Source organism: Pseudomonas pharyngis (assembly GCF_021602345.1).
Lineage (GTDB): Bacteria > Pseudomonadota > Gammaproteobacteria > Pseudomonadales > Pseudomonadaceae > Aquipseudomonas > Aquipseudomonas pharyngis.
Map to the genome: position 1 here is coordinate 230,326 of NZ_BQID01000003.1, position 115,343 is coordinate 345,668.

Annotated in this window: 97 protein-coding genes and 3 pseudogenes (2 of these 100 only partly in view); 58 read left to right on the forward strand and 42 right to left on the reverse strand. The window is 61.9% G+C overall.

Going from position 1 to position 115,343, the window contains the following annotated elements:
- The 3 genes in view from waaF to L6D74_RS29970 are tightly spaced (at most 51 nt apart) and all read right to left on the reverse strand, a layout consistent with a single transcriptional unit that may run on beyond the window.
- A protein-coding gene (waaF, locus tag L6D74_RS07955) for a lipopolysaccharide heptosyltransferase II (RefSeq protein ID WP_039766536.1) crosses the window boundary here: on the reverse strand, positions 1–813 show its 5' portion. The gene continues 222 nt to the left of window position 1, outside the view; the window shows 813 of its 1,035 coding nt (coding positions 1–813); it begins with the start codon at positions 811–813; its stop codon lies off the left edge, out of view.
- A 51-nt stretch (positions 814–864) separates the two neighbouring features.
- A complete protein-coding gene (gene glnE, locus L6D74_RS07960) occupies positions 865–3,804 on the reverse strand; it encodes a bifunctional [glutamate--ammonia ligase]-adenylyl-L-tyrosine phosphorylase/[glutamate--ammonia-ligase] adenylyltransferase (protein WP_236188620.1) in 2,940 nt (979 codons plus the stop codon).
- A complete protein-coding gene (locus L6D74_RS29970; RefSeq protein WP_256574488.1) occupies positions 3,801–3,926 on the reverse strand; it encodes a hypothetical protein in 126 nt (41 codons plus the stop codon). The genes glnE and L6D74_RS29970 overlap by 4 nt, the downstream gene beginning before the upstream one ends.
- 262 nt (positions 3,927–4,188) lie before the next feature.
- Here L6D74_RS29970 and aceE point away from each other — a divergent pair, with 262 nt between their 5' ends.
- The 5 genes from aceE (at position 4,189) to msrA (ending at position 14,164) form a co-directional block, all read left to right on the forward strand.
- On the forward strand, positions 4,189–6,834 hold the full coding sequence (gene aceE, locus L6D74_RS07965) for a pyruvate dehydrogenase (acetyl-transferring), homodimeric type (protein WP_064592997.1): 2,646 nt from the start codon (positions 4,189–4,191) through the stop codon (positions 6,832–6,834).
- An 11-nt stretch (positions 6,835–6,845) separates the two neighbouring features.
- Positions 6,846–8,783, forward strand: a complete 1,938-nt coding sequence (gene aceF / locus L6D74_RS07970; protein ID WP_236188622.1) for a dihydrolipoyllysine-residue acetyltransferase — start codon at positions 6,846–6,848, stop codon at positions 8,781–8,783.
- Positions 8,784–9,061: 278 nt separating this feature from the next.
- Positions 9,062–10,459, forward strand: coding sequence for an alkaline phosphatase D family protein (locus tag L6D74_RS07975; protein WP_236188624.1), 1,398 nt, complete (start codon positions 9,062–9,064; stop codon positions 10,457–10,459).
- A 238-nt stretch (positions 10,460–10,697) separates the two neighbouring features.
- Positions 10,698–13,394 carry a putative bifunctional diguanylate cyclase/phosphodiesterase gene (locus L6D74_RS07980; RefSeq protein ID WP_064592984.1) on the forward strand — a complete coding sequence of 899 codons (2,697 nt, stop codon included), beginning with the start codon at positions 10,698–10,700 and terminating at the stop codon, positions 13,392–13,394.
- Positions 13,395–13,498: 104 nt separating this feature from the next.
- On the forward strand, positions 13,499–14,164 hold the full coding sequence (gene msrA, locus L6D74_RS07985; RefSeq protein ID WP_236188629.1) for a peptide-methionine (S)-S-oxide reductase MsrA: 666 nt from the start codon (positions 13,499–13,501) through the stop codon (positions 14,162–14,164).
- A 49-nt stretch (positions 14,165–14,213) separates the two neighbouring features.
- On the opposite strand, the gene L6D74_RS07990 is transcribed toward msrA, so the two are convergent.
- The 5 genes from L6D74_RS07990 to putP all read right to left on the reverse strand — a co-directional run bounded on the left by L6D74_RS07990 (position 14,214) and on the right by putP (position 20,419).
- Positions 14,214–15,053, reverse strand: coding sequence for a 23S rRNA (adenine(2030)-N(6))-methyltransferase RlmJ (locus L6D74_RS07990; RefSeq protein WP_064382876.1), 840 nt, complete (start codon positions 15,051–15,053; stop codon positions 14,214–14,216).
- 303 nt (positions 15,054–15,356) lie between these two features.
- The gene (locus L6D74_RS07995) at positions 15,357–15,674 is read right to left on the reverse strand and encodes a hypothetical protein (protein ID WP_085648046.1); all 318 of its coding nucleotides are present in this window, start codon (positions 15,672–15,674) and stop codon (positions 15,357–15,359) included.
- A gap of 319 nt (positions 15,675–15,993) precedes the next feature.
- Positions 15,994–16,701, reverse strand: a complete 708-nt coding sequence (locus L6D74_RS08000) for a DUF4123 domain-containing protein (protein ID WP_373874462.1) — start codon at positions 16,699–16,701, stop codon at positions 15,994–15,996.
- On the reverse strand, positions 16,691–18,706 hold the full coding sequence (locus tag L6D74_RS08005) for a type VI secretion system Vgr family protein (RefSeq protein WP_236188631.1): 2,016 nt from the start codon (positions 18,704–18,706) through the stop codon (positions 16,691–16,693). Before L6D74_RS08005 ends, L6D74_RS08000 begins: the two co-directional genes overlap by 11 nt.
- 228 nt (positions 18,707–18,934) lie before the next feature.
- Entirely contained in the window at positions 18,935–20,419 is a 1,485-nt protein-coding gene (putP, locus tag L6D74_RS08010) for a sodium/proline symporter PutP (protein ID WP_064592974.1), read from the reverse strand.
- A 456-nt stretch (positions 20,420–20,875) separates the two neighbouring features.
- Here putP and putA point away from each other — a divergent pair, with 456 nt between their 5' ends.
- Both putA and L6D74_RS08020 read left to right on the forward strand, forming a co-directional pair.
- Positions 20,876–24,829, forward strand: coding sequence for a trifunctional transcriptional regulator/proline dehydrogenase/L-glutamate gamma-semialdehyde dehydrogenase (putA, locus tag L6D74_RS08015; protein ID WP_236188634.1), 3,954 nt, complete (start codon positions 20,876–20,878; stop codon positions 24,827–24,829).
- A gap of 143 nt (positions 24,830–24,972) precedes the next feature.
- Entirely contained in the window at positions 24,973–26,775 is a 1,803-nt protein-coding gene (locus tag L6D74_RS08020; protein WP_085648043.1) for an acyl-CoA dehydrogenase, read from the forward strand.
- Between the two features lie 200 nt (positions 26,776–26,975).
- On the opposite strand, the gene L6D74_RS30320 is transcribed toward L6D74_RS08020, so the two are convergent.
- The 4 genes and pseudogenes from L6D74_RS30320 to L6D74_RS08035 form a co-directional block, all read right to left on the reverse strand.
- Complete coding sequence (locus L6D74_RS30320) at positions 26,976–27,821, reverse strand: methyl-accepting chemotaxis protein (protein ID WP_445009181.1); 846 nt, start codon at positions 27,819–27,821, stop codon at positions 26,976–26,978.
- Positions 27,822–27,842: 21 nt separating this feature from the next.
- Positions 27,843–28,913: pseudogene (locus L6D74_RS30325) on the reverse strand (cache domain-containing protein); the annotation flags it as partial.
- Between the two features lie 99 nt (positions 28,914–29,012).
- Entirely contained in the window at positions 29,013–29,315 is a 303-nt protein-coding gene (locus L6D74_RS08030) for a cell division protein ZapA (protein ID WP_064592966.1), read from the reverse strand.
- Complete coding sequence (locus L6D74_RS08035; RefSeq protein WP_064592964.1) at positions 29,312–29,542, reverse strand: hypothetical protein; 231 nt, start codon at positions 29,540–29,542, stop codon at positions 29,312–29,314. Before L6D74_RS08035 ends, L6D74_RS08030 begins: the two co-directional genes overlap by 4 nt.
- Before the next feature lie 294 nt (positions 29,543–29,836).
- Here L6D74_RS08035 and L6D74_RS30090 point away from each other — a divergent pair.
- The 5 genes and pseudogenes from L6D74_RS30090 to selO all read left to right on the forward strand — a co-directional run.
- A pseudogene (locus tag L6D74_RS30090) lies at positions 29,837–30,592 on the forward strand (MCP four helix bundle domain-containing protein); the annotation flags it as partial.
- A complete protein-coding gene (locus L6D74_RS30095; RefSeq protein WP_373874466.1) occupies positions 30,584–31,447 on the forward strand; it encodes a methyl-accepting chemotaxis protein in 864 nt (287 codons plus the stop codon). The pseudogene L6D74_RS30090 and the gene L6D74_RS30095, both read left to right, overlap by 9 nt.
- Positions 31,448–31,604: 157 nt before the next feature.
- Positions 31,605–33,347 carry a potassium/proton antiporter gene (locus L6D74_RS08045; RefSeq protein WP_085648039.1) on the forward strand — a complete coding sequence of 581 codons (1,743 nt, stop codon included), beginning with the start codon at positions 31,605–31,607 and terminating at the stop codon, positions 33,345–33,347.
- 34 nt (positions 33,348–33,381) lie between these two features.
- Complete coding sequence (gene mscK, locus L6D74_RS08050) at positions 33,382–36,735, forward strand: mechanosensitive channel MscK (RefSeq protein WP_064592959.1); 3,354 nt, start codon at positions 33,382–33,384, stop codon at positions 36,733–36,735.
- A 48-nt stretch (positions 36,736–36,783) separates the two neighbouring features.
- Entirely contained in the window at positions 36,784–38,247 is a 1,464-nt protein-coding gene (gene selO / locus L6D74_RS08055; RefSeq protein WP_236188639.1) for a protein adenylyltransferase SelO, read from the forward strand.
- 132 nt (positions 38,248–38,379) lie between these two features.
- Here the strand turns inward: selO and L6D74_RS08060 are convergent, their stop codons facing one another.
- Together L6D74_RS08060 and L6D74_RS08065 are read right to left on the reverse strand one after the other, a co-directional pair.
- A complete protein-coding gene (locus L6D74_RS08060; RefSeq protein WP_236188640.1) occupies positions 38,380–38,781 on the reverse strand; it encodes a helix-turn-helix domain-containing protein in 402 nt (133 codons plus the stop codon).
- The gene (locus tag L6D74_RS08065) at positions 38,778–39,074 is read right to left on the reverse strand and encodes a type II toxin-antitoxin system HigB family toxin (protein WP_007952335.1); all 297 of its coding nucleotides are present in this window, start codon (positions 39,072–39,074) and stop codon (positions 38,778–38,780) included. Before L6D74_RS08065 ends, L6D74_RS08060 begins: the two co-directional genes overlap by 4 nt.
- A gap of 195 nt (positions 39,075–39,269) precedes the next feature.
- On the opposite strand from L6D74_RS08065, the gene trxC reads away from it, so the two are divergent.
- Complete coding sequence (trxC, locus tag L6D74_RS08070) at positions 39,270–39,704, forward strand: thioredoxin TrxC (RefSeq protein ID WP_236188641.1); 435 nt, start codon at positions 39,270–39,272, stop codon at positions 39,702–39,704.
- Positions 39,705–39,711: 7 nt separating this feature from the next.
- On the opposite strand, the gene L6D74_RS08075 is transcribed toward trxC, so the two are convergent.
- A complete protein-coding gene (locus L6D74_RS08075) occupies positions 39,712–40,482 on the reverse strand; it encodes a ParA family protein (protein WP_007952339.1) in 771 nt (256 codons plus the stop codon).
- 369 nt (positions 40,483–40,851) lie between these two features.
- Between L6D74_RS08075 and L6D74_RS08080 the strand changes: the two genes are divergently transcribed.
- Genes L6D74_RS08080 through L6D74_RS08180 form a run of 21 tightly spaced genes read left to right on the forward strand, consistent with a single transcriptional unit; the run spans position 40,852 to position 59,287 of the window.
- On the forward strand, positions 40,852–41,577 hold the full coding sequence (locus tag L6D74_RS08080) for a beta-ketoacyl synthase chain length factor (RefSeq protein WP_064592952.1): 726 nt from the start codon (positions 40,852–40,854) through the stop codon (positions 41,575–41,577).
- Complete coding sequence (locus L6D74_RS08085; protein ID WP_064592950.1) at positions 41,553–42,362, forward strand: lysophospholipid acyltransferase family protein; 810 nt, start codon at positions 41,553–41,555, stop codon at positions 42,360–42,362. The genes L6D74_RS08080 and L6D74_RS08085 overlap by 25 nt, the downstream gene beginning before the upstream one ends.
- A complete protein-coding gene (locus tag L6D74_RS08090; RefSeq protein WP_064592948.1) occupies positions 42,343–42,603 on the forward strand; it encodes a phosphopantetheine-binding protein in 261 nt (86 codons plus the stop codon). Before L6D74_RS08085 ends, L6D74_RS08090 begins: the two co-directional genes overlap by 20 nt.
- A gap of 9 nt (positions 42,604–42,612) precedes the next feature.
- Positions 42,613–42,867 carry an acyl carrier protein gene (locus tag L6D74_RS08095; RefSeq protein ID WP_007947135.1) on the forward strand — a complete coding sequence of 85 codons (255 nt, stop codon included), beginning with the start codon at positions 42,613–42,615 and terminating at the stop codon, positions 42,865–42,867.
- Positions 42,864–43,409, forward strand: coding sequence for a COG4648 family protein (locus L6D74_RS08100; RefSeq protein WP_011332105.1), 546 nt, complete (start codon positions 42,864–42,866; stop codon positions 43,407–43,409). The genes L6D74_RS08095 and L6D74_RS08100 overlap by 4 nt, the downstream gene beginning before the upstream one ends.
- Positions 43,406–45,085 (forward strand): acyl-CoA synthetase family protein, encoded by a 1,680-nt coding sequence (locus L6D74_RS08105; protein ID WP_236188645.1) that lies wholly within the window; start codon positions 43,406–43,408, stop codon positions 45,083–45,085. The genes L6D74_RS08100 and L6D74_RS08105 overlap by 4 nt, the downstream gene beginning before the upstream one ends.
- Positions 45,078–45,812 (forward strand): glycosyltransferase family 2 protein, encoded by a 735-nt coding sequence (locus L6D74_RS08110; protein WP_236188646.1) that lies wholly within the window; start codon positions 45,078–45,080, stop codon positions 45,810–45,812. Before L6D74_RS08105 ends, L6D74_RS08110 begins: the two co-directional genes overlap by 8 nt.
- Positions 45,809–46,756, forward strand: coding sequence for an LpxL/LpxP family acyltransferase (locus L6D74_RS08115; protein WP_085648033.1), 948 nt, complete (start codon positions 45,809–45,811; stop codon positions 46,754–46,756). The genes L6D74_RS08110 and L6D74_RS08115 overlap by 4 nt, the downstream gene beginning before the upstream one ends.
- Positions 46,737–48,281: an HAL/PAL/TAL family ammonia-lyase gene (locus L6D74_RS08120; protein WP_236188647.1), complete on the forward strand. Its 1,545-nt coding sequence runs from the start codon at positions 46,737–46,739 to the stop codon at positions 48,279–48,281. Before L6D74_RS08115 ends, L6D74_RS08120 begins: the two co-directional genes overlap by 20 nt.
- Complete coding sequence (locus L6D74_RS08125) at positions 48,274–48,699, forward strand: acyl-CoA thioesterase (RefSeq protein WP_085648031.1); 426 nt, start codon at positions 48,274–48,276, stop codon at positions 48,697–48,699. The genes L6D74_RS08120 and L6D74_RS08125 overlap by 8 nt, the downstream gene beginning before the upstream one ends.
- The gene (locus L6D74_RS08130) at positions 48,696–49,298 is read left to right on the forward strand and encodes an outer membrane lipoprotein carrier protein LolA (protein WP_221398543.1); all 603 of its coding nucleotides are present in this window, start codon (positions 48,696–48,698) and stop codon (positions 49,296–49,298) included. Before L6D74_RS08125 ends, L6D74_RS08130 begins: the two co-directional genes overlap by 4 nt.
- On the forward strand, positions 49,282–51,621 hold the full coding sequence (locus L6D74_RS08135; protein ID WP_236188649.1) for an MMPL family transporter: 2,340 nt from the start codon (positions 49,282–49,284) through the stop codon (positions 51,619–51,621). Before L6D74_RS08130 ends, L6D74_RS08135 begins: the two co-directional genes overlap by 17 nt.
- Positions 51,618–52,778: a cation:proton antiporter gene (locus tag L6D74_RS08140; RefSeq protein WP_236188650.1), complete on the forward strand. Its 1,161-nt coding sequence runs from the start codon at positions 51,618–51,620 to the stop codon at positions 52,776–52,778. The genes L6D74_RS08135 and L6D74_RS08140 overlap by 4 nt, the downstream gene beginning before the upstream one ends.
- Positions 52,765–54,012: an NAD(P)/FAD-dependent oxidoreductase gene (locus L6D74_RS08145; RefSeq protein ID WP_236188656.1), complete on the forward strand. Its 1,248-nt coding sequence runs from the start codon at positions 52,765–52,767 to the stop codon at positions 54,010–54,012. Before L6D74_RS08140 ends, L6D74_RS08145 begins: the two co-directional genes overlap by 14 nt.
- Entirely contained in the window at positions 54,009–54,734 is a 726-nt protein-coding gene (locus tag L6D74_RS08150; protein WP_236188657.1) for a class I SAM-dependent methyltransferase, read from the forward strand. The genes L6D74_RS08145 and L6D74_RS08150 overlap by 4 nt, the downstream gene beginning before the upstream one ends.
- A complete protein-coding gene (locus L6D74_RS08155; RefSeq protein ID WP_064592925.1) occupies positions 54,734–55,216 on the forward strand; it encodes a hypothetical protein in 483 nt (160 codons plus the stop codon). The genes L6D74_RS08150 and L6D74_RS08155 overlap by 1 nt, the downstream gene beginning before the upstream one ends.
- Positions 55,213–56,409 carry a beta-ketoacyl-[acyl-carrier-protein] synthase family protein gene (locus L6D74_RS08160; RefSeq protein ID WP_236188658.1) on the forward strand — a complete coding sequence of 399 codons (1,197 nt, stop codon included), beginning with the start codon at positions 55,213–55,215 and terminating at the stop codon, positions 56,407–56,409. The genes L6D74_RS08155 and L6D74_RS08160 overlap by 4 nt, the downstream gene beginning before the upstream one ends.
- Positions 56,406–56,870 carry a hotdog family protein gene (locus L6D74_RS08165; RefSeq protein ID WP_085746429.1) on the forward strand — a complete coding sequence of 155 codons (465 nt, stop codon included), beginning with the start codon at positions 56,406–56,408 and terminating at the stop codon, positions 56,868–56,870. Before L6D74_RS08160 ends, L6D74_RS08165 begins: the two co-directional genes overlap by 4 nt.
- On the forward strand, positions 56,863–57,591 hold the full coding sequence (gene fabG / locus L6D74_RS08170) for a 3-oxoacyl-ACP reductase FabG (protein ID WP_236188659.1): 729 nt from the start codon (positions 56,863–56,865) through the stop codon (positions 57,589–57,591). The genes L6D74_RS08165 and fabG overlap by 8 nt, the downstream gene beginning before the upstream one ends.
- Positions 57,591–58,826, forward strand: a complete 1,236-nt coding sequence (locus L6D74_RS08175; RefSeq protein WP_085648022.1) for a beta-ketoacyl-ACP synthase — start codon at positions 57,591–57,593, stop codon at positions 58,824–58,826. The genes fabG and L6D74_RS08175 overlap by 1 nt, the downstream gene beginning before the upstream one ends.
- Positions 58,827–58,846: 20 nt before the next feature.
- On the forward strand, positions 58,847–59,287 hold the full coding sequence (locus L6D74_RS08180) for an excinuclease (protein WP_085648021.1): 441 nt from the start codon (positions 58,847–58,849) through the stop codon (positions 59,285–59,287).
- Between the two features lie 47 nt (positions 59,288–59,334).
- On the opposite strand, the gene L6D74_RS08185 is transcribed toward L6D74_RS08180, so the two are convergent.
- Both L6D74_RS08185 and L6D74_RS08190 read right to left on the reverse strand, forming a co-directional pair.
- Positions 59,335–59,622 (reverse strand): addiction module antidote protein, encoded by a 288-nt coding sequence (locus L6D74_RS08185; protein WP_011332089.1) that lies wholly within the window; start codon positions 59,620–59,622, stop codon positions 59,335–59,337.
- Positions 59,619–59,924, reverse strand: a complete 306-nt coding sequence (locus L6D74_RS08190) for a type II toxin-antitoxin system RelE/ParE family toxin (protein WP_039766452.1) — start codon at positions 59,922–59,924, stop codon at positions 59,619–59,621. The genes L6D74_RS08185 and L6D74_RS08190 overlap by 4 nt, the downstream gene beginning before the upstream one ends.
- 118 nt (positions 59,925–60,042) lie before the next feature.
- On the opposite strand from L6D74_RS08190, the gene L6D74_RS08195 reads away from it, so the two are divergent.
- Positions 60,043–60,480: an excinuclease gene (locus tag L6D74_RS08195; protein WP_074689573.1), complete on the forward strand. Its 438-nt coding sequence runs from the start codon at positions 60,043–60,045 to the stop codon at positions 60,478–60,480.
- On the opposite strand, the gene L6D74_RS08200 is transcribed toward L6D74_RS08195, so the two are convergent.
- A complete protein-coding gene (locus L6D74_RS08200; protein ID WP_039766450.1) occupies positions 60,481–61,377 on the reverse strand; it encodes a LysR family transcriptional regulator in 897 nt (298 codons plus the stop codon). It abuts the gene before it with no gap.
- 118 nt (positions 61,378–61,495) lie between these two features.
- Here L6D74_RS08200 and L6D74_RS08205 point away from each other — a divergent pair, with 118 nt between their 5' ends.
- The gene (locus tag L6D74_RS08205) at positions 61,496–62,770 is read left to right on the forward strand and encodes an MFS transporter (protein WP_236188660.1); all 1,275 of its coding nucleotides are present in this window, start codon (positions 61,496–61,498) and stop codon (positions 62,768–62,770) included.
- Between the two features lie 71 nt (positions 62,771–62,841).
- Here L6D74_RS08205 and hemE read toward each other — a convergent pair whose 3' ends face one another.
- The 11 genes from hemE to L6D74_RS08260 all read right to left on the reverse strand — a co-directional run bounded on the left by hemE (position 62,842) and on the right by L6D74_RS08260 (position 78,656).
- The gene (gene hemE / locus L6D74_RS08210; protein ID WP_007968321.1) at positions 62,842–63,909 is read right to left on the reverse strand and encodes a uroporphyrinogen decarboxylase; all 1,068 of its coding nucleotides are present in this window, start codon (positions 63,907–63,909) and stop codon (positions 62,842–62,844) included.
- A gap of 246 nt (positions 63,910–64,155) precedes the next feature.
- Entirely contained in the window at positions 64,156–65,574 is a 1,419-nt protein-coding gene (locus tag L6D74_RS08215; protein WP_007909438.1) for an FAD-dependent oxidoreductase, read from the reverse strand.
- A gap of 33 nt (positions 65,575–65,607) precedes the next feature.
- Positions 65,608–70,053, reverse strand: coding sequence for a glutamate synthase large subunit (gltB, locus tag L6D74_RS08220; RefSeq protein ID WP_064592911.1), 4,446 nt, complete (start codon positions 70,051–70,053; stop codon positions 65,608–65,610).
- A gap of 350 nt (positions 70,054–70,403) precedes the next feature.
- The gene (locus tag L6D74_RS08225; RefSeq protein ID WP_085611133.1) at positions 70,404–72,005 is read right to left on the reverse strand and encodes an AAA family ATPase; all 1,602 of its coding nucleotides are present in this window, start codon (positions 72,003–72,005) and stop codon (positions 70,404–70,406) included.
- A gap of 10 nt (positions 72,006–72,015) precedes the next feature.
- Entirely contained in the window at positions 72,016–73,116 is a 1,101-nt protein-coding gene (gene aroB / locus L6D74_RS08230; protein WP_011332082.1) for a 3-dehydroquinate synthase, read from the reverse strand.
- 152 nt (positions 73,117–73,268) lie between these two features.
- Positions 73,269–73,787, reverse strand: a complete 519-nt coding sequence (gene aroK / locus L6D74_RS08235) for a shikimate kinase AroK (protein ID WP_011332081.1) — start codon at positions 73,785–73,787, stop codon at positions 73,269–73,271.
- 4 nt (positions 73,788–73,791) lie between these two features.
- The gene (locus L6D74_RS08240) at positions 73,792–75,870 is read right to left on the reverse strand and encodes a type IV pilus secretin PilQ (RefSeq protein ID WP_039766429.1); all 2,079 of its coding nucleotides are present in this window, start codon (positions 75,868–75,870) and stop codon (positions 73,792–73,794) included.
- Between the two features lie 14 nt (positions 75,871–75,884).
- Positions 75,885–76,409, reverse strand: a complete 525-nt coding sequence (locus tag L6D74_RS08245; protein WP_039766425.1) for a pilus assembly protein PilP — start codon at positions 76,407–76,409, stop codon at positions 75,885–75,887.
- On the reverse strand, positions 76,406–77,029 hold the full coding sequence (pilO, locus tag L6D74_RS08250) for a type 4a pilus biogenesis protein PilO (RefSeq protein ID WP_085611135.1): 624 nt from the start codon (positions 77,027–77,029) through the stop codon (positions 76,406–76,408). Before pilO ends, L6D74_RS08245 begins: the two co-directional genes overlap by 4 nt.
- Positions 77,026–77,592 carry a PilN domain-containing protein gene (locus L6D74_RS08255; RefSeq protein ID WP_236188661.1) on the reverse strand — a complete coding sequence of 189 codons (567 nt, stop codon included), beginning with the start codon at positions 77,590–77,592 and terminating at the stop codon, positions 77,026–77,028. Before L6D74_RS08255 ends, pilO begins: the two co-directional genes overlap by 4 nt.
- Entirely contained in the window at positions 77,592–78,656 is a 1,065-nt protein-coding gene (locus tag L6D74_RS08260) for a pilus assembly protein PilM (RefSeq protein ID WP_007952389.1), read from the reverse strand. The genes L6D74_RS08255 and L6D74_RS08260 overlap by 1 nt, the downstream gene beginning before the upstream one ends.
- 220 nt (positions 78,657–78,876) lie before the next feature.
- Between L6D74_RS08260 and L6D74_RS08265 the strand changes: the two genes are divergently transcribed.
- Positions 78,877–81,321 (forward strand): penicillin-binding protein 1A, encoded by a 2,445-nt coding sequence (locus L6D74_RS08265; protein ID WP_371857896.1) that lies wholly within the window; start codon positions 78,877–78,879, stop codon positions 81,319–81,321.
- A gap of 350 nt (positions 81,322–81,671) precedes the next feature.
- Here the strand turns inward: L6D74_RS08265 and L6D74_RS08270 are convergent, their stop codons facing one another.
- The 3 genes from L6D74_RS08270 to rpmE all read right to left on the reverse strand — a co-directional run bounded on the left by L6D74_RS08270 (position 81,672) and on the right by rpmE (position 84,167).
- Positions 81,672–82,940 (reverse strand): malic enzyme-like NAD(P)-binding protein, encoded by a 1,269-nt coding sequence (locus tag L6D74_RS08270; RefSeq protein WP_007952395.1) that lies wholly within the window; start codon positions 82,938–82,940, stop codon positions 81,672–81,674.
- Positions 82,941–83,124: 184 nt separating this feature from the next.
- Complete coding sequence (locus L6D74_RS08275; protein WP_236188662.1) at positions 83,125–83,907, reverse strand: thermonuclease family protein; 783 nt, start codon at positions 83,905–83,907, stop codon at positions 83,125–83,127.
- A gap of 41 nt (positions 83,908–83,948) precedes the next feature.
- On the reverse strand, positions 83,949–84,167 hold the full coding sequence (gene rpmE, locus L6D74_RS08280; RefSeq protein ID WP_064592895.1) for a 50S ribosomal protein L31: 219 nt from the start codon (positions 84,165–84,167) through the stop codon (positions 83,949–83,951).
- A 168-nt stretch (positions 84,168–84,335) separates the two neighbouring features.
- Between rpmE and L6D74_RS08285 the strand changes: the two genes are divergently transcribed.
- The 10 genes from L6D74_RS08285 to L6D74_RS08330 all read left to right on the forward strand — a co-directional run bounded on the left by L6D74_RS08285 (position 84,336) and on the right by L6D74_RS08330 (position 97,115).
- Positions 84,336–86,555 carry a primosomal protein N' gene (locus L6D74_RS08285; RefSeq protein ID WP_007952400.1) on the forward strand — a complete coding sequence of 740 codons (2,220 nt, stop codon included), beginning with the start codon at positions 84,336–84,338 and terminating at the stop codon, positions 86,553–86,555.
- 142 nt (positions 86,556–86,697) lie between these two features.
- The gene (argS, locus tag L6D74_RS08290; protein WP_085683988.1) at positions 86,698–88,434 is read left to right on the forward strand and encodes an arginine--tRNA ligase; all 1,737 of its coding nucleotides are present in this window, start codon (positions 86,698–86,700) and stop codon (positions 88,432–88,434) included.
- A gap of 1 nt (position 88,435) precedes the next feature.
- Positions 88,436–89,152 (forward strand): SPOR domain-containing protein, encoded by a 717-nt coding sequence (locus L6D74_RS08295; RefSeq protein ID WP_039772438.1) that lies wholly within the window; start codon positions 88,436–88,438, stop codon positions 89,150–89,152.
- A 155-nt stretch (positions 89,153–89,307) separates the two neighbouring features.
- Positions 89,308–89,838, forward strand: a complete 531-nt coding sequence (hslV, locus tag L6D74_RS08300) for an ATP-dependent protease subunit HslV (RefSeq protein WP_003196958.1) — start codon at positions 89,308–89,310, stop codon at positions 89,836–89,838.
- Positions 89,839–89,893: 55 nt separating this feature from the next.
- Positions 89,894–91,231, forward strand: coding sequence for an ATP-dependent protease ATPase subunit HslU (gene hslU, locus L6D74_RS08305; protein WP_039772441.1), 1,338 nt, complete (start codon positions 89,894–89,896; stop codon positions 91,229–91,231).
- Positions 91,232–91,307: 76 nt separating this feature from the next.
- The gene (locus L6D74_RS08310) at positions 91,308–91,685 is read left to right on the forward strand and encodes a gamma-butyrobetaine hydroxylase family protein (RefSeq protein WP_011332068.1); all 378 of its coding nucleotides are present in this window, start codon (positions 91,308–91,310) and stop codon (positions 91,683–91,685) included.
- Between the two features lie 257 nt (positions 91,686–91,942).
- Positions 91,943–93,622, forward strand: coding sequence for a class II poly(R)-hydroxyalkanoic acid synthase (phaC, locus tag L6D74_RS08315; protein WP_039772445.1), 1,680 nt, complete (start codon positions 91,943–91,945; stop codon positions 93,620–93,622).
- Positions 93,623–93,777: 155 nt separating this feature from the next.
- Positions 93,778–94,632, forward strand: a complete 855-nt coding sequence (phaZ, locus tag L6D74_RS08320; RefSeq protein WP_007952412.1) for a poly(3-hydroxyalkanoate) depolymerase — start codon at positions 93,778–93,780, stop codon at positions 94,630–94,632.
- Between the two features lie 151 nt (positions 94,633–94,783).
- Positions 94,784–96,466 (forward strand): class II poly(R)-hydroxyalkanoic acid synthase, encoded by a 1,683-nt coding sequence (phaC, locus tag L6D74_RS08325; RefSeq protein ID WP_064592889.1) that lies wholly within the window; start codon positions 94,784–94,786, stop codon positions 96,464–96,466.
- Positions 96,467–96,494: 28 nt separating this feature from the next.
- Positions 96,495–97,115: a TetR/AcrR family transcriptional regulator gene (locus L6D74_RS08330; RefSeq protein ID WP_007952414.1), complete on the forward strand. Its 621-nt coding sequence runs from the start codon at positions 96,495–96,497 to the stop codon at positions 97,113–97,115.
- Between the two features lie 70 nt (positions 97,116–97,185).
- On the opposite strand, the gene L6D74_RS08335 is transcribed toward L6D74_RS08330, so the two are convergent.
- The 3 genes from L6D74_RS08335 to L6D74_RS08345 form a co-directional block, all read right to left on the reverse strand.
- Positions 97,186–98,064 (reverse strand): phasin family protein, encoded by an 879-nt coding sequence (locus tag L6D74_RS08335; RefSeq protein ID WP_064592887.1) that lies wholly within the window; start codon positions 98,062–98,064, stop codon positions 97,186–97,188.
- A 10-nt stretch (positions 98,065–98,074) separates the two neighbouring features.
- Positions 98,075–98,497 carry a phasin family protein gene (locus tag L6D74_RS08340; RefSeq protein ID WP_039772451.1) on the reverse strand — a complete coding sequence of 141 codons (423 nt, stop codon included), beginning with the start codon at positions 98,495–98,497 and terminating at the stop codon, positions 98,075–98,077.
- Positions 98,498–98,658: 161 nt separating this feature from the next.
- The gene (locus tag L6D74_RS08345; protein WP_007952417.1) at positions 98,659–98,934 is read right to left on the reverse strand and encodes a polyhydroxyalkanoic acid system family protein; all 276 of its coding nucleotides are present in this window, start codon (positions 98,932–98,934) and stop codon (positions 98,659–98,661) included.
- Between the two features lie 165 nt (positions 98,935–99,099).
- Between L6D74_RS08345 and ubiE the strand changes: the two genes are divergently transcribed.
- The 11 genes and pseudogenes from ubiE (at position 99,100) to L6D74_RS30105 (ending at position 107,159) form a co-directional block, all read left to right on the forward strand.
- Complete coding sequence (gene ubiE / locus L6D74_RS08350; protein WP_007952418.1) at positions 99,100–99,870, forward strand: bifunctional demethylmenaquinone methyltransferase/2-methoxy-6-polyprenyl-1,4-benzoquinol methylase UbiE; 771 nt, start codon at positions 99,100–99,102, stop codon at positions 99,868–99,870.
- Entirely contained in the window at positions 99,870–100,493 is a 624-nt protein-coding gene (locus tag L6D74_RS08355; protein WP_007952419.1) for a ubiquinone biosynthesis accessory factor UbiJ, read from the forward strand. Before ubiE ends, L6D74_RS08355 begins: the two co-directional genes overlap by 1 nt.
- A complete protein-coding gene (ubiB, locus tag L6D74_RS08360; protein ID WP_039772455.1) occupies positions 100,490–102,094 on the forward strand; it encodes a ubiquinone biosynthesis regulatory protein kinase UbiB in 1,605 nt (534 codons plus the stop codon). The genes L6D74_RS08355 and ubiB overlap by 4 nt, the downstream gene beginning before the upstream one ends.
- Positions 102,095–102,174: 80 nt before the next feature.
- A complete protein-coding gene (gene hisI, locus L6D74_RS08365) occupies positions 102,175–102,576 on the forward strand; it encodes a phosphoribosyl-AMP cyclohydrolase (RefSeq protein ID WP_007909357.1) in 402 nt (133 codons plus the stop codon).
- Positions 102,569–102,901 (forward strand): phosphoribosyl-ATP diphosphatase, encoded by a 333-nt coding sequence (locus L6D74_RS08370; protein WP_007952422.1) that lies wholly within the window; start codon positions 102,569–102,571, stop codon positions 102,899–102,901. The genes hisI and L6D74_RS08370 overlap by 8 nt, the downstream gene beginning before the upstream one ends.
- A gap of 25 nt (positions 102,902–102,926) precedes the next feature.
- On the forward strand, positions 102,927–103,205 hold the full coding sequence (locus L6D74_RS08375; protein ID WP_007952423.1) for a twin-arginine translocase TatA/TatE family subunit: 279 nt from the start codon (positions 102,927–102,929) through the stop codon (positions 103,203–103,205).
- A gap of 10 nt (positions 103,206–103,215) precedes the next feature.
- A complete protein-coding gene (tatB, locus tag L6D74_RS08380; protein WP_236188664.1) occupies positions 103,216–103,662 on the forward strand; it encodes a Sec-independent protein translocase protein TatB in 447 nt (148 codons plus the stop codon).
- Positions 103,659–104,447 carry a twin-arginine translocase subunit TatC gene (tatC, locus tag L6D74_RS08385; RefSeq protein ID WP_007952425.1) on the forward strand — a complete coding sequence of 263 codons (789 nt, stop codon included), beginning with the start codon at positions 103,659–103,661 and terminating at the stop codon, positions 104,445–104,447. Before tatB ends, tatC begins: the two co-directional genes overlap by 4 nt.
- A complete protein-coding gene (locus tag L6D74_RS08390; RefSeq protein WP_236188665.1) occupies positions 104,444–105,151 on the forward strand; it encodes a 16S rRNA (uracil(1498)-N(3))-methyltransferase in 708 nt (235 codons plus the stop codon). The genes tatC and L6D74_RS08390 overlap by 4 nt, the downstream gene beginning before the upstream one ends.
- 208 nt (positions 105,152–105,359) lie before the next feature.
- A pseudogene (locus tag L6D74_RS30100) lies at positions 105,360–106,304 on the forward strand (methyl-accepting chemotaxis protein); the annotation flags it as partial.
- Between the two features lie 141 nt (positions 106,305–106,445).
- Positions 106,446–107,159, forward strand: coding sequence for a methyl-accepting chemotaxis protein (locus tag L6D74_RS30105; protein WP_371857706.1), 714 nt, complete (start codon positions 106,446–106,448; stop codon positions 107,157–107,159).
- Positions 107,160–107,213: 54 nt separating this feature from the next.
- Here L6D74_RS30105 and L6D74_RS08400 read toward each other — a convergent pair whose 3' ends face one another.
- The 7 genes from L6D74_RS08400 to pip form a co-directional block, all read right to left on the reverse strand.
- The gene (locus L6D74_RS08400; protein ID WP_064592877.1) at positions 107,214–107,948 is read right to left on the reverse strand and encodes an amino acid ABC transporter ATP-binding protein; all 735 of its coding nucleotides are present in this window, start codon (positions 107,946–107,948) and stop codon (positions 107,214–107,216) included.
- Positions 107,941–108,900 carry an amino acid ABC transporter permease gene (locus L6D74_RS08405; RefSeq protein WP_007952431.1) on the reverse strand — a complete coding sequence of 320 codons (960 nt, stop codon included), beginning with the start codon at positions 108,898–108,900 and terminating at the stop codon, positions 107,941–107,943. The genes L6D74_RS08400 and L6D74_RS08405 overlap by 8 nt, the downstream gene beginning before the upstream one ends.
- A 149-nt stretch (positions 108,901–109,049) precedes the next feature.
- A complete protein-coding gene (locus L6D74_RS08410; protein WP_039772466.1) occupies positions 109,050–109,847 on the reverse strand; it encodes a transporter substrate-binding domain-containing protein in 798 nt (265 codons plus the stop codon).
- A gap of 358 nt (positions 109,848–110,205) precedes the next feature.
- Entirely contained in the window at positions 110,206–112,776 is a 2,571-nt protein-coding gene (gene mdoH, locus L6D74_RS08415; protein WP_236188668.1) for a glucans biosynthesis glucosyltransferase MdoH, read from the reverse strand.
- The gene (locus L6D74_RS08420) at positions 112,769–114,583 is read right to left on the reverse strand and encodes a glucan biosynthesis protein G (RefSeq protein ID WP_011332055.1); all 1,815 of its coding nucleotides are present in this window, start codon (positions 114,581–114,583) and stop codon (positions 112,769–112,771) included. Before L6D74_RS08420 ends, mdoH begins: the two co-directional genes overlap by 8 nt.
- Positions 114,584–114,904: 321 nt before the next feature.
- A complete protein-coding gene (dtd, locus tag L6D74_RS08425; protein WP_236188670.1) occupies positions 114,905–115,342 on the reverse strand; it encodes a D-aminoacyl-tRNA deacylase in 438 nt (145 codons plus the stop codon).
- Positions 115,339–115,343, reverse strand: the end of a protein-coding gene (pip, locus tag L6D74_RS08430) for a prolyl aminopeptidase (protein ID WP_007952436.1). 967 nt of this gene lie beyond the right edge of the window; only the last 5 of its 972 coding nucleotides appear in the window; its start codon lies off the right edge, out of view; its stop codon occupies positions 115,339–115,341. Before pip ends, dtd begins: the two co-directional genes overlap by 4 nt.

The window sequence follows — 115,343 nt, forward strand, 5'->3', positions numbered from 1 at the left end:
GGCAGCCACGTGCATCAGACCGGAATCGTTGGAGACCACCGAGTCGGCGCAGGACATCAGGTCGATGGCCTCGGCCAGCGAAGTGCCGCCGCTGAGGTTCACGGACTCTTCGCGCAGGCCCGGAATCAGCCGCGCGCGAATGTCTTCGCCCACCGCGTGATCGTTCTTCGAACCGAACAGCCAGACCTGCCAGCCTTCGCGAATCCGCGCCTCGGCGACCTTGGCGTAATGCTCGGACGGCCAGCGCTTGGCTTCACCGAATTCGGCGCCGGGGCACAACACCAGCACCGGGCGATCGAGGGTCAGGCCGAACTTCGCCAATGCAGCCTCGCGGGTCACCGGATCGATCTGCAGGCTCGGGCGCGGATAAGGTTTCGGCAGTTCGGCGTTCGGCTCGTAAGCCAGCGCCATGAAACGCTCGATCATCAGCGGATAACGCTCTTTATCCAGCGTGCGCACGTCATTGAGCAGGCCGTAGCGGAATTCGCCGCGCCAGCCGGTGCGTTTCGGGATGCCGGCGAAGAACGGCACCAGCGCCGACTTCAACGAGTTCGGCAGCAGGATCGCCTGGTCGTACTGGCCGGCCAGGGATTTGCCGATCCGCCGACGGGTCGCCAGCTCCAGCGCGCCGTGGCCGAGCGGGAAGCTCAAGGCCTTGCGCACTTCGGGCATGCGTTCGAGGATCGGCCGGCTCCACTCCGGGGCCAGCACGTCGATTTCGCACTGCGGGTGGCGCTGCTTGAGACACTGAAACAGTGTCTGCGCCATCACCATGTCACCGACCCAACTGGGCCCAACGATCAGAATATTCATGTGGTTTCCATAAACGAACCGGGGAGGCTTCACGCCTCCCCGTCTCGAGAATCAGCTTAGCCCCAGCTCACGCCAGATCCGCATCACCTGCCGCCGTTCGTCCGCGAACTGATCGCCCGGTATCACCCCGGCGTCCTTCTGCAAGGCCTGCCGGTGGGCGGCGGAACGATAGGCCTTGTAGGCCTCGCGCAACAGGCTGGCGTCTTCGGCCGGCATCAGCCCTTCGTGCTCCAGCTCTTCCAGAATGCGGATATTGTCCGTCCAGCGCAGCAACGGCGGGTGGGTCTGCGACCACGCCAGGGCCGCGTATTGCACCATAAATTCAATATCGACGATACCTCCGGCGTCCTGCTTGAGGTCGAACGGCGCCGTGGCCTCGAAGGCATTCGCCCCGGTGCCGGCGGCGGTGCTCTTGCTGCCGAGGTTGTCACGCATCTTGGCGCGCATCTCGCTCACTTCCTGTTGCAGTTTCGCCAGATCCCGAGCCTTGCCCAGCACCTGGGCCCGCACGCTCTCGAAGGCCTGGCCGACATCCTGGCTGCCCACCAGCACCCGCGCCCGCACCAGGGCCTGATGTTCCCAGGTCCAGGCTTCATTTTCCTGATAGCGCGCAAACGCGCCGAGCGAACTGACCAGCAACCCGGACGCCCCGGACGGCCGCAGGCGCATGTCCACTTCGTACAGCTGACCGGAGTTGGTCTGCGCCGTCAGCAAGTGAATGATCCGCTGGCCGAGCCGGGTGAAAAACTGCGTGCCATCGATGGGTTTCGGGCCATCGGTTTCGGCCTGCTGATCGCCATCGTGGATGAACACCAGATCCAGATCCGAACCATGCCCCAACTCGATCCCGCCGACTTTTCCATAACCGACAATGATGAAGCCGGGATCGCACAGCGTGCCATCGGTGCGCAGCGGCGTGCCGTATTTGGCCACGGTCTGACGCCAGGCCAGGGCGAGCACTTGCTCCAGAATCGCCTCGGCCAGCCAGGTCAGGTAATCGCTGACTTTCATCAACGGCAGGCTGCCGGCGATTTCCGAGGCAGCGACCCGCAAGCGGTGCGCCAGTTTGAAATGACGCAGGGCTTCCATCTGTTGTTCGAGGTCGTCTTCCGGGATCCGGGTCAGGCGCTCGCGCAACTCGGCGGCCAGCTCCGGCGCCAGCGGCGGCTTGAACAGCCGGCCTTCGTTAAGCAGTTCATCGAGCAGCAGCGGGAAACGGGTGATCTGCTCGGCGATCCACGGGCTGGCGGCGCACAGCGTCAGCAAGCGACGCAGCGCGCCGGGGTTTTCGGTCAGCAGCACCAGATAAGCCGAACGCCGGGCCACCGCTTCGACCAACGGCAGCACCCGCTCAAGCACCAGATCGGGATTTTCATGCTCCACCGCCTGGGCGAGCAGGCGCGGAATAAAGGCATCGAGACGTTCGCGCCCCAGACGCTGCATCGCTCGCAACTGCGGGCTGGCGCGTAGGCTCGCCAATGCCTTCAAGGCCTTGGTCGCGTCAGCGAAACCGCCCTCTTCCAGCTGACGACAGGCGGCCTCTTCGTCCTGAGCCTCTTCCCACAGCGGCAGCCATTCACCGCCGACCACCACTTCACTCTCGACGCCTTCGTCCTCATCCGGATCGGCGATCACTTGCGCGAAGTGCCAGGCCACGCGGCCGCGCCAGAACATCAGCTTCTCGTGGAACGCCTCCCAGTCGGCAAAACCGAGCATGAACGCGATTCGCGCCTGATCCTGAGCGCTGTCCGGGAGCATCTGGGTCTGGCGGTCGGCAATCGCCTGGATCGCGTGTTCGGTGTAACGCAGGAATTCGTAACCTTCGCGCAGCTCGCTGATCACCGCCGGCGGCAGATAGCCCTGCCCTTCGAGCGTACTCAACACCTTTAATAGAGGGCGCTGTTGCAGACTCAGGTCGCGACCACCGTGAATCAATTGAAAAGCCTGGGCGATGAACTCGACTTCACGGATACCACCGGAGCCCAGCTTGATGTTGTCGGCCATGCCCTTGCGCCGCACCTCCTGCTGGATCAGCTGCTTCATGGTGCGCAGCGCTTCGATCGCCGAGAAGTCCAGATAGCGCCGGTAAACGAACGGCCGCAGCATTTCCTGCAATTGCTCGCCCGCCACCTGATCGCCAGCCACCACCCGCGACTTGATCATCGCGTAGCGTTCCCAGTCGCGGCCCTGATCCTGGTAATACTGCTCCAGCGCATTGAAGCTCAGCACCAGCGCACCGGACGAGCCGTACGGGCGCAGGCGCATGTCGACGCGAAACACGAAACCGTCGACGGTGATCGGGTCGAGGGCCTTGATCAGGCGCTGGCCGAGGCGGATGAAAAATTCCTGGTTATCCAGCGGGCGTTTCACGCCGACGGTTTCGCCGCCCTCGGGGTAGGCGAAGATCAGGTCGATGTCCGAGGACAGGTTGAGCTCGACCGCGCCGAGCTTGCCCATGCCGAGGATGACCATTTGCTGTGGTTCGCCGCTGCGTCGGCCGGTCGGCGTGCCGAACTGGTCGCAATGGCGGCGGTACAACCATTGATAGGCCTGATCGATGCTGGCGTCGGCCATGTCCGAGAGATCGCGGCAGGTCTGCACCAGATCGGCCTGGCGGTTGAGGTCGCGCCAGATGATCCGCACCTGATGCCGGGTGCGCTGACGGCGCAGGACGCGGCCCAATTCGTCTTCGGTCTGCGCGGTGCCGACCGCAGCCGCCATCTGCCCGCACAACTCGCCGGGAGCGAATGCCCGGTCGAGTTCGCCGGACTGCACCAGCGACAACAACATCAAAGGGTCACGAACGCTCTGTTCAATGACGAAATCGCTGGCGGCGCTGACGCGGGCGAACTGCGCCCAGCGTTCCGGCGTCCAGGACGAGAAGCCGTGATCGTCTTCCAGTTGCGCGACGGCCGCACGGAACGACTGCTCCGATCGGCTGACCAACGGCAGGAGAATGGCGGGCAGTTCGGCAAGCGCGGGCAGGGTCATGGTCTATCCTTGATCGGCGTGTAAATGGCCGCTTGTAGTGATGAATGAAAAACCGCTACGCGAAGGACTGTCGAACAAAAGTGAGAAATAGCTGAAATTTCTTTTTCTTTGGCAGCCAGCATCAAACTTTCACCTTTTTCGGATGGCTAAAGACCAACCTTAACGATTATTCTCACAACGCAGCTGGAGGCCACAAGCCTTTCATCTGTAGTTTTACTACTCGTCTATACATTCGAGAGGCTGAAATGCCGGATGATTTGTAGTAAAACTACACGCCGCCGGAACAACCTGTCGGCAATCCAAGAATTTTAAATCGTCTGCCCACAAGGCCAGTCGCAAACTCAGGCAACCGATTCTGGAAGCCTTTCCGCCCTGGAGCAAGCCATGCAAGACCTCGATCCCGTCGAAACCCAGGAATGGCTGGACGCCCTGGAATCGGTTCTCGACAAAGAAGGCGAAGACCGTGCTCACTATCTGATGACCCGTATGGGTGAACTGGCGACCCGCAGCGGTTCGCAGCTCCCTTACGCCATCACCACGCCTTACCGCAACACGATCCCCGTTACCCACGAAGCACGCATGCCTGGCGACCTGTTCATGGAACGCCGCATTCGCTCGCTGGTACGCTGGAACGCGATGGCCATGGTAATGCGTACGAACCTGAAAGATTCTGACCTGGGTGGTCACATCTCCAGCTTCGCTTCCAGTGCGACCCTGTACGACATCGGCTTCAACTACTTCTTCCAGGCCCCGACCGACGAACACGGCGGCGACCTGATCTACTTCCAGGGCCACACCTCGCCAGGCGTCTACGCCCGCGCATTCATGGAAGGCCGCATTACCGAAGACCAGATGAACAACTTCCGCCAGGAAGTCGACGGTCAGGGCCTGTCGTCCTATCCGCACCCTTGGCTGATGCCTGACTTCTGGCAGTTCCCGACCGTATCCATGGGTCTGGGCCCGATCCAGGCGATCTACCAGGCTCGCTTCATGAAGTACCTGGAACACCGCGGCTTCATCCAGCCGGGCAAACAGAAAGTCTGGTGCTTCCTGGGCGACGGCGAGTGCGACGAGCCGGAATCCCTGGGCGCGATCTCCCTGGCCGGCCGCGAGAAGCTGGACAACCTGATCTTCGTCATCAACTGCAACCTGCAGCGCCTCGACGGCCCGGTTCGCGGCAACGGCAAGATCATCCAGGAACTCGAAGGCGTGTTCCGCGGTGCTCAGTGGAACGTGACCAAAGTCATCTGGGGCCGTTTCTGGGACCCACTGCTGGCCAAAGACGTCGACGGCATCCTGCAACGTCGCATGGACGAAGTCATCGACGGCGAGTACCAGAACTACAAAGCCAAAGACGGCGCGTTCGTTCGCGAACACTTCTTCAACACGCCTGAACTCAAGGCGATGGTTGCAGACCTGTCCGACGACGAGATCTGGAAACTCAACCGTGGCGGCCACGACCCGTACAAGGTCTACGCGGCGTACCACGAAGCGGTCAACCACAAAGAACAACCGACCGTCATCCTGGCCAAGACCATCAAGGGTTACGGCACCGGTGCGGGCGAAGCGAAGAACACCGCGCACAACACCAAGAAAGTCGACGTCGACAGCCTGAAGCTGTTCCGCGACCGCTTCGACATCCCGGTGAAAGACGAAGAGCTGGAAAACCTGCCGTTCTTCAAGCCGGAGCCAAACAGCGCCGAAGCCCGTTACCTGGCCGAGCGTCGCGCCGCACTGGGCGGTTTCGTGCCTCAGCGTCGCGCCCAGAGCTTCAGCGTGCCGACTCCGGATCTGGACACCCTCAAGGCGATCCTCGACGGTTCCGGCGACCGTGAAATTTCCACCACCATGGCGTTCGTGCGGATCCTCGCGCAACTGGTCAAGGACAAGGAAATCGGCCCGCGCATCGTTCCGATCATCCCGGACGAAGCCCGTACCTTCGGTATGGAAGGCATGTTCCGTCAGTTGGGCATCTACTCGTCCGTCGGCCAGCTCTACGAGCCAGTCGATAAAGACCAGGTGATGTTCTACAAGGAAGACCAGAAAGGTCAGATCCTTGAAGAAGGCATCAACGAAGCAGGCGCCATGAGCTCCTTCATCGCCGCCGGTACTTCGTACTCCAGCCACAACCAGCCAATGCTGCCGTTCTACATCTTCTACTCGATGTTCGGCTTCCAGCGTATCGGCGATCTGGCATGGGCCGCTGGCGACAGCCGTACCCGTGGCTTCCTGATCGGCGGCACCGCCGGCCGTACCACCCTGAACGGTGAAGGCCTGCAGCACGAAGACGGTCACAGCCACCTGCTGGCTGCCACCATCCCGAACTGCCGCACCTACGATCCGACCTACGGCTACGAGCTGGCGGTGATCATTCAGGACGGCATGAAGAAGATGACCGAAGAGCAACAGGACATCTTCTATTACATCACCGTGATGAACGAGTCCTACCAGCAGCCAGCCATGCCGGCCGGTGCCGAAGAAGGCATCAAGAAAGGCATGTACCTGCTCGAAGAAGACACCCGCGATGCGGCGCACCACGTACAGCTGATGGGCTCCGGCACCATCCTGCGTGAAGTCCGTGAAGCGGCGAAGATCCTGCGTGAAGAGTTCAACATCGGCGCCGATGTGTGGAGCGTCACCAGCTTCAACGAACTGCGTCGCGACGGCCTGGCCGTAGAGCGCAGCAACCGTCTGAAACCTGGCCAGAAGCCTAAACAGAGCTACGTCGAAGAATGCCTGAGCGGCCGTAAGGGTCCGGTCATCGCATCGACCGACTACATGAAGCTGTTCGCCGAACAGATCCGTCAGTGGGTACCGTCCAAGGAATTCAAAGTCCTGGGCACCGACGGTTTCGGCCGCAGCGACAGCCGCAAGAAACTGCGTCATTTCTTCGAAGTCGACCGTCATTTCGTGGTGTTGGCAGCCCTGGAAGCACTGGCTGACCGTGGTGATATCGAACCTAAAGTCGTGGCCGAGGCCATTACCAAGTTCGGCATCGACCCGGAAAAACGCAACCCACTGGACTGCTGAGGAGAAACTCTGTGAGCGAACTCATTCGCGTACCTGACATCGGCAGCGGTGAAGGTGAAGTAATCGAACTGTTTGTGAAGGTCGGCGACCGTATCGAAGCCGACCAGAGCATCCTGACCCTGGAATCGGACAAGGCCAGCATGGAAGTGCCGGCCCCGAAAGCCGGCGTCATCAAGAGCCTGAAAGTGAAGCTGGGCGATCGCCTGAAAGAAGGCGACGAACTGCTGGAGCTGGAAGTCGAGGGCGCCGCGCAAGCGGCCCCTGCTGCGGCTGCTGCGCCTGCCGCCAAGGCCGAAGCTGCACCGGCTGCCGCTCCTGCACCGGCTGCACCAGCCGCTGCGCCTGCTGCCGCTTCGGTTCAGCAAGTGCACGTGCCGGACATCGGTTCGTCGGGCAAGGCCCAGATCATCGAGATCCAGGTCAAGGTCGGCGACACCGTCGAGGCTGATCAGTCGCTGATCACCCTGGAATCCGACAAGGCGAGCATGGAAATCCCGTCGCCTGCCGCTGGCGTGGTCAAGGCCATCAGCGTCAAGTTGAACGACGAAGTCGGCACCGGCGACCTGATCCTGGATCTGGAAGTGGCGGGTACTGCGGCCCCTGCTGCGGCCGCTCCGGCCCAGGCTGCTGCTCCAGCCGCTGCCGCTGCGCCGGTTGCCGACAGCGTTCAGGACATCCACGTTCCGGACATCGGCTCGGCCGGCAAAGCCAAGATCATCGAAGTGCTGGTCAAGGCTGGCGACAGCGTTGAAGCCGATCAGTCGCTGATCACTCTGGAATCCGACAAGGCGAGCATGGAAATCCCGTCGCCTGCCGCTGGCGTGGTGGAAAGCGTTTCCATCAAGCTGGACGACGAAGTCGGCACCGGCGACCTGATCCTCAAGCTGAAAGTCAAAGGCGCCGCTCCGGCTGCTGCCCCGGCTCCAGCTGCCGCTGCTGCTCCGAGCGCTCCGGCGCCAGCCGCTGCTGCTCCGGCTGCCGCTGCACCTGCTGCTGCCGCTCCGGCCGCTGCTCCAGCCAAGCCTGGTGCGAAAGTTCACGCCGGCCCTGCCGTGCGTCAACTGGCTCGCGAGTTCGGCGTCGAGCTGAGCGCTGTCGGCGCCAGCGGTCCGCACGGTCGCATCCTGAAAGAAGACGTGCAGGTTTACGTCAAAGCCATGATGCAGAAGGCCAAGGAAGCACCGGCCGCTGCTGCTGGCGCAACCGGTGGCGCGGGCATCCCGCCGATTCCGGTCGTCGACTTCAGCCGTTTCGGCGAAATCGAAGAAGTGCCGATGACCCGCCTGATGCAGGTAGGTGCTGCCAACCTGCACCGCAGCTGGCTGAACGTGCCGCACGTAACGCAATTCGACTCGGCGGATATCACCGAGCTGGAAGCGTTCCGCACCGCACAGAAAGCTGTCGCAGAGAAGGCCGGCGTCAAGCTGACCATCCTGCCGCTGCTGCTCAAGTCCTGCGCACACCTGCTCAAGGAACTGCCGGACTTCAACAGCTCGCTGGCACCAAGCGGCAAGGCGATCATCCGCAAGAAATACGTGAACATCGGCTTCGCCGTCGACACCCCGGATGGCCTGCTGGTACCGGTCATCAAGAACGTCGACCAGAAGAGCCTGCTGCAACTGGCCGCCGAGGCCGCTTCCCTGGCTGAAAAAGCCCGGACCAAGAAGCTTTCGTCGGACGAGATGCAAGGCGCCTGCTTCACCATTTCCAGCCTCGGCCACATTGGCGGCACCGGCTTCACGCCGATCGTCAACGCGCCGGAAGTGGCGATCCTCGGTGTTTCCAAGGCAACCATCCAGCCAGTCTGGGACGGCAAAGCCTTCCAGCCGAAACTGATGCTGCCACTGTCGCTGTCCTACGATCACCGTGTGATCAATGGCGCCGCTGCTGCACGCTTCACCAAGCGTCTGAGCGACCTGCTGGCGGACATCCGCACCATCCTGCTGTAAAGCGCTCGGCCCTCCGGCAACGGAGGGCCGACCGTGTTCCACGTTTTCGAGCGCCACACGCTCGTACCTCAACCCCGTCAGTTTGGCGGGGCTTTTTTTTGCCTGAAATAACGGCCGCCCGAACTTTTCCCACAACTTGCGCTGAGATAGGCCACGACTCTAGTCCACTTCCTGTCAATATTTCTCAGCGACAGGCAACTAACCTTGGCGCATCAAAGTTGCACCAACAAGCCAGGCAACTTTATTACTCACCAACACTTATTCGAATGGATTCGAACATGCTTAAACCTACTGTCGGCCCGATCATTGGCCACACCACAACTAACCAGGCGCGAATTTTCATTCGTGGCGGACTGCAACATAATGCGTCCGTATTTGCCGGAATTCGTTACCGGCCACTGGATTCGAAACAATGGCAACCCGCCCAGTTTGTCAAACTTGATTCAACCCGCGACATGACGGAAATATTCGTAATCGATCATCTGAAGGCAGACACCGAATACGAATACCAGACCGGCTGGTTCAGCCCGATGAGTCCCGTCCACACCATCCACAGCGTGGCGGAGTTGCCGCTGCAATGGCCACGGGAGATTTACCGCCTGCGCACCCGCAGCAGCCAGCCTTTGCAGCCGCGCGCTTACATCCTCGGCTCCTGCCGTTACCTGCGCATGACCGCCGGCGTCCCGGTGCTCCCGCATCTGGGCGACCGGATCTTCGCGTCCATCGGCCAGTTGATCGAGGGTGCACAACCGGCAATCAGCGCAATCATGATGTGTGGCGATCAGATCTACGCCGACGACTTGAACCTGTTCGCCCCGGATCGCGACTATGACGAGTTCATTGCAAAGTATCGCGCGGCGTTTTCCCTGCCTAATATTCGACGATTGATGTCCGGCACTTCGACCTACATGATCCTGGACGATCACGAAATAGAAGATAACTGGCCAATGAACGCCCATGAGTCCGATAAAACGCTCTATCGCAACGCAATGGCGACTTACGATATTTATCAAGCGAGTCATAGCCCGATCTGTTCAACAACAACTAGCGGAACAATTGATCGCACGACACTGAAGCACTATTGGTATCAATTCAGCGATGGCGATATCGAATGGTTTGTGACGGACAGTCGAACTTGCCGCAACTTGTCGAATGATAACCGGCGCATCCTCGATGAAGAACAGGAACAGGTGCTGTGCAAGTGGTTGATCAATAGCCCGGCGCGGGTCAAGTTTGTAGTCACCAGCGTCATGTTCTATCCCGACCGCAAAATGAACGGCGATGATGCCTGGATGGGCTTTCCCGAACAGCGTCTGCGCCTGCTGGAAACCATCCGCCAGCATCGGATCAGGAACGTCGTGTTCATTTCCGGTGATGTGCATGGCTCGCTGACCAGTCGCCTCAGCCACAGCGAAGACCCGGACTTTGAAGTGCATACGGTCGTTTCCTCACCGCTGAGCAACAGCAAACTGCTGCCCTACGCCACCGCCGCGACCTTCACGCTCGACCAGCCGCTGGCGCAGACCGAGGCAGGCGAATACCGGCACGAACTGACCAGCGAGGTCGTCAGCCAGGACAACTTCGCGCACATGGTGGTTGAAGCCGGGCGAATCCAGGTCAACTATCACGATCGGGATGGCAGGCACCTGCAATCCATCGATATTCCGTTGCGATAAATCCAGCGGTACGACCGTTCCGGATACCGGAAGGCTCTGGAACGGCCATTTTCACGCTTGGTAGCATTAGTTTCCGGCGGGTGCTGGAGAAATGTTCACTGCAGCCGACATATTCTTATAGCACTTGGCCTTCATGTCTCTTGTCAGTCAGTGCCGCAATGATGCAACCTTGCCGCAGGCAACAGTAAAGAGGGCGCGAGCCCGGCGCGTTCAGCAAATTTCCAAGCGAGTTCCCTTCATGAAGAGCCAACCCGATGCCGCCAGCCGTATGGTGGCCGAGGTAGTGACGCAGTTGCCTGTGCCCTCGCGGCTCGGCATGCTGCGTTTCGAGCGCTTGAATGAAGCCAGTTGGGCCATGTTGTTTCTCGATCCCAACTGTGAACGCCAGTTCGGCCAGCCCGCCGTCGAACTCTGCGCTCTGGTCGGCTCGCCCTATGCCAGCCTGATGGAACCCGAAGCGCGTTATCAACTGCACGACGCGATCCAGCAACAACTCGGTCACAGCCCGCATTATCTGGTGCGCTACACCCTGCACACCGCTGCCGGTGCGCTGAGCATTCTCGAACTCGGCGAAGCCTACAGGCAGCACAACCGCCACTTGCTGCGCGGTTACCTGCTGGCGGTCGACAACGTGTTCGACGAAGCACCTTCGCTGCCGTCCGTCGACCTTGAAACCCAGAATTCACGCCTGCAAATCGCCCTGGAGCTCAACCAGCGCGCTCAGCAGGAACAACTGCAGCATCTGGAGCGGGTGCGCGCCCAACAGGATCTGATCCTGTTGCTGGCCCGCCAGCGCTACAGCAGCCAGAACTCCCTGCAGGAAGCTGCCGAGCTGATCACCCGCTGCGCCTGCGATATCTACGAAATCGACTGTGCCAGCCTGTGGAACCTCGAAGGCCAGAAGCTGGTGCCGATTTCGGCCTACCACCGCGCCACCCAGGAATACATCCTGCCGGAGGTGATCGACGTCAGCGGCTTCCCCGATTACATGGAAGCCCTGCACGGCAGCCGCGCCATAGACGCGCACAACGCGATGCGCGACCCGCGTACCCGGGAAATGGCCGAAGCCCTGCGCCCGCGCGACGTCAACGCCATGCTCGACGCCAGCATCCGCGTCGACGGCCAGGTGGTCGGCGTGTTGTGCCTGGAGCAGACCGGCGTTACCCGCGCCTGGCAGTCCGACGAAATCGCCTTTGCCGGTGAACTCGCCGACCAGTTCGCGCAGGTCATCAATAATCACAACCGCCGCACCGCCACCAGCGCCCTGCACCTGTTCCAGCGCGCGGTCGAGCAGAGTGCCAACGCCTTCTTGCTGGTCAACTGCGACGGCGTGGTCGAGTACGTCAACCCGAGCTTCACCGCGATCACCCAGTACACCACCGAGGAAGTCCACGGCCAGCGCCTGTCGGAGCTGCCAGCCCTGGAAAACTTAAGCGAGCTGCTGTTCGACGCGCCGTCGGCGCTGGCCAAGAGCAACAGCTGGCAAGGCGAATTCAAGAGCCGCCGCAAGAACCTCGAACCCTACTGGGGCCAACTGTCGATCTCCAAGGTCTACGGCGACAACCGTGAGCTGACGCATTACATCGGCATCTACGAAGACATTACCCAGACCAAGCTGGCGCAGCAGCGCATCGAGCGCCTGGCGTATACCGACAACCTGACCAACCTCGGTAACCGGCCTGCATTTATCCGCAACCTGGACGAACGCTTCGCCCGGGATAGCGATACCCCGATCAGCCTGCTGCTGGTGGACATCGACAACTTCAAGCGGATCAACGACAGCCTCGGCCACCAGACCGGCGACAAGCTGTTGATCAGCCTGGCCCGGCGCCTGCGTAACAGCCTGAGCCCGAGCGGCAGTCTGGCGCGGTTCGCCAGTAACGAATTCGCGGTGTTGCTCGACGACACTGACCTTGCCACCGGGCAGCAGATCGCCAACCAATTGCTGGCGACGCTGGATAAACCGATGTTCGTCGACAACCAGCTCATCAGCGTCACCGGCTCTGTGGGCCTGGCCTGCGCGCCGCTGCACGGCCGCGACCCGCAGACCCTGATGCGCAACGCCGGCCTCGCTCTGCACAAGGCCAAGGCCAACGGCAAACATCAGGTGCAGGTGTTCACCGAAGCGCTGAACGCCGAGGCCAGTTACAAACTGTTCGTTGAGAACAACCTGCGCCGCGCTCTGACCCAGAATGAATTGGACGTGTTCTACCAGCCCAAGCTGTGCCTGCGCAGCGGTCGCCTGCTCGGCATGGAAGCGCTGCTGCGCTGGAATCACCCGGAGCGCGGCATGATCCGCCCGGACCAGTTCATCAGCGTCGCCGAAGAAACCGGTCTGATCATTCCGATCGGCAAGTGGATCGCCCGCCAGGCCTGCCGCATGAGCAAAGCGCTGACCGCCGCCGGCATGGGCAATCTGCAGGTGGCGATCAACCTGTCGCCCAAGCAGTTCTCCGACCCGGATCTGGTGGCCTCGATCGCCAACATCCTCAAGGAAGAAGCGCTGCCGGCCAATCTGCTGGAACTGGAACTGACCGAAGGCCTGCTGCTGGAAGCCACTGAAGATACCCACTTGCAGCTCGACCAGCTCAAGCGTCTGGGCCTGACCCTGGCCATGGACGACTTCGGCACCGGTTACTCGTCGCTCAGCTACCTGAAGAAATTCCCGATCGACATCATCAAGATCGATCGCAGCTTCATCCATGAAATCCCGGACAATCAGGACGACATGGAAATCACCTCCGCCGTGATCGCCATGGCCCACAACCTGAAACTCAAGGTCGTGGCCGAAGGCATCGAGACCGCCGAGCAGCTGGCGTTTCTGCGTCGGCACCGCTGCGACGTCGGCCAGGGCTACCTGTTCGACCGGCCGATTCCGGGCGGCGAGCTGATCCAGGCGCTCAAGCGCTACCCGCGCGGCCCGCTCTGCCTGTAAATCCCAAGGCAGTACCCGCACATTTTGCCTAGTGATTAACGGGGCATCATTGGGCACACTGGCGGTCAGACTTTTACATCCCATCCTGACTGAGAGGAACGATCATGGTTCTGCGCTCGGAAATTCTGGTGAACAAAAACGTGCTACCGACTAAAGAACAAGCTCTGCCTGGCCGCGAAACCCCGATGGCCCTGCCTGAAAAACACTTTGTTTTCACCGAGACGCCGTTGCTGGGCCCGTTCTTTCAAGACGTCGACTTCGCAATCTTCGGGCTGGGCTGCTTCTGGGGTGCCGAGCGCCGCTTCTGGCAGCGCGAAGGCGTGGTCAGCACCGTGGTCGGTTACGCCGGCGGTTACACGCCGAACCCGACCTACGAAGAAGTCTGCTCGGGCCTGACCGGCCATGCTGAAGTGGTGCTGGTTGTGTATGACAAGGCCAAGGTCAGCTACGAAGAGCTGCTGGCGATGTTCTGGGAATTGCACAACCCGACACAGGGCATGCGCCAGGGCAATGACATCGGCACCCAGTACCGTTCGGTGATCTACGCGACCCATCCGGAGCAACTGGATGCGGCGTTGAAGAGCAAGGCCGTTTATCAAGCTGAGCTGTCGAAGGCGGGTCTGGGTGAAATCAGCACCGAGATTGAACAGGCGCCGACCGTTTACTTCGCCGAGGCCTATCACCAGCAGTATCTGGCGAAAAATCCGGAAGGCTACTGCGGGATTGGCGGCACGGGTGTTTGCATGCCACCGAGTCTGGCGGGGAACTAAGCCCGCCCTGATCGCTCCCGCGCTATGTGCGGGAGCGATTGACGGTTGATCAGCTCTCGGCGATCAACCAATCCATCTGCCATCCGCCCTGGGTCTGCCCAAGTTTCTTGGACAGCCACGGCAGCAGCTCACGCAATTCTTCCTCCAGCCCCCACGGCGGATTGGCAATCGCCAGGCCAGAGCCGTTAAGGCTGTTCGGCGTATCCAGTGGATGCACCAGCAACTCGACCCGCAGCAACTTCGGCGCACCGGTGCCGGCCAGATCCTGATAGAAACGACGCAATGCGCGCTGATCCTTCACCGGATACCAGATGGCCGCGACGGTCTGGCGCATCCGCGAGATCGCCTCTTTCAGCGACGCCGCACAACGCTGCATCTCGTCGAGCTTCTCGAACGGCGGATCGATCAACATCACCGCACGCTTCTCGGCCACCGGCAGCAGCGCCCGCGCCACATGCCAGCCCTCGCCCAGATGCACGGCCACACGGCGGTCGCCCTTCATGTTGTCCTTGAGCAGTACGCCGTCTTCCGGGTGCTTCTCGTTGAGCAACACACGATCCTGGGAACGAGTCAGACGCCGCGCCAGCTCCGGCGAGCCCGGGTAATAACGCAACTGGCCATCCGGGTTCATCTCGTGCAGCACTTTCATGTAGTCGGCGGTCAGCGCCGGCAGATCCGGCTGATCCCACAACCGCGCGATGCCTTCCAGGTACTCGCCGGTACGGTTGGCCTGATCGCCCTGCAGGTCATACAGACCGATGCCGGCGTGGCTGTCGAGATAGGCAAACGGCTGCTCCTTGCGCGACATCAGGGCAATGAGGCGGGTCAAGGTCAGGTGTTTGAACACATCGGCGTGATTGCCGGCATGGAAGGCGTGACGATAATTCATGGCTGCTCCTGCGAGGGCCGTGAAGTTTACCTTTTACCGGGCGGCAAGTCAGGGGTTGGGGGCTGAGTGGGTGGTCTTGCTGTCGGGTACATCCTTGAGAAACCCCTCACCCTAACCCTCTCCCAAAGGGAGAGGGGACTGACGGAGGTGATCTTTCGGTTTGCATCGACCTGAAAAATCACCGCGACCTAAGGCTTGGCCAAGCCAAGTTCACCACCGAAGTTGCAGGTCGGCGTACGTCACCTATTCACCTTGGTCGGTCCCCTCTCCCTCGGGGAGAGGGCTAGGGTGAGGGGATGGGATCTAAGGCCGGTCACGCAACCTGCGGCCAATCACATCCAAGACATCACAGCCGTCACGCAGCGGAATCACGCAGAGTTGGGCGAAGTCGCTGAGGACGACCGAGTCGCACTCGACCGAGCCGCGCATGCACATGTTTTCCAGGACCTGAATCACGGCGCGGATGCGGTAGTTGGCGGCGTCCATCAGGACATCGAGCGGGGCGTGGGTGTCGATGAACAGCGTGGGCATGTCGTTGCAGTTACTGGTCAGCGCCATGAGGCGGTTGTCGGGATGGGGGATGAAGGGTTCGTAGGGTGGATCGGGTTTCAATGTTGGCACTGGAATGACTCCTAACGTATTGGGTGGTGCCGCCAACTCTCACTTCCACGCATTAGGTGGCGGCTGTACGCAGGTGTGGAAGACCGGGACGTTAGGCACCCGGCGCACTCGAAAGCGCCCCGCGCACAGCCACCAAAAACTCAAACGACAAAAACGTCTGACTGGTGCAGCTTGACGCGCCTAACGATAAAAGGGCTTCCACGCCCTGTCACCGAATTTGCGGTGACAGCCAAAAGACTATCCCCGCATCTCCGCGCCCACCAGTTCACGCAAACCGCCGCAACTCGCAGGAAACGTCCGAAGCCTTTGCCCGGAAATTTCAGTCTGACTCGTCCCGCAAGTAGTCCAGCAATGCCGAAGCCGACGATTCGTCTGACGCTGAAACCGCAAAAAACCTGACAACCTTGCAGCGCAAGACATCGGCGGGAAACGCCTCGAACAACGCCGGCTGCTCCTCGCTCAACCACTGCAAGGCGTTGTTGATCCGGGCATCATCGCCGAACTGCGCCAGCAGCTTTTCCGGCACCTGCCACCAAGGAAACTCCCGACCCGAGACCTGCGCCCTGCCCCCGATTTCGACGGCCTGACCGTTGATAAAGCCTCGCGTGAGAACCGGCAGCAATTGCCCGGCATCCACCTCGGACGACTCAAGGATCGGCAACAAAAACCGCCCATCCCAAAACCGGAAGAACACCGCTTTCCCGTCCGGCATCAGCACTTGGGTCAAGCTGCGAAAGTGCTCGACCACCGCCTCAAGCCCCGCCGAAGAAACCGCCAGCCAACCCCAGTCACGGGATTCGATGGCCGCGACCCAATCCAGAAACTCACTGCCCGCGTCGACGATTCCCACGTAGGGCATCACCGCATCCCACTCGGCATAGATCGTTTCCGCCCAGACTGGTTTCGGCATCTGCGCTTTCAGCGGCCAGGATTTCAGCGGTTCTACCGCACTCGAGCTGCTGAAAACCGCGAACAACTGCTCCGAGGGTTTCAGCGGCTGATCCTTCAACCATTGATCAGGCTGCACAGACACCGTCCTTGCAGCGCTCGCATTCTTCACAGAAGGGCGCATCACCTTTCAGGCTCATGATTTGCGCAGCAGTCAGAATCGCAGCCGGGGCTGCCGCCAGTTTTTCCGGCAACCCCGGCACCGTCGGCGCCGCACTCATCGCCGCCATCGGCGCACCACCCACAACGATCGGCACGCTGCTGAAGATCCCGCCGGGGCCGATGTTGATCCACTGCCCGCCCGCCTGAATCGTCGCGCTCGCCCCGCCGTCGATCACCACTTGCTGGCCGGCGCTGACGTGGAATTGAGCACTGGCGTTGATCGCCTGATTGCTCACACGGATGTGCCGGTCGCCGGTCACCGTGAGATGGTCGTCCTGCCTCACCTCGGTCTGGCGCTGGCCGTGGGTGATGCGCTGCTCATCGGCTTTCAGCTCGTGTTTGGCGAGACCGGTGACGACAACGCTGCGCTGGTTATCCACTTGCACCTGCTGATCGTTCAATACGTGCTGGGTCCAGTTTCGCTGGGCCCGCAGGTAGATTTCCTCGGCGCCTTTGCGATCCTCGATGCGTAATTCGTTATAGCCCCCGCCGCCGGGACTACTCTGGCTGCGGAAAATACTGCGGGTCTTGTCGGCCGGCAGATCCAGCGGCACCGGCGTCGCTGCGTTCGGCAGGCAACCCATGACCAGCGGTTTGTCGGCGTCGGAATCGATGAACCCCACCAGCACTTCCATGCCGACCCGCGGTATCAGCACGCTGCCATAACGGTCATGGGCCCAGCCGCTGGCGACCCGCAGCCAGCAGCTGGAATGCTCGTTGAGTTCGCCGTCGCGATCCCAGGCCAGTTGCACCTTGACCCGGCCGTACTCGTCGCAATGGATTTCACTGTCTTGCGGGCCGGTGACCACGGCGGGTTGATAGCCGAGCATCCGTGGTTTTTCCGGGCCCATCGGCGGGCGGAAGAACACGTCCCACGGCGTGGCGAGAAAGGTATTACGGTAACCCTGGAATTCGTCACCCTCGCTGGTGACCGATTCCTCCAGCACTTGCGTCTGTCGGCCACGGTGCTCGATCGCGGTCAGCAGCCAGAGGTCATTCAGATCCTGGCGCGGATGCTCGGTCAGTTGCAGGAAATGTCCACTGACGAGAGCAGATTGATCGCTGCGGCCCTCGGCCTGACGATAGTCGGCGACATGCCGCTCAAGGGTGCGCTGGGCCAGTTGCTTGCCGGTTTCGCGCTCGGTGAACTGACCGGGAAAGTGGTAATCCTCCAGCACCGGGCGCTGCTCGCTTTCGGCGCGACTTTGCAGCGCCAGCCGGGGCTTGGTGAAGTCGTAATCACGCCGGGTGACCACACTGGTGCGGGTTTCCACTCGAACGGTGAAGCGCTTGATCGCCGGCGCCGCCGCAGCCATGCCACTGCCCGGCAGGTACAGCGTCGGCTCGGCCAGACGGGGGAATACCGTTTGATCGTCGCCGAACACGAGTAGATGCCCATCGGGACTGTGCTGAAAATGGAAATGAATGCCGACTTCGGCACACAGCCGCTGGATGAACGCCAGATCGCTCTCGGCGTACTGCACGCAATATTCACGCGCCGGGTAATCACTGCCGAGGCGAAACTCAAAGGCATCGCGCAGGATCGCGTGATCCTTGAGGATCTGCGTCACGATCTGCGGCACGCTCTGATGCTGGAAAATTCGCTGATTGATCCGGTGACCCAGATAGGCCAGACGCGGAACAAGACTGACGTGATAGCGGGTCAGACGCTTGCCGGAATCCCCCTGCCCAACCCGATAGATCTGACCGTGGATACCGGAACCGTCTTCATCAAAACTCAGAAAAGCCTGACAGTGCAGCAGGCTTTCCAGATCCAGATCCGGCCGTTCACTGACCAGCTCCAGGTCAAAACGGAAGGGTTGGCTGATGGCTTCCTTGCCCGTGAACTCAAGGACTTTGAGGTCAAACTGGGCGCCTTCGACGGTCAACGTGAAACGCGGTTGATTGGCAGGCGCGAACATCCGATGTCTCTCTGCAGATTGAGGGCGGGCGATTCTGCATGAGGGGCAAGGGGTGCAGGTTGGGTGACTGAAAAATCAGATTTTCCCTACTTGAAACTTCGATCTCCCCTTCAAGAATCAGCGCATTCGACTACAGACTTTGCCTTCAGAAAAATCGCAGGCAATAAAAAACGGCCCGCTTCCTGGTAGGAAACGGGCCGTTTTCTTGTGAGCCTCAGCTCATTCCCATCACTTGTTCAGATGGAAGTCCTTCTCGGCCGCTTCAAAGCGCTGAACCATACCGGCGCTCGGCTGGCCCATCAGGCTGACCAGGTAGATCGCCAGGCTGGCGAAGATGAAGCCCGGGATGATTTCGTACAGGCCCAGCAGTTCGAAATGCTTCCATACGATCACGGTGATCGCGCCGACCAGGATGCCGGCCAGTGCGCCGTCACGGGTCATCTTCTTCCAGATCACCGAGATCAGCACCACAGGACCGAAGGCTGCACCGAAACCGGCCCAGGCGTAGGACACCAGGCCCAGCACGCGGTTGTCCGGGTTGGCGGCCATCGCGATGGCGATCAGTGCAACCAGCAGCACCATGGCGCGACCGACCCATACCAACTCGACTTGCGAAGCAGATTTACGCAGGAAAGCCTTGTAGAAGTCTTCGGTCAGGGCGCTCGAGCACACCAGCAACTGGCAGCTCAGGGTGCTCATCACGGCAGCCAGAATGGCCGACAGCAGCACACCGGCGATCCACGGGTTGAACAGCAGCTTCGCCAGTTCGATGAACACACGCTCGTGGTTCTCGGTCACTGGACCCGCGACTTCCGGGTGCGCCGAGAAGTAGGCGATACCGAAGAAGCCCACGGCCACGGTGCCGCCCAGGCACAGGATCATCCAGGTCATGGAGATGCGACGGGCGTTGGCGATCGATTTCACCGAATCAGCAGCCATGAAGCGCGCCAGGATGTGCGGCTGGCCGAAGTAGCCCAGACCCCAACCCATCAGCGAGATGATGCCGATGAAAGTGGTGCCTTTGAGCATGTCGAAGTTGCTCGGGTCCTGTGCTTCGATGGCCAGGAACGTGGTGTCGACGCCGCCGGTAGCCAGCAGCACGATGATCGGCGTCAGCAGCAGGGCGAAGATCATCAGGGTGGCTTGTACGGTGTCAGTCCAGCTCACCGCGAGGAAACCGCCGACGAAGGTGTAGGCAATCGTCGCCGCAGCACCGGCCCACAGCGCGGTCTCGTAGGACATGCCGAAGGTGCTTTCGAACAGGCGGGCACCGGCCACGATGCCGGAAGCGCAATAAATGGTGAAGAACACCAGAATCACCACCGCCGAAATGATGCGCAGCAGACCGCTTTTGTCTTCGAAACGGCTGGAGAAGTAGTCCGGCAGGGTCAGCGCATCGCCGTTGTGCTCGGTTTGAACACGCAGACGGCCGGCGACGAACAGCCAGTTCAGGTAGGCACCGACGATCAGGCCGATGGCGATCCAGCTTTCGGACAGGCCGGACATGTAGATGGCGCCCGGCAGGCCCATCAGCAACCAGCCGCTCATGTCGGAAGCGCCGGCGGACAATGCCGTCACCACGCTGCCCAGGCTGCGGCCACCCAGAATGTAGTCAGAAAGGTTGTTGGTGGAGCGATAGGCCATGAAGCCGATCAGCACCATTGCTGCGATGTAGATCACGAACGTGATCAGGGTTGGATTGCTTGCGCTCATTACGTACGTGCCCTGGCTTTGTTTTTATGTAGCGGCGGCGGTTGCACCGTTTGCAGACTGACGTCTGACAGACGATTCGCACGGCCGCGCATTTATGACCAATGTTTCCCCAGGAAAGCCATTGGCCGGTGCGTCGGGTTTCACCGGTTGCACCTTGGGCGCGAATCCTATGCAACAAAGCAAAACAGGTGCAACCAGTTTCTTGAGAATTAGTTGCACCCAGTCGGATTTATCCTACGGAAGTGGCTTTTTGCTCCCTTTTAACGCAGTGACAACGCTTTTCTAGAAGCAAAAGCACCAAGCGAGAGCAGCACTTTCGTACCAGAAATTATTTCCTGACGAGCTGCAGAATATTCCGACAAAAAAGGGTTGCACCCGGTTGCACCTGCTTCGGCTCGCGGCTAATCTTGCCGCCAGCTGTTGTCGCGCAACTGCGGCACCTATGAGGATAAAAATATGGCTACCACCACCCTTGGGGTCAAACTTGACGACCCGACCCGCGAGCGCCTGAAGGCCGCCGCAACCTCGATTGATCGCACACCGCACTGGCTGATCAAGCAGGCAATTTTCAATTACCTGGAAAAACTCGAGGGTGGTGCAACCCTGACCGAGCTGAACGGTTTGTCCGCCAAGGACACCGACGACGCAGGTGAAGTCCACACCGATCACGCGCACCAATGCTTCCTCGAATTTGCTGAAAGCATCCTGCCGCAATCGGTGCTGCGCGCCTCGATCACCGCCGCTTACCGTCGCCCCGAGCCGGAAGTGGTGCCGATGCTGATCGAGCGGGCGCGCCTGCCGGCGCCGATGGCCGAAGCTACCAACAAACTCGCCGCAACCATCGCGGAAAAACTGCGTAACCAGAAGAGTGCCGGCGGTCGTGCAGGCATTGTTCAGGGCCTGTTGCAGGAATTTTCCCTGTCGTCCCAGGAAGGCGTGGCGCTGATGTGCCTGGCCGAAGCACTGCTGCGGATCCCGGACAAAGGCACTCGCGATGCGCTGATCCGCGACAAGATCAGCACCGGCAACTGGCAGCCGCACTTGGGCAACAGCCCGTCGTTGTTCGTCAACGCCGCAACCTGGGGCCTGCTTCTGACCGGCAAACTGGTCTCCACCCACAACGAAGCCGGCCTGACTTCTTCCCTGAGCCGCATCATCGGCAAGAGCGGCGAGCCGATGATCCGCAAGGGCGTCGACATGGCCATGCGCCTGATGGGCGAGCAGTTCGTCACCGGCGAAACCATCGCCGAAGCCCTGGCCAACGCGAGCAAGTTCGAAGCCAAGGGCTTCCGCTATTCCTACGACATGCTTGGTGAAGCGGCGCTGACCGAGCACGACGCCCAGAAGTACCTGGCCTCGTACGAACAAGCCATTCACTCGATCGGCAAAGCGTCCCACGGCCGTGGGATTTATGAAGGCCCGGGCATCTCGATCAAACTGTCGGCCCTGCACCCGCGTTATAGCCGCGCCCAGTACGAGCGCGTGATGGACGAGCTGTACCCGCGCCTGCTGTCGCTGACCCTGCTGGCCAAGCAATACGACATCGGCCTGAACATCGACGCCGAAGAAGCCGACCGCCTGGAGCTGTCGCTGGATCTGCTCGAGCGTCTGTGCTTCGAGCCGCAACTGACCGGCTGGAACGGCATCGGTTTCGTGATCCAGGCTTACCAGAAGCGTTGCCCGTACGTGATCGACTACGTGATCGACCTGGCTCGCCGCAGCCGTCATCGCCTGATGATCCGTCTGGTGAAAGGCGCTTACTGGGACAGCGAAATCAAGCGCGCCCAGGTCGAAGGCCTGGAAGGCTATCCGGTCTACACCCGCAAGGTGTACACCGACGTTTCCTATATCGCCTGCGCGCGCAAACTGCTGTCGGTGCCGGAAGTTATTTATCCGCAATTCGCCACGCATAACGCCCACACGCTGTCGGCGATTTATCACATTGCCGGTCAGAACTATTACCCGGGCCAGTACGAATTTCAGTGCCTGCACGGCATGGGCGAACCGTTGTACGAGCAGGTTGTAGGCAAAGTCTCCGAGGGCAAGCTGAACCGTCCATGCCGCGTGTACGCTCCGGTCGGCACCCACGAAACCCTGCTGGCGTACCTCGTACGTCGTCTGCTGGAAAACGGCGCCAACACTTCGTTCGTCAACCGCATCGCCGACCAGTCGATTTCGATCCAGGAATTGGTGGCTGATCCAGTTGCGCAGATCGAGCAGATGGCGACCGTGGAAGGTGGTTTCGGCCTGCCGCACCCGCGCATTCCGTTGCCGCGTGACCTGTATGGTTCCGAGCGCGCCAACTCCGCCGGCATCGACATGGCCAACGAACATCGTCTGGCGTCGCTGTCCTGCGCCCTGCTGGCGACTGCGCACAACAACTGGAAAGCCGCGCCGATGCTCGGTTGCGCCTCCAGCAACGAAGCGCCGGCACCGGTGCTGAACCCGTCCGATCTGCGTGACGTGGTCGGCCATGTGCAGGAAGCCACGGTCGAAGACGTCGACAACGCCATTCAATGCGCCCTGAACGCCGCACCGATCTGGCAGGCCACCCCGCCGGCCGAACGTGCCGCGATTCTGGAACGTGCCGCTGACTTGATGGAAGGCGAGATCCAGCCGCTGATGGGTCTGCTGGCCCGCGAGGCCGGCAAGACCTTCGCCAACGCCATCGCCGAAGTCCGCGAAGCGGTCGACTTCCTGCGTTATTACGCGTTGCAGGCACGCAACGATTTCAGCAACGACGCCCACCGCCCACTGGGCCCGGTGGTGTGCATCAGCCCGTGGAACTTCCCGCTGGCGATCTTCAGCGGTCAGGTTGCCGCCGCACTGGCCGCCGGTAACCCGGTGCTGGCCAAACCGGCCGAACAGACTCCGCTGGTCGCCGCACAAGCCGTGCGCCTGCTGCTCGAAGCCGGGATTCCGGAAGGCGTGCTGCAACTGCTGCCGGGTCGCGGTGAAACCGTCGGCGCCGGTCTGGTTGGCGATGAGCGCGTCAAAGGCGTGATGTTCACCGGCTCCACCGAAGTCGCCCGTCTGCTGCAACGCAACATCGCCGGTCGCCTCGACAACCAGGGCCGTCCGATTCCTCTGATCGCCGAAACCGGCGGCCAGAACGCGATGATCGTCGACTCTTCGGCACTGACCGAACAGGTGGTGATTGACGTGGTGTCGTCGGCCTTCGACAGCGCCGGTCAGCGTTGCTCGGCCCTGCGCGTTCTGTGCTTGCAGGAAGATTCCGCCGATCGCGTCATCGAAATGCTCAAAGGCGCGATGGCTGAAAGCCGTCTTGGCAACCCGGAGCGTCTGTCGGTAGACATCGGCCCGGTGATCGACGCCGAAGCCAAGGCCGGTATCGAGAAGCACATCCAGGGCATGCGCGACAAAGGTCGCAACGTGTACCAGGTGGCCATCGCCGATACCGAGGAAGTCAAACGCGGCACCTTCGTCATGCCGACCCTGATCGAACTGGAAAGCTTCGACGAGCTGCAACGCGAGATCTTCGGCCCGGTGCTGCACGTGGTGCGCTACAAGCGTAAAGAGATCGACCAGTTGATCGCCCAGATCAACGCCTCCGGTTACGGCCTGACCCTCGGCGTGCACACCCGCATCGACGAGACCATCGCCAAGGTGATCGACAACGTCAACGCCGGTAACGTCTACGTCAACCGCAACATCGTGGGTGCTGTGGTTGGCGTCCAGCCGTTCGGTGGCGAAGGCCTGTCGGGTACGGGTCCGAAAGCCGGTGGCCCGCTGTACCTGTACCGCCTGCTGTCGACGCGTCCTACGGATGCCATCGAACAATCCTTCGCTCGCGGTGATGCTGCCGTGGCGCCGGACGTTCGTCTGCGCGATGCGATGAGCAAACCGCTGACCGCCCTGAAAGCATGGGCCGATAGCAACAAGTTCGCCGATCTGAGCACTCTGTGCGTGCAGTACGCGGCGCAGTCGCAAAGCGGCATCACCCGCGTGCTGGCCGGCCCGACCGGCGAGAAGAACAGCTACGCCATCCTGCCACGCGAACACGTGCTGTGCCTGGCGGACATCGAAGGTGATCTGCTGACCCAGCTCGCTGCGGTACTGGCGGTGGGCGGTTCGGCGGTCTGGCCGGAATCCGACACCAGCAAGGCATTGTTCGCACGCCTGCCGAAGGAAATTCAGGCGCGGATCAAACTGGTTTCCGACTGGAACAAGGACGACGTGGTGTTCGATGCGGTTCTGCATCACGGCCATTCCGACCAGTTGCGTGCGGTCTGCCAGCAGATTGCCAAGCGTCCCGGCGCCATCGTCGGGGTTCAGGGCCTGTCCCAGGGCGAGACCAACATTGCGCTGGAGCGTCTGGTGATCGAGCGCGCGTTGAGCGTCAACACCGCGGCGGCGGGCGGTAACGCCAGCCTGATGACCATCGGTTAATCAGCAACTCTGTCAGCAACATAAAAATGGGCGCCCTCACCGGCGCCCATTTTTTTGGCCTCTCCATCACCGTTATCAATCTTCCTGTTCAGCCTTTATTCGCACGCCTAGACTCGGCCCATTCCAAAAAAAGGTAGGCCGCCATGTCCGAGACGCTGCTCAGTTCCCGCAATCTGGCTTTCGAGCTGTACGAAGTCCTCGATGCCGAGGGCCTGACCCGGCGCGAGCGGTTTGCCGAGCACAATCGCGAAACCTTCGATGCCGCCATTGGCACGGCGCGCAACATCGCTGAAAAGTACTTCGCACCGCACAACCGCAAGGGCGACGAAAACGAGCCACGCTACGAGAACGGTCAGGCGATTCTGATTCCCGAAGTGAAACCGGCGGTGGACGCCTTCCTCGAAGCCGGATTCCTCAACGCGGCGCGCAGTTTCGACGCCGGCGGCATGCAACTTCCTACATTGTTGTCCCAGGCCTGCTTCGCCCACTTCCAATCGGCCAACGCGGCGTCGACTTCCTATCCGTTCCTGACCATGGGCGCGGCCAACCTGATCGAAAGCTTCGGCACCGAAGAGCAGAAGCAACGCTTCCTGCAACCGATGATCGACGGCCGCTTCTTCGGCACCATGGCCCTGACCGAGCCCCACGCCGGCTCGTCGCTGTCGGATATTCGTACCCGCGCCGAGCCTTCGTCCGACGGCACTTATCGCCTCAAGGGCAACAAGATCTTCATCTCCGGCGGTGATCACCCGCTCTCGGAAAACATCGTGCACATGGTGCTGGCCAAACTGCCGGACGCACCGGCCGGGGTGAAAGGCATTTCGCTGTTTATCGTGCCGAAGTTTCTGGTCAACGATGACGGCAGTCTGGGCAAACGTAATGACGTGTTGCTGGCCGGGCTGTTCCACAAGATGGGCTGGCGCGGCACCACGTCAACGGCGCTGAACTTCGGCGATAACGGCGAGTGCGTCGGTTATCTGGTGGGCAAGCCGCATCACGGCTTGAGCTACATGTTCCAGATGATGAACGAGGCGCGGATCGGCGTCGGCATGGGCGCGGTGATGCTCGGTTATGCCGGTTATCTGTACTCGCTGGAATACGCTCGCGAACGTCCGCAGGGCCGAGTGCCGGACAGCAAGGATCCGACGACGGCGCCGGTAGCGATCATTCAGCACGCGGATGTCAGACGCATGCTGCTGACGCAGAAATCCTACGTAGAAGGTGCTTTCGATCTCGGTTTGTACGCGGCGCGCCTGTTCGATGACACCACTACGCTGGAAACCGAGGCCGAGCGCAAACAGGCCCATGAACTGCTGGATTTGCTGACACCGATCGTCAAATCCTGGCCCTCCGAGTTCTGCCTCAAGGCCAACGAACTGGCGATCCAGATTCTCGGCGGCCACGGTTACACCCGCGAGTACCCGGTGGAGCAGTACTACCGCGACAACCGCCTGAACCCGATCCACGAAGGCACCCACGGCATTCAGTCGCTGGACTTGCTGGGACGCAAACTGGCGCAGAACGGTGGTGCCGGGCTCAAGCAACTGATTCGCCTGATTGCCGACACCGCCGAGCGCGCAGTCGCGTACGAATCGTTGACCGCACTGCGTGAGCCGTTGGAGAAACTGGTGGCGCGCCTACAGACGGTGACCATCGGTCTGCTGACCGACCTGGCTCAGGGCAAGGTCAACAGCAGTCTGGCGAATTCGGCGTTGTACCTGAAGGTGTTCGGGCACGCGGTGATTGGCTGGCGCTGGCTGGAGCAGGCGATTCGCGCCGAGGAAGGGTTGGCCAAGGGGAACGCGGCGGACGCCGACTTCTATCAGGGCAAGTTGCAGGCGGCGCGGTATTTCCTGACGTGGGAAGTGCCGGGGTGCCAGCATGAGCTGGCGTTGCTGGAGGCGCGGGATGATACGTGTCTGGGGATGCAGGATGCGTGGTTCTAAAGCCGGCCCTCACCCCAGCCCTCTCCCGGAGGGAGAGGGAGCCGAATGGGGGATGCTTAAGAAGTACATCGACCTGAAAGTGCTATGCCGAATCCATAATCGACTCGGTTTTTCAGGTCGATGTAGAGAGCAAGACAACTCGGTCAGTCCCCTCTCCCTCCGGGAGAGGGCTAGGGTGAGGGGCTTTTCAGATCCAGCACTCAACTCAACTTGAACCCACCCATCTGCCGCGCCAGATCATCCGCCAACCGCTGCAACATCTGACAATCCTCACGACAGGCGCGGACCTCCCCCGCCGTCGCCCGGGCCAGATCGGAAATGCCCTGCACGTTGCGGTTGATCTCCTCGGTCACCGCCGACTGTTCCTCGGTCGCCGTCGCCACCTGATGGTTCATGTCGCTGATGCGCTCGACCTGCCCGGTGATCGCAGTCAAAGACGCCCCGGTACGCTGGCTCGATTCGACTCCAGTACCCGTCGCAGCCTGCCCGGTGCGCATCGACGACACCGCATTCTCCGCACCCTGTTTGAGGCTGCCGATCATCTGCTGAATTTCGTCGGTAGACGCCTGAGTCCGGCGCGCCAAAGTTCGCACTTCATCGGCCACCACCGCAAAACCACGCCCCATGTCCCCGGCCCGCGCCGCTTCAATCGCCGCGTTCAGCGCCAACAGATTGGTCTGCTCCGACACCCCGCGAATCACCGCCAGCACCTGATCAATCGACGCCACCTGATGCGCCAACTCACCCACCGCGCCGGCCGCGACGCCAATTTCATCGGACATGCTTTCTATATGGCGAATCGAACCGCCGACCACTTCCCGCGCCTGCATCGCTTCATCGCGGGCGGTTTGCGAGGCGAGCGCGGCGTGGCCGGCGTTCTGGGCGATCTCCTGCACGGTCAGGCCCATTTCGTGGACGGCAGTGGCGACCATGTCGGTCATTTCCTGCTGGCGACCGGAGCGTTCGGCGGTGTTATCCACAACCCTGGCCACCTGGCCGACCGCGACACGCAGGCGTTCACTGGTGGTCAGCACTTCGCCGATCATCCCGCGCTGGCTGTCGAGGAAACGGTTGAAGCCCCGGGCGAGGTCGCCCAGTTCATCGGCGCGGCTGGAATCTAACCGGTGAGTCAAATCTCCACCACCGCTACCGATTGCTACCAATGCAGCTGTTACCTGGCGAATCGGTCGCACCAACCCCTGGGCCAGCCAGATCACCAGCGCCAGGCAAACCAGCGCCACCACCAGGCCGATGCCGCTGCTCATCCACATCGCCCGGCGGGCTTCGGCGTAGATCTGCGACTGTGGCACTTCGGCCACCAGGGTCCAGCCGAGGTCGCGCAAAGGCAGGCTGAAGGCGAGGAAATCTTCGCCGTCGCGCTGGAAGCTGCTGTTGCTCGCCGCTTTATGGCCCATGACCGCTTGTGCTGCAGATTCGCCGATCTGCTCGCTCAAGGTGCGCTTGCCGCTGAACTGTGCTTCGGGATGGACCTGGATCAAGCCGTCGGAACGCACGAGATAGACCTTGCCGCGCTCCCCGAAGCTGAAGTTGTGGATCAGCTCCGACAGCTCTTTCATGCTCAACCCGAGTCCCGCGACGCCGACCACTTTGCCGGCCTGCTCCACCTTCAAATCGATGAACAGCGCCAGCTCTCCGGTGGCCCCGTCGTTGTCGATGTTCAGAGTTCGCGGCTGATTGCCGTCGAGGAAGGAGTAGAACCACGCATCGGCCGGTTTGTCGCGACTCAGGGTGCGATCCAGGCCTTTCTCGGTGATGTAGTGATTGGATTCGGTGCCGATGATCAGCGCGGTAAACGCCTTGTGATCGGCGCGGATACCTTCCAGATACTGCGCGAAGCCTGCCGTTTTACCGGAGTCTTCACCATTGGCCAACCAGTCGCGGACCATGGTGTTGCTGGCGATGTCCTTGGCGGCGGTGAGGGGTTGAACGAGGATTCGTTCGATGTCGTTGCGCGTCGCTTCGATGCTCGACGGCAGCGCCTGTTCGACCAGATAGCTCTGGGCGAGGCGGTTGACCACCAGGGTATAAATGCCAACCACGATCAGAATGCTGACCAGCAGGGCGGTGCCCATACCGAGGATCAGCTGCCATTGAATACTGCGACGCCAGAACTGCATGGAGCACCCCCAAAGAATAAGAGGCTGAAACACTGCAACAGCCGTGCCGATTGTATACAGCGCAATCGACAATCTTATTCTTTGGTTGTGCGCAACCCATCAACCCTGATTGATGGTCTTGGCGATGGTCTCGACCGTGGCGCTGACTTGCTCTTGGTAACGCTCGAGTTCTTCCTGATGCTGCTTCTTCATTTCAATCTGCTGCGAGCAAAGATTCATCGCCGCCAGCACCAGCAGGCGGTCACCGATCAGGGTCGGGTATTTCTTCTTGGTGTCGGCCAGTGCGGCCTTGAGCATCAACGCAGCGTCCAGCAGGGTCTGTTCTTCCCCGGCCGGTGCCTTGATCGAATAGTCCTCCCCCATGATGGAGATGACTTTTACCCCTGCTGTGCCATGGTTCATGCGCTGACAGGACCTGCGTTGACGCGATCAACCAGGGCCTGGATGCGCGCGGCAGTGGCGCCGTGCTTTTCTTCCTGTTCCATCAGGCTCAGTTGCAGGCTTTCGTTTTCATCCTTGGCCTGGGCCAGTTCCGTGGACAGGGTCTGGTTGGTTTGCGACAGGGTCTGGTTTTGTTGCACCAGGTCGCTGACGAGCTGTTCCAATTGGCTGAGGGATGCTTCCAACATTTTGATCTTCCAGGGCTTTTTCAAAGGGCGCGTACGATAAAGAAAAGTCGTCGTTGACGCCAGGGTTAAACCGGCGCAAGGCCTTGATTTTCCTGGCGGCCGACCGTTCTTGCGAGTGTTAGAGACTGTGATCTGTCGATCTGGTTCCTGCACTTCGTCGCCCGACGCCCCATGCGACAAATACGCACACCGCCTCAAGACTTTAGTCGTATGACCGATAAGTCACCCAACAGCAGTCTCAGCCCGCACGGATGCGGCCCTTCCCTGGTATCCGCCTCCATGTCCCTTCGCAATATGAACATCGCCCCCCGGGCGTTCACCGGTTTCGCCCTGATCGGCGGCCTGATGCTGATTCTCGGCGTGTTCGCCCTGAATCAGATGAGCAAGATCCGCGCAGCAGGCGAAGACATTGCCACCGCCAGCGTGCCTTCGATCAAGGCCCTCGACGAATTCACCCAGTTGACCCTGCGCCTGCGCGTGCTGTCGTATCGGTTGCTGATCAACCGAGAGCCAGACGTCCAGCAAAAAACCATCGAACTGTTCGATTTGCGCAACCGGCAGATCGCCGACGCGCAACGCGCCTACGAGCCGCTGATCGATGGCCCGCAAGAACGCGCGGCTTACGATCAGTACGTGCAGTTGCTGGCGCAGTACCGTCAACTCGAAGACCGCATGAAAACCCTGTCGCGCAGCAATCAGGTCGACGAATTGCGACAGATGCTCAACACCGATTTGCTCGCCAACTCCGAAGCGGTGAATACCGCCCTCGCGCGTTTGCTGGAGATCAACACCCAACAGATCGCCGAGACCAATCAGGGCGCCACTGATCAGTATTCGATGTCGTTCAATCTGGTGGTGACCCTGTTGGTGATTGCCACCGGCCTGACCTTGCTGTTCGCCTGGCTGTTGACCAGCAGCATCACCAAGCCGATCGCCAAGGCGCTGGATGCAGCGGAAACCATCGCCGAGGGCAACCTGACCCAGCCGATCCACGTTGACGGCACCGACGAAGCCGGACGCCTGCTGGCGGCCATGGCCAAGATGCAGTCGAAGCTGCGCGACACGCTGCAGCGGATTTCCGGCTCGGCCACCCAACTGGCCTCCGCCGCCGAAGAGCTGAACAGCGTCACCGACGAAAGCGCCCGTGGCCTGACCCAGCAGAACAACGAAATCGAGCAGGCCGCCACCGCCGTCAACGAGATGACAAGCGCCGTTGAGGAAGTAGCGCGCAACGCGGTCAGCACCTCGGAAGCCTCGAAGAACGCCACCACCTCCGCCGGCGACGGCCGCGATCTGGTGCAGGAGACCGTCAGCGCCATCGAACGCATGAGCGCCGACGTGCAGAGCACTGCGACCCTGATCGGCGATCTGGCCAACGAATCCCGTGACATCGGCAAGGTGCTGGACGTGATTCGCGGCCTGGCTGACCAGACCAACCTGCTGGCGCTCAACGCTGCGATCGAAGCGGCCCGTGCCGGTGAAGCCGGTCGTGGTTTTGCCGTGGTGGCTGACGAAGTCCGTGCCCTGGCGCACCGCACCCAGCAGTCGACCAGCGAAATCGAGCGCATGATCGGCAGCATCCAGAGCGGCACCGAACACGCCGTGGATTCGATGCGCAACAGCACCGAACGCGCCGAGTCGACCCTGAACATTGCCCGTGGCGCCGGCCTGTCGCTGGACACCATCAACAACGCCATCGTCGAAATCAACGAGCGCAACCTGGTGATCGCTAGCGCCGCCGAAGAACAAGCGCAAGTGGCGCGGGAAGTGGATCGCAACCTGGTGAACATCCGCGATCTGTCGGTGCAATCGGCGACCGGCGCGAATCAGACCAGTGCGGCGAGCAACGAACTGTCGCGCCTGGCGCTGGATCTGAACAATATGGTTGGGCGGTTCAGCCTCTAACCCTCTGCATTGATCGTTCCCACGCGGAGCGTGGGAACGATCTTGCGCAAAGCTGAAAAAGCTTTTTGACAGCATCACATTTCAACAGGTTAGAATCGCTGGCACGCAGACTGCATGGTCAGTTTGTGCCCGTCTTTCCGCTTCTGGAGTACTGCCTTTGAATGCGACGACCATCAACAGCCTGTTCTTGATCGGCGCGTTGCTGGTAGGCGCAAGTATTCTTGTCAGCTCCCTGTCTTCCCGTCTCGGCATCCCGATTCTGGTGATCATCCTCGCGGTCGGCATGGCTGCCGGGGTCGATGGCGGCGGGATCATTTTCGATAACTACCCGACGGCTTATCTGGTCGGCAACCTCGCGCTGGCGGTGATCCTGCTCGACGGCGGCTTGCGAACCCGGGTGTCCAGTTTCCGCGTGGCCCTGTGGCCGGCCTTGTCGCTGGCGACGGTCGGAGTTCTTATCACCACCGGCCTCACCGGCATGGCCGCTGCCTGGCTGTTCGACCTCAATCTGATTCAAGGCCTGCTGATCGGCGCCATCGTCGGTTCCACGGACGCCGCCGCGGTGTTCTCGTTGCTCGGTGGCAAGGGCCTGAACGAACGGGTGACCGCCAGCCTGGAAATCGAATCCGGCAGCAACGACCCGATGGCGGTGTTCCTCACCGTGACCCTGATCGACATGCTCGCCAGCGGCCAGACCGGCCTGCACTGGAGCCTGTTGACCCACCTGATCCGCGAGTTCGGCATCGGTGGAGTGATCGGTCTGGGCGGTGGCTGGCTGATGCTGCAACTGGTCAACCGGATCAATCTGGCCGCCGGCCTGTATCCGATTCTGGTGATCGCCGGCGGTCTGGTGGTGTTCGCCCTGACCAACGCCCTGCACGGCAGCGGCTTTCTCGCCGTGTACCTGTGCGGTCTGGTGATCGGCAACCGCCCGGTGCGCAGCCGTCACGGCATTCTGCACATGCTCGACGGCATGGCGTGGCTGGCGCAGATCGGCATGTTCCTGGTGCTGGGCCTGCTGGTCACCCCGCATGACTTGCTGCCGATCGCCCTGCCGGCGCTGGGTCTGGCGCTGTGGATGATTCTGTTCGCTCGGCCGCTGTCGGTGCTGGTCGGGCTGTTGCCCTTCAAGGCCTTCCACGGTCGCGAGAAAGCCTTCATTTCCTGGGTCGGCCTGCGCGGCGCGGTGCCGATCATTCTGGCGGTGTTCCCGCTGATGGCCGGGCTGCCGAATGCGCAGCTGTACTTCAACCTCGCGTTCTTCATCGTGCTGGTGTCGCTGCTGGTGCAGGGCACGAGCCTGCCGTGGGTGGCCAAGCTGCTCAAGGTGACGGTGCCGCCGGAGCCGGCGCCGATCTCCCGCGCGGCCCTCGAAGTCCACGTCACCAGCGAGTGGGAGCTGTTCGTCTACAAGCTCGGCGCGGAAAAATGGTGCATCGGTTCGCCCCTGCGCGAACTGAAAATGCCCGAAGGCACCCGTATCGCCGCCCTGTTTCGCGGTCAGCAACTGCTCCATCCGTCGGGTAGTACGGTGCTGGAAGTCGATGATTTGCTGTGTGTTATCGGCCATGAACACAACCTTCCGGCCCTCGGAAAACTGTTCAGCCAGGCGCCGCAACGCGGCCTCGATCTGCGCTTCTTCGGCGACTTCGTACTCGAAGGAGACGCCCAGCTCAAAGCGGTTGCCGCCCTGTACGGCCTGCCCGCCGAAGGCATCGATCCGGACATGACCCTGGGCCACTTCATTGCCCAGAAAGTCGGCGGTGCGCCGATCGTTGGCGACCAGGTGGAATGGAACAACACCCACTGGACGGTTGCGGTCATGGACGGGAACAAGATCGCCAAAGTGGGCGTCAGATTCCCCGAAGGAAGTCGCCCGGGCCCCGGACTCTTCCTCTAAACTGCGTCCACTCTCACTTGCTTGACCGGTCTCTATGCCTACCCTGCGCTCCTTTTTCCTCGCGGCCCTGCTGGGCCTGAGTCTTTCCGTCGGCCCGCTGCAAGCCGCCGAACCACCGTCCAGCGACGCCGTGCAGGCCAGCCTGGACAAGCTCACCGACAGCAAGCTGCCCGAGGCCGACAAGAAGGCCCTGCAGACGGTCCTGCAAAACACGCTGAACCAGCTCAACAACCGGCGTGACTACGAGCAGAAGCTGATCGACCTCAAGCAGCAGCTGGCCACTGCGCCGAAGCAGACCATCGAGAATTCGCGCGAACTGACCCGCCTCAAGGCCAGCGCAGTGGTACCGGTAGCGCAGCGCTTTCCCAAGGAAAACATCCAGCAGCTGGAGCAGATGCTCACCGAGCGCTCGACCCAGCAAAGCGATCTGCAGAAAGCCCTGGCCGACGCCAACAGCCTGATCATCACCGCCCAGACGCGTCCCGAGCGCGCCCAGGCCGAGATTTCCAGCAGCCAGACGCGCATCCAGCAGATCAACAACATCCTCAAGACCGGCAAGGACGCCGGTAAGACCGTCAGCGCCGAGCAGCGCGACCTGCTCAACGCCGAGCTGGCCGCCCTGAACGCGCTGATCCCGCTGCGCCGTCAGGAACTGGCCGGCAACAACCAGTTGCAGGATCTGGGCAACAGTCAGCATGACCTGCTCTCGGAAAAGTCCGACCGTCTGGATCGCGAGATCCAGGAACTGCAAACCCTGATCAACCAGAAACGTCTGACCCTGTCGCAGGAAACCGTGACGCAGCAGTCGATCGAGGCCCAAAAGTCCGGCAGCAGCGCCCTGCTCGCCACGGAAAGCGCGGCCAACCTCAAGCTCTCCGACTACCTGCTCAAAAGCACCGACCGTCTCAACGAACTCACCCAGCAGAACCTGCAGACCAAGCAGCAACTGGACAGCGTGACCCAGAGCGACTCGGCCCTCGACGAGCAGATCAACGTGCTCAAGGGCAGCCTGCTGCTGTCGAAGATTCTCTATAAGCAGAAGCAAGCGCTGCCGCGCCTCAAGGTCGACCGCGACCTGGCGGACCAGATCGCCGACATTCGCCTGTACCAGTTCGAAATCAACCAACAGCGCGAACAGCTGAGCAATCCGGCGACTTACGTCGACAACCTGCTGTCCACCCAGCCGCCAGAGCAAGTCACGCCACAACTGCGCAAGAGCCTGCTGGAGCTGGCCAACACTCGCGTCGATCTGCTGGAACGACTGAGTCGCGAACTGAGCGCGATGCTCAACGAGTCGATCACCCTGCAACTGAACCAGAAACAACTGCTGAGCACTGCGCAAAGCCTGCGCGCGACCCTCGACGAGCAGATGTTCTGGATCCCGAGCAACAAGCCGCTGGACACCGAATGGATGCGCGGCGTGCCGGAACGCCTGAAGCGTCAGATCGATACCCTGCCGCTTGCCTCAAGCTTCAGCGAACTGACCGACGGCCTGACCCAGCGACCGCTGTTGTTCCTGCCGCTGGCGCTGCTGATCGGCGCGCTGCTGTGGCGCCGCAAGCAGTTGTATTCGCGCCTGAACAAGGTTCACCAGGACATCGGTCACTTCAAGCGTGACAGTCAGTGGCACACGCCGCAGGCGATCCTGATCAATATTCTGCTGGCGATGCCGGTGGCGCTGGGCCTGGCCCTGTGCGGACTGGCGTTGCAGATCGACGCCCGTGGGCAGAACGCGAACATGGGCGCGGCGCTGCTGCAAATGGCCCAGGCGTGGCTGGTGTTCTACACCGCTTACCGGATCCTCGCGCCGGGTGGCGTGGCCGAATTGCACTTCCGCTGGGAAAAGCCGCAGGTCGAATTCCTGCAAGGCTGGGTGCGTCGCCTCGGACTGGTGGTCATGGCGTTGGTGGCGGTGGTGGCGGTTGCCGAACTGCAACCGGCGGCACTGGCCGACGATGTGCTGGGCATGCCGGTGGTGCTGACCTGCTATGCGCTGATGGCGTGGCTGCTCAGCCGTCTGCTGATCAGCAGCCCGACCCATGAAAACGCCTCACTGTTCCGCAAGGCCGTGGGCGTGATGTTTACCCTGCTGCCCATCGCGCTGTTCGTGGCGGTGTGCTTCGGCTACTACTACACCGCGCTGAAGCTCAGCGACCGCTTGATCAACACGTTGTACCTGCTGATGTTCTGGTTGGTGATCGAAGCCACGTTCGTCCGTGGCCTAGCGGTCGCGGCACGTCGCCTAGCCTACCAGCGCGCCCTGGCCAAACGTCAGGCCGCGAAAGAAGCCGGCGACGGCGAAGCGGTGATCGAAGAGCCAACCCTGGACATCGAAAAGGTCAACGAACAGTCCCTGCGCCTGATCCGTCTGGCACTGCTCGGCGGCTTCATCGCCGCGCTGTACTGGGTGTGGGCCGACCTGATTACGGTGTTCTCGTACCTCGACAACATCACCCTCTACGAATACACCAGCGGCACCGGCGCCAACATGAGCATGGTGCCGATCAGCATCGGCGACATGCTCGGCGCGTTGATCATCATCGGCATCACCTTTGCCCTCGCCCGCAACTTGCCGGGCCTGCTTGAAGTGTTCGTACTGTCGAAACTCAATCTGGCCCAGGGCAGTGCGTACGCGACCACGACGCTGCTGTCGTACGTGATCGCCGGGGTCGGTTTCGTCTCGACCCTGTCGACCCTCGGCGTGAGCTGGGACAAGTTGCAATGGCTGGTGGCGGCGCTGTCGGTGGGCCTCGGATTCGGTATGCAGGAGATCTTCGCGAACTTCATCTCCGGCATCATGATCCTGTTCGAGCGCCCGGTGCGGATCGGCGACACCATCACCATCGGCAACCTGTCCGGTACGGTGAGCAAGATCCGCATCCGCGCCACGACCATCACCGACTTCGACCGCAAGGACATCATTGTCCCGAACAAGACGTTCATCACCGGGCAACTGATCAACTGGTCGCTGACCGACACCATCACCCGGGTGACCCTGAAACTGGGCGTCGATTACGGTTCGGATCTGGATCTGGTCAAGGAACTGCTGCTCAAGGCCGCCCGGGAAAACCCGCGCGTGCTCAAGGAACCCGAGCCGCATGTGTACTTCCTCAATTTCGGCGAAAGCACCCTCGACCACGAACTGCGCATGCATGTGCGTGATCTCGGCGACCGCAACCCGGTACTCGACGAGGTCAACCGCTTCATCAACCGTGAGTTCAAGAAGCAGCACATCAACATCTCGTTCCGCCAGATGGAGGTTTACCTGAAGAACCTTCACGGCCAGGAATACAAGATGGTGCCGATCGAGCCGGAAACCAAAACCATCGTGCCGGTCAGCGATGACCAGAAACCGTTGCAGGAACCGCCGCCGGCCAAACTCGACTAACCCGGCTAATCCCAGCAGAATGCTCGGACATTCTGCTGGAGCCGGTCCTTGAAAGCCCTCGACGAACTGACCTTCGACAACCGCTTCGCCCGCCTGGGCGATGCGTTCTCGGCCCACGTGTTGCCCGAACCGATCGACAATCCTCGACTGGTGGTGGCCAGCCCTGCGGCCCTGGCGCTGCTGGATCTCGACCCGGCAGTGGCCGACACCCAGGAATTTGCCGAGCTGTTCGGCGGCCACAAGCTGTGGGCCGATGCCGAGCCACGGGCGATGGTCTATTCCGGGCATCAGTTCGGCGGCTATACCCCGCAACTGGGCGACGGTCGCGGTCTGTTGTTGGGCGAGGTCTACAACGCGGCCGGCGAGCACTGGGACCTGCATCTGAAGGGCGCCGGGCAGACACCGTTCTCGCGCATGGGCGACGGTCGCGCGGTGCTGCGTTCGTCGATCCGCGAGTTTCTCGCTTCCGAAGCGCTGCATGCGCTGAACATTCCGTCTTCGCGCGCCGCCTGCGTGATCGGCTCCGACACCCCGGTCTGGCGTGAGAAACAGGAACGCGCCGCGATGGTGCTGCGCCTGGCGCCGAGCCACATCCGTTTCGGCCACTTCGAATACTTCTATTACACCAAGCGTCCCGAACAGCAGAAGCAACTCGGCGAGCACGTATTGGCGATGCACTACCCCGAGTGCCTGGAGCAGCCGGAACCCTATCTGGCGATGTTCCGCGAGATCGTCGAGCGCAACGCCGAACTGATCGCCAAGTGGCAGGCCTACGGTTTCTGCCACGGTGTGATGAACACCGACAACATGTCGATCCTCGGCATCACCTTCGACTTCGGCCCGTTCGCCTTCCTCGACGATTTCGATGCAAACTTCATCTGTAACCACTCTGACGACCAGGGCCGCTATTCCTTCAGCAATCAGGTGCCGGTCGGCCAGTGGAACCTCAGCGCCCTGGCCCAGGCCCTGACGCCGTTCATCAGCGTCGAAGCCCTGCGCGAAACCCTCGGCCTGTATCTGCCGCTGTTCCAGGCGCACTACCTCGACCTGATGCGCCGCCGCTTCGGCTTCACCACCGCCGAGGACGACGACCAGCAACTGTTGGAACAACTGCTGCAACTGATGCAGAACAGCGGCGTCGACTACACGCTGTTCTTCCGCCGCCTGGGCGAACAGTCAGCCGAACAGGCCGTCGCTCGCCTGCGCGATGACTTCGTCGATATCAAAGGTTTCGATGCCTGGGGCGAGCGCTATGTCGCCCGCGTCGCACGCGATGGCGCGGCGGATCAGGAACAGCGCCGTGCGCGCATGCATGCGGTGAATCCGCTGTACATCCTGCGCAACTACCTGGCGCAGAAGGCAATCGATGCTGCCGAGCAGGGTGACTATTCAGAAGTGCGCCGATTGCACGCGGTGCTGAGCAATCCATTCGAGGAACAACCTGGAATGGAGAGTTACGCGCAACGGCCGCCGGAGTGGGGCAAGCATTTGGAGATCAGTTGTTCCTCATGAAGCGCACGGTCTCCTGTCTTGGAGCCGTGCACCCTCCCGTCAGGCAACCTGTTAGATGACGGCGCCGCCTGAAAAAGCCGCGCGACATGCTCAGAGTGCAAATGCCACGACTCTGAACACACTGGTTTCCTTTCAGATAAACACGTCCACAGGTAGCTTGAAGTGCTCGGCCAGCCAGCGGACCTGCCGCAGATTCAACTGGCGCTTTCCACTGAGGATTTCCGAAACAACAGACTGAGTGCCCACACCCGGCAAATCGCTCTGGGTCAAACCATGCTCACGCATCAAATACCCCAGTACTTCAAAACCGGGCGGTTTAGGCGTCGGGTGATGCACGCGATCCCATTCTTCAATCCAGTCACCGATGATATCCACCAGACTCATTAAAGGATGAGACTCATCATCGCCCGTCATTTCGAGCAGCTCGTCAAGGGCTTGAAAGAGCCTGTCGTAGTCGTCTTCGCTTTTCGGCTTGCGCAGCAAAGGCGAAACGAACTCCCAGTGCTCAGCGGCTTTTTTGATCAGAACACTCATGCCTTAGCCTCCTTCCATTTACCGCGGTCATATTCGCGATGATCCAACACATGTCTGATGTACAACTTTTGAGGTCGATATCTGACATAGGCGATCAACCTGAGCTTGTTACCGCCAATATCGAAAACATGAAAATCACCCACTTTGTCGACAGCTGGAAACAAGGCCTTCAGCGCCGCAAAATCTGGCGATTTGCTTCCTTTCGCCACTTCAAGCCAGTGGTCCAGTGCTGTTGCTGCGTTGGGCCATTTGGCCTTCGCTTCTCGTATTCGTTTTCCGGTGATGACATGCATGCAACATCCTTATCGCATTCTGCTATGGGGAGTTAATCACAGATCAAAATTATCGCAAGTTGCGATATGACCGAGCAGACCAACGGGTCGCGACCGGTCTATCTCAGCCTAGGCTCACAGCCAAACACTGCACGATTGAAAATATGAGCAAACGTCTCCAACTAGGAGATATCAGCTTTCCACTGGATCCAGATCATGACCGACCCACTCCTCATCCCCTGCCCCTCCTGCAACGGCCTCAACCGCCTCCCCGCCGAGCGCCTCAACGACCACCCGAAGTGCGGGCGCTGCAAGTCCGAGGTGCTGTTGAACAAGCCGTTCGAACTCAAGCAAGGCGATTACGCCAGTCAGATCAAGGGTGATCTGCCGTTGCTGGTGGACGTGTGGGCGGACTGGTGCGGGCCGTGCAAGTCGTTTGCGCCGGTGTTCGAGCAGGCGGCTGCGCAGTTGGCGGGCAAGTGCCGGCTGGCCAAGCTGGACAGCGAGGCCAATCAGCAGTTGTCGGCGCAATTGGGGATTCGTTCGATTCCGAGCCTGATTCTGTTCCGCAACGGCCGGGAAGTCGCCCGTCAGAGCGGGGCCTTCCCGTTGCCGCAGTTGATGGCCTGGCTGCGCAGCCAGGGCATCTGACAAGGTTTCAGGCGTCTTCGAGCAGGTTGTGCAGTTCGACGAACTGTTGCGTCAGCTTGTGCCGTGGGTCGAGGTGGATCAGCGGCGTGTTGGCCTGATGCGATTCGCGCATGCGCACTGAACTGGCGAGGTAGACCGGCAGTACCGGCAGGCCCTCGGCGATCAGTTCGTCGAGGATTTGCTGCGGCAGACTGGCCCGGGCCTGGAACTGGTTGACCACAATGCCTTCGACTTCCAGGCCTTCGTTGTGGTCTTCCTTCAACTCGTCGATTTCGGCGATCAGACCGTAGAGGGCCTGACGCGAGAAGCTGTCGCAGTCGAAGGGAATCAGTACCCGATCGGCGGCAATCAGTGCCGAGACCGCATAGAAATTCAGCGCCGGCGGCGTATCCAGATAGATCCGGTCGTAATCCTCCGACAACTCGTCGAGCAGCTTTCGCAGCTTGTTGATCTTGTGTTTGGCCTCGAGCTTGGGCTGCAAGTCGGCCAGCTCGGCGGTGGCGGTAATGATGTGGAGGTTGTCGAACGGGGTTTCGTAGATATCCGCCTGGTTCTTTTTCGAGAACGGTCCGGAAGACAGGGTCTGCTTGAAGAAATCGGCAATGCCCATCGGAATGTCATCACCCGTGAGCCCGGTCAGATACTGAGTGGAATTGGCCTGGGCATCGAGGTCGACCAACAGCGTGCGATAACCTTCGCTGGCGCTTACCGCCGCCAGATTGCAGGCAATGCTGGATTTGCCCACGCCACCTTTCTGATTGAACACCACGCGCCGCATGACAAAACCTCCGTGTATCAAAGAATGACCGAGTGTAGTGGTGCCCGGTGCCGGTTCGCTACCTCGATGGACGCGGACTACAAAGTCAGGCGCCAATCTCCCAATGAATACGGCGCAAAGACACTCCTTGATTGCGGATTCGCCTGACAGACAGACACCCGACAATCTGGATAATGGCCAAGTGACAGTTCTTGCCGCGTACCATTCGGTTCATTTCGTCGTTCAAAACGTAACCAGCATTTGCTACACACTCGTCGCACCGGGATAATGCGCGCCACCCGGCGCCACGCGCCATGCCATTTCAGGCTAAATCAGCTCAGCGGCGACGTTGGCGAAACCGCGTCAACTCAGCCCGCAGGGGCGGGATAAATGTCCGTGATCAACTTCAACATCGCCCAATGGCGCGCCTGGGCCCCCGGGCTCGACAGTGTGGAAGCCTGGCAAGCCTGGAGCCGACAGCCGGTCGTGCTCGAAGGCAGCGATGCCGCACCCGATGTGTCGTTTCTGCCGGCCATGCAGCGCCGTCGTCTCAGCCGTCTGGCGCGGATGGCGTTCAGTGTCGGCTGGCCGCTGGCCGACGGTCGGGAAAATCTGCCGCTGGTGTTCGTCTCCCGGCACGGCGAAACCCCGCGCACCTTTGAAATCCTCAGCGATCTGGCCAACGAACAGCCGCTGTCGCCGACCCAGTTCAGCCTGTCGGTGCACAACGCGATCATCGGCCTGTGGTCGATCATGCGCGGCGAAACCAGCGAAATGACCGCACTCGCCGCGGCCGGCGACGGCCTCGAACACGGCATGCTCGAAGCGGCGACGTTGTTGAACGAAGGGGCCCCCGCCGTGCTGCTGGTGATCACCGAGGAACAACCGCCCGAAGCCTATTCGACGTGGATCGACGACGTACCGTTTCCCTACGCGGTCGGGCTGTTGCTCACCCCCGGTACCGACTGGCGGCTGACCCTGAACAGCGCCCCGCAAGCACGGTCAAAACCGCAGTGGCCCCACGCACTGAATCTGCTGCGAACCCTGCTTGGTCAGCAACCCCATTGCCAACATGCCTGGAAGAATCGTCTATGGACCTGGCAACGCAACCCGTGATCGGAAAAAACCGCGACGCCTATTACTGGCGTCTGCTGGCCACTGCCACCAGCTTCGCTCTGTTCGGGCTCGGTGGTCTGTGCCTGCGTCTGCTGGTATTTCCATTGCTCGGTTGCCTGCCGGGCGACGCCATTGCGCATCGCGAGCGGGCACGCCAGACCGTCAGTCGGCTGTTCTGGTTTTTCGTCCGGTTCATGGCCCGTACCGGCGTGCTGACCTACGACATCCAGGGCGCCGAACGGCTCGGCCGTCCGGGGCAGATGATCATCGCCAACCACCCGTCGCTGATCGACGTGGTATTCCTGATCGGTCTGGTGCGCGGGGCCAATTGCGTGGTGAAGAAAAGCCTGTGGGAAAACCCCTTCACCCGCGGCCCGCTGCGCAGCACCGAATACATCAGCAACGACGGCAGCATGGACATGCTCGACGCCGCCGCCGGCGCATTGCAGAGCGGGCAGACCCTGATCATTTTTCCCGAAGGCACCCGCACCCAGCCAGGTCAGGCGCCGGCCTTTCATCGGGGCGCGGCGGCCATCGCGCTGCGCGGTGCGAAAATCCTCACCCCGGTGGTGATCAAGGTCAATCCGACCACCCTGACCAAGGCCGAGCCCTGGTATCGCATTCCCAGTCGCCGCGTGCACTTCAGTTTTCACGTCGGGGCCGATATAGACCCACAGACTTTCGCCGCGCAGGGCCCCCCGCCCCAGGCTTCGCGCAAGCTCAACGACTATTTGCACCAATTCTTTATCAAGGAGCTCGCCGAAGATGAGCGATCTAAACCGTGACATAAAAGAGCTGATCATCGACGCCCTGGGCCTAGAAGACATCAGCCCAGAGGACATCGGCGACGACCAGACGCTGTTCGGCGAAGGCTTGGGCCTGGACTCCGTCGACGCCCTGGAGCTCGGCCTGGCGATCCAGAAAAAGTACGGCATCAAGATCGATGCCGACGCCAAGGACACCCGCAACCATTTCACCAACGTGGCGAGCCTTGCGGCGTTCGTCACGGCAAAACAGGCAGCTTGAGACCGGACCATGCAAACTCGTGACGACATTTTCAACACCCTGCGCGATGCCCTGGTCGAGCTGTTCGAACTGGACCCGGCCCGCGTGAGCCTGGAATCCAACCTGTATCAGGATCTGGAAATCGACAGCATCGACGCCGTCGACCTGATCGATCACATCAAGCGCCAGACCGGCAAGAAAATCGCCGCCGAGGAATTCAAGTCGGTGCGCACCGTCAGCGACGTGGTCGAGGCGGTCTACCGTCTGGTTCAACCGGCCGCATGAGCCGACTGATCGGCCTCGGCCTGCTGCTGGCAGGCCTGCTGTATCCCTTTGCGGTGTATTTCGGCATGGAGCATTTCGCGCCATGGCAGTTCGGCCTGCTGCTGGGCGGCCTGTGGCTGGCCCGGGCGCTGACCGGCGAACGCAAGCCCGGCAGCCTGTGGATGGCCTTCGTGGCGATCGTGTTCTGCCTGCTGCTGGCAGTGTTCGACAGCCCTTTGCTGTTGCGCTGGTACCCGGTGCTGATCAGCGGCTTCATGCTGGTGCTGTTCAGCCTGAGCCTGAAATACGGCCCGCCGATGGTCGAGCGTCTGGCGCGCCTGCGTGAACCGCAACTGCCGCCCAAGGCGATTCGTTACACCCGCCAGGTCACCGTGGCCTGGAGCGTGTTTTTCTTTTGCAACGGTTTGTGCGCCGCCCTGCTGACACTGTGGGCGCCGCTGAACTGGTGGATGTTGTACACCGGCCTGATCTCCTACGGATTGATCGGCCTGATGTTTGCCATTGAATGGCTGATACGACAACGGGTAAGAGGTCGCCCATGAATTGGATAAAACTTGAGCTGCTGTTGCTCAAGGCCCTGCCGGCGCGTGCTGTAACAAGCGCACCGGCACTCGATCACGCACAACTGCGCGAACAGGCCCTGGGACTGGCCGCCGGTCTGCAAGCCAAGGGCGTGCAGCGTCTGGCCGTGCATCTTGAAGATGCCGCCGACCTGGCTATCGCCCTGCTCGGTGCCTGGCGCGCCGGGGTCAGCGTATTGCTGCCTTCGGATCTGCAAGCGCAAACCCGCCAGCGCTGGTCGAACGACGTCGATCTGTGGCTGACCGACCATGCCGGTGACGCTCGCCTGAGCGATCTGCAGCAACCGGCATTGCCCGCTGCCGAACTGGACCTCGACCAGTGCCGCCTGAGCCTGTGCACCTCCGGCTCCAGCGGCGAGCCCAAGCGCATCGACAAATCCCTGCAGCAACTGGCCAACGAAGTCGAAGCCCTTGAGCAACTCTGGGGCGCCGATCTCGGTGAGGCCTGCATTCTTGGCAGCGTCGCCACCCAGCACATTTACGGTTTGCTGTTCCGCGTGCTGTGGCCGCTGTGCGCCGGGCGTCCGTTCCTGCGCAAGCAACTGGCCTTCCCGGAAGACCTGCAACGCGCCAGCCGCGAGCACCCGGCCTTCGCCTGGGTCGCCAGCCCGGCGCTGCTCAAACGTATGGGCGACAACCTCGACTGGCCGGCCCTGAGCGCCGTGCGCCGGGTGTTTTCTTCCGGTGGCGCACTGCCGGCAGACGCCGCGCAAAGCCTCTATCAGCGCCTGGGACAATGGCCGACAGAAATCCTCGGCAGCTCGGAAACCGGCGGCATCGCCTGGCGTCAGGGCGAATCGTTGTGGCAGCCGTTTGCCGGCGTCGAGTTGAGCCAGGACAGCGACGGCGGCTTGCTGATCGCTTCGCCTTATCTGCCCGCCGGGCATGTCGAACACACCGCCGATGCGGCACGCATTCAGGCCGATGGCCGCTTTGAATTGCTCGGACGGCTCGACCGGATCGTCAAACTCGAAGAAAAACGCATATCCCTGCCGATGCTTGAACAGGCGCTGGTGGCTCACGACTGGGTCGCCGAAGCGCGTCTGGGCGTGGTACAGGAAAACCGCGCGTCCCTCGGCGCTCTGCTGGTGCTCAGCGAATCGGGCCTGTTTGCCCTGCGCGAACACGGTCGGCGCAGTCTGACCGAAACCCTGCGCCGTCATCTCGGCGACCACTGCGAAGCCCTGGCCCTGCCCCGCCGCTGGCGCCTGCTGCGACAGTTGCCGCTGAACTCGCAGGGCAAGTTGCCTCAGGCCGACGTCGAAGCCCTGCTGCTGGCGCCACGGCCAAAAGCGCCGGAGATTCTGGAGCAGGCCGAAACCGAGGGCGAATGGAACCTGCAATTGAGCGTTCCGCCGGATCTGGCTTATTTCAGCGGCCACTTCCCCAAGGCCCCGGTGCTGCCCGGCGTGGTACAGGTCGAATGGGCACTGAACCTGGGTCGGCAACTGCTGAACCTGCCCGGCGCGTTCGCCGGCATGGAAGTGCTGAAGTTCCAGCAACTGGTGCGCCCCGGCGATGAAGTCCAGTTGCACCTGCGCTTCGATCCGGAACGCGGCAAGTTGTATTTCGCCTACCGCAACGCAACCGCCACCTGTTCCAGCGGGCGGATTCTGTTGGGGGCTGGCGATGCATAACCCTTGCGCCGTGATCCCGGTCTACAACCACGAAACCGCCATCGGCACGGTGGTCGACGCCCTGCTCGCCGAGGATCTGCCGTGCATCCTGGTGGACGATGCCAGCAGCAAATCCTGCGCGGCGGTGCTGGACGCACTGGCCGAGCGCGAGCGGGTTCATCTGGTGCGCCTCACCGCCAACCAGGGCAAGGGCGGCGCGGTGATGACCGGTCTGCGTGAAGCGGCGCGGCTGGGTTTCAGCCATGCCTTGCAGGTCGACGCCGACGGTCAGCATGACCTGCAGGATGTCGCGCGGTTCATCGAAGAATCCCGCGCTCACCCCAAGTCACTGGTCTGTGGTTATCCGCTGTACGACGCCAGCGTGCCCAAGGGCCGTTTGTATGCGCGTTATCTGACCCACGTGATGGTGTGGATCAACACCTTGTCGCTGCAGATTCGCGATTCGATGTGCGGCTTCCGGGTGTATCCGCTGGAACCGACGCTGGGCGTGATCGATTCGGCGCGGATCGGCAAGCGCATGGATTTCGACTCGGACATTCTGGTGCGCCTGGCCTGGCGCAATCAGCCGATGCGCTGGTTGCAGACCAGCGTGCATTACCCGCTGGACGGCGTGTCGCACTTTCGCCTGTTCCACGACAACGTGCTGATCTCGAGCATGCACACGCGCCTGTTCTTTGGCATGTTGCTGCGCTTGCCCGTGATCCTCTGGCGACGGTGGCGCGCATGACCGTCGAGACCGACAAGAAGCACTGGGCCGACCGCGAAGAGCGCGGCAGTTTCCTGCTGATGAAATTCACCGCGTTCGCCGCCAAAGTCCTTGGCCGACGCCTGCTGAGCCCGTTGCTGTACGGCATCGTCCTGTACTTTTTCCTGTTCGGTCGCACCGCCCGGCGCAGTGCCTGGCAGTATCAGCAGCGCCTCGCCGACTGGAGCGGTCGCCACGAATTGCGCCCGACCCGGTGGCGGGTGTTCCGCCAGTTCATGGCCTTCGCCGACTCGCTGCTCGACAAGCTCGACGTGTGGAACGGCAAGCTGAAGATCGAGCAGATCGAAATCATCGACCCGGCGCTGTTGCGCAATCAGTTGCGCGGCTGTCGCGGGCAACTGCTGGTGGGCGCGCATCTGGGCAACCTCGAGGTGTGCCGGGCGCTGGCGGAGCTGGGCGAAAAGGTCACCATGAACGTGCTGGTGCACACCAAGCACGCCGAGCAATTCAATCGCCTGCTGGGCGAGGCCGGCGCGACCAACCTGCGGCTGATCCAGGTCAGCGAACTGGACCCGGTGATCATGCTGCAACTGCACGAACGCCTGGAGCGCGGCGAGTGGCTGGCGATTGCCGGCGACCGCGTGCCGCTGCATGGCGGGCGCAGCGTGACCGTGGACTTTCTCGGCCACCCGGCGCCGTTCCCGCAAGGGCCGTGGCTGCTGGCCGGCCTGCTGAAATGCCCGGTCAACCTGCTGATGTGCTTGAAACAGCCCGACGGCCACTATCGACTGACCCTCGAACCCTTCGCCGACGCCGTGGTGTGGTCACGCCGCGAGCGCGAACAGGTCATTCATCAGTGGGCGACCCGCTATGCGCAACGCCTGAGTCACTATTGCCTCGAAGCACCGTGCCAATGGTTCAACTTTTACCCATTCTGGAAAACCGATGACAACGCCAACTCCTGAGCCGGTCACCTTCGGCGAACGCCCTTTGCGCATCGAAGACGTGTTGGCCCTGGCCAACCGTCAGGCGCCCGTGCAGTTGCAGAGCGACGCGCCTTATCGCGAACGCATCGCCAAGGGCGCGCGGTTCCTCGACTCGCTGCTGGACAAGGAAGGCGTGATCTACGGCGTGACCACCGGTTACGGCGATTCCTGCGTGGTCGCGGTGCCGCTGCATCACGTCGAGGCGCTGCCGCGTCATCTCTACACCTTCCATGGTTGCGGGCTGGGCAAACTGCTCGACGCCCAGGCCACCCGCGCGGTGCTGGCGGCGCGTTTGCAGTCGCTGTGCCACGGCGTGTCCGGGGTGCGCATCGAGTTGCTGGAGCGCCTGCATGCCTTCCTTGAACACGATATTTTGCCGCTGATCCCCGAAGAGGGTTCGGTGGGCGCCAGCGGCGATCTGACGCCGTTGTCCTACGTCGCCGCGACGCTGTCCGGCGAGCGTGAAGTGATGTTCCGTGGCGAACGCCGCCAGGCTGCCGATGTGCATCGCGAACTGGGCTGGACACCATTGGTGCTGCGTCCGAAAGAAGCGCTGGCGCTGATGAACGGCACCGCCGTAATGACCGGCCTCGCCTGCCTGGCCTATGCCCGCGCCGATTACCTGCTGCAACTGGCCACTCGCATCACCGCGCTGAACGTGGTGGCGCTGCAAGGTAATCCGGAGCACTTCGACGAGCGCCTGTTCGCCGCCAAGCCGCATCCGGGGCAAATGCAGGTCGCCGCGTGGCTGCGCAAGGATCTGGCGATCGACGCGCCCACCGCGCCGCTGCACCGTTTGCAGGATCGCTACTCGCTGCGCTGCGCACCGCACGTGCTCGGCGTGCTGGCCGACAGCCTGAACTGGCTGCGCTCGTTCATCGAAACCGAACTTAACAGCGCCAACGACAACCCGATCATCGACGCCGAAGCCGAGCGCGTGCTGCACGGCGGACACTTCTACGGCGGGCATATCGCGTTCGCCATGGACAGCCTGAAAAACCTCGTGGCCAACGTCGCCGACCTGCTCGACCGACAACTCGCGCTGCTGGTGGACGAACGTTACAACCACGGCTTACCGAGCAACCTGTCCGGCGCCAGCGCCGACCGCGCGATGCTCAACCACGGCTTCAAGGCCGTGCAGATCGGCGCCAGCGCCTGGACTGCCGAAGCGTTGAAAAACACCATGCCGGCCAGCGTGTTCTCGCGTTCCACCGAGTGCCACAACCAGGACAAGGTGAGCATGGGCACCATCGCCGCCCGCGACGCCATTCGTGTGCTGGAGCTGACCGAACAGGTCGCCGCCGCCACGTTGCTCGCGGCCAATCAAGGCGTGTGGCTGCGTAGCCGCGATGAAGATGCACGACCACTGCCGCCATCGCTGGCCGCCATGCATGAACAACTGGCCCAGGACTTCCCGCCGGTGATCGAAGACCGCGCCCTGGAAGGCGAACTGCGCCTGTGCCTGCAACGCATCGCCGAGCAACACTGGAGGCTGCATGCGTAGTGCCGGAGTGCTTCACGCCGATACGGAAATCCTCGTGCCGTTCTTTGACGTCGACACCATGCACGTCGTCTGGCACGGCCATTACGTGAAATACCTGGAAGTGGCGCGCTGCGCACTGCTCGACAAGATCGGCCACAACTACAACCAGATGGTCGACTCGGGCTATGCCTGGCCGGTGATCGACCTGCAACTGCGCTATGTGCGCGGCGCGGTGTTCGGTCAGCGGCTGAACGTGCGCGCCAGTCTGGTGGAGTGGGAAAACCGCCTGAAGATTAACTACCTGATCACCGACGCCCAGACAGGCGAACGCCTGACCCGCGCCAGCTCGGTGCAAGTCGCCGTCGAAGTCAGCAGCCGCGAGATGCAACTGGCTTCGCCAAAAGTCTTCACCGATGCCGTGGAAAGGATGCTGCGATGAATGTGTGGTTGAAATCCCTTGGGGCCCTGGCGCTACTGACGCTGTCGTCGCTGGCCAACGCCTTCGACCTGCAACAGTTGAGCGAGCAACTGGCGAAGCCGGACGTGATCCACGGCCAGTTCACCCAGGAAAAACACCTGCGCGCCCTGCCCCAGCCGCTGATCAGCAAGGGCAGCTTCGTGCTGGCGAAAAACCACGGCCTGCTGTGGCTGCTGAAAACCCCGCTGCAACAGGATTACCGGATCAGCGCCAAGGGCATCGCCCGGCGTGATGCCACCGGCTGGCAACTGCTGCCGAACAAGAGCGCCGGGGCCGAGCAGAACCGCTTGTTCCTGGCGGTGCTGCAAGGCGACAGCAGCGGTCTGCAACGGGATTTCGAACTGGCCCTGAGCGGCGATGCACAGAAATGGCAACTGACCCTGACCCCGCGCTCGGTGCTCCTCAAGCAGGTCTTCAACCAGATCAACATCAGCGGCGGCACGTTGGTGAACACCATCGAACTGCTGGAAACCCAGGGCGACAGCACCGTGCTGCGCATGCAGGACAGCACCGCCGGCCAACCTCTGAGCGACGCGGAGCAACATGACTTTGCCGAGTGAACGCAGGCTGCCCTGGCTGTTCCTGATCCTGCTGCTGGCCGTCGTCGCACTCGGCGCCTGGCAGTGGCGCAACGGTGCGCCGCTGTCGGCCAACCTGATGGAACTGGTGCCCGGCACCCACCCGGACGCCCTCGAACTGCGCGCCGAACAACGCATGCAGGAACCGCTCAACCGCGACATGCTGGTGCTGGTCGGCCACGCCGATCGCCAGCAAGCCGTCGCCATGGCCCAGACCCTGGGCGAGCAATGGCAGGCCAGCGGGCTGTTCGAAAAGGTCCAGTGGAACCTGCAAGCCGATCTGCCGGCCCTGCGCACGCAACTGCTGCAAGGACGGCTGGCGATGCTCTCGGCGGATGACCGACAACTGCTGATCGAACATTCCGGCGCCTTTATCCAGCAACGGGTACAGGCGCTGTTCGACCCGTTCACCGGGTTCAGTCTGGTGCCGAGCCAGGACGACTGGCTGGGCCTGACCGGACGCATCCAGAACAGCCAGCCGCAACATGGCGCGGTGCAACTGGACATCGGCAGCGGCGCGTTGATCGCCGACGCCGATGGCAAGAGCTGGGTGCTGCTGCGCGCACGCACCACCGGCAGCGCCTTCGACATGAATCAACCGCTGCAAGTCGCCGCCCTGTTGCAACACAGCCGTGAGGAAGCGGCGAGTGCCGACGTGCAACTGCTGGCCGCCAGCGGCCTGCTGTACGCCGCCAACGGTCAGCAGCAGGCGACCCGGGAAATGACCTGGGTCGGCGGCGGCGCCACCATCGGCATCCTGTTGCTGTTGCTGCTCGCCTTCCGCCGCTGGCGGGTGCTGCTGGCATTCATTCCGGTGCTGGTGGGCATGCTGTTCGGTGCAGTGGCTTGTGTGGCGCTGTTCGGGCACATGCACGTGATGACGCTTGTACTTGGTTCCAGCCTGATCGGCGTGGCAGTGGATTACCCGCTGCACTATCTGTCCAAGAGCTGGAGCCTCAAGCCCTGGCACAGCTGGCCGGCGTTGCGCCTGACCCTGTCCGGCCTGACATTGAGCCTGATCACTAGCGCCATCGGTTACCTGGCGCTGGCCTGGACGCCCTTCCCGGCCCTGACCCAAATCGCCGTGTTCTCCGCCGCCGGTTTGCTCGGCGCCTACCTGTCGGCGGTGTGCCTGTTGCCGGCGCTGCTGAAAAACGTCGAACTGCGCCCGGCGCAATGGCCGCTGCAACTGGCCGAGCGTCTGGTGCGACTGCGGGAAAACCTGCTCGACCACGTCAGAACGCCGGTCTTGCTGGCCCTGCTGATCGCCTTCTGCGTCGGCGGCCTGCTGCAACTGGAGAGCAGGAACGACATCCGCCAGTGGGTCGGTGCGCCGCAACGCCTGACCGATGAGGCGCAGACCATCGCGCGGATTACCGGCTATCAGCCGACCAGCCAGTTCTTCCTGGTGCGCGCCGCCGATCAGCAGCAATTGCTGGAACGGCAAGCGGCCCTGAGCGAGCGGCTGGATCAACTGGTCAACCTCGACAAGTTGCAGGGTTATCTGGCGCTCAATCAACTGGTCAGCCCGCCGGCTCAGCAGCAACAGGTGCGGGAAGCGCTGAGCAAGTTGCCGCAATTCTGGCAGCCGTTGCTGGAGGTCGGCGTACCGCTGGCGGCGCTGCAAACCGAACTGCAACAGTTGCAGGCCCTGCCCGCCGAGGACATCGATGCGGCGCTGGCCGGCCCGCTCGGCGAGCCCTACCGCACGCTGTGGCTGGGGCCGACCGAGGACGGCGTGGCGGCGATGGTCAGCCTGCAAGGCCTGAACAATCCGTCGCTGCTGCGGGTGCAGGCGCTGGATCTGCCGGGAGTGATGCTGGTGGATCGGCTCGGCGATCTGAACAAGGTGTTCGCCCAGACCCAGATCAGCGCCGCGGAACTGAAACTCGCGTCCTGCGTGTTGATCGTGCTGGTGCTGATGCTGCCGTTCGGTCTCGGTGGCGCTCTGCGAATCGTTGCTCTACCGCTGCTCGCTGCGTTGTGCAGCCTGGCCAGCCTGGGCTGGCTCGGTCAGCCGCTGACCCTGTTCAGCCTGTTCGGCCTGTTGCTGGTGACGGCGATCAGCGTCGACTACGCGATCCTCATGCGCGAACAGGTCGGCGGCGCGGCCGTCAGCCTGCTCGGCACTTTGCTCGCAGCCGCCACTACCTGGCTGTCGTTCGGCCTGCTGGCGGTGTCGAGCACCCCGGCGGTGAGTAACTTCGGCCTGTCGGTGAGCCTCGGCCTGGCGTTCAGCTTCATGCTCGCGCCGTGGGCCGGGCGTCAGACCCATGCGGTTTCCGTCACGGAGCCTGCAGCATGATGGTGGTGATTTTCTGGCTGATGGCCCTGGCGCTGTTCTTCGTCGCCACCCGGGTCGGCCGGCATTTCGGGCTGATCCCGATCGTCAGTCAATTGCTGCTGGCCAGCTTCGGCCTGCCGCTGCTGATGTACTTCTGGATCGAACCGGGCTGGCAACTCAACGGCGCCGCACTGATCGCACCGGGCTGGTTGAAAAATCTCTACAGCCTGAGCTTCGCCCTGTTGCTGGGGCACATCCTCAGCGACGTGATCGACCTGCGCCTGGACCGTCAGAGCGTGAAGATCGCCCTGCCGAGTTTCGCCGTACCGTTCGCCTGCGGCCTGGCGACGACGTACTGGCTGCTGCCGACACAACCGTGGATCAACTCGCTGGCCATCGGTCTGGTGTTCGCCATCACCGCGATCCCGGTGTTGTACCTGTACCTGCGCCACATCGACTACCCGCCCGCCGCCACGCGGCGCCTTGTGCAGACCGCGATCCTGATCGACCTGACCTGCTGGACGCTGTTCGGCCTCGCTCAGGGCAGCCTGCACCTGAGCAGTCTGTTGCTGCCGCTGGGGCTGGCCTGCGTACCCGTGCTGCTTCGGGTGTTCGGCATCCGCCGGCCATTGACCTACAGCCTCGGCTTTTTTGCGCTGCTGGTGCTGGCCGAACACTACAAACTCAACGCGCTGATTTTTGGCATCGGCTATCTGCTGTGCATGGCCGCGCTCAAGGTGCCACTGGTGTTGCCGATCCCGGCGCACTGGATGAACCGCTTGCAGACGTGGGTCGCGATTCCGCTGATCCTCACTTTCGGCATCGTCCAGATCGACGTGCACAGCGCCCTCGCCAGCCTCGGCGCCGTGCAATGGGCGGCGCTGCTGCTGTTGCCGATCGCCAGCAAAATCCTGGGCAACTGGCTCGGTCTCGGCTGGGCCGGCGCGTCGTTCGCAGGCGCCAGCCGCTGGCGCGAGAGCGTGCTGCTGAACATTCGCGGCTTGAGCGAAATCGTCTTTCTCAACCTGCTGTTGCAACAACAACTCATCAGCCCGGCGCTGTACTTTGCGCTGATGCTGATGGGTCTGATCGCGACGCTGTTGCCGGCCTTCATCGGCCTGCACCGGGCGTCACTGAACCCTATTGCCGTACCCAGGAGCTCACGTGCCAATCGTTGAAATGGAATCCCGTCAGGTCGTGATCATCGGCGCCGGCCCCTCCGGCGCCATCGCCGCCGCATTGCTCAAGCGCAAGGGGCACGACGTGCTGGTGATCGAGCGTCAGCATTTCCCGAGGTTCTCCATCGGTGAAAGCCTGCTCTGCCATTGCCTGGATTTCGTCGAAGAGGCCGGCATGCTTGAGGCGGTGAATGCCGCCGGTTTCCAACGCAAGAACGGTGCGGCGTTCGCCTGGGGCGAGCGCTACAGCGCCTTCGATTTTGGCGACACCTTCACCGCCGGCAAGCCCACGACCCTGCAGGTGCAACGCGCCGACTTCGACAAGTTGCTGGCCGATCAGGCGGCATTGCAGGGCGCGGAAATCCGCTATGGCGACGCGATTGTCAGCGTCGATTTCGAACGTCCGCGACCGCAGTTGAATGTGCGCCGCGAAGACGCCAGCGAGTACCGCGTCGAAGCCGATTTTGTCCTCGATGCCAGCGGCTACGGCCGCGTGCTGTCGCGCCTGCTCGACCTGGAAGCGCCGTCGAACTTCCCGGTTCGCCAGGCCGTCTTCACTCACGTTGAAGACCACATTGATTACCCCGGCTTCGACCGTGAAAAAATCCTCATCACCACCCACCCGCAGCACCGCGACATCTGGTTCTGGTCGATCCCGTTCAGCAACGGTCGCTGCTCGGTAGGCGTGGTGGCTGCCGCTGAACATTTCGCAGGGCGCGATACCGACCTCGACGCCTGCCTGCGCGGATTCATCGCCGAAACCCCGAGCCTGGCCAAAGTGCTGAACAACGCCGTGTGGGATACCCCGGCGCGCACGCTCGGCGGCTATGCGGCCAACGTCAAAACCCTGCACGGCCCGGGCTTTGCGCTGCTGGGCAACGCGGCGGAATTTCTCGACCCGGTGTTCTCCTCGGGCGTGACCATTGCCATGCGTTCGGCGAGCATGGCCGCCGCTGTGCTGCATCGACAGTTGGAGGGCGAAACGGTGGACTGGCAACGGGAATTCGCCGAGCCGCTGAAACGCGGGGTCGACACGTTCCGCTGCTACGTCGAAGGCTGGTACGCCGGCACCTTTCAGGACGTGATTTTCCACGAGCAAGGCTCCCCGGAAATCCGCCGCATGATCTGCTCGATCCTCGCCGGTTACGCCTGGGACGAACGCAACCCGTTCGTCAGTGAAGCGCGCCGTCGGCTGAAGACGATCTCCGAACTCTGTGCAAGGGACGACACATGAATTACCTGAGCGACAACTACGTCGAGGAAACCCGCTTCGGCTTCTGGTTCCTGCGCAGCCACACCTGGCAGCACCATGTGTTGCGCGTGGCGATCAACGATCTGCGCGGGCTGTTCAGCGAATCGTTGCCAGACAATCCGGTGCTGCTGGATGCCGGCTGCGGTCAGGGCAAGTCGTTCGGCCACCTGCGCCAGACCTTCACGCCGCAGCGCCTGATCGGCGTCGATGCCGACCCGCACAGCCTTGAACTGAGCGCCGCCGAGGCCGCGCGTCTGGGCTTCGACGTCGAGCTGATCGGCAGCGACTGCGCGACGCTCAATGTGCCGGACGCCAGCGTCGACCTGCTGTTCTGTCACCAGACCTTCCATCATCTGGTGGAGCAGGAAAAAGCCCTCGCCGAGTTCTATCGGGTGCTCAAGCCGGGTGGTTATCTGCTGTTCGCCGAGTCCACCGAGGCTTACATTGATACGTGGGTGATTCGCTGGCTGTTCCGGCATCCGATGCATGTGCAAAAGAGCGCGGCGCAGTACCTGGAGATGATTCGCCAGCAGGGTTTCGAGTTTGCCGAACAGAACGTTTCGTACCCGTATCTGTGGTGGAGCCGGTCGAAGGATTTCGGTCTGCTCGAGCGTTTTGGTCTGCGCCAGCCCAAGCCCTTTGGCCAGCGGGAAGAAACCCTGGTCAACGTGGTGGCCCGCAAACCCTTGAACGAGGCTGTCTGATGTTGCGTATTCTGCTGCTCGCCTGCGTCCTGCTGCTCGGTGCCTGCGCCAGTCAGGCGCCGCTGCCGGCCGGCAACCCGAGCCTGCCGCTGCCGATGCAATTGCATATCGAACGTCACCTGGCCGGGCAACAGCAAGACTGGTTGCTGGTGATCCAGCGCGAAGGCCCCGGCATCCGCTGGTCGATGATGGATCCGCTGGGCATTCCCCAGGCCCGTCAGCAGTTGATCGACGGGCACTGGCAGGCCGACGGCCTGCTGCCGCCCAACCCGGAAGCACGGGAGCTGTTCGCCGCGCTGCTGTTCGCCCTGACCCCGGCGGGCGAGCTATCGCGCAACTACCCCGAGGCGCAGCAACAGGGCGGCCAACGTTCCCTGCCGGCGCGCTGGGACATCCGTTACACCCAACCCTTGAGCTTCGAATTGAACCTGCCACAAGGCCCGCACTATCGCGTAACGCCACTCGGTGAACCGACGTCATGACCGCCTACCTCAATGCCCTCGGCGTGATCTGCGCCCTGGGGCGCGACAAGCCAGCCGTGGCACGCAACCTGTTTGCCGGCGACTGTTCAGGCATGCGCCGCGAGTCCGGCTGGGTGCGGGAGCGCGAGCTGCCGGTGGCCGCCGTACACGGCGATCTGGCGCCCATTCCCGAGGCGCTGGTCGACCAGCGCAGCCGCAACAATCAACTGTTGCTGGAAGCGGCGTTGCAGATTCGCGATGACATCGAGCAGGCGATCCAGACTTACGGCCGCGAGCGCATCGGCGTGGTGCTCGGCACCAGCACTTCGGGCATCGACGAAGCCAGCCGAGGCCTTGCGCACTACATTCGCGACCAACAGTTCCCGGCCGATTACGACTACCGGCAACAGGAACTCGGCGCCCCGGCGAATTTCCTCGCCGACTGGCTGCAACTGAGCGGCCCGACCTATGTGATTTCCACTGCCTGCACCTCCAGCGCACGCGCGCTGATGAGCGCCCGACGCCTGCTCGATCTGGGCCTGTGCGACGCGGTGCTGTGCGGCGGTGTCGACAGCCTGTGCAAACTGACCCTCAACGGTTTCAGTGCGCTGGAAGCGGTGTCGGACGAGCGCTGCAATCCGTTTTCCGCCAACCGCAACGGCATCAACATCGGCGAAGCGGCAGTGCTGTTCGTGATGAGCAAACAGCGCGGTGCTGGGCCGGGCATCGCCCTGCTCGGCGCCGGCGCCAGCTCCGACGCGTACCACATTTCCGCACCGGAACCGACCGGCCGTGGCGCCCTGCAATCGATGCAGAAGGCGCTCGACCAAGCCCATCTGCAAGCCGGCGACATCAGTTACCTGAACCTGCACGGCACCGCGACCCAGCACAACGACGCGATGGAAAGTCTGGCCGTCGCCACCCTGTTTCCCGAAGGCGTGCCGTGTTCCTCGACCAAACCGATGACCGGCCACACCCTCGGCGCCGCCGGCGCACTGGAAGCGGCGTTCTGCTGGTTGAGCCTGACTGCCGACAACCCCGACCACGCCTTGCCGCCGCACGTCTGGGATGGCCAGGCCGATCCCGACCTGCCAGCGCTGAAGTGGGTGACCGCAAGCGAACGCCTGGCGTCCATTGCACCCCGCTACCTGATGAGCAACTCGTTTGCCTTCGGTGGCAATAACGTCAGCCTGATTATCGGAGACGCCCCATGAGCCACTGGCCGCTCGCCGAACTGCTGCCCCACGCTGGCGACATGATCCTGATCGACCGGATCCTGAGCTTTGACGACGAACAGATTCACACCACCCTCACCGTCCGGCCCGGCGGCCTGTTCAGCCTGCCCGATGGCAGCCTGCCGGCCTGGGTCGGCGTCGAGCTGATGGCGCAAAGCGTCGCCGCGTTCGCCGGCTGCCATGCGCGGCAGAAAGGCAACCCGGTGGAGCTGGGCTTTCTGCTCGGCACACGCAAGTTCGAATGCAATGTCGCAGCCTTTCCGGTTGGCAGCGAACTGACCATCCATGGCTTGCGCTCGCTGGAAGACGACAACGGCATGGGCGTATTCGAATGCCATATCAACGCGCCCGGCATCGAGGCCAGCGCCCGGCTGAACGTGTTCCGCCCGCCCCAGGCAGCGGACTATCTGGAACAATCCAAGGAGTCGAACGATGACTGAATCAATACTGGTCACCGGCTCCAGCCGTGGCATCGGCCGCGCCATCGCCCTGCGTCTGGCTCAGGCCGGGCATGACATCGTCGTGCATTGCCGCAGTGGTCTGAGCGACGCGCAGGCGGTGCAGGCTGAAATCCAGGCCCTGGGCCGCCAAGCGCGCATCCTGCAATTCGACGTGGCGGATCGCGAAACCTGCAAAGTCATCCTCGAAGCCGACGTTGAAGCCCACGGCGCCTACTACGGCGTGGTGCTCAATGCCGGCCTGACCCGCGACGGCGCCTTTCCGGCCCTGAGCGACGATGACTGGGACGTGGTGCTGCGCACCAACCTCGACGGTTTCTACAACGTCCTGCACCCGGTGATGATGCCGATGATCCGCCGCCGCGCCGCTGGTCGCATCGTGTGCATTACCTCGGTGTCGGGGCTGATCGGCAACCGTGGTCAGGTCAATTACAGCGCCTCGAAGGCCGGCGTGATCGGCGCCGCGAAAGCCTTGGCGATCGAACTGGCCAAGCGCAAGATCACGGTCAACTGCGTTGCGCCGGGCCTGATCGATACGGCGATGCTCGATGAAAACGTGCCGGTGGAAGAGCTGATGAAAATGATCCCCGCACAACGCATGGGCACGCCTGAAGAGGTGGCCGGTGCGGTGAATTTCCTGATGTCGGCGGAAGCGTCGTACATCACCCGCCAGGTGCTGGCGGTCAATGGAGGCTTGTGCTGATGAAGCGCGTCGTCGTCACCGGCATGGCCGGCATTACCTCGCTGGGCAGCGACTGGGACACCATCGCCGGCAATTTCGCCGCCAACCGCAGCGGCATTCGCCGGATGGACGAGTGGGATCGCTTCAGCGAGCTCAATACCCGCCTGGCCGGGCCCATCGATGATTTCCAGGTGCCGGCGCACTGGACCCGCAAACAGCTGCGCAGCATGGGCCGTGTTTCACGGCTGGCCGTCGGCGCGGCGGAAAAAGCGCTGGCCGATGCCGGTCTGCTCGGCGACGAGTCGATCAAGGACGGGCGCATGGGCGTGGCCTGTGGTTCTTCCACCGGCAGCACCGACGAGATCAAGGCGTTCGGCAACATGCTGCTCAACTCGGTGGCCGAAGGTCTCAACGCCAACTCCTACGTGCGGATGATGCCGCACACCACGGCGGCGAACATCAGCATCTTCTTCGGCCTCACCGGCCGTTTGATCCCGACCTCCAGCGCCTGCACCAGCGGTAGCCAAGGCATCGGCTACGCCTACGAGGCGATCAAGTTCGGACGCCTGCCGCTGATGCTCGCCGGCGGCGCCGAAGAGCTGTGCCCAACCGAAGCCATGGTGTTCGACGCGCTGTACGCCACCAGCCTGAAAAACGATGCACCGCACACCTCGCCACGCCCGTACGACAAGGGCCGCGACGGTCTGGTGATCGGTGAGGGCGGCGGCATGCTGGTACTTGAAGAACTGGAACATGCCCTGGCGCGCGGTGCGCACATTCACGCCGAGATCGTCGGTTTCGGCAGCAACGCCGACGGCCAGCACACCACCCGCCCCGAACAGATCACCATGCGCCGGGCAATGGAACTGGCGCTGGAAGATGCAGGCCTTGCGCCGGACGCCATCGGCTACGTCAACGGCCACGGCACCGCCACCGAACAGGGCGATGTCGCTGAAACCCTGGCCACCAGTGCCCTGTTCGGCGAGCGCATGCCGATCAGTTCGCAAAAGAGCTTCCTGGGCCACACCCTCGGCGCCTGCGGGGCGCTGGAATCGTGGTTCAGCATCGAGATGCTCAACCGCGACCTGTACGTGCACACGCTCAACCTCGACGAGGTCGATCCGCACTGCGGCAAGCTCGACTACCTGCGCGGCGAGTTCCGGCAGATGAGCCACGAATACGTGATGAACAACAACTTCGCTTTCGGCGGGGTCAACACCTCGCTGATCTTCCGTCGCTGGCCCCAACCGAATTAATCCAGGTCAAGGAGACCTTCATGCACTTCAAGAAACTCGCTGCCACCCTGCTCATCTGCGCCTTGCCGGCCGTCAGTCAGGCCCGTGACACGGCGGTCTATCTGCCGTTCGACAAGGCCGTCGCCGAAGCGACCCGCACCGGCAAGATCGACGGCAGCGTGAAGTTCTATCTGGCGGGCAACGCCCCGGCCGGCAAAGTTACCGTCGTCAGCCCCGGCGCCGTGACCAACAAGAAGACCAACGCCTTCAACAAGACCGACCAGGAAGCCTGCGAGTGGGTCGTGCAATCGGCGATCATCAGCCTGCACCAGGCCGCAAAAAACGCCGGCGCCAACGCCGTGACCAACATCGTCAGCTTCTACAAGAGCAACGAGCGCAAGGATGCGAAAACCTACGAATGCCACGCGGGCGCCATCATGGCGGGCGTAGCGTTGAAGGGCGATCTGGCGACAGTTCAGTAACGGCCGGAACGACGAAGGGCGCCTTTCGGCGCCCTTTTCAATTCAGATCATGTGCTGGCATGCAACTTCAGCCCCAGCGCTTTCATGACTTTGAGGATCGTTCCAAACTCGGGATTTACCTCGCCTGACAGTGCGCGATAAAGACTTTCCCTTGATAGCCCCGCATCCCGCGCGACCTGGGTCATGCCACGCGCCCGAGCAATTGTGCCAAGTGCCTTGGCAATAAAAGCCGGGTCATCCCCCGCCTCTTCCATGCAGGCATCCAGATAGTTGGCCATGTCCTCTTCTGTCTTGAGGTACTCGGCTGAGTCCCAACGAGTGAATTGTTCGGTCATGGGTTTTGCTCCTGCCAGGATTCCGCGATGAGCCTGGCTTGCTTGATGTCTCGAGATTGACTGCTCTTGTCTCCACCACAAAGGAGGATGACCAGCTGACGACCTTGCTGCATGAAATAGACCCGATATCCCGGGCCATAGTCAATTCGGGCTTCGCTGATCCCTTCGCCAATGGCTTTGACATCACCGAAGTTTCCCTCAGCCATACGATCAATTCGCACCTGAATACGCATCCTGGCGCGACTATCAGCCAGCTTCACAAGCCAGCTCGAGAATGTGGAGCTTCGAAGTATCTCAGTCATGGTTGCAAGTGTAGCCGTTGAGCTACACGCACTCTACATGGACTTCTCTCTGTCCGATATACGGCGTCTACACTCGTCATACCCATGATTTGCTGCGCGTTACGTCAATGAGACGACCATGCAAGCGAAAGCCCTGATCGCTGCCGCCCTTTTCAGCCTGCTCCCCAGCGCCAGCCACGCCACCAATCTGATGTACATGCCGTTCGAAACAGTCGTGTCGGATGCGATGCGCGCCGGGCGGCTGGATGGCAGTGTGAAGTTTTATCTGGTCGGCAACGGGCCTCAGGGCACTCAGCGGTTGTTGCGGCGCGGGGTGGTCAGCGATCTGAAGACCAACGGCTTCAACAAGAGCGATCACGACTCCTGCGAGTGGGTGTTGCAGTCGAATCTGATTGCGCTGCAGGCCGAGGCCAAGCGTGTCGGGGCGAATGCGGTGACCAATATCGTCAGCTATTACGACCAGCATGTGCGCAAGGATCTGAACACTTACGAATGTCGGGCCGGCATCTTTGTCACACGAGTGGCGTTGAAGGGTGATCTGGTGCGGCTGCCCTGATCAACCGGCTTCGACCTTGCGCGTGAGCAGTTCGACAAATGCCTTGGCCATCGGTGATTTCTGATCCTTGCGCTGCACCAGCCACACCGCCGTCACGGCCTCGGGATCGAGCAGCGGTCGATAGACCACGCCGTCGATGCGCATCCGCTGATACGACGCCGGCATCACTGACACGCCCAAACCGGCTGCCACCAGACCGATGATGGTCATGGCTTCGCCGGCCTCCTGGGCGAAGTGCGGGCTGAACCCCGCATCGCGGGCCAGGCTTATCAACTGCGAATACAGGCCACTACCGTAGCTGCGCGGGAAGAACACGAACGGTTCGAGGGCCAGCGCCGAGAGGAACAGCCCCTCTTCGGAGCCCTGCGCCAGCGGATGTTTGGAGCTGAGCACCGCCACCAAGGGCTCGCGCATCAGTTCGACCACGCTGAGCGAATCCGGCAAACCCAGCGGGCGCATGATGCCGACCTCGATCGATTCGTCCACCAACGCGTCGGCCACCATGGTGCTGCTCATCTCGCGCAGGTTCAGGTGCACAGCCGGGAAGCGCTGACGGAAGGAAAAAATCGCCTGGGGAATGGTCGAGTTGAAAGGCGCCGACGAGGTGAAGCCGATCTTCAACTCCCCTAGTTCACCGAGTTGCGCCCGGCGGGCCACGTCCGCCGCTTTATCGACTTGGGCGAGCACCAGCCGCGCTTCCTCCAGAAACAGTCGCCCGGCCTCGCTGAGCTCGACCCGACGATTGGTACGCTCGAACAGTCGCGCGCCGACTTCCTGTTCCAGCGCCTGAATCTGCTGGCTCAGCGGTGGCTGGGAGATGCCCAGCACCTGTGCGGCGCGGCCGAAGTGCAGTTCTTCGGCGACGGCGATGAAGTAGCGCAGATGACGCAATTCCATGAACACCCCATTAGGTCGTAAAAGCTATCAAACATGTCGAACAATATATTGGATAGAAACATTAGCCAGCTATATGATTTTTTCATTGCCTGCCTGCCCGCGCCCTCCGAGGTCTGATGTGAAAACCGCCGTCGCTCCACTGGCCCATGAAGTTCCGCCCGCTGCGGCGGACGATGTACTGACCGAACTGCAAGAGATCTACATCGAGAAAGGCACGCCCGCGTTCATGCGCACGGTACTCGCGCTGTTCAGCGGCGGCTTCGCCACCTTCGCCCTGCTGTACTGCGTGCAGCCGATGATGCCGCTGCTGTCCCACGAATATTCGATCAACGCCGCGCAGAGCAGCCTGATCCTGTCGGTGGCCACCGGCATGCTGGCGTTCGGTCTGCTGATCACCGGCCCGATTTCCGATCGGGTCGGGCGCAAACCGGTGATGGTCGCCGCACTGTTCGCCGCGGCGCTGTGCACCATCGCCAGTTCGATGATGCCGAGCTGGCACGGCGTGCTGATCATGCGTGCGTTGATCGGGCTGTCATTGAGCGGCCTGGCGGCGGTGGCAATGACTTACCTCAGCGAGGAAATCCATCCCCAGCACATCGGTCTGGCGATGGGTTTGTATATCGGTGGCAACGCGATTGGCGGGATGAGCGGGCGGTTGATCACCGGCGTGCTGATCGACTTCGTCAGCTGGCACACGGCGATGATGGTGATCGGCGGCCTGGCGTTGATCGCCGCAGCAGTGTTCTGGAAGATCCTGCCGGAGTCGCACAACTTCCGCTCCCGCTCGCTGCACCCGCGCAGCCTGCTCGACGGCTTCACCATGCACTTTCGCGATGCCGGCCTGCCGCTGCTGTTCCTCGAAGCGTTCGTGCTGATGGGCGCATTCGTCACCCTGTTCAACTACATCGGTTACCGCCTGCTGGCGGAGCCGTACCACATGGATCAGGTTTTCGTGGGGCTGCTGTCGGTGGTGTACCTGTCGGGTATCTACAGCTCGGCAAAAATCGGTTCGCTGGCCGACAAACTGGGCCGCCGCAAAGTGCTCTGGGCGACCATCGCCCTGATGTTCGCCGGCCTCGCCCTGACGATGTTCACACCGCTGCCGCTGGTGATCGTCGGCATGCTGATCTTCACCTTCGGCTTCTTCGCCGCCCACTCGGTGGCCAGCAGCTGGATCGGCCGCCGGGCGCTCAAGGCCAAGGGCCAGGCGTCGTCGTTGTACCTGTTCAGCTATTACGCCGGCTCGAGCATCGCCGGGACGGCAGGCGGTGTGTTCTGGCACCTGGCCGGGTGGAACGGGATTGGCCTGTTTATCGGCGCGCTGTTGCTGGTGGCACTGTTGGTGGCGTTGAAGCTGGCGAAGTTGCCGCCGCTGGGTGGCGTCAAAGCCTGATTCACGCCCACAAAAAAACGCCCGGCATTAGCCGGGCGTTTTTGTTTTCTACCCTTAGCGCTGAGCGCCGATTACTCGTGATACTGCGCCGACAACTCGTGCACCGCACGCAGGAACGCGCCAGCGTGCTCCGGATCGACTTCCGGCGTGATGCCGTGGCCGAGGTTGAACACGTGGCCGCTGCCCTTGCCGTAGCTGGCAAGGATGCGCCCGACTTCGGTGCGGATCGCTTCCGGCTTGGCGTAGAGCACGGTCGGGTCCATGTTGCCTTGCAGCGCGACCTTGTCACCGACGCGGGCGCGGGCGTTGCCGATGTCGCAGGTCCAGTCCAGGCCCAGTGCGTCAGCGCCGGCCTCGGCGATGCTTTCCAGCCACAGGCCGCCGTTCTTGGTGAAGAGGATCACCGGCACTTTGCGACCGTCGTGCTCGCGGATCAGGCCGCTGACGATTTTCTTCATGTAGGCCAGGGAGAATTCCTGATACGCCGCCGCCGACAGGTTGCCGCCCCAGGTATCGAAGATCTGCACCGCTTGCGCACCGGCCTGGATCTGGCCGTTCAGGTACGAAGTCACCGATTGCGCCAGCTTGTCCAGCAGCAGGTGCATGGCTTGCGGGTTGTCGTAGAGCATCGCCTTGGTCTTGCGGAAGTCTTTCGACGAACCGCCTTCGACCATGTACGTGGCGAGGGTCCACGGGCTGCCGGAGAAACCGATCAGCGGTACACGGCCGTTCAGTTCGCGGCGGATGGTGCTGACCGCGTCCATCACGTAACCGAGGTCTTTGTGCGGATCGGGGATCGGCAGGGCTTCGATGTCGGCCAGGGTGCTGACGACTTTCTTGAAGCGCGGACCTTCACCGGTCTCGAAGTACAGGCCCTGGCCCATGGCATCGGGAATGGTGAGGATGTCGGAGAACAGGATCGCCGCGTCCAGTTGCGGATAGCGGTCGAGGGGTTGCAGCGTGACTTCGCAGGCGAATTCCGGATTCATGCACAGGCTCATGAAATCACCGGCCTGGGCGCGACTGGCGCGGTATTCCGGCAGGTAGCGGCCGGCCTGGCGCATCATCCACACAGGGGTGACGTCTACGGGTTGCTTGAGCAGGGCGCGGAGGAAACGGTCGTTCTTCAGGGCAGTCATGTCGGCATCCGGAAAAAAAGTGCGGGCATTTTCTCAGAGCGCGACGCAAAAGGCACGGATGCAGGTCAGCCTTTTGTCTATCGGGTCAATTTGTCGCGCTGAATTGCAGGCTTTGCAACACCACAAAACACTGTGGGAGCTGACTTGCCAGCGATGCAGACACCTCGGTTGACCAGTTAGACCGAGGTGATGCTATCGCTGGCGAGCCAGCTCCCACAGGTATTGCGGTGCAGTTTCGAACCGGGTTTAGACGCCCAGGTAATCCAGGATCCCTTCAGCCGCATTGCGGCCTTCGAAGATCGCCGTCACCACCAGGTCGGAACCGCGCACCATGTCGCCACCGGCGAAGATTTTCGGGTTGCTGGTCTGGTGCTTGTACTGACCTTGCTCGGGCGCGACGACGCGGCCCTGGCTGTCGGTCTGGATCTCGAACTGCTCGAACCACGGCGCCGGACTTGGACGGAAACCGAAAGCGATGACCACAGCGTCGGCCGGGATGATCTCTTCGGAGCCCGGGATCGGCTCGGGGCTGCGACGGCCACGGGCGTCCGGCTCGCCGAGACGGGTCTCGACCACTTTCACGCCTTCGACCTTGTCTTCGCCAACGATAGCGATCGGCTGACGGTTGTAGAGGAATTTCACGCCTTCTTCCTTGGCGTTTTTCACCTCTTTGCGCGAGCCGGGCATGTTTGCTTCGTCACGACGATAGGCGCAGGTCACCGATTTGGCGCCCTGGCGGATCGACGTGCGGTTGCAGTCCATCGCCGTGTCGCCGCCGCCCAGCACCACGACCTTCTTGCCTTTCATGTCGACGAAATCTTCCGGCGACTTTTCAAAGCCCAGGTTGCGGTTGACGTTGGCGATCAGGAAATCCAGCGCGTCATAGACGCCCGGCAGGTCCTCACCGGCAAAACCGCCCTTCATGTAGGTGTAGGTGCCCATGCCCATGAACACGGCATCGTATTCGGCGAGCAGTTGCTCCATGGTCACGTCCTTGCCGACCTCGGTGTTGAGGCGGAATTCGATGCCCATGCCGGTGAAGACTTCGCGGCGATTGCTCAGCACGGTCTTCTCGAGCTTGAACTCGGGGATGCCGAAGGTCAGCAGACCGCCGATTTCCGGGTTCTTGTCGAACACCACCGGGGTCACGCCGCCGCGCACCAGCACGTCGGCACAACCGAGGCCCGCCGGGCCCGCGCCGATGATCGCGACACGCTTGCCGGTCGGCTTGACCTTGGACATGTCCGGGCGCCAGCCCATGGCGAACGCGGTGTCGGTGATGTACTTCTCGACCGAACCGATGGTCACCGCGCCAAAACCGTCGTTAAGGGTGCAGGCACCCTCGCACAGACGGTCCTGCGGGCACACCCGGCCGCAGACTTCCGGCAGGGTGTTGGTCTGGTGCGACAGCTCGGCGGCCTGGAGGATGTTGCCCTCGGCCACCAGCTTCAGCCAGTTCGGAATGAAGTTGTGCACCGGGCACTTCCATTCGCAATACGGGTTGCCGCAACCCAGGCAACGGTGGGCCTGGTCGGCCGACTGCTGGGGTTTGAACGGTTCGTAGATTTCCACGAACTCTTTCTTGCGTTGACGCAACAGTTTCTTCTTCGGATCCTTGCGCCCGACATCGATGAACTGGAAGTCGTTATTCAGACGTTCAGCCATTGTTAAAACCTCATCAAACTCTTCAGGCGCATATCACTGCGGGTTGGCACGGGTGCTGGAAAGCAACGACTTCAGGTTGGCAGCCTTCGGCTTGACCAACCAGAAACGACGCAGATAGTCATCGAGGTTCTCGGCGAGTTCACGACCCCACTCGCTGTCGGTTTCCGCGACGTACTCGTTCAGCACGTTCTGCAGGTGGCTGCGATAGGCTTCCATCGCCTCGCCGCTGATCCGCTGGATTTCCACCAGTTCGTGGTTGACCCGGTCAACGAAGGTGTTGTCCTGGTCGAGCACGTAGGCGAAACCGCCGGTCATGCCAGAGCCGAAGTTGTAACCGGTCTTGCCCAGAACGCAGACAAAACCACCGGTCATGTACTCACAGCAGTGATCGCCAGTGCCTTCCACAACCGTGTGGGCACCGGAGTTGCGCACGGCGAAACGCTCGCCTGCGGTGCCGGCGGCGAACAGCTTGCCGCCGGTGGCGCCGTACAGGCAGGTGTTGCCGATGATGGCGCTTTCCTGAGTCTTATAAACGCTGCCCTTCGGCGGCACGATGGTCAGCTTGCCACCGGTCATGCCTTTGCCGACGTAGTCGTTGGCGTCGCCTTCCAGATACATGTTCAGACCGCCGGCGTTCCACACGCCGAAGCTCTGACCCGCCGTGCCCTTGAAGCGGAAGGTGATTGGCGCTTTGGCCATGCCCTGGTTGCCGTGCTTGCGCGCGATTTCGCCGGAGATCCGTGCGCCGATCGAACGGTCGCAGTTGCAGATGTCCAGATCGAATTCGGCGCCGCTGAGGTCGTTGATCGCCGACGTCGCCATCTCGACCATTTTCTCGGCCAGCAGGCCCTGGTCGAATGGCGGGTTGCGCTCGACGCCGCAGAACTGAGGCTTGTCCGCCGGGATGTGATCGCTGCCCAGCAGCGGGGTCAGATCCAGGTGATGCTGCTTGGCGGTCTGGCCTTCGAGGACTTCCAGCAGATCGGTGCGGCCGATCAGCTCTTCGAGGGAACGCACGCCCAGCTTGGCCAGCCACTCACGGGTTTCTTCGGCGACGTAGGTGAAGAAATTCACCACCATGTCGACGGTGCCGATGTAGTGATCCTTGCGCAGCTTCTCGTTCTGGGTCGCGACGCCGGTAGCGCAGTTGTTCAGGTGGCAAATACGCAGGTATTTGCAGCCCAGCGCGATCATCGGCGCGGTGCCGAAGCCGAAGCTTTCGGCGCCGAGGATCGCAGCCTTGATCACATCGAGGCCGGTTTTCAGGCCGCCGTCGGTCTGTACCCGGACCTTGCCGCGCAGGTCGTTGCCGCGCAGGGTCTGGTGGGTTTCGGCCAGGCCGAGTTCCCACGGAGCGCCAGCGTATTTGATCGAGGTTAGCGGCGATGCACCGGTACCGCCGTCGTAGCCGGAGATGGTGATCAAGTCCGCGTAAGCCTTGGCCACACCGGCAGCGATGGTGCCGACGCCGGCTTCAGCCACCAGTTTCACCGAGACCAGCGCCTTCGGGTTGACCTGTTTCAGGTCGAAGATCAGCTGCGACAAGTCTTCAATCGAATAGATGTCGTGATGCGGTGGTGGCGAAATCAGGGTCACGCCAGGCACTGCGTAACGCAGTTTGGCGATCAGCCCGTTCACTTTACCGCCCGGCAATTGCCCGCCCTCGCCCGGCTTGGCGCCCTGGGCGACCTTGATCTGCAGCACTTCGGCGTTGACCAGGTATTCCGGGGTCACCCCGAAACGGCCGGTCGCAACCTGCTTGATTTTCGAGCTCTTGATGGTGCCGTAGCGCGCCGGGTCTTCGCCGCCTTCGCCGGAGTTGGAACGCGCACCGAGGCGGTTCATGGCTTCGGCCAGGGCTTCGTGAGCTTCCGGCGACAGGGCGCCCAGCGAGATACCGGCGGAGTCGAAGCGCTTGAGCACCGATTCCAGCGGCTCGACTTCACTGATGTCCAGCGGCGTGTCGAGGGTCTTGACCTTGAACAGGTCGCGGATCATCGACACCGGACGGTTGTCCACCAGCGAGGTGTATTCCTTGAATTTGGCGTAGTCGCCCTGCTGCACGGCGGCTTGCAGGGTGTTGACCACGTCCGGGTTGTACGCGTGATATTCGCCACCGTGGACGAACTTCAGCAGCCCGCCCTGCTGGATCGGCTTGCGCGGACTCCAGGCTTCGGTGGCCAGTGCTTTCTGTTCGGCTTCGATGTCGACGAAACGCGCACCCTTGATTCGGCTCGGCACGCCACGGAAGCTCAGCTCGCAGACTTCTTCGGACAGACCGATCGCTTCGAACAGCTGCGCACCGCGGTACGAGGCGATGGTCGAGATGCCCATCTTCGACAGGATCTTCAACAGACCTTTGGTGATGCCTTTGCGGTAGTTCTTGAACACCTCGTAGAGGTCGCCCAGCACTTCACCGGTCCGGATCAGGTCGCCCAGCACTTCGTAGGCCAGGAACGGATAGACCGCCGAGGCGCCAAAGCCGATCAGCACCGCGAAGTGGTGCGGATCCCGTGCGGTGGCGGTTTCAACCAGGATGTTGGAGTCGCAGCGCAGGCCTTTTTCGGTCAGGCGGTGGTGCACCGCGCCGGTGGCCAGCGAGGCGTGGATCGGCAGCTTGCCCGGAGCGATATGACGGTCGCTCAGAACGATCTGGGTACGACCGGCACGCACGGCTTCTTCAGCCTGATCCGCGACGTTACGGATCGCCGCTTCGAGGCCGACGCTTTCGTCGTAGTTGAGGTCGATGATCTGCCGCTCGAAACCCGGACGGTCGAGGTTCATCAGCGAACGCCACTTGGCCGGGGAAATGACCGGCGAGCTGAGGATCACGCGCGAGGCGTGTTCCGGCGATTCCTGGAAGATGTTGCGCTCGGCACCGAGGCAGATTTCCAGCGACATCACGATCGCTTCACGCAGCGGGTCGATCGGCGGGTTGGTCACCTGGGCAAACTGCTGACGGAAATAGTCGTACGGCGTGCGCACGCGCTGGGACAGCACGGCCATCGGCGTGTCGTCGCCCATCGAGCCGACGGCTTCGTAGCCTTGCTCGCCAAGCGGACGCAGTACCTGATCGCGCTCTTCGAACGTGACCTGATACATCTTCATGTATTGCTTGAGCTGATCGACGTCGTAGAAAGCCGAACCGTGATCGTTGTCTTCCATGGTCGCCTGGATGCGCAGGGCGTTCTTGCGCAGCCATTGCTTGTACGGATGACGGGATTTCAGACGATTGTCGATCGCGTCGGTGTCGAGGATCTGCCCGGTTTCGGTGTCCACGGCGAAGATCTGGCCCGGGCCGACACGGCCCTTGGCGAGCACGTCTTCAGGCTGATAGTTCCAGACGCCGATTTCCGACGCCAGGGTGATGAAACCGTTCTTGGTGGTGACCCAGCGCGCCGGGCGCAGACCGTTACGGTCGAGCAGGCACACCGCGTAGCGACCATCGGTCATTACCACGCCGGCCGGGCCGTCCCACGGCTCCATGTGCATCGAGTTGTACTCGTAGAATGCACGCAGATCCGGGTCCATGGTTTCGACGTTCTGCCACGCTGGCGGAATGATCATCCGCACGCCACGGAACAGGTCGATGCCGCCGGTCACCATCAGTTCGAGCATGTTATCCATGCTCGAGGAGTCGGAACCGACACGGTTGACCAGCGGGCCGAGTTCTTCCAGATCCATCAGATCGTTGGTGAACTTGGTCCGACGGGCCTGCGCCCAGTTGCGGTTGCCGGTGATGGTGTTGATCTCGCCGTTGTGGGCGAGGAAGCGGAATGGCTGAGCCAGCGGCCATTTCGGCAGGGTGTTGGTGGAAAAGCGCTGGTGGAACACGCAGATTGCGGTTTGCAGGCGCTGGTCACCCAGGTCCGGATAGAACGCGGCCAGGTCGGCCGGCATCATCAGGCCTTTATAGATGATGGTCTTGTGGGAAAAGCTGCAGATGTAGTGGTCAGTGTCGGCGGCATTGGCCACGGACGAGCGACGACGGGCGCTGAACAGCTTGACCGCCATGTCCTGATCGCTCAGGCCTTCGCCGCCGATGTACACCTGCTCGATCTGCGGCAGGCGCTCAAGGGCCAGGCGGCCGAGGACACTGGTGTCGATCGGCACTTTGCGCCAGCCGATCAGTTGCAGGCCTTCGGCCAGGATCTCGCGGTTCATGTTCTCGCGAGCGGCTTCGGCCTTGGCCGGATCCTGATTGAAGAAGACCATGCCCACGGCGTATTGCTTGGGCAGCTCGACGCTGAAGGCTTCCTGGGCAATGGCACGCAGGAAGGCGTCCGGTTTTTGAATCAGCAGACCGCAACCGTCACCGGTCTTGCCGTCGGCATTAATCCCACCGCGGTGGGTCATGCAGGTCAGGGCCTCGATGGCCGTTTGCAAAAGGGTATGACTGGGTTCGCCCTGCATATGGGCTATCAGGCCGAAACCGCAGTTATCCTTGAATTCATCTGGTTGGTACAGACCTGCTTTCATAGACACTTTCTCACCAGGCTGCCTCTTAACGAGGCAAATTTCTTTTCAATTCAACCACTTGCATCTCGCGCCGAACGTACGCCGGCTTTGCGGGGGCAAAAGGGTGGTCATTGTACACAGCGACACAGAGGCTCACAAATTTGACGACGAAATGTCGCAAATTCATGTCGCATTTGTGAAAGGTTTAAAGCGATCTGCTGTGCTAGTCAAAACTTTTTTAATTTTGACCGCAACGACTCAAAGACTACTGTGACGCAGACACCACAAGGCACGCGGTCTGTAGAGACGGCGCGCACTTGTAGAGATTTTGAGGTGCTTGGAGAGGCGGCCTGGGTAAGGCCGCCGAATCTTCAGCGAGTTGTTGCCAGTTCCTGTTGGACGCTGGCGACAGTGCGAGGCCAAGGTTTACCAGCCTGAACCTTCGCTGGCAAGGCCTTGATGGCAGAAACGGCTGCATCACGATTGGCGAAGTTGCCGTAGGTGATCACGTAGAGAGGCTTGCCGTTGAGGACTTTCTTGAAATAACGGTACTCGCCGCCCTGCTCCTTGACGAAGTTTTGCGCGGTCGCTTCGGAGCTGGTGCCGAGGATCTGCACCACGTAGTTGCTGGTCGGCTGACCGGCGTACCAGCTGCCACCGGCAGCCTTGGCGACGGTGACCGGCTTCTCGGCAGGTTTCGCGGCGGCAACAGGCTTGGCAGGCGCCGGAGCCGGTTTGGCCACTGGAGCGGCCGGAGCAGGCTTGGCGGTAGCGACCTGGGTCGGTGCCGGGGTCGGTTTGGCCGCCGGGGCCGGAACCGGAACCGGGGTCGGCGCAGGGCCGGCCTGAACGCCCGCGGGTGGCGCGGTAGTGGTCACGGTCGGTGGCGTGTTGCTGGAGCCTTCGACCGGCACGCCGTCGTCGCCTTCGGTGATGCCACCCGCCGCTTCAGCCAACGGACCGCGCATCACCGGCTGCGAGTTGCCGACCAGCGGCAGCGGCATCGGCTGGGTATTGCCGTTGAATTCGACGGACGGCGCGCCACCCGCCTGCGGCGTGCCCTGGCCCAATGGCAGTTGCGCCTGCTCGTTGGCCGGCGCACCGGTGGTCGGTGCCTTGTTGCGACCCGGCATCAGCCAGGCGGCAGCGACCGCGACCACAACGACGGCGGAAATCGCCAATACGTGTTTCTTCGGCATGTTGAACCCCATACTTGGACGCTTGACCGCAGAGCGGCTGGCAATCATGACTTCGATCAGAGCATCGCGAGCGACCTGGTTGATGTTGCCCGGCCAACCCTCGGAGCTTTCGTGAATATCAGAGATCTGATCCGCGGTGAAAAGTTCGACACCCCGGCCGGCACCTTCGAGCCGCTGGTCAAGATACTCGCGGGTTTCCTCTTCGGTGTACGGCTGCAGTTCGATGACGTGAAAGCGCTCTTCCTCAAGGTGCAAAGCCTCGAGCTGCGCGATCAGCGACGACTCGCCGAACAGGAACACATGCGGGCGACCTTCCGGCGCGCCGGCGCCCAGCGCCATCAGGGCTTCAAGGGCGGACTCGTCGAGCTGCTCGGCATCGTCCACCAGCAGATAGACTTCCTGACCGGTCAGGGCCAGTTGTACGACCTGATCGAGGATCGCCCCGACTTCGGCCTGGGCCACGTCCAGCGCCTGGGCGATCTGGCGCAGCACACCGGCGGCATCGCCGGCGCCACGGGCGGAAACGACGACGCTCTGCACCGATTGCTTGTTGGTGCTGGCCACCAGCGCCTGACGCAGCAGGGTCTTGCCGCTGCCCTGCGGGCCGGTGACCACCAGCAGCAACTGGCTGTAACGCGCCAGATGATGCAACTGACCCAGCACCGGCTTGCGCTGGGCCGGGAAGAATTTGAAGCCCGGCACCCGCGGCGCGAAAGGGTCGTGACTTAACTGGAAATGGCCGAGGAACGCCTCGTCGGCATGCAAACTAGTCATCGGAATCTTATTAACCTTTAAGCTGAGCCAGAGCGCGGTAATCCGCTCCCAGCGTGGCCTGTAGAACCTCTTTCGGATAATCGTCGGTCACCACCGCTTCGCCCATCCGGCGCAGCAGCACCAGGCGCAAGCGACCGTCGATCACTTTTTTGTCAATTGCCATGTGTTCAAGAAAATCGGCTTCGGTCATCTCTTCCGGCGGGATCACCGGCAGACCGGCACGCTGGAACAGCCGGATGCCGCGATCACGCTCCTGCTCGCTGATCCAGCCCAGACGCGCGGACATTTCCAGCGCCATCACGGTGCCAGCAGCGACCGCTTCGCCATGCAACCAGACACCATAGCCCATGTGGGTTTCGATGGCGTGGCCAAAGGTGTGGCCGAGGTTGAGTGTGGCCCGTACACCGGTTTCCTTCTCATCGGCGCCGACCACTGCAGCCTTGGCGGCGCAAGAGCGCTCGATGGCATAGGTCAGGGCCGTTTGATCCAGTGCACGCAGGGCGTCGACGTTGTCTTCGAGCCAGGTCAGGAACGGCTCGTCGCAGATCAGGCCGTACTTGATGACTTCCGCCAGCCCTGCCGACAGCTCACGCGCCGGCAAGGTTTTCAGGGACGCGGTATCGATCAGCACCACGTTCGGCTGATAGAAGGCGCCAACCATGTTCTTGCCCAGCGGATGGTTGATCCCGGTCTTGCCGCCCACCGACGAATCGACCTGGGACAGCAGCGTGGTAGGAATCTGGATGAAATCGACGCCGCGCTGGTAGCAGGCGGCCGCGAAGCCGGCCATGTCGCCGATCACACCGCCGCCCAAGGCAATCACGGTGGTGCGGCGGTCATGACGGGCGGTCAGCAGTCCGTCGAAGATCAGTTGCAGGGTTTCCCAGTTCTTGAAGGCTTCGCCGTCGGGCAGCACCACGGAAACCACTGAAAACTGCGCCAGGCTGCGGGTCAGACGCTCGAGATAGAGCGGCGCAACGGTCTCGTTGGAGATGATTGCCACTTGCCGCCCGTGGATATGCGGGGCCAGCAGCTCAGGCTGGTCCAGCAATCCTTCGCCAATGTGAATCGGGTAGCTGCGCTCGCCTAGGTCGACCTTGAGTGTCTGCATGTGTCCCCACAGTGAAGATGGAAGCAGGCGTCCTGCCCTGAATTATTGGTTGTCTGCCGCCTATAGCGGGTATGACGCCGCTCGCACGCCATCCGCCACAACCTCGGCGGGCTGTGACAGGACGCCGAGGATAGCGCATTTCGAGCGATGCTTTAACGGGGCGGAAGCTGCGCCAGGCGGTCGAGAATATCGAGCACGACCATGCGCGGTGGCCGCTCGTCGGTTTCCACCACCAGGTCGGCGATTTCCCGATAAAGCGGATCACGGATCGCCAGCAGATCGCGCAAGGTTTTCTCCGGATTGGCAGTGCGCAACAACGGCCGGTTGCGATCGCGAGAGGTGCGGCCGACTTGCTGTTCGACGGAGGCGTGCAGATACACCACCCGCCCGCCCTCGTGCAGGGCCTTGCGGTTGGCATCGCGCATCACCGCGCCGCCGCCGGTCGCCAGCACCACGCCGTCGAACGCGCACAGCTCTGCGATCATCGCCTGCTCACGGTCACGAAAGCCGGGCTCGCCTTCCTTGTCGAAGATCCACGGAATATTGGCGCCCGTACGCAGTTCAATTTCCTTGTCGGAATCCTTGAACGGCAGGCGCAGCTCTTTGGCCAGTAATCGGCCGATGGTGCTTTTTCCAGCCCCCATCGGTCCTACAAGAATCAAATTTCGCACAGAATCAACGACTCACAGCAATCGCCTGGTTATTCATGATACGCGGAGTGAGAAATACCAGCAGCTCGGATTTTTTCTCCGAAACCACATCACGCCGGAAAAGGCGGCCAAGATACGGCACATCGCCAAGAAATGGCACCTTATCTACAACCTTGCTTTGAGTATTTGAGAAAACGCCCCCAATCACGATGGTTTCGCCGTCGTTCACCAGCACCTTGGCATTGACCTCGTTTTTCTTGATCGGCGGTACATCCTGCACTTTGTTCAGGTAGTCCGGTTCGTCCTTGGTGACCTTGACCTCCATGATGATGCGGTTGTCCGGGGTGATCTGCGGCGTCACTTCCAGCGACAGCGACGCCTCTTTGAAGGACACCGACGTAGCGCCGCTGGAGCTGGCTTCCTGATACGGAATCTCGGTGCCCTTGAGGATCTTCGCGGTCTCCTTGTCGGAGGTGACCACCTTGGGCTGCGAGACGATTTCGCCGTTGCCGGTCTTCTCCATGGCGGTCAGCTCAAGGTCGAGCAAGACGTTGTCGGTGATAAAGGCGATGCCGATCCCGGAGGTGTTGTTGACCGTGCCCATATCGACGAACGGAGAGTTGGTGCTGGTGCTTCCCGGCGTGCCAATGGTGGTCGACGAACCGTTGCTGACTCCGGAAGTGTTCCAGTTGCCCTTGTTCTGAATCGAACCGCCCCAGCGCACACCCAGACTCTTGTCGTAGTCGACGTTGGCCTCGACGATCCGTGCCTCGATCATCACCTGACGCACCGGAATATCCAGCTGCGCCACAATCCGCCGCAGCTCGTCGAGGCGATCCTGGGTCTGGTAGGCAATGATGTTGTTGGTGCGCTCATCGACGGTGATCGAACCCCGTTCGTCGACCTTCGCCTCGGCGCTGGTGACAGACTGGAACAGCTTGGCGATGTCGGCGGCCTTGGCGTAGTTCACTTGCAGGAGCTCGCGGCGCAACGGCGCCAGTTCGGCGATCTGTTTCTGCGATTCCAGTTCCTGCCGCTCGCGCGCAGCAATTTCATCCGCCGGCGCCACCAGCAACACGTTGCCGACCTTGCGCTTGTCCAGGCCTTTGGTCTTGAGCACCAGATCCAGCGCCTGATCCCACGGCACGTTCTGCAGGCGCAAGGTGATCCCGCCCTGCACCGTATCGCTGGCCACCAGATTGAGGTTGGTGAAGTCGGCGATCAGTTGCAGCACCGAACGGACATCGATGTCCTGGAAATTCAGCGAAAGCTTTTCGCCGTTATAGCTGTTGCGATCGGCGTTGCGCTTTTGCAGGTCATCGACGGTCAGCGGCCGGATGCTGACGGTCAGCTTGTTGTCGGTCTGGTAAGTGGAATAGTCGAAAGTACCGCTGGGTTCGACGGTGATCGTCGCCCGATCACCGCTGACCCCGGCATTGACGAACTGCACCGGGGTGGCGAAGTCCTTGACGTCGAGGCGCACCCGCAGCGGTTCTGGCAATTGGGTACGGGCGAAATTGAGGATGATCTTGCCGTCGTGCTCCTGGATGTCCGGGGCGATAGCCGGGTCGGACAAGTCGATGACCACGTTGCCCTCGCCCGCCGTACCACGCTGGAAATCCACGCCGCGAATGGCTCTGGCGGTCGGCGTAAACGTGCGGACCGGCGCTGCCGCAGGTGCTGCGCGCGGTGCACGAGCGGCCGTACGTGGGGCAGCGGCTTTACTGCCTTGCCCGACCACCACGAACACCGTATTGCCCTCGACCCGGGTGTCGTACGGTGCCAGTTGCGTCAGGCTGATGATCAGCCGCGTCCGGTTATTGGCCTCGACCACCGTGGCCGTGCGCGCATTGCCACTGCCCAGGTCACGGGTCTTGCTTGCCAGCTGACTGGCGACACCCGGCAGATCGAGTGCGATCCGCGCCGGCGAATCGGTGGTGTAGCCCTTGGGCTGCGGAGGCGGGCCGTCGAACGACAGCTTCAGCTCGACCCGGTCGCCCGGCAGTGCCGCGACGTCCAGCGCCTTCAGATTGGCTGCCTGTACCATCGGCGAAAGCAGCGCTATCCATAGCGAAAAACCGAGGGTGGAGAAAATCCTGTTCATTGTTCGACTTCCACTTATGAATGCTCTTTCAAAGGAATGGTGCGCGGCCGCTCAAGCCAGGCGCCCTGGCCATCGGGAACGATTTCCACCACTTCGACCTGTGAAGCGCTGATGGCGACGATGCGCCCGTCGTTACGCCCCAGATAGTCGCCGACCTTAAGCCGATGGACGCCGCCCGCGCCTCGCAGCAGGGCGAAGGAACCGGAGGCGTTGGCAATCGTGCCGACCATTTCAAACTGCTCGATGTTGAAACCTTCGAGGTATTGCTTGACCCGGTTGGGATCGGGTTTCACGTCGCGCGAGCCATGTTTCTGCCCGGCCAGATCGACCCGCAGCTGGCGCGAAAACGGACTGCGCAGGTTGGCGGCGCTGTAGGTGAACGTCGGGTAGGAGCGGAAGGTCGGAGTCGGCTCGATCTTGCCCGGCGGACGCAGGCGCACTTCATTCATGTAGGCGTCGAGGTCGCTGAAGTCATCGCCGCCACAGCCACCGAGCACCAATAACAATGCCGACAGGGCGATAAAACGGATCGGGCTCATTTCTGCAGCCCCTTGTCGTTGTAGCGGTAGGTCTTGGCGAGGATGCTCATGCGCAGCTTCGGCCCGCCTTCAGGATTGGCTGGCGCCAGCTCGAAATCGTGCAGGGTGACGATGCGGGGCAGCCCGGCCACGCCACTGACGAAGGTCGCGAGGTCGTGATAGGCCCCGGTCACGGTGATCTGGATGGGCAACTCGATGTAGAACTGCTGGGTAACCTCCGGCAGCAGTTTGATCTCTTCGAACTCAAGGCCGCTGCCCAGTCCGGTGCGGGTGATGTCTTCCAGCAACCCCGGCACTTCGGTGTCACTGGGCAGTTGTCGCAACAGCACGCCGAACGAGTTTTCCATCTCTTTCATCTGCTGGGTGTACAGCTCCAGATTGGCCGCCATGCGCGCCTTGCTCGCGAACTGCTCCTTGAGGGTGATTTCCTCCTCACGTTTGAGTTCGAGCTGGTTCTCCAGGTCACTGATGAAAAAGTTATAGCCAAGCGCCAGGACCAGCACCATCAACAGCCCGCCGGCCAGGCTTTTGACCACTGGCGGCCAGGAGCCGATGTTGCTGGTGTCGAGATCGTTGAAATCGACATTGCGCAGGCTTTCCAGCCACTCGGACGGCTTCATTGGTCGTCCTCCTCGAGCCGGGGTCGAGTCTGGCGAACGGTCAGCTGAAAGACGTTGGCCTGATCCACTTGTCCGGCAGTGGTGGCTTTCACTTCATTGAGGTTGGGCGCATCGAACCAGTCGGAGGCGTCGAGATTGCGCATCAGGTCGGACACTCGATTGTTGGACTCCGCCGCGCCGCTGATCGACAGGGTCTTGCCGACCATTTTCACGTCGGTGAAATACACCCCGTCGGGCAAGGTGCGCGCCAGCTGATCGAAGATCCGCCCGCTGATCTGCCGGTTGCCCTGCAAGTCCTGGATGATGCGCATGCGCTCCACCAGTTGCTGGCGATGGGCCTTGAGGTCGCTGATCTGCTTGATCCTCTCGTCGACCACGGCGATCTGCTTGCCGATGTAGTCATTGCGCGCCACCTGCCGCGCGATGGCGCCGCTGATGACCTGATCAGCGATGAGCACCGCCCCCACCGAACCGACCACCACACCGATCAAGACCAGCAGGAAGCGTTTGCGCCGTTCCTCGCGACGCTCCTCGCGCCAGGGTAAAAGGTTGATCCGCGCCATCAGTCGAAACTCCTGAGCGCGAGCCCGCAGGCAATCATCAGGGCCGGCGCATCGCTCGCCAGGGCCCCGGCGTTGACCTTGCTGCTCAAGGCCATGTCGGAAAACGGATTGGCAACCTGGGTAGGGGTGTTCAGGCGTTCTTCGATCAGCCGGTCGAGCCCGGGCACCGACGCCGTGCCGCCGGCCAGCAGAATGTGGTCGACGGCGTTGTACTGACCGGAAGCGAAAAAGAACTGCAGGGAGCGCGACACCTGCTGCACCAGCGCCTCACGAAATGGCTGCAGCACCTCGCTGACGTAATCGTCCGGCAGGCCCCCCTGCTTCTTGGCAAGTCCCGCCTGTTCAAGGGTGAGGCCATAACGGCGCTGGATTTCCTCTGTCAGCTGTCGACCGCCGAACAGCTGTTCGCGGGTATAGATGATCCGGCCGTTGTGCAGGACGCTGAGGGTGGTCATGGTGGCGCCGATGTCGACCACCGCCACCGTCAACCGATCCTGGGACGCGGCCAGTTGCGTGGCCAGCAGGCCGAACGAGCGCTCCAGCGCATACGCCTCTACATCTACCACCCGCGCGGTCAGCCCGGCGAGAGCGAGCGCCGCTTCGCGGACTTCGACATTTTCCTTGCGACAGGCGGCCAGCAGTACGTTGACCCGCTCGGGGTTGCGCGGCGAAACGCCCTGGACTTCAAAGTCGATGGCGACCTCGTCCAGCGGGTAGGGAATGTATTGATCGGCCTCGATCTTGAGCTGGTTTTCCAGTTCATCGTCGGACAGCCCGGCGTCCATCTCGATGACCTTGGTGATCACCGCCGAGCCGGCCACGGCCACCGCCACGGTTTTCAACCCGGTACGCGCCTTGACCAGCACCCGGGACAGGGCCTGGCCGACGCCCTCGAGTTCGGCGATGTTCTTTTCGACCACGGCACTCGCCGGCAACGGCTCTACCGCATACGCCTCGACCCGGTAGCGCTCGCCCTGACGGCTCAGTTCCAGCAGCTTCACCGACGTGGAGCTGATGTCGATCCCCAGTAACGTATTGGCCTTTTTATTGAAGAGTCCTAGCACTACCAATTCCCTATGACTTTCCGTGAGTTACGGACTCTGTAATGCGCATTGCGTTCCCTCGCCCCGTCTTGACAGAAGCGCAAATGACGCCCCCTGCGGAAAAGTGCTTATAATGCCCAGCGATTTTTTCCGCCTTTTACTGCCGGCGCGGGTCGTTCTGTGTGTTACCCGGAACCCTGTCGCCCAATTCATTCTTTGCCGTGGATGTCCAAAAGCCTTGATTCGTCTGCTGAAATTTTTCGGTTGGTCCATCGTCGCCGTTTTCTGCGGACTGCTTTTAGGTCTCAGCGGCGCGTTTCTTTACCTTAGTCCGGGTTTGCCATCTGTGGAGGCGCTGAGAAGCATTCAGTTGCAGATTCCACTGCGGGTGTACAGCAGCGACAACAAGTTGATCGCAGAATTTGGCGAAATGCGCCGCACACCGATCCGTTTCGCCGACATTCCCCCCAATTTCATCAATGCGTTACTAAGTGCTGAAGACGACAACTTCGCCAACCACTATGGCGTCGATCCGAGCAGCCTGATGCGTGCCGCGACCCAATTGGTCAAGAGCGGTCACATCCAGTCCGGCGGCAGCACCATCACCATGCAGGTGGCGAAGAACTTCTTCCTGACCAGCGAACGCAGCTTCTCGCGCAAGACCACGGAAATCCTTCTGGCCCTGCAGATCGAACGCCAGCTGACCAAGGACGAGATCCTTGAGCTGTACGTGAACAAGATCTATCTGGGCAACCGCGCCTACGGCATCGAGGCGGCGGCGCAGGTGTATTACGGCAAGTCGATCCGCGAAGTCAGCCTGGCACAGATGGCGATGATCGCCGGCCTGCCGAAAGCCCCGTCGCGCTTCAACCCGCTGGCCAACCCGGCGCGCAGCAAGGAGCGTCGCGACTGGATCCTCGGCCGCATGTACAAGCTCGGCAAGATCACCGAAGCCGACTACACCGCCGCGATCAACGAGCCGCTGAACGCCAGCTATCACGTGCCGACCCCGGAAGTGAACGCGCCGTACATCGCCGAGATGGCTCGCGCGGAAATGGTCGGCCGCTACGGCAGCGACGCCTATACCGAAGGTTTCCGCGTCACCACCACGGTGCCGAGCAACCTCCAGGAAATGGCCAACACCGCGCTGCACGAAGGTCTGATGACCTACGATCAGCGTCACGGCTACCGTGGCCCCGAGTCGCGCCTGCCGGGCAAGACCCGCGAAGCCTGGGCCACTGAACTGACCAAGCAGCGCACCATCAGCAGCCTCGAGCCGGCCATCGTCACCCAGGTCGACAAGAACGGCCTGCAAGTGCTGACCCGCACCGGCGAAGAGCACGTGGCGTGGGACACCATGAAATGGGCGCGACCGTTCCTCAATACCAACAGCATGGGTGCCGCGCCGCGCCAGCCGTCGGATGTGGCACAGATCGGCGATCTGATTCGCGTGCAGCGCCAGCCGAACAATTCGCTGAAGTTCAGCCAGATTCCACAGGCGCAGGGCGCGCTGGTGTCGCTGGATCCACAGAACGGCGCGATCCGCTCGCTGGTCGGCGGCTTCGCCTTCGAGCAGAGCAACTACAACCGTGCGATGCAGGCCAAGCGTCAGCCGGGCTCGAGCTTCAAGCCGTTCGTCTACAGCGCCGCACTGGATAACGGCTACACCGCCGCCAGCCTGGTCAACGACGCGCCGATCGTGTTCGTCGACGAGTACCTGGACAAGGTCTGGCGTCCGAAGAACGACACCAACACCTTCCTCGGCCCGATCCGTCTGCGTGAGGCGCTGTACAAGTCGCGCAACCTGGTGTCGATCCGCCTGTTGCAGGCGATGGGCGTGGGCAAGACCATCGATTACATCACCCGCTTCGGCTTCAACAAGCAGGACCTGCCGCCAAACCTGTCCCTGGCGCTGGGCACCGCGACCCTGACGCCGATGGAGATCGCCACCGGCTGGAGCACCTTCGCCAACGGCGGCTACAAGATCACCCCGTACATCATCGACAAGATCGAAAGCCGCAACGGCGACACGCTGTTCGTCGCCAACCCGCCGACCGTACCGCAGGGCGGCGCGGCCACCGACGGTATCGCGGCACCGGCAACGCAATCGATCACCGTCGACGCAGCGCCGGTTCCAGGGGAGGCGCCAGGCAACGCCGCTGTACCGCAAGCCCCCGCAGTTGCCGAGCGCATCGTCGATGGCCGTACTACTTACATCCTCAACAGCATGTTGCAGGACGTGATCAAGCTCGGCACCGGCCGTCGCGCACTGGCCCTGGGCCGCAGCGACATCGCCGGCAAGACCGGTACCACCAACGAATCCAAGGATGCGTGGTTCTCTGGCTATAACGCCGATTATGTGACCACCGTGTGGACCGGTTTCGACCAGCCGGAAAGCCTCGGTCGCCGGGAGTTCGGCGGCACCGTGGCACTACCGATCTGGATGAACTACATGGCCGCCGCGCTCAAGGACAAGCCACCGCATGTCCAGCCGGAGCCGGAAGGCATTCTCAGCCTGCGGGTGGATCCGGTCAGCGGTCGCGCGGCATCGCCGAGCACGCCAGGCGCCTATTTCGAGCTGTTCAAGGCCGAAGACACGCCACCGTCGGTCAACGAGATCGGCAATGGCACCGTGCCGGGCAGTCCGCTGCCGGCGGATGAACAGGCGCCGATCGATTTGTTCTGATCCGCAACTGCCAAAAAGCCCCGCCTTCGTGAGAAGTGCGGGGCTTTTTGTTTTCTGTCGTACTGAGAATGGCATTTCACATCAAGAGCGGCCCTCACCCTAGCCCTCTCCCAGGGGGAGAGGGAACCGACCGAGGTGTCTGGCGCTGTACGTCGACCTGAATAACCGAGTCGATTATGGATTCACAGCAAGGCCTTCACGTCGGCGTACCTCTCAAGCATCCCACGGTCAGTCCCCTCTCCCCCTGGGAGAGGGTTAGGGTGAGGGCCGCCCTTGAAGCCGGAACGCATTTTCACGACCAAAAAAACCCCGCTTAAAAAGCGGGGCTCTTCATGAAGCGCCACAACGACTTAGCCGTTGAACACGTCATCCACGCTTTTCAGCGGGTAGTTCTTCGGATACGGCAGGGTCGCCACACCGGTCTCGATCGCGGCCTTGGCCACGGCGTCGGAGATCACGGTGATCAGGCGCTTGTCCATTGGCTTCGGAATGATGTACTCACGACCGAATTCCAGGGAGATACCGCCGTAGGCGTCGCAGACTTCCTGAGGCACCGGCAGCTTGGCCAGTTCGCGCAGGGCGTTGGCGGCAGCGATCTTCATTTCTTCGTTGATGCGCTTGGCGCGAACGTCCAGGGCACCACGGAAGATGAACGGGAAGCCCAGTACATTGTTGACCTGGTTCGGGTAGTCCGAACGGCCGGTGGCCATGATCACGTCGTTACGGGTGGCGTGAGCCAGTTCCGGGGAGATTTCCGGATCAGGGTTGGAGCAGGCGAAAACGATCGGGTTGGCCGCCATGCGCTTGAGTTGCTCGGCGCTCAGCAGGTTCGGGCCCGACAGGCCGACGAATACGTCAGCGCCTTCGATGGCGTCGTCCAAGGTGCGCTTCTCGGTAGGGTGAGCGAACACAGCCTTGTACTGGTTCAGGTCGTCACGGCCAGCGTGGATCACGCCAGTACGGTCAACCATGAAGATGTTCTCGACCTTGGCGCCCATGCTCACCAGCAATTTCATGCAGGAGATGGCGGCTGCGCCGGCGCCCAGGCAGACGATCTTGGCGTCGGCCAGGGTTTTGCCAGCGATTTCCAGGGCGTTGATCATGCCCGCAGCGGTCACGATCGCGGTGCCGTGCTGGTCATCGTGGAATACCGGAATGTCGCACTGCTCGATCAGAGCACGTTCGATCTCAAAGCACTCGGGCGCCTTGATGTCTTCCAGGTTGATGCCACCGAAGGTGATGGAAATGCGTTTTACGGTGTCGATGAAGGCTTGCGGGCTTTCGGAGTCGACTTCGATGTCGAAGACGTCGATGCCGGCGAAGCGCTTGAACAGCACGCCTTTACCTTCCATCACAGGCTTGGAAGCCAGTGGGCCGAGGTTACCCAGGCCCAGAATCGCGGTGCCATCGGAAATGACTGCAACCAGGTTGCCCTTGCCGGTGTACTTGTAGGCCAGTTCAGGATCGCGGGCGATCTCGCGCACTGGTTCAGCTACGCCGGGGCTGTAGGCCAGCGACAGGTCGCGGGCGGTAGCAGTGGCCTTGGTGAGCTCGACACTCAGCTTTCCTGGACGAGGATTGGCATGATATTCGAGAGCGGCAGTTTTCAGATCAGACATTTTGGCATTCCGCTTTTTACTGTTGGACAGACTGGTCAGCGAGGATACGCGCCTCGCAAAGTCCCCACAAGACTGCCCGGTCACCCCTGTCAAGCGCCCTGCCCTAAGACTTTGGGCCAAGAGCCACGGCGCACAAGGGCTGGACTGTTCACAATCGACAGAAAAAATGTCTACAATTTTTTCTTCAGCGGGACGACTGGAGCATCGAAGGATCGGTCAGCGGCAACAGCCAGCGCGCCTGACCTGATTGCAATCCACCACGCCGAGAACGGTCGACCACCCAGCCACGGGCCTCGATCTGTCTGCCATTCAGCGCCTGCAGAGAAGCGGCGTCGAAGCGATCCAGCAGATTGGGTGCAACGCGCAGTACAAGCTTGTCCTGCAACTCGATCCAGATTCCACCGCGATTGCGCTGAACCTTGCTCACACGACCGCTGACCACCGCGAAACCCGAGCGCTCGATCTGCTCCGCTTTCAGTACAGGTGAGCGTCTCCACAGACCAAGCCCGGCCTGTCGCGCGCGGCGTTCGGCGGCCTGCTGGCAATCGACAAGATCGACATTCGGCGCCACCGCGACCTGGAAACCGAGGCCATCGGCGAGCATCTGCGCTTCGAGGTTCTCACCCCTGGCGCTGAAAACATGGGCCAGGGTCCGGCCGTAATGGTCTTTGGACTGGGCGCCAAGGCGCAGGCCGACCCGCCCGTCGCTCTCGGCGACCAAGGCTTCGAGGCGCTTGCGCGCCGCTACCGCAAACGGTTCGTCGCTGCGGCCCTGCTTGCCGAGCTCGGGCGTATTGAGGCCGATCATCCGCACATTGCGCCCGTCGCTCAGGCGCAGGGTGTCGCCATCGACCACCCGCTGCACCGTGGCGCTGTCCAGCCCTACAGGTGCCGGGCAAAAGGCCTGAGCGGAGGAGAACCAAATCGCGGACACAAAAAAGGCGCCCGCAAGGGACGCCTTTTTCATCAGACCGGAAAAGCCGCTGAGGTTTTCCAGAATGAAGGGCCTTAGGCCTTTTTCGCGCCGAAAGCACCGAAACGGTCGGCGAACTTCTGAACGCGACCACCGGTGTCCAGAGTCTTCTGCTTACCGGTGTAGAACGGGTGGCACTCGTTGCAAACGTCGATCGACAAGGCTTTGCCGAAGGTCGAACGGGTTTCGAACTTGTTGCCGCAGCTGCAAGTTACTGCAACTTCTGGGTAATTCGGGTGGATATCGGCTTTCATGGTGTTTTCCTCAGCTGGCGTGCCGCCATCCAACACGATTGTTGAATACCGCACGTAATTAGGCCGCGGATTCTACCAGACAATCCCGATCACGCAAGCTGTCACTGAGACCGACCGTCTGCTAGGCTCCCGCCCTTCTCCACCGCCCCGCCTATGAGAATCCCCCGCGTGCCCGACGCCATTCTGCGCCTCGCCCTGCCTTCGCCCCTGCGCCGCCTGTTCGACTATCGGGCCCCGGCCGGCGTGCTGCGTTCGCAGTTGCAACCGGGCATGCGCCTGCGGGTACCGTTCGGCCGGCGGGAGATGATCGGGATTCTGGTGGAGGTCACCGACACCAGTGAAGTGCCGGTGGAAAAGCTCAAACCGGCGCTGGCGCTGCTCGACGCTACCGCCCCACTGCCGCCGGCGCTGTTCAAGCTGTGCCTGTGGACCGCCCAGTATTATCAGCACAGCCTCGGCGACACCCTGAGCTGGGCGCTGCCGGTGCTGCTGCGCCAGGGCGAACTGGCCGAAGCCCGTCAGGAACGGTTCTGGTCGGCGGCTCCCGGCGCCAGCCTCGACGACCCGCGCATCGCTCGCGCCCCACGCCAGCGTGAAGCCCTGGCGACTTTGGCCCAGCACCCTCACGGCGTCGCCCATCAGTTGCTGAGCAAACTGATGCTGAGCAAGGACAGCCTCGATCTGTTGCTGGCCAAGGATCTGGTGCAGGTCGAAGTGCGCCGTCACGCCCCCGGCGCGCGCCATGAGCACTGGCTGGCCCAACCCGAGCTGCCGCTCAACAGCGAACAGCGCGCCGCGTATGAGGCAATTCGCGCCGGGTTCGACAGTTATCATGCGTTCTTGCTGGCCGGGGTCACCGGCAGCGGCAAGACCGAAGTCTATTTGCAGCTGATCCGCGAAACCCTCGAGGCCGGCAAACAGGCGCTGGTGCTGATCCCGGAGATCAACCTCGGCCCGCAGACCCTGGCCCGCTTCGAACAACGCTTCAATGCGCGCATCGCCCTGTTGCACTCGGCGGTCAACGATCGTGATCGTCTGGATGCCTGGCTCGCCGCCCGTGACGGCGAGGCCGACATTATTATCGGCACCCGCTCGGCGCTGTTCACCCCGATGAAGAATCCGGGGCTGATCATCATCGATGAAGAACACGACGGCTCCTATAAACAGCAGGAAGGCCTGCGCTACCACGCGCGGGATCTGGCGCTGGTGCGGGCGCGGCAGGAAAACATCCCGATCGTGCTCGGCTCCGCGACCCCATCCCTGGAAAGCCTGCACAACGCCTACACCGGTCGCTACGGACTCCTGCGCCTGAACGAACGCGCCGGAGGCGCCAAGCAGCCACGTTTCCTGCGCCTGGATGTGAAAAGTCGTCCCCTGGACAGCGGCATTTCCGGGCCGATGCAGCAAGCCATCGGCCAGACCCTCGCCGCCGGCCAGCAGGTATTGGTGTTCCTCAACCGCCGGGGGTTTGCCCCGACGCTGCTGTGCCACGACTGCGGCTGGATGTCCGAGTGCCAGCGCTGCGATGCGCGGATGACCGTGCACCAGCGTTACGGCGAACTGCGCTGCCACCACTGCGGTTACGTCGAGCGCGTGCCGCGCCAGTGCCCGAAGTGCAACAAGGTCGATCTGCGCCCCGTGGGCGCCGGCACCGAGCGGGCTGAGGAACGGCTGGCAATTCTCTTTCCGGACTATCCGGTGTTGCGCGTCGACCGTGACAGCACCTCACGCAAGGACGCGATGAACCAGTTGTTCGCCACGATCCAGAAAGGCCAGCCGTGCATTCTGGTCGGCACCCAGATGTTGGCCAAGGGGCACCACTTCCCTCGGGTGACGCTGGTGTCGATCCTCGATGCCGACGGTGGGCTGTTCTCCGGCGACTTCCGCGCCAGCGAGCGCATGGCGCAACTTATCGTGCAGGTCGCCGGGCGCGCCGGGCGTGCAGAAGAGCCAGGCAAGGTGATCATCCAGACCCACCTCGCCGACCATCCTTTATTGGTGCAACTGACCGAGCAGGGTTACTTCGCCTTCGCCGAACAGGCCCTGAGCGAACGCCGCGCCGCCGGCCTGCCGCCGTTCGCGCATCTGGCGCTGTTGCGCGCCGAAGCGCACAAGCCGGGACAGGCCGAAGGTTTTCTCGATGAGGCATGCAGCGAGGCCGAGCGTTTGCTGGCCGAACAGAATCTGACCGGCATTGAACTGCTGGGGCCGGTGCCGGCGCCGATGGAACGCCGGGCCGGGCGCTTCCGCGCGCAGCTGCTGTTGCAGGCCACGGCCCGGGCGCCGCTGCACCGATTGCTGGCGAGCTGGCTGCTGGTGCTGGAACAGATGCCAAGCGGCCGGGCGGTGCGCTGGTCGCTGGATGTCGATCCGGTGGATCTGTACTGACCGGGCAAAACCGGCCGAATTGTCACCACACATCCACATCCTGCCTGCTAAGGTTGGCAAGCCCGTCTTCGCAACGGATAATGCCCAGTTTTTCCACCCGCGCATCGATGCGCCGCCGCGCTTGCGGTCGAAAGAGAAGACCATGAAAGACACCATTCGCCAGCTGATCCAACAAGCCCTCACCCAACTCGTCAACGAAGGTGTGTTGCCTGAAGGCCTGACGCCGGCGATCCAGGTGGAAAACGCCCGGGACAAGACCCACGGCGACTTCGCCAGCAACATCGCGATGATGCTGGCCAAGCCTGCGGGCATGAAGCCACGCGATCTGGCGGAAAAAATCATCGCCGCCCTGCCGGCTGACGAAAACGTCACCAAGGCCGAAATCGCCGGCCCCGGTTTCATCAACTTCTTCCAGAACACTCAAGCACTGGCCTCGCGCCTCGACGCCGCACTGGCCGACGATCACGTTGGCGTGCGCAAGGCCGGCCCGGCGCAACGCACCGTGGTCGATCTGTCGGCGCCGAACCTGGCCAAAGAGATGCACGTCGGCCACTTGCGCTCGACCATCATTGGCGATGGCGTGGCGCGGGTACTCGAATTCCTCGGAGACACCGTCATCCGCCAGAACCACGTCGGCGACTGGGGCACCCAGTTCGGCATGCTGATGGCGTACCTGCAGGAAAACCCGATCACCAGCGACGAGCTGTCGGACCTGGAAAACTTCTACCGCGCCGCCAAGCAACGCTTCGACGAATCGCCGGAATTCGCCGACCGCGCCCGTGGCCTGGTGGTCAAGTTGCAGGCCGGCGACGCTGAATGCCTGGCACTGTGGACCAAGTTCAAAGACATCTCGCTGTCGCACTGCCAGAAGATCTATGAACTGCTCAACGTCAAACTGACCATGGCCGACGTGATGGGCGAAAGCGCCTACAACGACGACCTGATCAACGTGGTCAACGACCTGAAAGCCGCCGGCATGCTGGTCGAAAGCAACGGCGCCCAGTGCGTGTTCCTCGACGAATTCAAGAACGCCGAAGGCGAGCCGCTGCCGGTGATCATCGTCAAGGCTGACGGCGGCTACCTATACGCCACCACCGACCTGGCGGCCGTGCGCTATCGCAGCGGCAAACTGAAGGCCGACCGTGCGCTGTACTTCGTCGACCAGCGTCAGGCCCTGCACTTTCAGCAAGTGTTTGCCGTGGCACGCAAGGCCGGTTTCGTGACCCATCCGATGGAAATGGAGCACATGGGCTTCGGCACCATGAACGGCGCCGACGGCCGTCCGTTCAAGACCCGTGATGGCGGCACCGTGAAACTGATCGACCTGCTGACCGAAGCGCAGGAACGCGCCTACAGCCTGGTGAAGGAAAAGAACCCGACGCTGGCCGAAGACGAACTGCGCGCCATCGCCAAAGTGGTCGGCATCGGCGCGGTGAAATACGCCGACCTGTCGAAACACCGCACCAGCGACTACAGCTTCAACTTCGACCTGATGCTCAACTTCGAAGGCAACACCGCGCCATACCTGCTGTACGCCTACACCCGCGTGGCCGGCGTGTTCCGCAAACTGGGCAAGGATTTCAGCGAAGTCGACGGCCAGATCGTCCTCGAAGCGGCGCACGAACAGGAACTGGCGGCGAAACTGGCGCAGTTCGGTGAAGTGCTGAACAACGTTGCGGAAAAGGGCACGCCACACACTCTCTGCACCTACCTGTACGACGTGGCCGGCCTGTTCTCCAGCTTCTACGAGAACTGCCCGATCCTCGCCGCCGACACCCCGGCACAAATGCAAAGCCGTCTGCGCCTTGCCGCGTTGACCGGCCGTACCCTCAAGCAAGGCCTGGAACTGCTCGGCCTGGAAACCCTGGAGCGCATGTAAGTTGGCTGCCAAGAAAAAACCTGCACCCAAGCGTGGCGCCAGCCGTTACCAAGCTCCAGCGAAGCAGCCGATTCCGGGCTGGCTGTGGATGGCCATCGGCCTGACGGTCGGCGCGTTCATCGTGTTCCTGATGAAACTGGAGCCGGGCAAGGGCAGCGACACGGTCAAGCGCGAGAAGGTCGAGCAACAGCAGCAACAGAAAGCCTCCAAGATCGCCGAGGCCAACAAGACCCCGCCGAGCCCGACGCAACCGGTGAAGCCGAAGTACGACTTCTACACCCTGCTGCCGGAATCGGAAGTGATCGTGCCGCCTGATGCCGTGCCGGAGAAAACCCTGCCGACGCCACAGGTGCCGGCAATCCCGACCACGCCGGTGACCCCGGCCGAAGCGGCGAAGATCGACACCGCACGGGCGCAGGCTGCGCTGGCCGGAATCACCCCGCCGCCAGCGCCGCCGGTGACCAAGGCTGCACCGGTGACCAAGTTCTTCCTGCAGGCCGGCTCGTTCCGCAAAGAGACGGATGCCGACAAGGTCCGCGCGCAGATCATTCTGCTCGGCCAGGCAGTCGCGGTTGAGTCCGGGACGGTCAAGGATGAAACCTGGTATCGCGTACTGGTCGGCCCGTTCAGCAACCGCGAACAGCTGACCACTGCCCAGAAACAACTGGCGGGCGCCGGCTTCAGCAACCTGCTGTTACAACAACGCCAGAGCCGCTGACAGCTCCCCACTGATCGTTCCCACGCTCTGCGTGGGAACGATCATGCACAAATCACCGCTCGTCCCCTCTCCCGCCCCGCAGTTGAAATCCTCTCCACCACCCCCATATGAATGGGCATAAGGCATTTTCGCCCTGCAGTGTGGAGACTCTTCCCTTGACCACCATCGTTTCAGTCCGCCGCCACGGCAAAGTCGTCATGGGCGGCGACGGCCAGGTTTCTCTCGGCAATACCGTGATGAAAGGCAACGCGAAGAAAGTTCGTCGCCTGTACCACGGCGAAGTCATCGCCGGTTTCGCCGGTGCCACCGCCGACGCCTTTACCCTGTTCGAACGGTTCGAAGGCCAACTTGAAAAGCACCAGGGTCACTTGGTTCGCGCCGCCGTCGAACTCGCCAAAGAATGGCGCACCGACCGCTCCCTGAGCCGCCTCGAAGCGATGCTCGCGGTCGCCAACAAGGACGCATCCTTGATCATCACCGGCAACGGTGACGTGGTCGAACCCGAAGACGGCCTGATCGCCATGGGTTCCGGTGGCGCCTATGCGCAAGCCGCCGCCAGCGCCCTGCTGAAGAAGACCGACCTGTCGGCCCGCGAAATCGTCGAGACCGCTCTCGGCATCGCCGGCGACATCTGTGTATTCACCAACCACACCCAGACCATTGAGGAGCAGGATCTCGCTGAATGAGCCTGACGCGGCCCCTGTGCCACGGCTTGTTTCTGCTTGAGGACCGTCAATTATTATGTCCATGACTCCCCGCGAAATCGTCCACGAACTCAACCGCCACATCATCGGCCAGGACGATGCCAAGCGCGCTGTCGCGATTGCCCTGCGCAACCGCTGGCGCCGCATGCAGCTGCCTGAAGAGCTGCGCGTTGAAGTGACCCCGAAGAACATTCTGATGATCGGCCCGACCGGCGTCGGTAAAACCGAGATCGCCCGTCGCCTGGCCAAACTGGCCAACGCGCCGTTCATCAAGGTCGAAGCGACCAAGTTCACCGAAGTCGGCTACGTCGGCCGTGACGTCGAATCGATCATCCGTGATCTGGCCGATGCTGCGATCAAGATGCTGCGCGAGCAGGAAATGACCCGCGTTCGCCACCGCGCCGAAGACGCCGCCGAGGACCGAATCCTCGACGCCCTGCTGCCACCGGCACGCATGGGCTTCAGCAATGAAGAAGCGCCGACCCAGGATTCCAACACTCGCCAACTGTTCCGCAAGCGCCTGCGCGAAGGTCAGCTGGACGACAAGGAAATCGAGATCGAAGTCGCCGAGATGGCCGGCATCGAAATCGCCACGCCTCCGGGCATGGAAGAAATGACCAACCAGTTGCAGAACCTGTTCGCCAACATGGGCAAGGGCAAGAAGAAGGCCCGCAAGCTCAAGGTCAAGGAAGCGCTGAAACTGGTACGCGATGAAGAAGCCGGTCGCCTGGTCAACGAAGAAGAGTTGAAGGCCAAGGCCCTGGAAGCCGTCGAGCAGCACGGCATCGTGTTCATCGACGAAATCGACAAGGTCGCCAAGCGCGGCAATGTCGGCGGCGCTGATGTGTCCCGCGAAGGCGTGCAACGTGACCTGCTGCCGCTGATCGAAGGCTGCACCGTCAACACCAAGCTGGGCATGGTCAAGACCGACCACATCCTGTTCATCGCCTCCGGTGCGTTCCACCTGAGCAAGCCGAGCGATCTGGTGCCGGAGCTGCAAGGCCGTCTGCCGATCCGTGTGGAACTCAAGGCCCTGAGCCCGCAGGACTTCGAACGCATCCTCAGCGAACCGCACGCCTCGCTCACCGAGCAATACTGCGCGCTGCTGAAAACCGAAGGCCTGAACATCCAGTTCCAGCCGGAAGGCATCAAGCGTCTGGCGGAGATTGCCTGGCAGGTCAACGAGAAGACCGAGAACATCGGTGCCCGTCGCCTGCACACGCTGCTCGAGCGTCTGCTGGAAGAGGTGTCGTTCAGTGCCGGCGATCTGGCCAGCGCCCATGACGACAAGGCGATCGAGATCGACGCCGAATACGTCAACAGCCACCTGGGCGAATTGGCGCAGAACGAAGACCTGTCCCGTTATATCCTGTAAGCCATACTTACAGTGGTCGTGAAACTGTGGGAGCCATCGGCTCCCACAATTTTTTCCACCTGACGGAACGCCGGCGATGACCCAACTCCCCACCGACATCAAACTGCACAAAGCCTCGAAAACCCTGTCGCTCAAATACGCGTCCGGCGAGGAGTACACCCTGCCCGCCGAATTCCTGCGCGTGCATTCCCCCTCCGCCGAGGTCCAGGGTCACGGCAAACCGATCCTGCAATTCGGCAAGCTGCACGTCGGCCTGACCAAGGTAGAACCGGCCGGTCAGTACGCACTGAAACTGACCTTCGACGACGGTCACGACAGCGGCCTGTTCACCTGGGATTACCTGTACGAACTGGGGCGACGTCATGACGCACTCTGGGCCGATTATCTGGCCGAACTCAAAGCCGCCGGCAAAACCCGCGACCCGGACCAGTCCGTCGTCAAGCTGATGCTCTAGTCCGCGGCTTGGACTGTTTAGAGGGCATTTTCTAGATTCATCTGTTTGAATGCTCCGCTAAAGCGGCCCGGGATCGGCTGCTTGCGAAAAAAATCAATCTCGGGTAACCAATGGAACTGGCAAGTTCCCTGCAATGCTCTACGACTGTAAAGCAGCTATGCAGAATCAACGGTCACCCGAGCAGTAGTACCTGGCATTGGCTGTGGAACTGCACAGCAGAAACCGGGTACTCGTCTCAGGACAATGGAGCGTCGTAGATGAGTAACAAGAATAACGATGATTTGAAGTACCAGGCCTCGGAGAACACCCTGGGGCTGAATCCTGTCGTTGGGCTACGCGGAAAGGATCTGCTGGCCTCTGCTCGAATGGTGCTGACCCAGGCCATCAAACAACCGATCCATAGTGTCAAACACGTCACCCAGTTCGGCCTCGAACTGAAGAACGTGCTGTTCGGCAAATCCGACCTGCAACCGGCGGGCGATGACCGTCGCTTCGTCGATCCGGCGTGGAGTCAGAACCCGCTGTACAAACGTTATCTGCAAACCTATCTGGCGTGGCGCAAGGAACTCCATGCCTGGATCGACGACAGCAGTCTCTCGCCCAAGGACATCGCGCGCGGCCACTTCGTGATCAACCTGATGACCGAGGCCATGGCGCCGACCAACACGGCGGCCAACCCGGCGGCGGTCAAACGCTTCTTCGAGACCGGTGGCAAGAGCCTGCTCGACGGCCTCTCGCACCTGGCCAAGGATCTGGTGCACAACGGCGGCATGCCGAGCCAGGTCAACATGGGCGCGTTCGAGGTCGGCAAGAGCCTGGGCGTGACCGAAGGTGCGGTGGTGTTTCGCAACGACGTGCTGGAGCTGATCCAGTACAAGCCGATCACCGAGCAAGTGCACGAGCGCCCGCTGCTGGTAGTGCCGCCGCAGATCAACAAGTTCTATGTATTCGACCTGAGCCCGGACAAGAGCCTGGCGCGTTTCTGCCTGCGCAACAATGTGCAGACCTTCATCGTCAGCTGGCGCAACCCGACCAAGGAACAGCGCGAGTGGGGCCTTTCCACCTACATCGAAGCCCTGAAGGAAGCAGTCGACGTGGTCACTGCGATCACCGGCAGCAAGGACGTCAACATGCTCGGCGCCTGCTCCGGCGGCATCACCTGCACCGCCCTGCTCGGCCACTACGCGGCAATCGGCGAGAACAAGGTCAACGCCCTGACCCTGCTGGTCAGCGTGCTCGATACAACGCTGGACAGCGACGTCGCCCTGTTCGTCGACGAGCAGACACTGGAGACCGCCAAGCGCCATTCGTATCAGGCCGGCGTGCTCGAAGGCAAAGACATGGCCAAGGTCTTCGCCTGGATGCGCCCGAATGACCTGATCTGGAACTACTGGGTCAACAACTACCTGCTCGGCAACGAACCGCCGGTGTTCGACATCCTGTTCTGGAACAACGATACGACTCGACTGCCGGCCGCGTTCCACGGCGACCTGATCGAGATGTTCAAAAACAACCCACTGATCCGCCCCAATGCACTGGAAGTGTGCGGCACGCCGATCGACCTCAAGCAGGTGACCGCCGACATCTTCTCGCTGGCCGGCACCAACGACCACATCACCCCGTGGAAGTCCTGCTACAAGTCGGCGCAGCTGTTTGGTGGCAAGGTCGAATTCGTGCTGTCCAGCAGCGGGCATATCCAGAGCATTCTGAACCCGCCGGGCAACCCGAAATCGCGCTACATGACCAGCGACGAAATGACCGCCAATGCCGATGACTGGCAGGAAAACTCGACCAAGCATGCCGACTCCTGGTGGCTGTACTGGCAGGCGTGGCAGGCCGCGCGGTCGGGCGAGCTGAAAAAGGCGCCGACCAAGCTGGGCAACAAAGCGTATCCGGCAGGCGAAGCTTCACCGGGCACTTACGTACACGAGCGGTAACCGACACACCTCATTCCCCCTGTGGGAGCGGGCTTGCTCGCGAAAGCGGTTGATCAGCCAACATCAATGGCGACTGACACGACGCCTTCGCGAGCAAGCCCGCTCCCACAACGGGTACGAGGTGACATTGAGATTGACCCACAGGGCCCTGAAGCATGCCGCACCCGTTCATCTTTCGAACTGTCGAGCTCGATGGCCAGACCATCCGCACGGCGGTCCGCCCCGGCAAGCCTCACTTGACGCCCTTGCTGATATTCAACGGCATCGGCGCCAACCTGGAGCTGGTGTTTCCTTTTGTCGCGGCGCTGGATCCGGACCTGGAAGTGATCGCCTTCGACGTGCCCGGTGTCGGTGGTTCCTCGACGCCGAGCCGTCCGTATCGCTTTCCCGGGCTGGCGAAGCTCACCGCGCGGATGCTCGATTACCTCGACTACGGACAGGTCAACGTGATCGGCGTGTCCTGGGGTGGCGCGCTGGCGCAGCAGTTCGCCTACGACTATCCCGAGCGCTGCAAGAAGCTGGTGCTGGCGGCGACCGCCGCCGGTGCGGTGATGGTGCCGGGCAAGCCGAAGGTGCTGTGGATGATGGCCAGCCCACGGCGCTACATCCAGCCGTCCCATGTGATCCGCATCGCCCCGATGATCTACGGCGGCTCGTTCCGCCGCGACCCGACACTCGCCGCCAGCCATGCGGCCAAGGTGCGTTCGGCGGGCAAGCTCGGTTACTACTGGCAACTGTTCGCGGGCCTCGGCTGGACCAGCATTCACTGGCTGCACAAGATCCACCAGCCGACGCTGGTGCTGGCTGGAGATGACGATCCGCTGATCCCGCTGATCAACATGCGCATGCTCGCCTGGCGAATCCCCAACGCGCAGCTGCACATCATCGACGACGGGCATCTGTTCCTGATTACCCGGGCCGAGGCGGTGGCGCCGATCATCATGAAATTCCTCCAGGAGGAACGTCAGCGTGCGGTGATGCATCCGCACCCGACACCGCTGGGCGGATAACCGTCCCGGCACGGATTTCTGGACAGCGTCTTGCAACGTGTCCGCACAGGTGCGCGGCAGGAGGCCGCGCAGGCAACAACCCGCAACAGCGTCTATGGTGTTCTGGTTCGGTGTGTTTGTTTTTGGCCTGAAGACGAAGGAGTGTTGAGTCATGCGTGACAAACCAGCGACGGGCGTCGTGCCCAGCCCCGCCGTGTTCATCAATGCACAGAGTGCCATGACCGGTCTGCGCGGCCGGGACCTGATCTCGACCTTGCGCAGCGTCGCGGCCCACGGCTTGCGCAATCCGATCCACAGTGCAAAACACGCCTTGAAGCTGGGGGGCGCGCTCGGACGCGTGCTGCTCGGCGAAACCCTGCATCCGACCAATCCGCAGGACAGCCGCTTCGCCGATCCGGCGTGGAGCCTCAATCCGTTTTATCGGCGCAGCCTTCAGGCCTATCTGGCCTGGCAGAAACAGGTCAAGAGCTGGATCGACGAGAGCAGCATGAGCGACGACGACCGCGCCCGCGCGCACTTCGCCTTCACCCTGCTCAACGACGCCGTGGCGCCCTCCAACACACTGCTCAATCCGCTGGCGGTCAAGGAGCTGTTCAACTCCGGCGGCCACAGTCTGGTGCGCGGCCTCAGCCATCTGATCGACGACCTGCTGCACAACGACGGCCTGCCACGCCAGGTCACCAAACAGGCTTTCGAAGTCGGCAAGACCGTCGCCACCACCACAGGGTCAGTGGTGTTTCGCAACGAAATGCTCGAGCTGATCCAGTACCGGCCGATGAGCGAGAAGCAGTATTCGAAACCGCTGCTGGTGGTGCCGCCGCAAATCAACAAGTACTACATTTTCGACCTCAGCCCGAGCAACAGCTTCGTCCAGTTCGCCCTGAAGAACGGCTTGCAGACCTTCATGATCAGCTGGCGCAACCCGGATGTACGGCATCGCGAATGGGGCCTGTCGACCTACGTCGAAGCCGTGGAAGAAGCGATGAACATCTGCCGGGCGATCACCGGCGCCCGCGAGGTCAACCTGATGGGCGCCTGCGCCGGCGGCCTGACCATTGCGGCACTGCAGGGGCATCTGCAGGCCAAGCGGCAGTTGCGACGAGTATCCAGCGCCACCTATCTGGTGAGCCTGCTCGACAGTGAAATGAACACCCCGGCCACACTGTTCGCCGATGAGCAAACGCTCGAAGCAGCCAAGCGGCGCTCCTATCAGAAAGGCGTGCTGGACGGTCGCGACATGGCCAAGGTGTTCGCCTGGATGCGCCCCAACGATTTGATCTGGAGTTATTTCGTCAATAACTACCTGCTGGGCAAGGAGCCGCCGGCGTTCGACATCCTCTACTGGAACAACGACAGCACCCGCCTGCCCGCCGCGTTTCACGGCGACATTCTGGACTTCTTCAAGCACAACCCGTTGACCCATCCGGGGGGCCTGGAAGTGTGCGGCACGCCGATCGACCTGCAGAAGGTCACGGTCGACAGCTTCAGCGTGGCCGGCATGAACGACCACATCACGCCGTGGGACGCGGTGTATCGCTCGACGCTGTTGCTGGGTGGTGAGCGGCGCTTCGTGCTGTCCAACAGCGGCCACGTGCAGAGCATCCTCAACCCGCCGGGCAACCCGAAAGCCCATTACGTGGAGAACGGAAAGCTCAGCGGCGATCCGCGCGCCTGGTACTACGACGCCAAGAAAGTCGACGGCAGCTGGTGGCCGCAATGGCTGGAGTGGGTGCAGCAGCGCTCCGGCACCCTGCACGAAACCCAGATGACCCTCGGCAACGCCAATTACCCACCGATGGAAGCAGCACCCGGCACCTATGTGCGTGTGCGCTGACTGACTCAAGCCCTTTTAAGAAGACTGGATGAAAACAAGCGAACGGATCCTCGAATGTGCCCTGCAGTTGTTCAATGAAAAGGGCGAGCCGAACGTCTCCACCATGGAGGTTGCCAATGAAATGGGGATCAGCCCCGGCAACCTTTACTACCACTTCCACGGCAAGGAACCGCTGATTCTCGGATTGTTCGAGCGCTTCCAGAACGACCTCGCCCCGCTGCTCGACCCGCCCGCCGATGTCGAACTGGCGCCGGAGGATTACTGGCTGTTCCTGCACCTGATCGTCGAACGGCTGGCGCAGTACCGTTTTCTGTTCCAGGACCTGTCGAACCTGGCCGGCCGCCTGCCGAAACTGGCCAAGGGCATTCGCCAGTTCCTCAACGTGCTCAAGCGCACGCTGGCGTCATTGCTGGCGCGGCTGAAGGCGTCGGGGCAGTTGGTCAGCGACACCCAGGCGCTGGGGCAACTGGTGGAGCAGATCACCATGACGCTGCTGTTCTCGCTGGACTATCAACGGATTCTTGATCGCGAAGGAGAAGTGCGGCTGGTGGTGTACCAGATCATGATGCTGGTGGCGCCGCATCTGTTGCCGCCGGTGAAGGTGGCGACGGAGAGGATGGCTTTGCAGTACCTCGAAGATCACGAGTAATCCGACGGCTTTTACCCAAACAAAAACGCCCGACCTTCACAGGCCGGGCGTTTTCTTGAGCCCTGAAAAATCAGGACTGACTGGTTGGCGTTGACGGCGTCGATGCAGCAGTCGGAGCAGGCGCCGGGGTTGGAGCCGAGGCCGAGTTCGACGTGCTTGCCAGTGCTTGCGGTGTGGTCACCGGTTTTGGAGCAGCAGCTTTCGGCGCAGCGGCTTTCGGCGCGGCCGGTTTTTTCACTGCCGGTTTTTTCGCCGCAGCCGGTTTGGCGGCAGGCTTGGCAGCGGGTTTGGCAGCCGCGGTTTTCGCTGCTGGCTTGGCCGCCGGTTTGGCAGCTGGTTTTGCTGCCGTTTTTGCAGCTGGCTTGGCGGCGGCCTTGGCGGCAACCGGTTTGGCCGCGGCTTTCGCTGCTGGCTTGGCGGCAGCGGTTTTGGCTGCTGGTTTTGCGGCCGGTTTGGCGGCGGCTTTAGCCAGTGGCTTGGCAGCGGTTTTGGCCGCAGGCTTGGCTGCTGCGGTTTTGGCCGCGACAGGCTGAGCTTTCAGGCCGGTGAGTTTTTCGATCTGCCTGGTCAGGGTATCGACCTTCTTGTGCAGATCCTTCACCTCGTTGCGGCTCGGTACGCCCAGGCGCGAAATCGCACTGTTCAGGCGCTTGTCGAAAGCCCCCTCCAACTGATCCCAGGTGCCCAGTGCGCGATCTTTCACGCCGCTGATGCGCGATTTTGCCGAGCTTGCAGAGTCCTTGGCAGCATCGACTTTTTTGCCGACTGCAGCTTTGGTGAGCTTCTCGGCTTTCTCGCCGTCTTTGACCAATGTATCGAAGAGCTTGCTGCCGTCAGTGTCGATCTTCGAGTACACGCCTAAACCAGCCAGCCAGATCTTGCGGGAATAGTCTTCGACTTTTCCGATCCACGAGCTGCCTTCTTTATCGGTGTTCTTTTTACCAGCCATCCCGTTCTCCTTAAGATTTACGCGCGACGCGTTCGAGCAATGCCGTCAGCTCATCGAGCTTAGCAGAGAGTGTCTCAACGTCATGTTTAGACGGAATGCCGATACGATTCAAGGCACTGGCGACACGTGTGTCGAACGCCTTCTCGACCTTGTCGAGCTGAACTTCGACCCGGCCTTTGAAAGAGCTGACTTCGCTCTTGGCTTCATCGATCTCGGCGTTGGCCGCTTCGAGTTTTTCGGTGACGGCTTTTTTGCCTTTCTTTTCAACAGTTTGACCAGCCTTGATCAACTCCTGAAAGTACTCGCTGCCTTCCTGACCGACCTTGGTGTAGGCACCCAGGCCTGCCAGCCAGATCTTGCGGGCATAGGATTTGACGTCGCTCAGAGCGGAAGTCGAAGCGTCGATTTTTTTCTTCAAAATGACTTTGGCCATGGTGCACCTCACGCGCAGAAGGTTTGAGGAACTGCCCTGACGAGTGTCGGGCTCAGGCACAAAGTAGGGAGAAAAATTAGAAACGGCACCCTAACAACTGACATAAAAGGCAGGTGCACGAGAAAAAAACGGGGAGCCCGAAGCTCCCCGTTTTGTCCTGATCAGACCAGCGCTTTATCCAGCGCCTTTTCGATCTCGGCTTTGATCATGCCGCTCATGGCCGACATCATCAGGCCCAGTTCCACGTCGACCCGGATCGAATCCTCGGCCACGTGCACCGCGCCCTTCACGCCCGAACGCTTGAGGTTCAGGACATCGCCCGACCACTGCGGCTCCAGGCCATATTGATCGGAGAGTTTCTGCGCCAGTTTGTCGGCTTTCTCGCGGGCCGCTTCCTTGCCCAGGCTGTGGGCACGCTCAACACTGATATGGGCCATTGAATGACTCCTGCTTTTTGAATGGGGCTATGAATGCCTGCAACGAATCTTGACCGCCACTGCGGCAAATCGTCCCGAAGGTTGCCCATCTTACCTTTAGCCATTCCAAGACAAAGCATGGCTTGGGGATTAGAATGTCGCGCATTCTCTTTTGGTGACAGCGATATGACTGATCAGCGCAAAGGCAGCGATGCCGAACCCACCACTCACTTCGGCTTCAAAAACGTTCCGGAAAGCCAGAAAGCGGAAAAAGTCGCTGAGGTGTTCCACTCCGTGGCCGCCAAGTACGACCTGATGAACGACCTTCTGTCGGGCGGCATGCACCGTCTGTGGAAGCGTTTCGCGATCGAACTGTCGGGTGTACGCGCCGGCAACCGCGTGCTGGACATCGCCGGCGGTACGGGTGACCTGACCAAGAAATTCTCGCACCTGGTCGGCCCGACCGGTCAGGTGGTGCTGGCCGACATCAACGAATCCATGCTCAAGGTCGGTCGTGACCGCCTGCTGGACGTCGGTGTTTCGGGCAACGTCGAATTCGTCCAGGCCGACGCTGAAAAGCTGCCGTTCCCGGACAACCATTTCGACTGCGTGACCATCGCCTTCGGCCTGCGCAACGTGACGCACAAGGAAGACGCCCTGCGCTCGATGCTGCGCGTCCTCAAGCCGGGCGGCCGCCTGCTGGTGCTGGAGTTCTCCAAGCCGACCAACGCGCTGATGTCCAAGGCCTACGACGCCTACTCGTTCGCCTTCATGCCGCTGATGGGCAAGCTGATCACCAACGACTCGGAAAGCTATCGTTACCTGGCCGAATCGATCCGCATGCACCCGAATCAGGAAACCCTGAAGTCGATGATGGTCGACGCCGGTTTTGACCGCGTGACCTATCACAACATGACCGCAGGCATCGTCGCCCTGCACCGCGGCATCAAGCCCTGATGCTGCTGACCGGGCTGCTCGCCAGCGTCGAACTCGGCCTGAACCGCGTGCTGCGTCTCGACAGCACGGCGCTGCCGCGACTGGCGCACCTGACCGGCAAAGTGATTGCCGTGGATTGCCGCAGCCCGGCGCTGCAACTGTTCATTCTGCCGAGCGACGAAGGCCTGATGCTGGCGTCCCACTGGGAAACAGGCGTCGACTGCACCCTGCGCGCCCCGGCCTCGAGTCTGGTGAAACTGGCCCTGAGCAAGGACAAGACGGCGGTGCTGCACGCGCCGGAAGTCGAACTCGACGGCGACAGCGGCGTGCTGCTGGAGCTGGCGGGCGTGCTGCAGGACCTGGAGCTGGACTGGGAGTACGAACTCTCGCGCTGGCTGGGACCTGTCGCCACGCAACTGGTCGGCGGCCACCTGCGCAGCCGCGCCCGCTGGTATCAACAAGGATTTGCCAGCCTCAACCAGAACCTCGCCGAATACCTGGCCGAAGAATCGCGCACCCTCGTCGGTCAGCGCGAAGCCGAAGCCCGTTTCAGCGAACTGGACCGGATCAAACTCGATCTGGAACGTCTCGAGGCGCGCTTCGAGCGCCTTTCCCGATCCCTCGACCCAAGCGATAACGCATGAAGCTGCTCGCCGTCCGCCGTCTGTTGCGCATCCAGCGCGTCGTGATCCGCTACCGCCTCGATGACCTGCTGTTCGACCTGCCTTTGCCGTGGTTCCTGCTGGCGCTGCGCTATGTCCTGCCTTGGCGCTGGTTCCCGCGCAAGCCGCTGGACCTGAGCCGTGGCGCACGCCTGCGCCTGGCGTTGCAGGACCTGGGGCCGATCTTCATCAAGTTCGGGCAGATCCTCTCGACCCGCCGCGACCTGCTGCCGGAAGACATCGCCGATGAGCTGATGCGGTTGCAGGACCGCGTGCCGCCGTTCGATTCGCAGCTGTCGGTCAAATTGATCGAAGAACAACTGGGCAAGAAGATCAGCGAAGTGTTCAGCCGCTTCGACGTCGAACCGCTGGCCTCGGCTTCGGTGGCACAGGTACACGCCGCGCAACTGAAGACTGGCGAAGAAGTGGTGGTCAAGGTGATCCGCCCGGGTCTGAAACCGATCATCGCCCAGGATCTGGCGTGGCTGTTCATCCTCGCCCGCGCCGCCGAGAAGGTCTCCGCCGATGCCCGTCTGCTGCACCCGGTGGACGTGGTCAGCGACTACGAAAAAACCATCTACGACGAACTCGACCTGTTGCGCGAGGCGGCCAACGCCAGCCAGTTGAAACGTAACTTCGAAGGCTCGCCGCTGCTCTACGTGCCGCAAGTCTATTGGGACTGGTGCCGGCCGAAAGTGCTGGTGATGGAGCGCATCTACGGGATTCAGGTGACCGATCTGGCGACCCTCGCCGACCAGCGCACCGACATGAAAATGCTCGCCGAACGTGGCGTGGAGATCTTCTTCACCCAGGTGTTCCGCGACAGTTTCTTCCACGCCGACATGCACCCGGGCAACATCTTCGTCAGCACCGTCAACCCGTGGAGCCCGCAGTACATCGCGATCGACTGCGGCATCGTCGGCAGCCTGACCCCGGAAGACCAGGATTATCTGGCGCGAAACCTGTTTGCCTTCTTCAAGCGCGACTACCGCCGCGTGGCGCAATTGCACATCGATTCGGGCTGGGTGCCGGCGGAAACCAAGCTCAACGAATTCGAAGCGGCGATCCGTACCGTGTGCGAACCGATCTTCGAAAAACCATTAAAAGATATTTCATTTGGCCAGGTGCTGATGCGCCTGTTCCAGACCGCGCGCCGCTTCAACATGGAAGTGCAGCCGCAACTCGTATTGCTGCAAAAGACCCTGCTGAACATCGAAGGCCTGGGCCGTCAGCTGTACCCGGACCTCGATCTGTGGAACACCGCGCAGCCGTTCCTCGAACGCTGGATGCGCGAGCGCGTCAGCCCGAAAGCCTTGCTCGGCAACGTCCAGAGCCAGTTCGAACAACTGCCGCACCTGGCCAACATGGCCCGCGATCTGCTCGAACGCATGTCCCAGCCCCACGCCAACGACCCGCCGCCACCGTGGAAAAAACGCAAGGACGACTGGTTCCTGCGCCTGCTCGGCAGCGCCCATCTGGCGGGCGGTACGATCCTCGCCGCCGGGGGCCCGATGCACGAACTGGGGCATTGGCCCGCCGGGATCATGGTGGCAGTCGGCTTGTATCTGGTCGTTCGCCGATAGCCAGTTCCGTGATCGGCTGGCACACTGTTTCAACGCCTGAACCCGACTATTGAAGTGTGGGTTCGCTGTCGGAGTCGAAGATGAAAAACTGGCTGGACGAGATCAAGTGGGACGCCGATGGCCTGGTGCCGGCGATTGCTCAGGATCACAAGACCGGACGCGTATTGATGATGGCCTGGATGAACCGCGAAGCCCTGGAGCTGACCGCGGCGGAAAACCGTGCCATCTATTGGTCACGTTCCCGTGGCAAGCTGTGGCGCAAGGGCGAAGAGTCCGGCCACGTACAGACGCTGCATGAAATGCGTCTGGACTGCGACGCCGACGTCATCATCCTGATGGTCGAACAGATCGGCGACATCGCTTGCCATACCGGCCGTCAAAGCTGCTTCTACCGCGTCTTCGAAAACGGCGACTGGAAAACGGTCGACCCGGTCCTGAAAGACCCGCACGCTATTTACTCCGCAGGACACAAACATGAGTGACACCCTGACCCGCCTTGCTCAGGTGCTGGAAGAGCGCAAGGGCGCAGCCGCCGACAGCTCGTATGTCGCCAGCCTGTATCACAAGGGTCTGAACAAGATTCTGGAGAAAGTCGGCGAAGAATCGGTCGAAACGATCATTGCCGCCAAGGACGCCGCCGTCAGCGGCGACTGCAGCGACGTGATCTACGAGACCGCCGACCTGTGGTTCCACAGCATGGTCATGCTTGCCCAGCTGGGGCAGCATCCGCAGGCGGTGCTGGATGAACTGGATCGCCGTTTCGGCCTGTCCGGACACGTCGAGAAAGCCTCGCGCCCGTCCGCCTGAACAACTTCAAAAGAGGAACAGCAACATGGGCATTTTTGACTGGAAACACTGGATCGTCATCCTGGTGGTCGTGGTACTGGTGTTCGGTACCAAGAAACTGAAGAACCTCGGCACCGACGTTGGCGAGTCGATCAAGGGCTTCCGTAAAGCCATGAACGACGACGAAAAACCGGCCGATCCGACCGTCACGCCTGCGCAACCGGTGCCACCGGTACAGCCGCAAGCCACCGCTCAGGCCAACCCGCCGCACACCATCGACGTGCAGGCGCAGAAAGTCGAAGAGCCGATCCGCAAAGACGTGTGAGCACTGACTAATGTTTGGTATCAGCTTCTCTGAACTGCTGCTCGTCGGCCTCGTCGCCCTGCTGGTGCTGGGCCCCGAGCGTCTGCCGGGCGCTGCACGCACCGCCGGCCTGTGGGTCGGACGGCTGAAGCGCAGCTTCAACGCGATCAAACAGGAAGTTGAGCGTGAAATCGGTGCCGACGAAATCCGCCGGCAACTGCACAACGAGCACATCCTGTCGCTGGAACAGGAGGCGCGGAAGATTTTCACGCCGGTTCAGCAGGAGCCGACGCCGGTCGAGCATGTGGGTGAGCAGACGATTCACAGCCCTGCCGCTCCAACGCCAGCGGCACCTGCTGTAGCGCCAACCGAATCAGCGCCTGTCGTCGCGCCAGCCTCGGTTGAACACGTAGCCCAAACCGCCGCGCCGACCACACCAGCGCCAAACGACACCACTCTGCCGCCGCGAGCCCCATGAGCGATCTCCCCGAAAACGACCAGCACATGCCGCTGGTTTCGCACCTCACCGAGTTGCGCACCCGCCTGCTGCGTTGCGTGGCGGCGATCTTCATCATCTTCGCCGGGCTGTTTGCCTTCACCCAGCAGATCTACACCTTTGTTTCGACGCCGCTGCGTGAATACCTGCCGGCCGGCGCGACAATGATCGCCACCGACGTGTCGTCGCCGTTCCTGACGCCGCTGAAACTGACGATGATGGTCTCGCTGTTCCTGGCGATTCCGGTGATCCTGCATCAGATCTGGGGCTTCATCGCACCGGGCCTGTACAAGCACGAGAAGCGTGTCGCAGTGCCGTTGCTGATCTCCAGCATCCTGCTGTTCTACACCGGCATGGCGTTCGCCTACTTCTTCGTGTTCCCGCTGATCTTCAAGTTCTTCGCCTCGGCCACCCCGGCCGGTGTGGAAATGATGACCGACATCACCAGTTACCTCGATTTCGTCATGACGCTGTTCTTCGCCTTCGGCGTGGCGTTCGAAATCCCGGTGGCCGTGGTGCTGCTGGTGTGGATCGGCGTGGTCGACGTCAAATACCTGAAGAAGATCCGCCCGTACGTGATCATCGGCTGCTTCGTGGTCGGCATGATCCTGACCCCGCCGGACATCTTTTCCCAGACCCTGCTGGCCGTGCCGATGTGGATGCTGTTCGAAGTCGGCATCCTGTTCGGCAGTCTGGTCAGCAAGCGCGAGCGCCCGGAAGAAACCGCCGACGATCACAACGATCAGCCGCCAGCGACTCAGCCATGAACCTGCTGCTGCTCGAAGAGGCCGACTTCATCGCGGCCGACCGGGTCGTGCTGCGCGATCGGCGCCTGACCCACATGCAGGAAGTCCACCGTTCGGAAGTCGGCGACAGCCTGCGGGTCGGGCGCATCAACGGGTTGATGGGCTCGGCCGAGCTGCTGCGCCTGGACGCGGGTGAGGCCGAACTGCGGGTCACCCTCGATCAACCGCCGCCGGCCAAACTGCCACTGACCCTGGTACTCGCCCTGCCCCGCCCGAAGATGCTGCGCCGGGTGTTCCAGACCGTGGCGACCATGGGCGTGTCGAAGGTGATTCTGGTCAACAGCTACCGGGTCGAGAAAAGCTTCTGGCAAACGCCGTTCCTGGAGCCGGAAGCGATTCGCGAACAACTGATCCTCGGCCTCGAACAGGCTCGGGATACGGTGCTGCCGGAGATCATCATCGAGAAGCGCTTCAAGCCGTTCGTCGAAGATTGCCTGCCGGCCATCACCGACGGCACCCTCGGTCTGGTCGGTCATCCGGGCAATTTCCCGCCCTGCCCCCGCGCCCTGAACGAACCGGTGACCCTGGCCATCGGCCCCGAGGGTGGCTGGATTCCCTACGAAATCGATTTGCTGGCCAAGGCCGGGCTGCAACCGGTGCAACTGGGCGAGCGAATCCTGCGGGTCGAAACCGCCGTCACCGCGCTGCTCGCCCGGCTGTTCTGAAGTCTTCTCCGGACAAAAGGCGTTACAGATTGCCATCATGCGGCCGATACCCTCCCCATAAGTCCAATTAGTGGTCCTAGGGAGTCGTCGCATGTACCGTTGGTTAGCCGAGAGTCTTGGAAACGTCAGCGTTAAACGTAAGCTTGGAATCGGTTTCGGCCTGGTGCTGCTGCTGACCCTGTTGATCACCTTCACCGGCTGGACCGGCATGAGCGGGATCATCAGCCGGGGCGACAAGCTCGGCTTCATCTCCAGCCTCAACGAGCTGACCAAGGACCTGCGTCTGGCGCGTCTGGACTATGAAGCCCGCCGTGGCGAACAGGGCCCCGGTGCGGTCAACGACCTGCTCGGCAAACTCGAGGCCGGCCTGCAAAGCGCCCGCGGCATGATCGAGCAACCGTCCGACGTGGCCATGATCGATCAGCAACTGGCGGCGGTTGCCGAGTACAAACGCGCCTTTGGCGACATGACCCAGGCCACCGTGCAGCGTGAAGACGCCCGCAGCAAACTCGGCGCCAGCGCCGATAACGCGGTGGCCAAGGTCAGCGAAGTCGAGAAATCCCTGCTGCAAGGCGACAGCGTCGCGCAATTCAACAGCGTGATCGAGCTGAGCAAACTGCTGCAGCAGGCGCGCTATCAGGTGCGCGGCTACACCTACAGCGGCAAGGCCGAAGCCGAACAACCGGCGCTGGATGCCATCGCCGCCGCCCTGAACAATCTGGAAAGCCTGCCGAGCAAACTGCCCGAGCAACACATCGCCAACCTGCAACAGGCCACCGAATCGCTGAAGGCTTATCGCGCCGCCGTCAGCCAGTTCCGCGACTCCCAGGTGAACAACGCCAAGGCGCTGGCTCGCATGTCGGCCCAGGGCGACATCCTGCTCGACGTCAGCAAGAAACTCACCGAATCTCAGACCATCGTCCGCGACACCGATGCCGCGCACGCCAAAAACATGCTGATGATCGCCACCCTGCTGGCCCTGGCCTTCGGTCTGCTCGCGGCCTGGGCGATCACCCGGCAGATCATCATTCCGCTGGAGCAGACCCTGAAAGTCGCCGAACGCGTGGCCGCCGGTGACCTGACCCACAATCTGGTGTCCCTGCGCCGTGACGAACTCGGTCAATTGCAGCGCTCGATGCAGAGCATGACCCAGGGCCTGCGCGAATTGATCGGTGGCATCAGCGACGGCGTGACCCAGATCGCCAGCGCCGCCGAAGAGTTGTCCGCGGTGACCGAGCAGACCAGCGCCGGGGTCAACAATCAGAAAGTCGAGACCGACCAGGTCGCCACCGCCATGAATGAAATGGCCGCCACCGTGCAGGAAGTCGCGCGTAACGCCGAGGAAGCTTCGGAAGCAGCGGTCGCTGCTGACCAGCAGGCCCGTGAAGGCGACAAGGTTGTCGGTGAAGCCATCGCCCAGATCGAACGTCTGGCCGCCGAAGTCGGCCATTCCACCGAGGCCATGGGCGAGCTCAAGCGCGAAAGCGACAAGATCGGCAGCGTGCTCGACGTGATCAAGTCCGTGGCCCAGCAAACCAACCTGCTGGCCCTCAACGCCGCCATCGAAGCCGCCCGTGCCGGTGAAGCCGGTCGAGGCTTTGCGGTGGTCGCCGACGAAGTCCGCAGCCTCGCCCAGCGCACCCAGAAGTCCACCGAAGAGATCGAAGAGCTGATCGTCGGTCTGCAGAACGGCACCCAGCAAGTGGCGACGATCATGGACAACAGCCGCACCTTGACCGACAGCAGTGTCGAGCTGACCCGGCGTGCCGGTGGCTCGCTGGAGAGCATCACTCGCACCGTTTCGGCGATTCAGGCGATGAACCAGCAGATCGCCGCAGCGGCCGAGCAACAGAGCGCCGTGGCTGAAGAGATCAACCGCAGCGTGCTGAACGTGCGAGATGTCTCGGATCAGACCTCGGCGGCCAGTGAAGAGACGGCGGCCTCCAGCGTCGAGCTGGCGCGCCTGGGCACTCACCTGCAAACGCTGGTGGGCCGGTTCAAGGTGTAAACCGCGCACACAAAAAAATCGCAGCCATTGGCTGCGATTTTTTTTGTCCTGTGTTTAGAGGACTTGCCGCAGGAACGCCTGGGCTCGCGGATCCTTCGGCGCATCGAAGAACTCCGCCGGCGAGGCGTCCTCCAGCAATTTGCCGTGATCGAAGAACAGCACCCGATCCGCCACTTCCCGGGCAAAACCCATTTCGTGGGTCACGCAGACCATGGTCATGCCTTCCACAGCCAGGTTTTTCATCACGTCCAGCACTTCGCCGACCATTTCCGGGTCGAGGGCCGAGGTCGGTTCGTCGAACAGCATGACCTTGGGGTCCATCGCCAGCGCCCGGGCAATCGCCACGCGCTGCTGCTGACCGCCGGAAAGGCGCGACGGGTACTCGCGGGCCTTCTGGGCGATGCCGACCTTCTCCAGCAATGCCAGAGCCTTGGCCTCGCTTTCCTTCTGGCCGCGCTTGCGCACGACTTTCTGCGCCAGGCACAGGTTTTCCAGCACGGTCATGTGCGGGAACAGATTGAAATGCTGGAACACCATGCCGACTTCGCGGCGGTAGGCGTTGACGTCGGTTTTCGGGTCAGCCAGTTGCAGGCCGTCGATGCTTACCGAGCCGGAATCGAATTCTTCCAGACCATTAAGGCAACGCAGAAAGGTCGATTTGCCGGAACCGGACGGGCCAATCACCACCAGCACTTCACCCTTGGCCACGGACGTGCTGACGTTATCCACCGCGCGCACCACTTGCCCACGGGTGTCGAAGACTTTTACCAGATCGCGGACTTCAATCACTTTGCGCGAGCCTCCGCTCAAGCCGGCTGGCGATTTTCGACAGCGGCAGGTTGATCAACAGGTACAGGCCGGCGACGCAGAACAGGATCTCGAACGGCGAGAACGACGTGGTGATGACTTCCCGGCCGCTTTTCAGCAGCTCGGTGATGGCGATCACCGACACCAGCGAAGTGTCTTTGACCAGACTGATGAACTGCCCGGCCAGCGGCGGCAGCACGCGCTTGAATGCCTGCGGCAGCACCACATGACGCATCGACTGGCCAGCGCTCAGCCCCAGCGAACGCGCCGCTTCGTTCTGGCCGCGGGCAATCGACTGCACACCGGAACGGATGATTTCCGCCACGTAGGCGCCGGTGAACAGCGACAGCGCGGCAATCCCGGCGAACTCCCGGGACAGGTTCATCACCGTGCCGATGAAGAAATAGAAAATGAAGATCTGCACCAGCAGCGGCGTACCGCGCACCAGTTCGACATAGATCGTCGACAGGTCGCGCAGGGTCGGGTTGCTCGACAGCCGGCACAGCCCGGTGGCCAGACCGATCAGCAGACCCAGCACCCCGGACACCACCGACAGCCAAAGCGTGGTCCACAGGCCCCACAGCAGCGGACCCGCTGCCCAATGCCGCGTCACGCCCACGACGTCGCCTTCGGCCACATCGTCGCCCTGAGCGAACTGCAGGCTGTTTTCGTCGACGGTCAGGTGCTGCTCGTCACCGGCATCGTTGCGCAGGGTGACCTGCGCGCTGCCGCCCTTGCGCACCAGTTCGCTGACGGTGGAAATGTCGGTCGCGCGCTGGGTTTCCTCGGCCTGATAGGCGAAGTACTGCGGCACGCGGTTCCAGCGCCATTCGTAAGACATCAGCGACGTGGCGTAATACAACGCGCCGGCCAGGCCGACCAGCACCAGCACGGTCAGAACGTGCCAGGGCCATTGGGCTTTTTTCTGTTTCATGGGTTTAGCGAAATCCGAAAGTTATGTCGCCGGGGAGGCCGCCTTCGCGGGCAAGTCGAATCGTCGCACCGCCGCTCCCACAGGGAACGCATTCCAATGTGGGAGCGGGCTTGCTCGCGAATGGGGCGACTCGGTCTATCTGACCGGGCTTATTCCATGTCCTTGAGCCACTCGGTGCTCTTGAACCACTTGTCATGGATGCGATCGTAGGTGCCGTCTTCGTGGATCTGGTGCAGGAAGTTGTTGATGAAGTTGATGCTGTCGTAGTCACCCTTCTTCAGACCGAAGGCCAGTGGCTCGTAGGTAAACGGCTTGTCGAGGAACACCAGCTTGCCGGCGCCGACCTTGTTCACCGCGACCACGTTGTACGGCGCGTCGTAGATGAAGGCGTCAGCCTTGCCGTTGACCACATCGAGCACAGCTTCCTGCTCGTTGTCGTAGCCGTGGTACTTGGCTTTGGAGATCAGCTTCTTGGCGACCATCTCGCCGGTGGTGCCGAGCTTGGAGGTGATGCGGTAGTCGGCGGTGTTCAGGTCTTTGTAGGACTTGATGGTGCCTTCCAGTTCCTTGCGGATCAGCAGGGTCTGGCCGACCACGATGAACGGTTCGCTGAAGTTCAGGCGCAGGTTGCGTTCCTGGGTCAGGGTCATGCCGCTGCCGATCATGTCGAACTTGTCGGTCATCAGCGCCGGGATGATCCCGTCGTAACCGGTGGAGACCAGCTCCAGTTTGACGCCCATGGCCTTGGTCATGGCTTTGAGGATGTCGACTTCGAAACCGATGATTTCGCCGCGCTTGTTGGTCATTTCGAACGGCATGTAGGTCGGATCCATGCCGACCTTCAACGAGCCACGCTTGACCGCGTCGTCGATTGCGCCGGCCTGCGCCGCATTGACTGCAACCAGTGCCGTGACGCCGACCAGCAGCATCGACAGATACTTCTTCATCTTCAAGTCCCCAAAACCATTGCGTTTGCGGCGCGAAAACCGACAGAAATGGACAAGATTGTCCGGGTGCGCCAATTCGGGGACGGATGCTAACGCACTCGATTTTTTGCACAAGGTTTAATGGACGATTTGTTTAACATTCAAGATTTACCCCCTCACCCCAACCCTCTCCCCCAAGGGGGGCGAGGGGGAAAGGGAGCCGATCTCTGTAAATTTCAAATCTGAGTTCGACCGAGATCTGTCAGGTCGATGTATTTCGAGAGAACAACTCATTCAGTCCCCTCTCCCTCCGGGAGAGGGCTAGGGTGAGGGGCTTTTCGGCAGGCAAAAAAAACCCCGCTTTCGCGGGGTTTCTTCATCAGGCCGGTTGCGCCTGCAAGCTCACCGGCTTGAGCGGCAGCAGCGGCGCATGGGGATCGGCTTTCACCGAGGCCCGCCATGCGTCCAGCCACTCGGCGTGACCTTCGGCCCACACCTGCTCGTGCAGACGGGCCAGGGCCACCGGATCGCTCAGCAGTTGTAGACGATCATGGTTGTTCAGCCCGGCCGGGCCGACCTTGATCGCGTGACGCACACGTTCCTGGCGCAGCCATTCGATCGGCTCGGCCTGACCGTGACGCGAAGTCGCCAGCGAGCACGCCAGGGCGTTCTGCTGTGGATCGACCACGGCGCGGATGAAGCCGTCATTCAGTGCGTGCCAGCGGTTTTCGTGGGTGTACTGATCGGTGGCCAGCAGCGCCTGTGGCGGATTGTATTCCTCGGGGATGAGGAACAGGCTTTCGTCACGGGACTTGAGGCCCAGACCGACGCGGCTGGAAATCACCGACACCGGAATCGACAGCATCAGCGAACCGACGATCGGGACCAGCCACCACAGGAAGCTCGGGTTCAGCCAGATCACCAGCAGCGCCCAGAAGAAGCCCAGCAGGGTCTGCGGACCGTGACGCTTGACCGCTTCGCTCCACGGCGTGGAGTCGTCGTCACGCTGCGGCGAGTTCCAGGTCGCGGCCCAGCCGAGGAACGCGGCCAGAACGAAACGGGTGTGGAAAATCATCCGCACCGGCGCCAGCAGCATGGAGAACAGCATCTCCAGCAGCATCGACACGGTCACCTTGAACTTGCCGCCAAACTCTTTCGCACCCTTGGCCCAGATCAGGATGATGCTCAACAGCTTCGGCAGGAACAGCAGCACGATGGTCGTCGAGAACAGCGCGATCGCCTTGTCCGGGTGCCATTGCGGCCACAGCGGATAGAGCTGACGCGGTTCGAGGAAGTACTGCGGCTCCATCAGCGTGTTCACCGCCAGCAGCGCGGTCGACAGCACGAGGAAGAAGAACCACAACGGCGCCGACAGGTAAGACATCACGCCGGTCAGGAACACCGCGCGGTGCACCGGGTGCATGCCTTTGACCAGGAACAGACGGAAGTTCATCAGGTTGCCGTGGCACCAGCGACGGTCACGCTTGAGCTCGTCGAGCAGGTTCGGCGGCAGTTCTTCGTAGCTGCCCGGCAGATCGTAGGCAATCCACACGCCCCAGCCGGCACGGCGCATCAGCGCCGCTTCAACGAAGTCGTGAGAGAGAATCGCACCGGAGAACGCCCCTTTGCCCGGCAACGGCGCCAGGGCGCAGTGGTCGATGAACGGCTTCATGCGGATGATCGCGTTGTGACCCCAGTAGTGGGATTCACCCAGCTGCCAGAAGTGCAGGCCGGCGGTGAACAGCGGACCGTACACGCGAGTGGCGAACTGCTGCATGCGCGCATACAGCGTGTCCATGCCCGAAGCGCGCGGCGCGGTCTGGATGATGCCGGCGTCCGGCGTGGCCTCCATCAGGCGCACCAGACTGGTCAGGCACTCGCCGCTCATCACAGAGTCGGCGTCGAGCACGACCATGTACTTGTAGTCACCGCCCCAGCGACGGCAGAAGTCGTCGAGGTTGCCGCTCTTGCGTTTGACGCGACGGCGACGGCGGCGATAGAAGATCTTGCCGAAACCCTTGGCTTCGCGGCAGACGTCCAGCCAGGCCTGCTGCTCGGCAACGCAGATGTCGGTGTCGTTACTGTCGCTGAGGACGAAGAAGTCGAAACGGTCCAGGTCACCGGTAGCGGCGACCGACTCGAACGTCGCGCGCAGACCGGCGAACACCCGAGGCACGTCTTCGTTGCAGATCGGCATCACCAGTGCGGTGCGGGCGTCTTTCGGAATCGGCTCGTTGCCGGCACTTTTACCGGAGATCCGGTATTTATCGTGGCCGGTGAGCAATTCGAGGAAGCCCATCAGCGCGGTCCAGAAACCGGCCGATACCCAGCAGAACAGAATCCCGAACATGATCAGGATGCTGGTCTGCAGCGCATACGGCAGCACTTGCGTGGCGGTTTGCAGCAGCGGTTGATGCAGGACTTCTTCCAGATCGACGAACGACCAGCCCTGGTACGGCATGATGCCTTTCATGTACCAGCCGGCGACGATGGTCTGACCCAGCATCAGCACCAGCAGAATGTAGCGACGGATCGAACCGACCGTGCGCCAGCGCGCCGCCGGCAGCACGTTGGCGTCCTTCGGCGGTTGCGGCGGGTTGGTCCGGCCGGTCAGGCGACGCCAGCCACGCACCAGAATGTTGGTGCGCCACGGCTCCGGCACGACCTTGGTCCGACGGATCGGCGGCGTGGCCTTCATGCTGACCCGGCCGCTGGCGTCGAGCACCAGCATTTCCGCGTCTTGCAGCTCTTCGGCGGTGCTCAGGATCAGGCGCTTGCCGACCGAAGCCTGGGCGGCTTCGGTCCGTGCGTCAAAGGTCTTGGACGACAGGCGTTCATGTAATTCGCTGAAGGACTGGCAGCCCGCGAGTTCCGCGCGCTGCTCGTCGGTCATCGGCAGATGCGCCAGGTACTCGGACAGAGTCTCTGGCTGTACTTGAGAGTTACTCATCGGCAGGCAACTGATAGCTCCAGGTCTCGGTCAGGACTTCTTCAGTCGGTGCCGATTCCGGTGTGGCTGGGGCCGCGTCCGCAGCGGCTGGCTGCTTGGCGTCTTTGTTGGCCTTGTCCTTGGCATCTGCAACCGGCTTGGCGTCGGCCTGTTTGGCCTCGGCGGCCTTGGCTTCCTTGTCGGCTTTCTCTTGTTGCTTGGCGGCAACCTTGTCGGCCTTGGCCACCGACGAATTGGACGTCGGTACCGAAGACTTGGCCAGATCAGCGGTCACCACTGGCTGCACCAGGGCTGCGCGCATCTCGGTGGACTTGCTCGGGTCCTTGATCTTCATCCGCAGGGTCAGGCGCCAGCCTTTGGTTTCCGGGTTGTAGCGCACGCTGTTTTCGACCAGTTCGGCGTTGTCGCCGACGCTGACCTGGCTGCGAACGTCCGCATCCGGGGCCAAAGCGGCCAAGGACGGGCCTTCGAAATCGACCAGGTAGGCAACGCTGCCATCCGGCTGACGGATCAGGTTCGATTGCTTGACGTCACCGGTCGAACGCAGGGTCTGGTTGACCCAGGCGCTGTCCGGCGCGTGCAGCGCGGCTTCGTCGATGGTCCAGTGCATACGGTAGGCGAAGTCCAGCGGCTGGCCAGGCTCCGGCAGTTTTTCCGGGTTCCAGAACGCAACGATGTTGTCGTTGGTTTCGTCCGCAGTCGGGATCTCGACCAGATCAACGGTGCCCTTGCCCCAGTCGCCCTTCGGCTCGATCCAGGCACTTGGGCGCTTGTCGTAGCGGTCGTCGAGGTCTTCGTAGTGGCTGAAGTCACGGCCACGTTGCAGCAGACCGAAACCACGCGGGTTCTCGACGCTGAACTGGCTGACAGCCAAGTGTTTCGGGTTGTTCAGCGGACGCCAGATCCACTCGCCGTTGCCGGCATGGATCGACAGACCGCTGGAGTCGTGCAGTTCGCGACGGTAGTTGAGCACCTTCGACGGCTGGTTGGCGCCGAACAGGAACATGCTGGTCAGCGGCGCGATGCCGAGCTTGCCAACCTTGTCACGCAGGTACATCTGGCCCTTCACGTCGACAATGGTGTCGCTGCCCGGACGTAGGATCAGACGGTAGGCGCCGGTCGCACGTGGCGAATCCAGCAGGGCGAAGATCACCAGGTGCTTGTCGCCCGGCTTCGGCTGCTGAATCCAGAACTCGCGAAAACGCGGGAATTCTTCGCCGGACGGCAAAGCGGTATCGATCGCCAGGCCACGGGCCGACAGACCGTAGGTGTGACCCTTGCCGACGACGCGGAAGTAGCTCGCGCCCAGCATGGTCATGATTTCGTCTTGCTTGTCCGCCTTGTTGATCGGGTACAGCACACGGAAACCGGCGTAGCCCAGTTGTTCGGTGGCCTTCGGATCGAACTGCAGGTCGCCGAAATCGAAACGGCTTGGATCGTATTTGATCTCTTCGACGGTGTTCGCGGTGATTTCGTTGATTTTCACCGGCGTATCGAAGTGCATGCCCTGATGATAGAAGGACAGCTTGAACGGGGTCTTCTGGTCGGCCCATTCGGCTTTTTCGGTGCGGAAACGAATCTTCTGATAGTCCGCGAATTTCATTTCACGGAATTCGTTCGGCAGGTTGCTGCGCGGGGCTTCGAACTTCTGCCCGGCCAGCTCTTTGGCCTTGGCCGACACATCGTCAAGATTGAATGCCCAAAGCTGGCCGGCGCTGAGCAGGCAGAGTACTGCCGAGCCCGCTACCAGAGCGCTGCGCAAGCGTTTGGCAGACAATTTTGCTGCATTACAGGGACTAACAATCACGAGCAACCCTCGCCGAAAACAGATCAATAAACCAACGGCCAGATGAAGTGCCTGTGAGGGATTCGGTACAAAAAAACCGACCTTGCAGGACACCCTTGCCAAGTTGGCGAGCATTGTTCCGACTCCGCTGGGTCAAAATGATTCCCCAATCGGATCCGGACAAGTCTCTACCTAAGTCAAAATGGACCAACGAACGCTGATCCCCGTAGCGCGCGATTATCTAGTAGCCCGCGTGACAACGCATCAGGGGTAACAAAGTATTTATCGCGAAAATTCCCTGTTTTCAGTCGAAAAGCCCTTAAAAAGATGTTTCAAGCACTTTCATGACTGTAACAGGAAGGTTACCGGGCCATCGTTGACCAGGTGCACCTGCATATCCGCGCCGAATCTACCTGATGCCACTGTGCCATGCATCTGTTTCGCTTTGCTTAATAGATAGTCGAATAATTCTTCGCCCAGCGCCGGAGGGGCGGCGGTCGAGAAACTCGGGCGCAACCCGCTTTTGGTGTCGGCAGCGAGGGTGAACTGAGAGACCAGCAGCAACCCGCCGCCCACATCCGCCAGGGACAGATTCATCTTGCCCACGGCGTCACTGAACACTCGATAGTTAAGCAGCTTATGCAGAAGTTTGTCGGCGCTGGCCGGCGTGTCGTCGGGTTCGACCGCCACCAGCACCAATAAACCCTGATCGACACTGCCGACCACCTCGCCCGCCACTTCGACCCGCGCGCCTTTCACGCGCTGCAACAGCCCCTTCATG

Coding starts and splice junctions, on each gene's coding strand:
- glnE (WP_236188620.1), bottom strand. CDS start 3,804: ATGACCCTGCCCGCGCTTGCCGAACTGCCCGCCATTCTCCTGCCGTTG.
- L6D74_RS29970 (WP_256574488.1), bottom strand. CDS start 3,926: ATGCTGGCTGCCAAAGAAAAAGAAATTTCAGCTATTTCTCACTTTTGT.
- aceE (WP_064592997.1), top strand. CDS start 4,189: ATGCAAGACCTCGATCCCGTCGAAACCCAGGAATGGCTGGACGCCCTG.
- L6D74_RS07975 (WP_236188624.1), top strand. CDS start 9,062: ATGCTTAAACCTACTGTCGGCCCGATCATTGGCCACACCACAACTAAC.
- L6D74_RS07980 (WP_064592984.1), top strand. CDS start 10,698: ATGAAGAGCCAACCCGATGCCGCCAGCCGTATGGTGGCCGAGGTAGTG.
- msrA (WP_236188629.1), top strand. CDS start 13,499: ATGGTTCTGCGCTCGGAAATTCTGGTGAACAAAAACGTGCTACCGACT.
- L6D74_RS07990 (WP_064382876.1), bottom strand. CDS start 15,053: ATGAATTATCGTCACGCCTTCCATGCCGGCAATCACGCCGATGTGTTC.
- L6D74_RS08005 (WP_236188631.1), bottom strand. CDS start 18,706: ATGTTCGCGCCTGCCAATCAACCGCGTTTCACGTTGACCGTCGAAGGC.
- putP (WP_064592974.1), bottom strand. CDS start 20,419: ATGAGCGCAAGCAATCCAACCCTGATCACGTTCGTGATCTACATCGCA.
- putA (WP_236188634.1), top strand. CDS start 20,876: ATGGCTACCACCACCCTTGGGGTCAAACTTGACGACCCGACCCGCGAG.
- L6D74_RS08020 (WP_085648043.1), top strand. CDS start 24,973: ATGTCCGAGACGCTGCTCAGTTCCCGCAATCTGGCTTTCGAGCTGTAC.
- L6D74_RS30320 (WP_445009181.1), bottom strand. CDS start 27,821: ATGATCGGCGAAGTGCTGACCACCAGTGAACGCCTGCGTGTCGCGGTC.
- L6D74_RS08030 (WP_064592966.1), bottom strand. CDS start 29,315: ATGAACCATGGCACAGCAGGGGTAAAAGTCATCTCCATCATGGGGGAG.
- L6D74_RS08035 (WP_064592964.1), bottom strand. CDS start 29,542: ATGTTGGAAGCATCCCTCAGCCAATTGGAACAGCTCGTCAGCGACCTG.
- L6D74_RS30095 (WP_373874466.1), top strand. CDS start 30,584: ATGCAGTCGAAGCTGCGCGACACGCTGCAGCGGATTTCCGGCTCGGCC.
- mscK (WP_064592959.1), top strand. CDS start 33,382: ATGCCTACCCTGCGCTCCTTTTTCCTCGCGGCCCTGCTGGGCCTGAGT.
- L6D74_RS08060 (WP_236188640.1), bottom strand. CDS start 38,781: ATGAGTGTTCTGATCAAAAAAGCCGCTGAGCACTGGGAGTTCGTTTCG.
- L6D74_RS08065 (WP_007952335.1), bottom strand. CDS start 39,074: ATGCATGTCATCACCGGAAAACGAATACGAGAAGCGAAGGCCAAATGG.
- trxC (WP_236188641.1), top strand. CDS start 39,270: ATGACCGACCCACTCCTCATCCCCTGCCCCTCCTGCAACGGCCTCAAC.
- L6D74_RS08075 (WP_007952339.1), bottom strand. CDS start 40,482: ATGCGGCGCGTGGTGTTCAATCAGAAAGGTGGCGTGGGCAAATCCAGC.
- L6D74_RS08080 (WP_064592952.1), top strand. CDS start 40,852: ATGTCCGTGATCAACTTCAACATCGCCCAATGGCGCGCCTGGGCCCCC.
- L6D74_RS08085 (WP_064592950.1), top strand. CDS start 41,553: ATGGACCTGGCAACGCAACCCGTGATCGGAAAAAACCGCGACGCCTAT.
- L6D74_RS08090 (WP_064592948.1), top strand. CDS start 42,343: ATGAGCGATCTAAACCGTGACATAAAAGAGCTGATCATCGACGCCCTG.
- L6D74_RS08095 (WP_007947135.1), top strand. CDS start 42,613: ATGCAAACTCGTGACGACATTTTCAACACCCTGCGCGATGCCCTGGTC.
- L6D74_RS08100 (WP_011332105.1), top strand. CDS start 42,864: ATGAGCCGACTGATCGGCCTCGGCCTGCTGCTGGCAGGCCTGCTGTAT.
- L6D74_RS08105 (WP_236188645.1), top strand. CDS start 43,406: ATGAATTGGATAAAACTTGAGCTGCTGTTGCTCAAGGCCCTGCCGGCG.
- L6D74_RS08110 (WP_236188646.1), top strand. CDS start 45,078: ATGCATAACCCTTGCGCCGTGATCCCGGTCTACAACCACGAAACCGCC.
- L6D74_RS08115 (WP_085648033.1), top strand. CDS start 45,809: ATGACCGTCGAGACCGACAAGAAGCACTGGGCCGACCGCGAAGAGCGC.
- L6D74_RS08120 (WP_236188647.1), top strand. CDS start 46,737: ATGACAACGCCAACTCCTGAGCCGGTCACCTTCGGCGAACGCCCTTTG.
- L6D74_RS08125 (WP_085648031.1), top strand. CDS start 48,274: ATGCGTAGTGCCGGAGTGCTTCACGCCGATACGGAAATCCTCGTGCCG.
- L6D74_RS08130 (WP_221398543.1), top strand. CDS start 48,696: ATGAATGTGTGGTTGAAATCCCTTGGGGCCCTGGCGCTACTGACGCTG.
- L6D74_RS08135 (WP_236188649.1), top strand. CDS start 49,282: ATGACTTTGCCGAGTGAACGCAGGCTGCCCTGGCTGTTCCTGATCCTG.
- L6D74_RS08140 (WP_236188650.1), top strand. CDS start 51,618: ATGATGGTGGTGATTTTCTGGCTGATGGCCCTGGCGCTGTTCTTCGTC.
- L6D74_RS08150 (WP_236188657.1), top strand. CDS start 54,009: ATGAATTACCTGAGCGACAACTACGTCGAGGAAACCCGCTTCGGCTTC.
- L6D74_RS08155 (WP_064592925.1), top strand. CDS start 54,734: ATGTTGCGTATTCTGCTGCTCGCCTGCGTCCTGCTGCTCGGTGCCTGC.
- L6D74_RS08160 (WP_236188658.1), top strand. CDS start 55,213: ATGACCGCCTACCTCAATGCCCTCGGCGTGATCTGCGCCCTGGGGCGC.
- L6D74_RS08165 (WP_085746429.1), top strand. CDS start 56,406: ATGAGCCACTGGCCGCTCGCCGAACTGCTGCCCCACGCTGGCGACATG.
- fabG (WP_236188659.1), top strand. CDS start 56,863: ATGACTGAATCAATACTGGTCACCGGCTCCAGCCGTGGCATCGGCCGC.
- L6D74_RS08175 (WP_085648022.1), top strand. CDS start 57,591: ATGAAGCGCGTCGTCGTCACCGGCATGGCCGGCATTACCTCGCTGGGC.
- L6D74_RS08180 (WP_085648021.1), top strand. CDS start 58,847: ATGCACTTCAAGAAACTCGCTGCCACCCTGCTCATCTGCGCCTTGCCG.
- L6D74_RS08185 (WP_011332089.1), bottom strand. CDS start 59,622: ATGACCGAACAATTCACTCGTTGGGACTCAGCCGAGTACCTCAAGACA.
- L6D74_RS08190 (WP_039766452.1), bottom strand. CDS start 59,924: ATGACTGAGATACTTCGAAGCTCCACATTCTCGAGCTGGCTTGTGAAG.
- L6D74_RS08195 (WP_074689573.1), top strand. CDS start 60,043: ATGCAAGCGAAAGCCCTGATCGCTGCCGCCCTTTTCAGCCTGCTCCCC.
- L6D74_RS08200 (WP_039766450.1), bottom strand. CDS start 61,377: ATGGAATTGCGTCATCTGCGCTACTTCATCGCCGTCGCCGAAGAACTG.
- hemE (WP_007968321.1), bottom strand. CDS start 63,909: ATGACTGCCCTGAAGAACGACCGTTTCCTCCGCGCCCTGCTCAAGCAA.
- L6D74_RS08215 (WP_007909438.1), bottom strand. CDS start 65,574: ATGGCTGAACGTCTGAATAACGACTTCCAGTTCATCGATGTCGGGCGC.
- gltB (WP_064592911.1), bottom strand. CDS start 70,053: ATGAAAGCAGGTCTGTACCAACCAGATGAATTCAAGGATAACTGCGGT.
- L6D74_RS08225 (WP_085611133.1), bottom strand. CDS start 72,005: ATGACTAGTTTGCATGCCGACGAGGCGTTCCTCGGCCATTTCCAGTTA.
- aroB (WP_011332082.1), bottom strand. CDS start 73,116: ATGCAGACACTCAAGGTCGACCTAGGCGAGCGCAGCTACCCGATTCAC.
- L6D74_RS08240 (WP_039766429.1), bottom strand. CDS start 75,870: ATGAACAGGATTTTCTCCACCCTCGGTTTTTCGCTATGGATAGCGCTG.
- L6D74_RS08245 (WP_039766425.1), bottom strand. CDS start 76,409: ATGAGCCCGATCCGTTTTATCGCCCTGTCGGCATTGTTATTGGTGCTC.
- pilO (WP_085611135.1), bottom strand. CDS start 77,029: ATGAAGCCGTCCGAGTGGCTGGAAAGCCTGCGCAATGTCGATTTCAAC.
- L6D74_RS08255 (WP_236188661.1), bottom strand. CDS start 77,592: ATGGCGCGGATCAACCTTTTACCCTGGCGCGAGGAGCGTCGCGAGGAA.
- L6D74_RS08270 (WP_007952395.1), bottom strand. CDS start 82,940: ATGTCTGATCTGAAAACTGCCGCTCTCGAATATCATGCCAATCCTCGT.
- L6D74_RS08275 (WP_236188662.1), bottom strand. CDS start 83,907: ATGAAAAAGGCGTCCCTTGCGGGCGCCTTTTTTGTGTCCGCGATTTGG.
- rpmE (WP_064592895.1), bottom strand. CDS start 84,167: ATGAAAGCCGATATCCACCCGAATTACCCAGAAGTTGCAGTAACTTGC.
- argS (WP_085683988.1), top strand. CDS start 86,698: ATGAAAGACACCATTCGCCAGCTGATCCAACAAGCCCTCACCCAACTC.
- hslU (WP_039772441.1), top strand. CDS start 89,894: ATGTCCATGACTCCCCGCGAAATCGTCCACGAACTCAACCGCCACATC.
- L6D74_RS08310 (WP_011332068.1), top strand. CDS start 91,308: ATGACCCAACTCCCCACCGACATCAAACTGCACAAAGCCTCGAAAACC.
- phaC (WP_039772445.1), top strand. CDS start 91,943: ATGAGTAACAAGAATAACGATGATTTGAAGTACCAGGCCTCGGAGAAC.
- phaZ (WP_007952412.1), top strand. CDS start 93,778: ATGCCGCACCCGTTCATCTTTCGAACTGTCGAGCTCGATGGCCAGACC.
- phaC (WP_064592889.1), top strand. CDS start 94,784: ATGCGTGACAAACCAGCGACGGGCGTCGTGCCCAGCCCCGCCGTGTTC.
- L6D74_RS08330 (WP_007952414.1), top strand. CDS start 96,495: ATGAAAACAAGCGAACGGATCCTCGAATGTGCCCTGCAGTTGTTCAAT.
- L6D74_RS08335 (WP_064592887.1), bottom strand. CDS start 98,064: ATGGCTGGTAAAAAGAACACCGATAAAGAAGGCAGCTCGTGGATCGGA.
- L6D74_RS08340 (WP_039772451.1), bottom strand. CDS start 98,497: ATGGCCAAAGTCATTTTGAAGAAAAAAATCGACGCTTCGACTTCCGCT.
- L6D74_RS08345 (WP_007952417.1), bottom strand. CDS start 98,934: ATGGCCCATATCAGTGTTGAGCGTGCCCACAGCCTGGGCAAGGAAGCG.
- ubiE (WP_007952418.1), top strand. CDS start 99,100: ATGACTGATCAGCGCAAAGGCAGCGATGCCGAACCCACCACTCACTTC.
- L6D74_RS08355 (WP_007952419.1), top strand. CDS start 99,870: ATGCTGCTGACCGGGCTGCTCGCCAGCGTCGAACTCGGCCTGAACCGC.
- ubiB (WP_039772455.1), top strand. CDS start 100,490: ATGAAGCTGCTCGCCGTCCGCCGTCTGTTGCGCATCCAGCGCGTCGTG.
- hisI (WP_007909357.1), top strand. CDS start 102,175: ATGAAAAACTGGCTGGACGAGATCAAGTGGGACGCCGATGGCCTGGTG.
- L6D74_RS08370 (WP_007952422.1), top strand. CDS start 102,569: ATGAGTGACACCCTGACCCGCCTTGCTCAGGTGCTGGAAGAGCGCAAG.
- L6D74_RS08375 (WP_007952423.1), top strand. CDS start 102,927: ATGGGCATTTTTGACTGGAAACACTGGATCGTCATCCTGGTGGTCGTG.
- tatB (WP_236188664.1), top strand. CDS start 103,216: ATGTTTGGTATCAGCTTCTCTGAACTGCTGCTCGTCGGCCTCGTCGCC.
- tatC (WP_007952425.1), top strand. CDS start 103,659: ATGAGCGATCTCCCCGAAAACGACCAGCACATGCCGCTGGTTTCGCAC.
- L6D74_RS08390 (WP_236188665.1), top strand. CDS start 104,444: ATGAACCTGCTGCTGCTCGAAGAGGCCGACTTCATCGCGGCCGACCGG.
- L6D74_RS30105 (WP_371857706.1), top strand. CDS start 106,446: ATGAATGAAATGGCCGCCACCGTGCAGGAAGTCGCGCGTAACGCCGAG.
- L6D74_RS08405 (WP_007952431.1), bottom strand. CDS start 108,900: ATGAAACAGAAAAAAGCCCAATGGCCCTGGCACGTTCTGACCGTGCTG.
- L6D74_RS08410 (WP_039772466.1), bottom strand. CDS start 109,847: ATGAAGAAGTATCTGTCGATGCTGCTGGTCGGCGTCACGGCACTGGTT.
- mdoH (WP_236188668.1), bottom strand. CDS start 112,776: ATGAGTAACTCTCAAGTACAGCCAGAGACTCTGTCCGAGTACCTGGCG.
- dtd (WP_236188670.1), bottom strand. CDS start 115,342: ATGAAGGGGCTGTTGCAGCGCGTGAAAGGCGCGCGGGTCGAAGTGGCG.